Genomic DNA, 104,195 nt, shown 5'->3' on the forward strand with positions numbered 1-104,195 from the left:
TGTTGTGGGGTGGGTTTTGTGCCAACCGCTTGAATAGTCCGCCCCCGCCACCCCCCCCCCCCCCCCCACTTCTATCTCCTCACTCCTCAACGTTAGATAATCAACATGGCATCGCCGTAGCTGAAGAAACGGTATTTCTCTTTGATCGCCGTTTGGTAGACTTCCTTCATGAACTCGTGGCCGCCAAACGCACTTGCCATCATAATCAGAATAGATTCTGGCAGGTGGAAGTTGGTCAGCAACGAGTTGGCAATTTTGAAATCGTAAGGCGGGAAGATAAACCGGTCAGTCCAGCCTTCAACGGGCTTCAAGCGGCTATTAGCCGACACCGACGACTCAATCGCTTTGAGCGACGTAGTGCCGATAGCGCACACCCGCTTACCGGCATCAAGGGCCGTGTTGACAATCTGAGCCGAGTCGGCCGGGATGGCGTAGTTTTCCGAATCCGTCTTGTGCTTGGTCAGGTCTTCTACATCGACCTGCCGGAACGTACCCAGCCCCACGTGCAGGGTGATCGGGGCAAAATGGATGCCTTTGATCTCCATGCGCTTCATCATGGCTTTGGTAAAGTGCAGGCCAGCCGTTGGAGCGGCTACGGCACCTACATGTTCGGCAAAAACGGTCTGATACCGCTCACGGTCGGCATCTTCGGTTTCGCGTTTGATTTCGCGGGGCAACGGCATTTCGCCCAGTTCGTCAACGGCCTTCATGAACTCTTCATGCGAACCATCGAACAAAAACCGGATCGTGCGTCCCCGAGAGGTTGTATTGTCAATTACCTCGGCCACCAGATCGCTGTCGCCGAAGTAAAGTTTGTTACCAACACGAATTTTGCGGGCAGGGTCCACCAGTACATCCCACAGTTTCATTTCGCGATTCAGCTCGCGTAGCAGGAACACCTCGATCTTGGCCCCAGTCTTCTCTTTATTGCCGTATAATCGCGCCGGAAACACCTTGGTGTTGTTAATCACCATGACGTCGCCGTCGTCGAAATAGCTCAGCAGATCAGAGAACATTTTGTGTTCGATTTGCTTTGTTTTGCGGTGCACTACCATTAAGCGTGCTTCACCGCGCTCAGCCGGATACTTTGCGATCAGGCTCTCAGGCAAGTCGAACCTAAATTCAGATAGCTTCATAAGCGTATTAGCCCCAAATAATCAACCCGTTATAACAAAAAGTCCGCAAATATACAACGCAAAAACCCGGATGCTTCTTTTTCTCCGGGTTTTACTTGCAATTTTCGCGATTATGTCCTAAACGCTCACTTTTTTGAATGGAGAACGGTTTATGGAGAATGAAAAATGGACAATGAAGAATGATCAATGGGCCGTGCAGGATACGACCCAAACCCATTCCCCTCATTATGCATTGATACATTGGGCATCAATTCCCAAGCGGCTGTACCGATCCCTCCGTATTGACCGTAGGCCGCTCGCCCACGTTGAACTTAGCCATTAACTCAGCCGATACTTCGTTGGCATACGTACCCTGCGCCGACACAAACAGGCCTTTTTGGCCGGCTTTAGTCGTAATGGCGTACAGGGTCATTTCGTCGCCGGGGTCGGAGGTACCTTCGAAGCGGTGAAACTCATCGACCATAAATTCGTCGCCCCGCACACGCATGTCGGTACCGGCTACGGTTAGGTAGTCGGCATGGGGAGAAAACTCGTAGCTGTAGCCCCGAGCGCGGAGGTTTTCCATCGCTTCGGTTAAGGTGGTGAAGTGATTCATGACGTTGGTCCGTTGTTTACCCCATTAACCGCCAGCCCGCCGGATGGTTTTTGAAGGTTACGGACTGGTCTTTTTTAGCGATGTCATCTTGTTTGGAAAGATGACATCGCTGTGTTTTACCGACTCGCTCACTGGCCTTTTGTAGAGCTTTCCAAACAAGATGACAGCTCGGTGAGCATCTTCTAAAACAAGCTGCCCTGTACCAGTTGTGGCTGAATCTGAGGTTCGCGGAGGTTGAGCCCGCAACACTCGTTTAGCTGGCGCACCCAGTACCGGATTAGTTCGGGGGCGGTATCGTTGTCGCCACCGCCATGCACAAAGAGGTAGGCCGTTTGCAGTCCCTTATCAAACCAGGTTTTGAGCCGTTGCACCCAGGCATCGGTACGGGCATAGTCAGATGGATGCCCCTCGTTGGCAATGAACCGAAGAGTGAGCACGGGGCTACTCAAGCCCATGTGCAACACATCGCGCCGACCCGCTACGTCGGTAATAACCACGTGCCGATGCAGGCCATGCAGTTTTTCGAGCGTGGCTGGCCACACATCTTTTTTAAACCAGTCGGGGTGCCGGAACTCCACGGCCACGTCGAGTTCGTCGGGGAGGTTAGTCAGGTACGTTTCCAGAATTGGCCACTTGTCGGGGGCAAACTGAGGGGGCAATTGCAGAAACGACATCCCCAGGTTTTCTTCCAGACCCATAATGGCGTTTACAAACTCATCGGTGAGGGCTTCAGAAGCCACCAGCATTCGTTCGTGGCTGATTAATTGCGGGAACTTAGGGCAGTATACGAAGCCCCCCTGCTCGGCCGTACGGGTACTTGCTCCGGCAATAGCTTCGGTGCGCCATTTAGTAATCATGGCGGGCGTCGGAATCTGGTAGTGCGTCAGGTTTAGCTCAATGGTATTGAACTGTCGGGTGTAGTGATGCAGATAGTCGCGCTCTTTGGCCGTAGTTGGGTATACTTTCCCGACGTACTGCCGGTTGGCCCAGATAGGCCCACCGATGTAGACCGAGGGTCGGGGCGCAGGCATGGCCTGACTCCAGATCTGCGCATTGAACGCCTGACCGGGCGGCAACGCAAAGTTGATCTGATCAATGTTGGCGGCTTTTCCGAATTCCATGACTTTGAGGATGAAGCGATTGGTTCTAAAAGAGATGACCACCGGGTAGCCCCGATCTTTCTAAACAGATGTCATCTCTTAAGAATCAGAAATTTACACCTTTTGTTTTCGACAAAACGGTCCATTCGCGAACTAAAATTCGGGCGTGCACAACAACTCCCCCAAACCAACTTATTGGGCAGAAAGTGGCCACCCAGAAGGCTCTGGGCTAACCATTTACGAAGCCGTTGCGTGGGCGATTACGTTTGACAACTCTAGGAAGCACCCGCTATTGTGCTCATTTATACACCCTCGCGCAAACGCACCACCGGTTATTTGTCGGAGGGGGTTATTTTTGCACCTTATATCCGTAAATCAGAACGCAGCCGGTCGGTGAGCCGGTGTTGCTTCTGGACAATTTCGCGCAGCATGATCGCTAAAACGTATAATCCCAGAGACGTCGAAGAAAAGTGGTACCAATACTGGATCGACAACCAGTTGTTCAAGTCGGTTCCTGATGAGCGGGAGCCGTACACCATCGTGATTCCGCCCCCCAACGTGACGGGCTTGCTCCACATGGGCCACATGCTCAACAATACGATTCAGGATGTGCTGATTCGGAAAGCCCGTATGGAAGGCAAAAACGCCTGCTGGGTGCCCGGTACCGACCACGCCAGTATTGCCACCGAAGCCAAGGTGGTGAACATGCTCAAAGAACGGGGCATCAAAAAAACCGACCTCACGCGCGACGAGTTTCTGAGCTACGCCTGGGAATGGAAAGAAAAGTACGGCGGCATTATTCTGAAACAGCTGCGCAAGCTGGGCGCATCCTGCGACTGGGACCGGACGCGCTTCACCATGGAGCCCGACCTCTACGACTCGGTTATCGACGTGTTTGTTGACCTCTACCAGAAAGGTAAGGTTTACCGGGGCGTCAGAATGGTGAACTGGGACCCGCAAGGGCTCACGGCCGTATCCGACGAAGAGGTTATCATGAAAGAAGTACAGCAGAAGCTGGTGTATATTCGATATGAGGTAAAAGGAGGAAAGGAGAAGGGAGAAAAGGAGGAAAGAAGTGGAGAAGCATCAACTGACTCTTCTGCCGTCTCCCTTCTGCCGTCTCCTGAATATATTACTATCGCTACTGTTCGGCCGGAGACCATCATGGCCGACTCGGCGATCTGCGTGAACCCGAACGACGAACGCTACGGGCACCTGATTGGCAAACAGGCCCTGATTCCGCTTATAAACCGGCCCATCCCGATTATTGCCGATGAGTATGTAACGATGGACTTCGGAACGGGCTGCCTCAAAGTGACGCCCGCCCACGACCCGAATGATTATGAGCTGGGCATTAAGCACAAGCTGCCGGTCATCGACATTCTGAACGACAACGGCACGCTCAACGAAAAGGCGCAGATTCTGGTCGGTAAAGACCGGTTTGCGGCCCGCAAGGAGATTATCGCGTTGCTGGAAGAAGCGGGGCACCTCGAAAAAACCGAAGAGTACAAGTCGAACGTGGGGTATTCGGAGCGGACCAACGCCGTGATTGAGCCGAAGCTGTCGTTGCAATGGTTCCTGAAGATGGACCAGATTGCGAAGCCTGCCCTCGAAAACGTAATGAACGACACCATCCAGCTGGTGCCGCCCAAGTTCAAAAATATGTACCGGGCCTGGATGGAAAACCCGCACGACTGGTGCATTAGCCGCCAATTGTGGTGGGGGCAGCAAATTCCAGCGTTCTACCTGAACGATGGCACCATTATCGTGGCCAAGAACAAACGCGAGGCTCTGCGCAAAGCCCAGCGCGAGTATCAGCTGTTTGCCCTCACTGAGCAGGACCTGACGCAGGACGAAGATGTACTCGACACCTGGTTTTCGTCGTGGCTGTGGCCCATTACGGTGTTCAACGGCCTGAAAGAGCCAAACAATGCCGATATTAACTACTACTACCCAACCAACGACCTCGTTACGGGCTTCGACATTATTTTCTTCTGGGTTGCCCGCATGATTATGGCCGGGTACGAGTACCGGCAGGAGCGCCCGTTCCGCAACGTGTATTTCACGGGGATGGTGCGCGACAAGCAGGGCCGAAAAATGTCGAAACAACTGGGCAACAGTCCCGACCCGCTCGACCTGATTGAGGTATTCGGGGCCGATGGCGTCCGGACGGGGATGCTGTTCAGCTCGGCGGCCGGTAACGACCTGCTCTTCGACGAAAAACTGTGCGAGCAGGGCCGGAACTTCAACAACAAAATCTGGAATGCCTTCCGGTTGGTGAAGGGGTGGACGGTTGATAGTCGGCAGGAGGCAGTAGCAGTTGGCAGTAATCAATTATCCATTCAGTGGTTTGGTGCCCGGTTGAATGCGACTCTGGCTGAGGTGGAAGACCATTTCAGCAAATTCCGGATTTCGGACGCCCTGCAAAGCATTTACAAGCTCATCTGGGACGATTTCTGCTCGCAGTACCTCGAAATGATCAAACCCCCTTACGATCAGGAGGCCAATGGGTCGCTGCCGATTGATGCGGCTACCTACGAGGCTACGGTCCACTTCTTCGAGCAACTGTTGCAGTTGGCGCATCCGTTTATGCCGTTCATTACGGAGGAAATCTGGCAACAACTGCGCGAGCGCGAAGCCGGTGCCAGCATCTGCGTGGCTCCGTTCCCGAAAGCCGGGGAAGTAGACGGGCAAATCATCGCCGATTTTGCCATCCTGACCGAGGCCGTCAGCACCATTCGGAACCTCCGTTCGTCGAAAGGACTGTCGCCCCGCATCGAGCTGCCGTTGTCTATCCGTACAGAAACGCCCGACCGCTACCGGCCGCTCGAAGGGTTGTTTACGAAACTGGCCAACGTGGTGGATATTCAGTACGTGACCGAAAAGGCCCCCGGCACACCATTCCTGATTAAGTCCGACGAATTTTTTGTGAACGTAGCGGGCGAAGTAGACGAAGAAGCCGAACTGGCCGAAGCTCGCAAAGAGCTGGAATACCTCACGGGTTTCCGCGACTCGGTACAGAAAAAACTCGCCAACGAGAAGTTTGTAGCCAATGCCAAACCCGACGTGGTAGACCGCGAACGCCAGAAACTGGCCGACGCCGAAGCCAAAATCAAGGCATTGGAAGAACGGCTCAAATAAACAGAGATGACAGATCTGCTTAAAAAAGCCTCCAACTGAGCAATCAAGCAGAATTAAACGCAAGTATTTGAAATAGGCGTTCTGTCATCCCGACGAAGGAGGGGTCTTTCTATCAGGCAATTAGAAAGATCCCTCCTTCGTCAGGATGACAGAAAAGTAGTCTGATTCTTCTCCCCAACTATGAATTATACCGAGCTAAAATTGACCCTCTCGCCCGACTATGCCGACATTCTGACGGCCGAGCTGGCCGAGTTGGGTTTTGAGTCGTTTGTGGAAACCGACGAAGGCCTCAATGCATACATCGTTGAGCCCGATTTCGACGAAGCCGCCGTGCAGGAAGTTATTGACCGCTACGCCCCGCAAACCGCAATAGTCTACGAGGTTACATCGTTAGAAAAACGAAACTGGAACGCCGAATGGGAGCAGAGTTATCAGCCAATTGAGGTAGGTCAGGCGGTGCGGGTGCGGGCGTCGTTTCATGAGCCCAATCCGGCTTTTCAATTCGATTTGGTCATCAATCCGAAAATGTCGTTTGGAACAGGGCACCACGAAACCACCGCCATGATGCTCGAACATCAGTTGGGTATCGACCACGCGGGCAAATCGGTGCTCGATGTGGGTAGCGGAACCGGGATTCTGGCGATTCTGGCCGCCCACATGGGCGCCACGCCCGTAGTTGCGTTCGACATTGAGGAGTGGGCCGTAGAAAACGCGCAGGAGAATGCTGCTCTGAACGATTGCGCAGCCATCCGGGTGTTTCAGGGCACCATTGCCGATGTGGATACCACCGACCGGTACGATCTTGTGCTGGCCAACATCAACCGCAACGTGCTGCTGGCCGAAATCCCGACGTATGCTGCCCTGATGAACCCTGGCGGCTACCTGCTGGTAAGCGGCTTTTACGAGCACGACGCGGCCGATATCGACGCCAAAGCGCAGGAAGTAGGTTTGAGTCCGGTTGGCCGAAAAACACAGAATGGGTGGTGTTCGTTGGTTTTTGCCAACCCTGCCTAAGTCAACAACAATACGATGAAACGCATTTCTATTTTGCTGGTTTTGAGCCTGGCCACTACGATCTCGGTAATGGGGCAGGCGGTGAAGCTTTCCGAAACGCCGGATCAGTTTATTGCCGATGTGCAGAAACTCATGGCCACCGGAGGCCCGGCAGCGGTCAAAGCCGGTACCAACCTACAGGCTCTCTGGTCAGAAAATCGGCTGACGCCCGCCCAACGCGACCGCCTGATGGCGCTAAGCCGCAAAATGAATGCAAAACGGTATCAACCAGCCGCACACTTCGCCCCGCTGTTCGAAACGTTCTACAACGCAGCCTACACCCAGAAGCCATCGGCCCAGCCCGTCAATCTGGACGACCTGCTGACCCTGGCCGAAAAGCAGTTTACCAACGGCGACGCCAAAGCGTTCGGACAGGTCATGAATGCCACGCGGCAGTTTCTGGAGCGTCGGTTACTGTACGCGGGTACGTACAACAAACTCTACGCCGAAGGAGGTACGTTCTCGTTCCGCTACCTCGACCAACCGCAAACTGCCGGTACAACTGACGTAGCCCCGCAAAGTAGCACGACCGCAGCCCCGACTACCAGTACCGCCCCGGCCAGTAACTTCGACGGTTGGGACGACCCGCTCCCCGGTGACTCGACCATGACCAAGCCCCTGGGCCGGGTGTTTATCCCGCAAAAACGGTCTATGCCCGCCCTGGTTGGCCCAGTGCTGACGATCAAAGACGTGTTTCTGAGTATGGTAGCCAACGGCGACTCCGTTGTGATTCCCGGCACGGGTGGCGACTTGATGCTCAACTCCGGTGTATTTGTGGGGAAGGGCGGCAAATTTGACTGGACAGTTGCAGGAAGGCCCGACATTTTTGTGACCCTCGGCGACTACACCCTGACCGTGATGAACCCCCGTTTGTCGGCCGACGACGTGACGCTCACGCACCCGGCCTCACCCAAGCCCATCAAAGGGGTTTTTGAATACGTCAGCAAAAAGAAAGGAACCCCGCAGGCCGCTCAGTTTCCCCGGTTTATGTCGTGGCAAAGCGATGTTACACTGCCCGACCTGGGTAAAGACGTCACCTACAAAGGGGGCTTTGCGCTGGCAGGTGCCCGTATTGTGGGCGCATCGGCGAGTGGCCAACCGGCCGTGATTACCGTCCTCGACGGCGGCAAACCCGCATTTCGAGTGCGTAGTAATCGGTTTGAGTTTACCACCACCACCGGGCGGGCTACCCCGGCCGACTCCTCATTCAACGGGGGGCTGCTGCCCGGCGAATCGTTGGGGGGCGCACCTGGCAAACCCACCTCGCTCATTACGGCGGCTGCGGCTCAGTTTTCGGGATACATCGAAACCGACTCTATTACGCATCCATCGGTGCAGTTTCGGTACGACAAAGAGGGCCGCGTGGCCTGGCTAAACCGGCAGGAACGCTCGCCCTATGCACGGGTGCCGTTTACCGACACGTACCACAAATTTTACATTCAGCCGGAGGTACTGCGCTGGGATGTAGCCCGCCGAAAAGTTGATTTCTACCAGATTGGGGCCAAGCGGGAAGTACCCGTCCGGCTCGAATCGTTCGATTACTTTGTGCCTGAGCGGTACTCCGACCTGAGCCTTGATTACGGCTTCCACCCGTTGCAAATTGCCGCCAATTACATCTCCAAAAACAAAACCCAGACGTTTCTGGCCGATGACCTGGCGCAGTTTGCCCGCCTAAACCCCAAAACGCTGGGCGGAGCCCTCGACCGGATGGTAATTGAGGGGTATCTGGACAAGGACCCGAACACCGGCCTGATGCGTCTGAGTCGCAAAGGGATTCTGTACGTGCTGGCCTACAACAAACAGCGCGACTACGATAACTTCCAGATTCAGTCGCAGTTTGTGTCGAACGACAGCGTTAAAAATGCCACCATCAACCTGAACGACAAGTTTCTGACGGTGCGGGGCGTAAAAACATTTACCATCAGCGACTCCCTCAAAATATACGGAGCCCCGACTGATAAGACCCTCCGCATTGGCAAAGGCCGTGCTTTTACCCTCAACGGGCAACTGAAATCGGGTACGTTCCGGTATTCGGGGCGCGACATGGCGTTCGATTACGACAAGTTTGCCATGAACCTCAACAAAATCGACTCCATCACCTTTACGCCCCAGCAGTTGGCGGCACAGGGCCGGACCGAAGAGGTAGGGGGCGATATTAAGTACGACAAACCGGGGATGGTGTACCTCGGCACGCCCGACAACAAATCGGGCCGGATGAAAGACAAGAAAACCACGCAGCGGCTCGTGATGCCCGAGGGCATGACCGTGTATTTCAACCAGCCGGTGCGGGGTAATATCACTTACAACGAAAAAGTCTATTTCAAAATCCCGGCCATCGACAATGACAGCCTCGGTAAAGGCGACATTTCGTTTGTCGGTACGTTTTATTCCGATGGCATTTTCCCGCCGTTTAAGGCTGAGCTGAAAACCATGCCCGACAATACGCTCGGTTTTGTGCACAAGGCTCCACCGGGCGGCTACGCTATTTACGGCAGCAAGCCTACAAGCACAACGGGAGCATCCACTCCGGGAGCATCCACTCTGGGCGGCTCAAATGTGAAATTCACCGGCGACCTGCGCATGGACAAGAGCGGGTTACGGGCCGAGGGTACGCTGAACCACCTGACTGCCAGCCTGACTACCGGTGGTATTCTGTTCATGACCGACTCGCTGCTGGCCTCAGGCCCCAAAGGCGAAATTCGGGAGGGTGTTTCGGGCAAACCCGGCCCCAAACAGGTGTATTTTCCGGCCGTACAGGTTAACGATTACAGCCTCAAATGGTGGCCCAAAGCCGATAGCATGGTCATCATGACTCAGAAGGGCAACTTCAATTTTTATAACGGTAGCACCAAACTGGAAGGAAATCTGGTACTCCGCAGCAGCGGCCTGTTTGGCAACGGCACCCTCCGCCGAAACGACTCCGAAGCCCTCTCGCGCAGTGTTAAGTTCAACAAAGACGGTTTTATGGCCGAAGATGCCCAGTTCAAAATCATCTCCGACGTTGCCCAGAAAGGAATCGCCAACAAGCCTATCTTGCTCGGTACGGGCCTCGATGTCGACTTTAATCAGGTGAAAGGCGTAGTGGGGCTGACTATTAAGCCCACCAAAAATGCGGCCATCGACGATACCCTCAGCGCCAGCATGGAGTTTCCGTACGCAGCCTACAAGACCAACATCAACCGGGCGCAGTGGAACATCAACGCCAAAACCATTGCCATGAAAGCCGGCGATGTAAATACCTCCACGTTTACGGCAACGGCCGAGGAGCAGGAAGGCCTAACGTTTAATGCCGGGGCCGCCCTGTACGATGTGGAGAAAATGACGCTCAACATCAGCGGGGTTCCCTACGTTAAATCGGCCGATGCCCGCATTTATCCCGACAAGGGTCTGGTGTCGATAAAACGAAACGGCGAAATGACGGCGTTTAAGAACGCCCGGCTCGAACTCGATACGGTATCACTGCACCATAAACTCAAAAACGGCAACATTCAGATTCTGTCGCGTACGCGCTTTACGGGCGATGCAACCTATCAGTTTGCCACGGCCGCAGGCGACACGGCGAGTATCAAAATGGGTAGCTTCGAGCTGAAGGAGGCCCCGGCAAATGCCGCGCTGGCATCGAATCAGCCGACACCCGGCCCCAAAAACCGCCGAAAAGGTACAGCATCAACCGGCCTCACGTACTTTACGGTAGCCCGAGCCGAAATCGACGAGCGCGACAACCTGCAACTGGCTCCGCGCATGACGTTTAAGGGCGATATTCTGATGCAGGCCCCCGATAAAGACCTGGCACTGGATGGCTTCATCAAACCATCGCTCAAAAAACGCCAGGACCTGATTAGTGGCTGGATTCCGTTTAAGGAAAAAGTAGTGGAGCGCATTGAAATTAAGGTCGACAAAAACCTTAAAAACGAGGGCGACCAGCCGCTGGTGGCCGGTATTCACTACCGGGGCGGTGAAGGTGGCCTATACCCCACGTTTCTGTCGCCTAAAGAAGACCCGCGCGACGACGATATTTTCACGGTGCAGGGCCTGATGCGGTACGACGAAAAGGATAAAGTGTTTCGGATTGTGCAGAAAGGGGCCGACGGTCTCGAAGACCTCGAAAACGCCTTTACCTTCAACGACCCAAAGGGCAGCATGACCTACAAAGGCCGACTGACCCTCATGAACACAGCACCGGCCGAGTACCTGCTGGCGTCGGGTTCGGCCAATATCAACATCGATAGCACCAAGTACCGGCTCAACACCCTGCTGGCCTTCACGTTTCCGGTACCCGAACCTATCACCGCCGAGATTGGCAAGAAATTGGTCGAGGCCAATCTGGAAGAGCAAAACGACGAACCCGCCGACGACGACCTGAATGCCCTCTCCGACAAGATGGTGCCCTTAATTGGGCAGAAAGAGGTAGATGCCTACCGGGCCAAAGCCCAGAATCAGCACGTATCGCTCGCGTTGGCCTCGCCCAAACTGGCGGTTCCGCTGGTGTTTGCCAATGTTGAATTACGCTGGTCCGAAAAAACCAATGCGTTTTACAGTATCGGGCCGCTTGGGGTCTCAAATCTGGGCACCACGGACATCAACGCGATGATGAACGGCTTCATCGAGATCCGCAAAACCGCCAACGGCGACGAAGCTACGGTGTACGTTGAGTCGTCGGATGAGGTCTGGGCTTTTTATGAGTTCAAAAGTCAGGGCAACGGTGGTGGTCAGTTAGCCATCACGACCTCCGATCAGGCCATCAACGACAAGTTGCTGGCGGGCTCGAAAAACTCGGCTAAATCGGCGGTTGAGATTGTATCGGCCACACCCGACGAGAAAGACCAGTTTGTGTCGTTGTACCAAAGCCAGTACAAGACGCGGGTTCGGCCGGCGCCGGCTCCGAAGCCCAGCACCATTGCTACGCCTGCCGCCAAAACACCGGCAACAACACCAGCGGCTGGCTCGGCAGCTAAACCAACGGAGAAAGCCGTTGCCACAGATGCCCCAGCGGGCAAAGGCACGCCAGCTAAACCGGGCGCAACGACACCTGGTGTAGCAACAAAGCCCGGCGTAGCGACGCCCGGCGTGACGACGCCCGGATCAACCACAGCGACGGGTGTAAAAACCCCTGCCGACAAGGCCGTAGTGACGAAGGAGCCAGTAACCCCCAAAGAGAAGAAAAAGGAGAAAGAAGAGGAGAAGGAAGGGTTTTGATTGTAGAGACGCAATATTTTGCGTCTCACCGCCGGAGGGTCTCACCGCCGGATGGCAATAGATTCCTCACCCACCAGTTAATTGTAAGGGTACCAAATGGCTGACGCAAGGGAGACGCAAAATATTGCGTCTCTACACGTTTTGTTTCCGCAATTTTTATACGTTGCGAATCTAAAACCACCATGCCATGAACGAAACCCATTTCCGGGGCCAATACCGAATTGATCCGGCGCGGTTAGCCGAATACGACTACGGCTCCAACGGGATGTATTTCGTGACCATCTGCACCCGCGATCGCCAGCCTTATTTTGGTTCAATTGTCGAAAAAGGTGACGGTTACGCCCTTCAACCGACCCCAATTGGCCAACGGGCTATCGATTGTTGGTTGGCCATTCCCGACCATTTTCCGTTTGTCTTGCTTGATGAATTTCAGGTAATGCCCAATCATGTTCACGGCCTGTTGTGCATCAAAAAACCGGATTACGATGGCTGGCAACCCAACGCGTTTGGGCCGCAACGCCAAAATCTGGCATCAATCATACGCGGCTATAAGGTAGGCGTGACAACCTTTGCTGTACAGCAACAAATAGAGTTTGGCTGGCAAACCCGCTACCACGACCGGGTAGTCCGCAACGCCGACGAGTTGCTCCGCATTCAAAAATATATCCGTGAAAACCCCGCCCATTGGGCCACCGATCAGGACAATGTAGCCGGGTTGTATATGTAGATAGCACTAATTGTCTGCCCCACCTGTAGAGACGCATATTTGCGTCTCACCGCTGGAGGGTTTTACCGCCGGATGGCAATTCATTCCTTACCCACTTGTTGATTGTAAGGGCACTAATTGGCTGACGCAAAAAAAGAGACGCAATATTTTGCGTCTCTACATATACAATACTTTGATTATTCCTTCTTACTTCTTTGCCGACGACAGGGTTTCGCCACGCTCCAGCTGCCGTGCCCGGTCAAACAGGGTTATGGCTTTGCGGTACGTCTCGTCGGCTTCGCTCATGACCCGGTAAAACTCGTTGTTTTGGCCGCTGCGGTTGTTGCGCTGATACGTGTAACGTGCCACATATGCTTTCACCTGCGCCTGAATGTATTTTTTCGACCGGGCAAATTCCTTCTCGTTGAATTTGATACCCTGAGCCGTTGCATCCTTCACCAGTTGGGCCATTTGCTCATCGCCAAAGTTGACCGTCTTGTTAAACTCGGCAAAGGGGAGTTTTTCGAGCATCTTACGGTTGTCAGCCGCATACTCCAGCGCATATTCCCGAATGATGTTCTTGCCGTAAAGCTGCCCCAGATAAGCCGTTTGCCAGGTCGTGTCGCGCGGGATAAAGTAATCGGGCGTAATGCCGCCACCGCCGTACACCACCCGGCCATTATCGGTTTTAAACTTCAACTTCGGATCGTTCTTGATCGAATCAGCAATGAAGTACTCACCGCGTTTCGACCGGGCCTCCAGCTCGTGTTCGTATTCGCTTTCGTGGCCCAGTACGTAGGGCTTCTGGATACTCCGGCCACTCGGCGTGTAGTAGCGCGAGATAGTCAGCCGAAGCTCCGAACCGTCGGATAGCTGTACGGGCATTTGCACCAGCCCTTTACCGAACGACCGTCGACCCACAATCAACGCCCGGTCGTGGTCTTGTAACGCCCCGGCCACAATCTCCGAAGCCGAAGCGCTACCCTCGTCGATCAGCACCACCACAGGGCCATGCTCAAACTGACCGGCAATCTTGGCAAATGTCTGCCGGTCATACCGGGTATCTTTTCCGTTGGTGTACACCAGCAGTTTATTACCGTCAATCAGCTCGTCGGCCAGGCTCGTAGCCCGATCCATGTAACCACCGGGGTTGTTGCGCAGGTCGAGCATAAGCTGGGTCATACCCTGCTGCTTGAGCTGGCCCAGCGCCGTGCGAAACTCCTCGTAGGTTGTCTCCGAAAACCGATTGACTTTGATATAGCCCGTTTTTGCGTCGATCATGTACGAAGCATCCACCGAGTAAGTTGGAATCCGGTCCCGGGTTACAGTCACTACTTTGGGGGCCTTTTCGCCTTTACTCAGGATTGTCAGGCGTACTTCGGTGCCTTTTTTACCCCGCAGAGCCTGAAAAACCGACCCGTTATCCACCTTACCGCCCGTCAGCGAGGTTTCGTTCACTTTCAAAATTTTATCACCACTCCGAATACCAGCCGTTTCAGAAGGGCCGCCCGCCAACGGAGCCACCACATACACGGTATCCTTGTAAATATTGAATTCGACGCCGATACCGTCAAAACCACCTTCCAGTTGAGACCGGGCCGCTACGGCTTCGTCGGGGTTCATGTAGGCCGTGTGCGGGTCGAGTTTCTCCAGCATCTTAGTGATCGAATAATCCACCAGATCGTCGGTATTGACCGTATCCACGTAGTTGTTCTCGATCAGCTGTAGAATCTCTTTATATTTTGTGTAGCCTCGCCCGATGGTATTCACACTCTTGGCACCGCCAAAAAATGTAGCGCCAATAAGCATACCACCCGCCAAAGTCACACCCAGCAACATGGGCAAACGCACCGTTGCTTTATCATTTTGGATGGGCGGGTCCTGCCGCCGTCCAAAGTTCGTATCCTCCGCCATCACTCTCCTGTTTTTAAGGTTGTACACACGCCATAACGCAGTATGAATACTATAATGTTTACCAAAATCGAGGGAAAGCAGAAAAATAATCAAACCCGGCCATTTTAGCACAGAACACCAAGAAAATCAGCTCCTTATTTGGTAACTGTAATCTTGCCCGACGCTACCAGTTCCACAAACCCATCGAGGGCTGCCGGGTTGCGCATGGTATCTCGACTCGCCACGGTTTGGGGGTCGCTGCCGGCCAGAATTTTCTTGACGGGCATCTCCATTTTTTTGCCGCTGATCGTGTACGGCACCTCCGACACCTGATACACGGCATCGGGTACGTGACGAGGGCTGTACTGTGTCCGAATCGCCTGCCGAATCCGGCCGATGAGGGTTTCGTTCAGATCCTGCCCATCGCGCAGGGTCACAAACAGCGGCATGAAGTAATTGCCACCGGGCAAATCGACGCCCACCACAAGGCTATCGGCCACTTCGGGAACACTCTCTACGGCACTGTAAATTTCGGCTGTTCCGATTCGAACACCGTCGCGGTTCAGTGTCGCGTCTGACCGGCCGTAAATCACCACGCCGTTATGCTCGGTGATGCGGATAAAATCGCCATGTCGCCACACATTCGGGAAGGTATCAAAATAGCTGCTTCGGTACCGTTCCCGATTGGGGTCGTTCCAGAAGAAAATCGGCATAGAGGGCATTGGCTCCCGAATGACCATTTCGCCCAGCTGATTCTGCACCGGCTCGCCCGCTTCGTTGAACGCATCAAGCTTGCAGCCCAGCAAACGACGCTGAATTTCGCCGGCATACACGGGTACCTCTGGGCAACCGCCCACAAAACCGCTGCAAATGTCGGTGCCGCCACTGAACGAAATGAGCCAGACGTCTTTCTTCACAGCCTCGTACACCCACCGGAAGCCTTCGGGCGGCAACGGCGACCCCGTTGAGCCTATGGTCCGCAGGCTCGTCAACGTATGGGTACGTATAGGCCGGAGCGGCTCGCCATCTACCCCTCCCCGCATACACGACACAAAGTAGGCCGCCCCGCCCCCGAAATGATTAATCTGAGCGCGTTCGGCCAGGTCCCAGAGGGCGTTAAGGTTGGGGTAGGCCGGAGAACCTTCGTACAGAACGAGGGTAGCCCCCAGCAGCATGGATGCCAACCCGAAGTTCCACATCATCCAACCCGTAGTGGAGTACCAGAAATACCGTTCGCCGGGCCGAACATCCTGATGCAAAGCGAGCACTTTCAGGTGTTCGAGCAGGCAGCCGCCCACACTATGCGTAATGGCTTTGGGTTTGCCCGTTGTACCCGATGAATATAGCACCCAGATAGGGTCGTTGAACGGCACCGGTTCAAAGTAAAGCCCTGTGTTGGGGGTTTGCACCACCTCGGCCCAAAGGTCGGACCCCGTCAGCCGGTTCTGCACGGGCAAATCGGCGTAGGGCACCCAGATTATCCGTTCTACCGTAGGCAGTGCCTGCCGCAGCTCCTGCATCACGGCGGTTTTGTCGATCAGTTTGCCGTTGTAGAAATAGCCATCCACGGCCAGCAGCACCTTAGGTTCAATTTGCCGAAACCGATCCACAATACTTGCGGTGCCAAAATCGGGCGAGCAACTCGACCAAACCGCCCCCAGCGAGGCTGTAGCCAGAAACGACACCACTGTTTCGGGAATATTGGGCAATACCGACACCACACGGTCGCCCATGCCTACGCCCGCTTCGCGGAGGTAAGCCGCCACCGCAGCAACCTGCCGCTCCAGCACGTGCCACGACATCTGAAACGGGTCGCGGCCTTCGGCCTGAAAAATCAGGGCCGGGTGCTGTACACTTTTGTGCCGGAAAATATGTTCGGCATAGTTGACCGTTGCGCCCGTAAACCAGCGGGTTCCTAGCATGCCCCAGTTGGGAGGGCCGGGCTGAGGCCGGTCGAGCACATCGAAATAGGGCGTATGACTCTGCACATCGAAAAATTGGTAGATACTCTCCCAGAAATCTTCCAGATCAGTAACCGACCAATCCCATAAGTCATCGTAATCCCGGAAGTAAAGGCCGCGTTTGATAAACAGCCATTCCGTATATTTTTTGAGCGTTGAATGTTCAGCCAGAAAACGGTTGGGTTTCCAGAGAGGGGTAGTCATGCAGGTAGGCAGCTTATTGACGAATACGAACTGAATAGGTACGGTGTTGGACAGACTTTTACTCGAAACCGTTAACGACAGAGAAGGGTTAGGGATTGTTTTCGGTTGAGGCAACGTTATACCAACGGCCAGTGATGAGAGTTCTGAGAAAAGCCGTACCTTTGCGTCCATTTTTGGACAATTTACAATACGCATAGCTGATAATCAGCCAATAGTTTATCTAACACAGCAGGGATTGCTGTATTTTTCCATGAATCAGGATCAGAATTTTAACCAGGATGATCGCCGGGATGGCGAACGTCGCTCTTTTGGTAAAAATACAGACGGCCGTCGGGATGACAACCGTCAACATAAAGGGTTCGAGCGCGGCAGTGCGCGGGGCGAAGGCGACAAACGCCCCCGGTTCGACCGTAACGACCGGCGTGGCGACGCCCGGCGTGACGACGCCCGGCCCGGTGGCTTTAATCGGGATGAACGTGCCGGCAACGACCGATTTGGCGATGCACGTCGGCCATTCAACCGGGACAATGATAGCCGGGATGGCGGCCGCTTTGGCCGTGGTGATGACCGCCGGAACGATAGCCGCCGTAGCGACGGCCGCCGTGACGACGGACCACGTGGAGGTGGATTCAACCGGAACGATGACCGCCGACCGGGTGGGTTCAATCGGGAGTCAGGTTCTGACCGCCCCCGGTTTGAGCGCAACGACCGCCGTAGCGACGGACCCCGTGAAGGCGGCCGCCGTGACGACAGTCGCCGTTTCGATGGACCGCGCGAAGGTGGGTTCAACCGGAACGACAAAGGCTTTGGCAACCGGGACGAGCGTCCTTCATTTGACCGCCCCCGGTTCGACCGTGATGACCGCCGGAACGACGGTCCCCGTGGAGACGGCCGCCGTGGAGACGGACCGCGCGAAGGTGGGTTCAACCGCCGGAACGATAGCAATGACCGGGGTCCGAGCCGTTTCGGTAATGAGCGCCGGTTTAATGACACCCGTGGTGGTGGCGACCGCCGTGAGGGTGGTTTCGACCGGAACAACGAGCGGGGCGAAGGCCGGCCGTTCAACCGCCGGAACGACGACAACCGGGGCGATGGTCGGCGGGGCGAAAGCCGGTTTACCCGCAATGGTGACCGGCCCGAAGGAGGTCGCCGGGATTTCAACAACCGGGGCGAAGGAAATCGTCGTCCGTTTGGCGATCAGCCCTCAGGCGACCGTCGGGGTTCATTCAACCGGCGTGACGACGCCCGGCGTAGCGACGACGCTCAGGATAAATCAAAGCGTTCTGGCCGCGATAATGAGTTTGACAAGCGTTTCACCGACGAGCAGCGCGACGATAGCCGCGAGCGCCGGGTAGGCCGCTACAAAGCCGCCCCCGATTACAAACTCGATAAACCCGGCCTCGGTAAGCCGAGCTTCAGCAAGCCCGGCTTTGATAAGAAATCAGACAAAAAGGGATTCGGCAAGCGCGACGACAAACCCCGCCCTGAACGCGAACCCGACGAGCGTGACCCCTCGGGCCTGATGCGTTTGAACCGATATATTGCCAACGCTGGCGTATGTTCACGTCGGGAAGCCGACGAGCTGATCAGCCGGGGCGACATTACGGTTAACGGTAAAGTCGTGACCGAAATGGGCTATAAGGTGAAAGAAAACGACGTGGTGAAGTACGGCAAAACGGTACTGAACCCGGAGAAAATGGTGTATGTGCTTCTCAATAAGCCGAAAGATTACATCACCACCACCGAAGACCCCGAAGAGCGCCGGACCGTAATGGAACTGGTAGCCGATGTAGGCAACTTCCGCATCTACCCCGTTGGTCGTCTCGACCGCAACACAACCGGTCTGTTGTTACTAACCAACGACGGCGAATTGGCCGACAAGCTGACGCACCCGTCCAACAATATCCGCAAGATTTATCAGGCCGAACTTGATAAGCCCATCACCGAAGAGCATTTTGAAGCTATTCGGGCCGGGGTTGAGCTGGAAGACGGCATGATTAAACCCGACGATTTGGCCCTTGTAACACCCGACGCCCAAGTGGTTGGCATCGAGATTCACAGCGGCCGTAACCGGATTGTCCGCCGGATTTTCGAACACTTCGGCTACGAGGTCATGAAGCTTGACCGGACGGTGTATGCTACGCTGACCAAAAAAGAGCTGCCGCGTGGTAAGTGGCGCTTCCTGGAGCAGAAAGAAGTAATCAAGCTCAAATACCTGAACTAAGAGTTCAGCGATACCATAAAAACCGGGGGTCTCACCGGCGTATTAGTCAAGAACGAAACTTCTTAGCTGATACGCCGGTGAGACCCCCGGTTTCTTTTATAGCAGGCCGGGCCTTACGACTCGCTGCGTTCGATACCCATTTCCAGACCCCGCAACTCAGCCAAACCGCGTAGCCGCCCGATGGCCGTGTAGCCGGGGTTTATTTTTTTGCTGGAGGTCAAGTCATCGAGCATCCGATGACCATGATCGGGCCGGAACGGCATCCGCAAATCTTCCCGACCCTCGTCCTGCCGACGTTTTTGCTCCTTCAGCAACGCCCGCATTACGCCGTACATATCCACATCGCCCGCCAGGTGGTCGGCTTCGTGGAAACTCCGCATCAGCGAGGGGTCTTCGGCATCACGCAGGGTGCTCCGCAGATGCACAAAATGAATCCGTGGCCCCAGCCGCTCTACCATACCAGGCAGGTCGTTATCGGGCCGAACACCATAGCTACCGGTACAAAAACAAATTCCGTTGGCTGGCGAGTCGACCTCACTCAGTAACTGACGGGCATCGGCTTCGGTGCTTACCACGCGGGGAAGACCCAGAATTGGGTACGGAGGATCGTCGGGGTGAATAGACAGACGTACCCCGGCCGACTCGGCTACCGGTGTAATTTCGCGCAGAAACGTGTACAGGTTTTGCCGCAATTCGGCATCGCCCGTGTGCTTGTAGGTGTCGAGTGCCGCCTGAAACTTTTCGAGTGTGTAGCTTTCTTCCGAACCGGGCAAGCCCGCAATAATTGTCCGGGTCAAGCGTTGCACGTCGGCTTCAGAGGCACCATCGAGCCATGCTTTGGCCTCTTGTTTGCGCGCATCATTGTATTCAGCTTCGGCACCGGGCCGTTTCAGGATGTACAGCTCAAATGCAGCAAACTCCGTTGCATCAAAGCGCAGGGCCGTTGAGCCATCCGGCATGGGGTAATCGAGGTTGGTACGCGTCCAGTCGAGTACGGGCATGAAGTTGTAACAAACCGTATCGATTCCGCACTGAGCCAGATTCAGGATCGACTCTTTGTAGTTTTCGATATGTTGGCGGTACTCCCCCGTGCGTGTTTTGATTTCCTCGTGCACCGGAATACTCTCGACAACCGACCACGTAAGCCCGGCATCTTCGATGATCTTTTTCCGCTGCTGAATTTCAGCTACGGGCCATACTTGCCCATTCGGGATATGGTGCAGGGCCGTTACGATTCCGGTGGCACCTGCCTGTCGGACGTGCGCCAGCGATACGGGGTCATTCGGACCGAACCATCGCCAGGTTTGTTCTAATGCCATTCAGACTACTTTTTGGGGTATAAGACGAAGGAGCGGCCGGTTTACCGATGCATACAAAAAAAGGGGTACTTTCCGCCAAGGATGTAGCTTTTTGGCGTGATTGGGGCCCTTTTAACGCCAAAGAGCCGCTACAAGTAGCGGCTCTTTGGCAAATCTCAGGTACCAGGAGCGGGAATCGAACCCGCACGGGCCTTACGGCCCACAGGATTTTAAGTCCGGCGCGTCTACCTATTCCGCCATCCCGGCAATCCACCCAACGAATCGGGTAACTACAAAAAAAGCACCGTGGTCGGTGCCTTTTTCTGGAGCGAAAGACGGGGTTCGAACCCGCGACCTCGACCTTGGCAAGGTCGCGCTCTACCAGCTGAGCTACTTTCGCGTTTGGTGATCCAGCGCCTGTGGTGCTGAATTGTGGGTACAAAAGTAGAGCGTTTTCTGACGTTTGTCAAGAGGTAAACCCAAAAAATTCAACAAGAGATTTTTTTAGGTTTGACGATCAATTACTTATATGCCTAAAAAATTGCAGATCAGGGGCAGCCTTGTGGCTCATGATAACGGATTACCCAGGGGCAACTTACCCGAACCGCCAATCAGGATTCTAAAAACAGCAACGTCAGAAAAAAACCGTTGAGCCCTATACCCGCCAAAACGGTCATCCGCATGGCCGAGCGGAAGTCGGCCCGCGCCTTGTCGTGCCGAACCTGCCCATACCAGGCCACAAAGAAGATCATGGCGGGCAGAATACAGGCCAGCAGAATGTAAAACGGCGAACGCCCTCCGAAATAAACGTAAAAACCGGCCAGCGAGCAGGCAAACACCAGCAGCGCACAGACAAACGTACCTTCAACACCCAGCAGGCGGCTCAGAGTAAGGTCGCCCCGGCGGGCGTCTTCGGCGTGTTGGTACACCTGCGTGAGAGGGTACATCGCCATTACGTTGAGCGTACACAGGCAGGCCGCTAGCAAGGGCTGACGCGTAAGCAACTGTTCGAGCGGTACGTTGTTGATAGCCTGTAAAGTCATCAGGTAGGTAAAGCCTCCCTGAAAAAGGCTCACGATGAGCCAGCTCCAGACCGGGTATTTTTTGAGCCGAATCCGATCGTGGCTGTACGCTTTGGAAATGAGCCCATAAATGAGCAAATAGCACACGAAAGGCCAGCCCACCAGCAGGCCCAGCAACAAGGCCAGTGCATCGAGCCCCCAGGCTACCCGGTGCAGGGTTTGGTCTACGGGGGGCGGGTTTTCGAGAATCCCGATACTTTCCTCGTCTTTATCAAAAAAGCTATTGTACGCATTACTCGCCGGGTACAACAAAACGTGCAGAATAAATGCGACCAGTACCGACCGACCCAAATCGGGGTTAACCGACTGACTCAGAGCGAACCAGAAGACGGGCAGCAGAAAAAACGAAAAAGGAACCCGCAGATGAAGCCAAATTTCGCGAAGAGTCATGGTGGAGGCAGATGAATGGGTACACACTATTCCGGGTCATAACAATCCTAAAAAACAGACGGTTACTACACTACAACCTATGCTGATGAACATTGAATAAGAACACACACGAATATAGCGCCTTTATCACGGCGATTGGCACGGCTGTGCCGCAATACGCGGTACCTCAGATGCAAATCGCCCAGTTTATGGCCGACGCGCTTCAATTTGATGAGCGCGACCGCCGACGGCTCACGGCCCTTTACCGTCAGACCCGCATCGAAAAACGGCATTCGGTTTTACCCGATTATAGCCGCGAGAATGGCGATTACACGTTTTATCCCAATACACCGGGGCTCGAACCATTTCCAACGGTTGGGCAACGGATGCTCCTCTACCGGCAGGAAGCAGTCCCGTTGGCCCGGCAAGCCATTGAAACCTGTTTGAGCAAACGGTCTGGTTTCGACAGGCAGTCGATCACGCACCTGATTGTAGTTAGTTGCACAGGCCTGTATGCGCCCGGCCCCGATATTGAACTGATTGAAGCACTGGGCCTGGCTACGACTACGCAACGGCTGGCTATCAATTTTATGGGGTGTTATGGGGCTTTCAATGGCCTGAAAACCGCCGACGCCATGGTACGAGCCGACCCCGACGCTAAGGTACTGGTGGTTTGCGTGGAGTTGTGCACACTCCATTTCCAGAAAAAAACCGAAACGGATCACCTACTCTCCAACGCCCTCTTTGCCGACGGAGCCGCGGCCGTGTTGGTCGAAAGCGAGCCAGTCTCTGAGCATTTGGCGCTACGGCTACGGTCGTTTTACAGCGACCTACTCCCCGAAGGTAAAGCCGAAATGGCCTGGCACGTGAGCGATTTTGGGTTCGAGATGACCCTGACCTCCGAAGTGCCCCGGTATATTCAACAGGGTATAGGCGAGTTGCTATCGCGGTTGCTGCAAAAAAGCGGCCTTACCATTGGCGACATTAACCTGTACGCCATGCACCCCGGCGGCCGCAAGATCCTGGAAGTTATTGAGCAGCAGCTTGGCCTCGAAACTACCGACAACCGATTTGCCTACGAGGTACTCCGTGACTACGGCAACATGTCGTCGGCAACGGTACTTTTCGTGCTGAATGCCGTATGGAAGGGCCTCCAGGCCGGTGATACAGAACCGGCCGTAGCTGCCGACGGGCATATTCTGAGCTGTGCCTTTGGGCCGGGCCTTACGCTGGAGTCGATGATTCTGGACGTAGTAGGCCAACCCGTGACCACATCTCTTACTTCGACAGTACGTTCCAGCGCAGCAATCCCCATCGGCTAAGTCGGTACCGGATTGACACGCCTAATACGCCAAGGCCGTAAATGGTGCTACGCTTGAAGTTGATCGACGAAGCTTCTTCAAAATACTTGGTGGGGCAAGTTACCTCGGCAATTTCGAAGCCCTTGTAGAAGATCTGGGCAATCATCTCATTGTCGAAGATGAAATCGTCGGAGTTATGGGTAAAATCGAGTGCACGCAGCACCTCACCCGAGAACGCCCGGTAACCCGTGTGGTATTCCGATAGCTTCTGGTTCATCAGGATGTTTTGCGCCAGGGTCAGGAATCGGTTTGCAATGTATTTGTACATAGGCATACCGCCTTTCAAGGCACCTTTTCCCAGAATCCGGGAAGCAAACACAACGGGATAGAGGTCGTTGCCGATGATCGAGATCATGGCCGTCAGCAGCAAGGGGGTATACTGATAATCAGGGTGAAGCATCACCACAATATCAGCACCCAACTCCATAGCTTTACGGTAGCAGGTTTTCTGATTTCCCCCGTAGCCCTTATTTTGGTCGTGCCGAATCACATGCCGGATACCCAGGCGCCTGGCTTCCTCAACGGTATTGTCGGGGCTGAAGTCATCCACCAGGATAACATCATCGACAATATCGAACGGAATTTCGCGGTACGTACGCTCCAAGGTAAGGGCTGCCCGGTAGGCAGGCATCACCACTATGACTTTCTTCCCATTAAACATGGCTCAAAACTAAGTAGACCGACGAACTATGCCAATACGTTCTGGAATTAGTTCACCGGGAGGCTTTTCGGGGACTATAGCAATTAAGATGCCATCCCCCTACTGACTCCCATCATTTCTTTGCCCATATTGCAACAGTTTTGCGCTGACCCTAACTTTTTTGTCATTGGCGGGGTTGTCGTTTTAATGATTCTTTGAGAACACATGCTAACAAGTGAAACAACTTTTTTCTTAGGCTTCGCGGCTTTCGTGATGGTCGTAATGGCCCTTGATTTGGGGGTATTTACGAAACAGAAGAGCCACGTGGTACACTTCAAGGAGGCCGCCATCTGGAGCGCCGTTTGGGTATCGCTGTCGATTGCCTTCTACTTTTTTATCAAGAACTACGGCTACCTGGTGCACGGCATCAATGACTTTGCGCGGCTTCAGGAGGTGCGCAATCTGTACGCCGACCATGTGCAACTGATACCGGGCGACTTTGAACAGAGCTTACAGCTTTTTCAGAACAACATGGCTCTGGAATACATCACAGGCTACCTGGTAGAATACTCATTATCAGCCGATAACATCTTTGTATTCATCCTCATTTTTGCGTCATTTGGCGTGCGGGAGCGGTATTACAAGAAGATTCTGGTCTGGGGGATTCTGGGGGCTATCGTACTCCGGTTCGTGTTTATTTTCGTGGGGTCGGCTTTGCTGCAACGCTTTGAGTGGATCATGTTTGTTTTCGGGGCGTTTCTGGTTTATACGGGGGTTCGGCTGTTTTTTGAGAAAGAAGGCGAAGAACAGATCGACACTAAAAACCACCCCGTGGTCAAGCTGGTATCAAAGTACTTCAACGTGTACCGGCGCAATGTAATCGACCACTTTTTTGTCCGGCGCAAAACCGACAATAAGCTGTTTGTGACCCCCCTGTTTATTGTGGTGGTGGTAGTGGCTTTCACCGACCTTGTTTTTGCCGTCGATTCCATCCCGGCCATTTTCTCAATCACTAAAGATCCATACATCGTATTTTTCTCAAACGTGTTTGCGATCATGGGTCTGCGCTCCATGTTCTTCTTCCTGTCGAGCATTATGAGTCAGTTCCGGTTCCTGAAAGTTGGCTTAGCGGTGCTGCTCACCTTTATCGGTGTGAAAATGCTCACCGATCATTATCTGGAAGAGCTCGGTTTTAAACCCGTTTATTCGCTGTACATCATCGTTTCGATTCTGGCCGTGAGTGTGCTGGCGTCGTGGCTCATCCCGGAGAAAAAAGCGGAGAAAGAGCAAGGTATCGAGGTATAAAGGTATCTGGACATGCGTTGAATTGGAAGCGGGCCGATGTGGCCCGCTTTTTTTATGTCTCCCGTCGTGGAGAAGTTTACCAACTTTTCTTACAGGGAAAGTCTGATTAACTTTTCTTCAACACACTTCTGAGCATCGGCATATTTTGTACGCTCCCGAAGATTACATTTTATCAGCCAGATATAATCAAATGCAGTAGGGTTTACCCTTGTAAAAAGCCAATATCCCCAAACGATACTTTCCAAATAGAAACCACTGTCAGTAAGTCACTTACAAGATACAAAGCAATTTTATCCTCTACCCATTCTTTACAAAACGAGGCCAATTAGCTCCGTCAAACGTACCCCGGCACAGGCCATTCCAGTTGTTCAAAACGCAATAGCAAACTTATTTTGTGGTCATTTTACCAAACAATACTCTGCCAGAATTGTTCTCAGGCTAATTTTATATTGTTTTTTGTTTAACCTTTACTACACAGATTTATGCAAAGTATTACCTTTTTGAGGGTAGTAAGGCTGACGTTTTGTGTGAGTATGTGGCTACTCAGTGTGGTCGCTTTCGCGCAGACAAAAATCAGCGGTACCATTAAATCCGAAGACGGCAGCCCTATTGCCGGCGCAAACGTGGTTGTAAAAGGAACCACAATCGGAACAGTTAGCGACGCCAACGGAGCCTACTCAATCACACCGAAACAGTCGAAAGCGACACTCGTATTCTCATCACTGGGCTACCAGTTTAAAGAAGTGCCGGTTGGCAATAGCACCACCATTGATGTGACGCTGACCGAAGATGTTTCGAATCTGGAAGAGGTCGTTGTAACGGGTCTGGCATCGAGCATCAAGCGGTCGAACCTGGCCAACGCCGTCAGCACCATTTCGGCGCGGGAGCTCGTTGGAACCACACAGATTCAGACCGTCGATAATGCATTTTACGGCAAATTGCCAGGCGTAAACATCAACACCAACGGTGGCGCACCCGGTGGAGGGGTTTCTATTCAGCTCCGGGGTATCTCGTCGCTGGTAGGGGCCTCACAGCCGCTGTATATCATTGATGGCGTATATGCAAACAACGCTGTAAACCGGACGGGACGCGGCTCAGTAACGGGGGCGTCGGCGGTAGAAACGCAAGACGATGCAGCCAACCGGATCTCTGACCTCAACCCCAATGACATTGAAAACGTAGAGGTGCTCAAAGGCCCCTCGGCTGCGGCCATCTACGGAACCCGGGCTAATGCGGGGGTAATCATTATTACTACCAAGCGAGGTAGTGCGGGTAAGACGAAAGTGTCCTTCGCGCAAGACTATGGCTTTGCTAACGCACAGCGATTGCTGGGCGTTGATAACTGGACAGAGGCTAAAATCAACACCTTTTTCTCAGCCGCCCGTCGCCCGGCCGAACTGGAGCGATTCCGGGCCGCCAACGGGCAAACCTGGGATTACGAAAAGTACTTCTACGGTAACACGGCACCGCTTTCGAACACCCGACTGGGCATTTCGGGCGGTAATGACAAGACAAAATTCTTTATTTCGGGTGCCTTCGCCGACGAGAAAGGGATTATCCGCCGGACGGGTTTCAAGCGGTATTCATTGCGGGCCAACATTGATCACAAGCTGACCAAAGACATTACGCTATCGGTTGGCTCCAACTACATCAACACCAACACTGACCGGGGCTTTACGGGCAACCAGAACAACTCGGGCGCCAGCATTGGCTACAACATTGTGTATGTACCCAATTATTTCAATCTCTTCCCCGACGCCAGCGGGCGTTATCCCGACAACCCGTACTTCAACGAGAACCCGATTGCCGTTACCGACCGGGGCATCAACAACAGCAACGTCAACCGCTTTATTCAATCGTTTAACCTCACGGCCAACCTGTACAAATCGGAGCGGGCTTTGCTGAAACTGATTGGGCAGGGAGGTTTCGACTACACCCAGAACACCACGCTGGTGTACTTACCCGAAGATTTGCAGTTCCAGCGCGGACAGGGTAACCCCGGCGATGTACTCTGGGGTAAAACGGAAAACGTAAATACCAACTTGCAGGCCGCTCTGGTTCTGAACTGGAACGTAAGCAAAGTAAACCTGACCAGTCAGGTAGGTGCCGTGCGGCTGAACTTCCGCGACGACCGGCTGCTCAACCGGTCGCGGGGTCTGGCTGGTGGTCAGACGAACCTGCGGCAGGGAACGGTTCAGGAGATTTTCGAGCAGCGATTCCAGAACATCACCGATGTAGGGGCTTTTGTTCAACAGGAGGCCAACTGGGACGACAAGGTGATTGCTACGGCCGGTATTCGCTTCGATAAATCAACGCTGATTGGCGATGCCAACCGGTTCTGGGCGTTCCCGAAGGCTTCGTTGGCCGTAAACCTGGCTAACTTTGAGTTCATCCGCTCGTCGAGCCTGGCCAATACCTTCTCACAAATCAAACCACGCATTGCCTACGGCGAAACGGCCGGGGTACCTGGTTTTGGTACCACGTTTACACCACTCAACTCGGCCAACATCGGTGGTTTGCTGGGCTCAGTTGTGACAACGGCTGCCGGTAACGCCAACATTGAACCCGAACGGGCAGGTGAGCTGGAATTTGGTCTGGATCTGGGCCTGTTCAGCAACCGGATTCAACTGGAAGCCACTTATTACGACAAGCAAACCCGCAACAACATTCAGAACCTGCAACTGTCGCCCGCGGTTGGTATCAGCAACATTCCAACCAACCTGGCACAGCTCCAGAACCGGGGGATTGAGCTCTCGCTGGCAGCTGCCCCTGTGCAAAAGGAAAATCTGCGCTGGAACACCCGCCTGATGTGGTGGCGCAACAACCTCCTGCTCACGCGTCTGGGCATTCCGCCCTACAACGCGGGTGCGTTTGGTGTAACTCTGGGCACGTTCCTCTACCAGGAGGGTTTTGCTCCAACAACCATTGTGGGTACGCGCCCCGCCAGCGATGGCAACGATACACCAGCCGCACAGGGCGTGCGGACTGGTGCCTACATTCTGGGCAACAACCAGCCCAAATTCCAGATGTCGTGGCTCAACGAATTTACGCTGTTCAAAAACTTCGACGTGAATATGCTCTGGCACTGGAAACAAGGTGGTGACAACATTAACCTGACCCAGTTCCTGATGGATTCGGGCGGTACAACCCCCGACTGGGCTCAGGACGACGATGGCGATGGCATCCCGAACGGCCGCGACCGCGGAATTGCCCCCAACAACGGTGCCGACCGCTGGGTGCAGGATGCCTCATACGTGCGTTTGCGCGAGGTGGCCGTGTACTATACCGTACCTACCAAAACGCTGGGTAACCTGTTCAACAACAAGGTGTCGCGGGTGCGGATAGGCTTCTCAAGCCAGAATCCCCTCACGTTCACCAAGTACTTTGGTTACGATCCCGAAACCTCAACATTCGGGTTACAGGCGGTAGGATCGGGCGTTGATATTGCCCCCTACCCCACTCAGCGTCGTTTCTTCGGACATTTGGTAGTTGAGTTTTAAGCCCTTATTCGTCATGAAAAAAACTCGTTTATATCTCTCCATGCTGGCCGGGCTGATGCTGCTCAACTCATGCAGTTTCTTTGAGCTGGAAGCCCCCAACGACCCCAACAATCCTTCGCTCGGGAGCGTATCACAAAACGCATCGCGCACGCAGGTACAAAACCTGGTTACGGGTCTCGAATCCCGCCATCGTGACTATGTGTTTAACGTCACGATGCTCTTTGGTACAATGGGCCGCGAATTATGGTACCTGAATGCCTCTGACCCTCGCTGGCAAACCGATTGGCTCGGTATGAACAACCGCACGGCCAATCCCAACATGTTCAACTACCTGCCCACCTATACAAACCCCTACTTCGCAATCCGGCAGGGGCTCACGGTGGTCGATGCCGTTCGGAATACCAACGCTTTTACCGATCAGGAAAAGAACGCGGTATCGGGTTTTGCCAAAACCATTATGGCCTACCAGTACCTGATTGTGGCAATGGGTCAGTACGAAAACGGCATTCGGATGAATATTGCCGATATTCAGAATCCGGGGCCGTTTGTGCCACTCCCGGAAGCCCTCACGCAAATTCGGCAACTGCTCGACGAGGCCAATACCGAACTCACCAACGGAGGTACAGGCAACTTCCCGCTGCGCCTGACGAGTGGCTTCACCGCAAATGGTTTCAACACGATTGCGTCGTTGCGGCAACTGAACCGGGCTATTGCAGCCCGATTGGCCGTATACCGGCAAGACTGGCAGGGCGCACTCGAAGCCGCTAATGCCTCGTTTTACAACGCAACGGGCAACCTGGATGCAGGCCCGGCCCACACCTACGGCGCGCCCCCCGATCAGTTCAACCCTCTGTTTTTTGTCCTGAATGCCAACGTGACTACCATGATGGTGGTACACCCCTCGGTGTTGCGCGACACACTGGCCAACGATGCCCGCGTTCGGGCGAAGTTCTTCCGCCGGACAGCACCGGTATCGGTCACCTCCGACGGCACTCCGCTTTCGGGACAGTATCAGGATCGGCGGTTCCCGGTCAACACCAGCGAGCTGAAGTTTTTCCGCAACGAAGAACTGGTCCTGATTGTGGCCGAAGCCAACGCGCAACTGGGCAACACACAGGCGGCTCTGGCAGCCATCAACCGCATTCGGACGGCGGCTGGCGTGGGGAACTACACCGGAGCTACCACCCGCGAAGCCCTCATCGACGAGATTTTGTTCCAGCGCCGGTACTCGCTCTGGGCCGAGCCCTGGGGCCACCGCTGGGTCGACCTGCGCCGGTATAACCGCCTGAACGCGCAGAATGTCGACGTGACCCTCGACCGGGGCTCTATTTTCCGGCAGTTGGCCAGGCCCCAAGCCGAAATCAACTGGGACGAATACGTACTGACGCGTTAACCCCGGCACCGCTTCCCCAAAAGGCCTGCCCCAAAAGGGTGGGCCTTTTTTATACACGAACAATTCGGGACCAAACAGACGGAGCGCCAACTTGTGACGTTTTCCCAAGAGGTTGTTATTTTGTAAAAACTCCAATCCGCCATCTTGATTCCGAATCGTTCTGTTCTCCGTACCTACCGCCGTCGTTTAACCAACCTCAGCAGCCGCAACCGGTCGTTACTGCTGTCGAGCCTGCCGGCCGATGGATTTCTGGACCTGCACGATACCGACTTTGTGCTCAACAAACCCTCGTTCGGTATTATTCAGCAACTGCTGGCCCGCAAGCCGAGTATTCCGCTCTGCGACGTGCTCGACCCCCGGCATGAGAAAGTAAATCAGATCAGCAAACGGCTGGGGCGCATTGCCCGCACAGCCCGGTTTATTGAGGAAGAGCGCGGCACCGAAGACCTGTACGTGGGCTGGCCGTTTGTGCGCGGCCTTTTTATGGATGGTACGCCCGTACATGCGCCCCTGCTGTTTTTTCCGGTGCAGATTGAGCACAAAGGCGACCAATGGCACCTCGTCCGTCGGGGCGATGAAGCAGGCTTCGTAAACCCAACGTTTATGCTGGCCTACGCCCACTTCAACGCCGTGAAACTGCCGGGAGAGTACGTTGAGAAGGAACTTGACGAGTTCGACAAAGACTCTCTCACGTTTCGGACGCAGCTTTACGAATGGCTCAAAGCTAGTCCGTTGAAAATCAACTTCAACCAGGACCTGTTTGTCGACCTGCTCCGCCCCTTCGACAAGGTTACCCAGAAAACCCTCCACGCCCTCGAAAAAACCGGCGAACTGAAATTGTACCCGGAAGCCGTTCTGGGCATTTTTCCACAAGCCGGCTCGTTTTTGGTGCCCGATTACGATACCCTGTTAAATACCGAGGAAAGCGAAACTCATACACCAGAGGAACCATCTCTAAGCGCCCTCCCCACATCGCTCACTCCCCCCTTAAAAGAACGCTTTCTCCGAACCCCGCTTCCTATGGATGCCTCGCAGGAAGCTGCCGTGCGGGCTGTAAAAAGGGGCGAATCGCTGGTGGTGCAAGGGCCACCGGGCACGGGCAAGTCGCAGTTGATTGCTAACCTTATGGCCGATGCGGCCGCTGAGGGTAAACGGGTCTTGCTGGTTTGCCAGAAACGGGCTGCCCTCGATGTGGTGTTTGAGCGGTTGAAACAGGTAGGGATGGGGCCGTTCATTGCCCTTATCCACGATTTCCAGGACGACCGAAAAGCCCTTTACGCCCAAATTGCCGGGCAGATTGAGGCCATCGACCACTACCGGCAACAAAACCACGGACTTGATGCCGTGTTGATTGAGCGGGATTTTGACCGTGAAAGCCGGCAAATCGACGAATTGCTCGGTGAACTAGAAACCTTCAAAAACGCCTTGTTCGACACGGTGGAGTGTGGCGTTTCGGCTAAAGAAATATACCTGAACACCAACCCCGAAGCGAACACCATTAAGCTGGACGACCTTTATCCACATTTTCAACTGACCAATGTGGATAACTTTGTTCAGCGGTTACGTCACTATACCGATTATCAACAGCGGCTGGGGGCCAACCACCCCTGGCACGACCGGGTATCGTTTGCGTCGTTTTCCACCACCGATCAGTTCGTGCTCGACCGGGCCGTTACGGCTGTGGGTACAGTAGCGCAACAAACCGCATCAGAAGCGGCTACGTTCGGGGTTCAACCGCCCTCGCTCGACGCATGGCGACGCTGGCATGAGTCGGCCTGGGCGCTCGACGCCCTGCTGGCCCTACTAAACGCCCCCAACAGCCGGGCGCTCTGGACGGCCGTTGGGTTTCTGCGCGAGGCCACCGATCATCCGGCGGCTACCGTAGCCGAGGGCGAGCTGCTCCGGCTGGCCAACCGCTGGGAGGAAGCCCTGAGCGCACCGGGACCCTTAATTTTGCCGACAGGACAAACCCGGCTCGACGGGCTGGATGCGCTGCTGAGGTCGGCAGTTGACGCACGGCCGTCGTGGGTGAGCTGGAACTGGTGGCAGCTTACCAACCCCGGCAAAGACCAGCTGCTTCAACTGGCGGGCATGAATGGGGTCACAACCTCGGCCAACGACCTTCGTACGCTGCAAATTCGCTTGCAGAAACGGCAGGAGTTAGACGAACTCGCCCCCTTCACCGAGCCACTGCTGGCCACGCTCCCGCTGGCTTACGAACCCGATACCTTACGGCTTTTGCAGGACGCCCGCGAGGTGGTTTCCCGCATGGCCGATTTACCCGTACTCGCCCAGCTACCCGCCCAACACTGGATTTCGGCGGGTCAGTTTACCCGAACCGTGCGGGCGTTGCTGGCCCAGGCAAACGAGGTAGCCAACGCCCTCGCCGACTGGCAACCACTTCTGACTACCACGCAGATTGAAACACTGTGGTCCAATCCAGCTCATGCCGATGCCCTCCGCCGGGCTCTCCGCTCCGATTTCGATTTACTGATTGAAAACGACCAGCTGTGGGCCGGGCTAAACGAAGTAGAGCAAACCGTAACCGAACGCATTACGGCCCATACCAAGGCCAACTCAACCGACGCGGAGGCTCTGTTTATGAATAGTCTCCAACTGGCCTGGCTAAACCACCTGGAACAGAAACACCCGAGCTTACGGTCGGTATCGTCATTGCGAATGAGCCAGCAGGAACAGGCTCTGCAAGCCAGTATCGAACAAAAACAACGCCTAAGCCGCGATATTCTCCTGATGCAGCTACGTCAGCAAACGTACCGCAACCTGACCTTCAACCGGCTCAACAACGTGACCACGTACCGCGATCTGCTGCATCAGACCACCAAAAAACGGAACGTGTGGCCGGTACGTCGGCTCATGAGTGAGTTTGCCGACGAGGTATTCCGGTTGGTGCCCTGCTGGATGGCCTCGCCGGAGTCGGTTTCGGCTATTTTTCCGCTTCAGGAGGGTTTGTTCGACTTGGTCATTTTCGATGAAGCCTCCCAATGCTTTGCCGAAAACGGCGTGCCCGCCATGATTCGGGGCAAACAGGTGGTCGTAACTGGCGACAATCAGCAGTTACGGCCCAGCGACTTGTACCGCACCCGTATGGCCGATGAAATGGACAGCGACGAAACCGACCAAACCGCGCTGGAGGTGGAGTCGCTGCTCGAATTGGCGGCTCAGTCGCTCCAGCAGGTATCGCTGACGGGCCACTACCGGAGTCGTTCGCTTGACCTGATCCAATTCTCGAACGAGCATTTTTACGGCAACAAACTGACCCTACTCCCCGACCGGCAAACCCTCAACCAACAAATACCGGCCATTCGGTATGTGCTGGTTGCCGGGCAGTGGCAACAAAACACGAACCCGGTAGAGGCCGATGCCGTGGTGCAGCACGTGCGCACACTGGCCACACAGCAGCCGGGCAAATCGGTGGGAGTGGTCACGTTCAACTACCCGCAGCAGCAACTCATTCAGGACAGACTCGAAGGAGCCAACTTACCGGTGGCCTTCGTCAAGAACATCGAAAACGTACAGGGCGACGAGTGCGATGTCATTATTTTCTCGGTAGGCTATGCCCCCGACGAGCGGGGGCGGCTGGCCATGCAGTTTGGCAGTTTGAATCAGGCAGGCGGGGCCAACCGGCTTAATGTGGCCGTCACCCGCGCCCGCGAGCAGGTGTACGTCATCACGAGCCTGCGCCCCGAGCAATTGTCTGTCGAGACGGTTGCAAACGATGGGCCGCGTTTGCTCAAAGCCTACTTACACTACGCCCAACGGGTATCGGCGGGTGAGTTTCGGCCGCAACCCCGCCCGGTTGAGGGACTACGCCCTCGGGGATTGCTCAAAAGTCAGCTATCGCGCCGACACCCCAACTGGCAACCTGAACTTCCGGTAGCCGACCTGACCGTTCGGGAGGGCGATACGTACGCGGCCCTGATTCTGACCGACGATGACCAGTACTACCGCCAAACCGTGAAGGAGGCTCACGCGTTGCTACCCTTTGCCCTACGCGACAAACAATGGCCCTACGAACGACATTGGAGCCGCGAATTCTGGAAAAACAACGCAGGTTGACCGGTTTTTTACCACCGGCCCCGGCCGCCCAGCCCTGCCCCCTCCTGAAATACGGGAGGGAGAGCCGAAACGTCCAACCTGACGGATACAAGGGAGTGCTGACAGCTTTTCGGTCCCGCCCGGTGAGCGTTGACCAAACAAACATATACGTTTCGCATCCCCAATCCGTCTACCGGAAACCCTTCACCCGGCAGGCCGCTTGCATCGGGTTGAGTATGCCCGCAATCAACTTTTCAAACTACCTTTGCGTTGTCAAAAAAGGAGTTCAAGGTTCTCCATTACACTTTCCCCATTAAGAAATGGCTTCACAGTACGATGTAATTGTGGTAGGTAGCGGGCCGGGCGGTTATGTAGCCGCCATCCGGGCGTCGCAATTGGGCATGAAAACTGCGGTAATCGAGCGCGAAAGTCTGGGCGGAATCTGTCTCAACTGGGGCTGTATTCCCACCAAAGCATTGCTCAAAAGTGCTCAGGTTTTTGAATACATCAAGCATTCGGCCGACTACGGGATCAAAGTAGCCGATGCCAGCGCCGATTTCGGGGCCGTTATCAAGCGGAGCCGGGGCGTAGCCGAATCCATGAGCAAAGGGGTGCAGTTTTTGATGAAGAAAAACAAAATCGACGTCATCAACGGCACCGGCAAAGTGGTTCCGGGCAAGAAAGTAAGCGTAACCGACAAAGACGGTAAAACAACCGAATACGAAGCCAAACATATTATTGTGGCTACCGGTGGCCGGGCACGGGCCCTGCCAACTGTTCCTATCGACGGGCAGAAGGTCATTGAATACCGCAAGGCCATGACCCTCGAAAAACGGCCTGATTCGATGCTCATTATCGGGTCGGGAGCTATCGGCGTCGAGTTCGCGTATGTGTATGCCAGCATGGGTACCAAGGTGACCATCGTAGAGTTTATGCCGAACATTGTGCCGGTCGAAGACGAAGACGTCTCGAAAGAACTCGCCAAACAATACAAAAAACTCGGCGTTGAGATTTACACCAACTCCGAAGTGTTGAAAGTGGATACGAGCGGAGCCGGTTGCAGCGTGCTGGTGAAAACCCCACAGGGCGAGAAAACCTTCCAGACCGACATTGTACTGTCGGCGGCAGGGGTGGTAGCCAACATCGAGAACATCGGTCTCGAAGAAACGGGCATCAAAACAGACCGGGGCAAAATTGTTACTGACGACTACTACCGGACCAACGTAGAAGGTTACTACGCCATCGGCGACTGTACCAAGGGGCAAGCCCTGGCGCACGTAGCCTCGGCCGAAGCCATCATCTGCGTGGAGAAAATTGCCGGGTTGCCCCATGTGGAGCCGCTCAACTACAACAACATTCCGGGCTGTACGTACTGCGTACCCGAGATTGCGTCGGTAGGCTATACCGAAAAGGCGGCCCGCGAAGCCGGTTACGAGATTAAAGTGGGTAAATTCCCCTTCTCAGCGTCGGGTAAGGCAAAAGCGTCGGGGGCTCCCGAAGGTTTCGTGAAGGTAATCTTCGATGCGAAATACGGCGAATGGCTCGGCGCCCACCTGATCGGCAACAACGTAACGGAGATGATTGCTGAGGTGGTAGCCGCCCGCAAACTCGAAACCACTGGTCACGAGATTCTGAAGGCAGTTCACCCCCACCCGACCATGTCGGAAGCCATCAAAGACGCAACTGAAGCCGCCTACGACGAAGCAATTCACTTGTAGTCAATTCGTTTGTGCATAAAAAAAGGCTGGCCGGGTGGCCAGCCTTTTTTTATGCTGCCTTTTCGAGGAAAAAATATGAGCGTTGTTCGTTCTCGATATCGTCGTAGGTGTAAAACCGCGCTCCTTTGTGTTTGGCCTGATACCGAATCAGCACAAAATCGCCGACGCAGGCCGTTGTGTGAATAAACAGGGTCATCCCCCAGAAAAAGCCGTACTGTGGCCAGATAACCCAGCCGACAATAAGCCCCCCTGAGATTACCAGAAAGGGCATAATGGCAATCCAGAACAGCTCCCGGCCATTGTGCACGAAGCGTTGCGCGTAGGCATACACAATCATGCTTTTCCACGACCCACCGAAGCCAACCTTCTGAGCACCGTAATACTTGAAAACAGCGGCATGAATCAGCTCGTGTATGGGCAGCAGCACAAAGAAACCCAGAAACGCCCAGCCAAACTCAGCACCCACCCGCCCAAACGCGTTGGGGAGTCCACCACCGGCCTTGCCCAATTGCCCACCAATCAGATACCCGAAAACACCTCCGCCCACCAGAAACCCGACGAAAAACAGGGTGGTCATTAAGCGATTATTGGGCTTTTGGGTGGATGAGGCTGTCGTTTGAAAGCCCAGTTCCTGCGCCAGAAACTGCCCCATTTCGTCGATGCGAAACGAGTTGATGAGTTCGTAGCGGTCTGAGTGATGCAGTTCGTCAATAGTCGGTTTCATACAGCAGGGGTTATTTTTTCCCTTAAAGTAAGTCCTTCTATCAAAAAACTCAACCGATTAGGGACGAGGGGTGTGGAAGGGCCATTGTTGGCGTACACGCGACGAAACCAGGTAAGCAATTACTCCAAGCCCGATCACGGTCAGGCCGGAGAGCATGAAGGAAAGCCCGGTCGAGACGAAGATAAACGCCCAGACTCCAATAGCCAGCACAATAGGCACAGGGTAAATAGGCATTCGGAACGGAAAAGAAGTCGCCTTTTTGCGCGACCGCAGAATCCATAACCCGACCGCCTGACCGATAAACTGAATAACGATCCGCATGGCCAGAATCGCCGTAATGACGTCGCCCAGCCGAAACAAAAGGCTGAATATAAACGCCAGTCCACCCAGAAACAGCAGCGAGATATACGGAAACTGCCGGGTCGGATGCAACCGGGCGAAGATGGAGAAAAACTGCCCATCGGCCGCAGCGGCATAGGGCACGCGCGAATAGCCCAGCAGTACCGCAAACAGCGACGAAAACGCTACCACCAGTACCATGCCCGTAGCTATCTGAGCCGCCTTCACCCCATAAATCCGCTCAATTACACTACTGACAATGAATTTGCTCTCCTTGGCCTCTTGCCACGGAATTACGCCCACTACGCTGATATTGAGCAAGAGGTACAAAACGGCAATGCCCGCAATGGAGATAAACATGCTCAAGGGAATATTGCGCCCCGGCTTCCGAATCTCCGACCCTAAGTGGCACACGTTATAATACCCAAGGTAGCAGTAGATGGTCTTTACCGAAGCGGCTCCCAGCCCTGCAGCCCACCAGTCACCATTGGCCGGGCTCGGTTCCAGTGCAGCGGCCAGAGTTTGACCAACCGGAATTTCGGCATGGGTGAGTCCTCCGATAATAATCCAGCTCAGGGTAAGCAACACAGCTCCCCAAAACACCATCCCAATACGGCCGATGTCGTCAATTTTGCGGTAGAGAAGCAAAATCACAAATAGTACCGCCGTACCCGAAACGGCTTTTTGCTGCCACGGATCGAGCGGCACGAGGTACGAGAAGTACTGCGCAAATCCAATGGCCCCCGAGGCTACTACCAGCGGGGCCTGTATGAGTGTTTGCCAGACGTACAGAAACGAAAACAAGCGCCCCCAACGCTGCTCTCCATACGCAATCTTCAAAAAGTTGTAGCTGCCTCCGGCCAACGGGTAAGCCGCCCCCAACTCAGCCCAGATAAAGGCGTCGATAAACGAAACTACCGCGCCCAGCACCCACGCCCAGATAAACTGAGGGCCACCAATGATCTGAATCACAAGGGGTAATACCACAAACGGGCCAATACCCACCATGTCGATCATGTTCAGGGCCGTTCCTTGTAAAAGACCAAGCCGCCGGGGCAAAGCGGTAGGAGTTGAATCAGAAGGGACACCAGGGTGTCCGGGAGCCGTAGAGTTTGCCAAATCAGGAGAGGAAAAAGGGGTCTGAACTACCGGCATTTAGCCGTACTGCTAAGTGAGACAGGCTGTTGATTAGTTCCGACGGGTACAAAGTTGTGGCGAACCAAGCCAGCCCCGGACCAGTGGCACTGTATCAAAACAAAATAACCAACAATTCCTGTAGACTTTAGTTGGTAAATAACAATCCAGTTGGAACAAACGACTCAACAACGAAAAACAAGCTCATGAAACGTTCATTCTTTGCCGCAGCATTGCTCATCGGCCTATCGGTCGGAGCCAGCGCCCAAACCCAAACGCAGAACACCTCCAATGGGGTCTCCACCAAATCGAGCCCCGCAACCGGGTCGGCCGAGGGGCTCAACCGGAAAGGTACCGGAGAGGAAAGCCCCAAAATGAAGTCAGGCGTTAGCCGAAGCGGTAACAGTAACCTCTCGCCTACCGGCCCCACCAACACACACGGGAGCACTTCCGAAGGTACCGGTAGTGTTCGCTCTACAGGCGGAGCCGAAGGAACTGGCACCCGGCAAGCGCGTGGCGGTGTGAAAGGGGCTCAAAATACCCGCAACAACACGGCCAACGACGGCGGTACAACCGGCCCCGGCGCTACCGGCGGCAACAGTCGCAATACTACCCGGACCAACGAAGAGTCGACCTCGGGCTCAACAGGCGGCTCAAAACGGCCTACTTCAGCTGCGAGCGTTCAGAAAGAATCACGCACCAATGACCGGAACGTGGGTACGGGTTACCCGGAGCCAACGGGCGTTGGTAAGCCCGGCACCCCTGCCGGAACGGCCAAAGGCAAAAAAGGCACGTCGAATCAATAAGGTTTCATGTTTTTTTGTTTATGGTTCAACGTGCGTCGGCAACAAACCATGAACAAAAAAAGGCCAGCTGCACCGCGGCTGGCCTTTTTGCAATCAGGTAATTAAGCCTCCGCGACTTCGGCCAGCACGGGATAATCCGTGTAGCCTTTTTCGCCGGGCGTATAAAACGTTGAGAAATCAGGTTGATTGAGGTCAGCACCGGCTTTGAAGCGCTCCACCAGATCGGGGTTGGCGATGAACGGACGGCCAAATGCCACCAGATCAGCGCGGCCGCTTTCGAGGGCTTCTTCGGCTGTCTGAGCGGTGTAGCCACCGCTCAAAATGAGCGTACCCGTGTACAACTGACGAATTTGCGCTACAATCTCGGGCGCTACCGCCGGAGCGCCCATGCTCGCGTGGTCTACCAGGTGCACGTATACCACGTAGTCGTTCAGTTTCTCGGCCAGATAGGTGTAGATCGCATCGTACTCAGGGCTGTACGGCATATCGTTGAACACACCGTAGGGCGACAACCGAATCCCTACTTTTTCTTTTCCGATAGCGGCCGACACGCCTTCGGCTACTTCCAGCGCAAACCGGGCGTAGTTTTCTACACTGCCGCCGTACTCGTCGGTACGGGTGTTGCTGGTAGGCCGCAAAAACTGCTCAATCAGGTAGCCATTGGCGCCGTGCAGCTCCACTCCGTCAAAGCCCGCTTCAATGGCATTCTGAGCGGCCGTTACAAACTCCTGCACCGTGGCTTTCACCTCTTCGGTTGTGAAGGCACGGGGCGTCGGATGATCCAACATACCCTGCTCGTCGGTGTAAATCTGACCCGCAGCGGCAATAGCTGAAGGAGCCAGCACCTGCCCACCTGCGTGCATATTTACCGGATGGCCTACCCGGCCGGTGTGCATCAGCTGGGCAAAAATGCGCCCGCCTTTGGCATGAACCGCTGCGGTAACGGCTTTCCAACCGGCTACCTGCTCCGGCGTGTACAGACCCGGTACCCGAGCGTAGCCATTACCATTGGGCGAGGGAGCCACGCCCTCTGTAATCAACAAACCGGCCGATGCCCGCTGTTCGTAGTACGTGGCCATAATGTCGGTAACGTCGTGACCGGCCGTTGCCCGGTTACGCGTCATGGGTGCCATTACAATAGGATTTGATAAGGTCAGGCCGCCCAATTGAGCGGGTGCGAATAGTTTATTTGCCATGATGATTTAAATCGTGTTATCCAGGAGCACAACCAATCGAATCATTTAAAAGTTTGAATGTATTTGAAAAAATTTTAACCCAGCCCTTTCAAAAAGTCACACAATTGCTGGAGTGCCTGCTTGTTGAGCCGCAGAAATACGTTGCGTCCTTCTTTCTGGGTATCCACCAATCCGCTATCGGTAAGCTGCTTGACGTGGTGCGATACACACGGCTGCGACAAGCCCGTCATCTCCTGCACATCGGAGCTGGTCATGGTTTCTTGCTTAGCCAACTGCATCAGGATCGCCAGCCGGTATTTATCGGCAATGGCCCCCGTCACTTTCTCCACGTTTTTTGGTTCCATAGCGGTAGGTTGTTCGTCCAAAACGATAGAGGGCGGTCTTTAATTCACTAACTCAATAGACATAGCCGCAAATTCCTCTTTCTCGTGTTTTTGACTATGAATGTAAAACGCTACGTCTACACCAGCTTACTCTGCCTTTTGTGCACGACCGCCCGAGGGCAAACGTTTACCTCATCTGAGCTACCCATCTTACTGATCAACACAGGCGGGCAACCCATCATCAACGAGCCAAAGATACGGGCTACGCTCACATTGATTGATAATGGAACCGGGAAACGCAATTATATCACCGATAAACCAGCCCTCACAAGCCCGATTGGCATTGAGCTTCGGGGGTCGTCGTCACAAGATTTTTTTCCGAAAAAGCCTTACGGGTTCGAACTGCGCGACTCCGGCGGTAGCAACTCGGTTAAGCTGTCGCTGGTGGGTATGCCCGCCGAAAGCGACTGGATACTCAACGCGACGTACAATGACAAAACCCTGCTACGCGAAGCTTTAGCCTACGACCTCAACCGCCGAATCAGCCGCTACTATACGCCCCGTTTCCGGTTCTGCGAGGTCGTACTGAACAATGGTACGATGGTCTGTACCTATTGCAGGAAAAAATAAAACGGGACAAAAACCGGGTCGATATCACCAGTATCAAGAAAACCGACCTGTCGGGCGACGCGCTAACGGGCGGCTACCTACTCAAAATTGATAAGTTTGAGGGGTCAATGTCAGAATCGTGGATGTCGGCGCAAACCGGGCTCAATACCGAACAGGTCAATATCCTCATTGACCGGCCCAAACCAGAAGACCTGGCCCTCGAACAGTTTCAATACATCAAAAAATACGTTACCGACTTTGAGACCGCCCTGGCCAGCGACGCATTTACCGACTCAACAAATGGTTACGCCCGCTACCTCGACGTAGAGTCGGCAGTAGATTATCTGCTACTTACTGAGTTATGTCGCAATGTCGACGGCTATCGGCTCAGCACCTTTTTTTACAAAGACCGGGACAGCCGAAACGGCAAACTCACGATGGGCCCCATCTGGGACTATAACCTCGCCTTTGCCAATGCCTCGTACTGCAACGCCGACAAGCCCGAAGGTTGGGCGTATCGGTTCAACGAAGTCTGCCCCCACGACCCCTACCCGCAACCGTTTTGGTGGGAGCGACTGCTGCAAGACCCTGCTTTTGCTTCCCGGCTAAACAATCGGTACAAAACGCTACGGCAGGGCGTACTGGCTACTCCCCGGATTCACGCCTACCTCGACTCCCTGGGAAAAAGCATTACCGATGCGCGTACCCGCAACTTCACCCGTTGGCCAGTGATCGGAACGCAGCTTTGGCCTAACAACTTTGTCGGAAAAACCTACGAAGATGAAGTCAGCTATCTGAAAAACTGGGTTGCCAAACGACTTGCCTGGCTCGACGAGGCTATGCCACAATTGACAACCGAACCAACTTTTAGCCTCCAGGTAAGCCCGGTTCCGACAACCGAGACCGTCACGGTCCGCTACCAGCTCGACCAGCGTACGGATGTCCGGCTAATGGTAACTGATTTGCAGGGGCGAACGCTGTTTAAAACCGAAGTCATAAATCAAGCGCCGGGCCCGCACGCGTACACGTTACCTTCGGGTCAGCTACCAACCGGCCACGGCGTTTACCTACTTACCGTACAGGCAAGCGGCTATAAGCAAGCCACCCGGCGGATTATACGCTATTAGGTTTGCCAAACCGTCTGCTTTTAGAGATACCGTCGGGTAATGCCCAGGTACGACCCGACTCGTCACGTAACCATTTAATACCCTGATGACTATTTCTTGGGCTGACTTTGAAAAGGTTGAGATGCGCGTGGGCACCATTGTGGCTGCTGAACCCTTTCCGAAAGCCCGTAAACCAGCTTACCAGCTCACTATCGACTTCGGGACGTTGGGTACCCGCCGATCGTCGGCCCAGATTACGACCCTCTACGAACCCGAAACACTGGTTGGGCGGCAGGTTGTTGCCGTCGTGAATTTTCCTCCCAAGCAAATCGCTACCTTTATGAGCGAATGCCTGGTGTTGGGTTCGGTAGCCGAAAACGGTACCGTAACCCTGCTACAACCCGAGCGGCCCGTGGAAAACGGGTTACGTATCGGTTAATTCCGTTTGAATACAGATTGATGCCTAATGGTCGCAGACCACATACGAATGAAAAAATTCCTGCTACTCGGAATCACGCTTTCCTTCTTCCAATGGGTTGCCAGCCCGGTAGACACAGTTGGGCAGTCGCGCCCGATGACCGAAGACGACTATTACCGAATCATCACCTTACCCGTACCCGAGGGGGTGAGCCTGGAAGTAGGTGGTTTGGCTCCCCTGCCCGATGGCCGGTTGGCGGCCTGTACACGCCGGGGCGATGTGTGGCTCATTGGCAACCCATACATGCAGGGTAGCCGCGTGCCCACGTTCAAGCGGTTTGCGGCTGGTTTGCACGAGCCCCTCGGTCTGATGTGGCACCCCAAAGGCTATCTGCTCTGTACGCAGCGGGGCGAGGTAACCAAACTGATTGATACCGATGGCGACGAGGTAGCCGACGAATACAAGTCGTTTTACAAGTGGCCTCTATCAGGCAACTACCATGAGTACAGCTACGGGCCGCTTCTGCTACCCGACGGCGATATGGTGATTACCCTCAACCTCGACTGGATCGGCTACGGGGCCAGCTTGGCCAAATGGCGGGGCTGGATGCTTAAGCTCAACGAGAAAGGCGAAATGACCCCCTGGGCTACGGGCCTCCGCTCTCCGGCCGGGTTTACCGTACTGCGCGATGGCAGCATTTTCTACGGCGAAAACCAGGGCGACTGGGTAGGCTCCGGCCGGGTGACACACCTCGAAAAAGGCGACTTTGCCGGCAACCCGGCCGGGTTGCGCTGGTCAGGCGAACCCAATTCGCCCCTCAGCCTGAAACCCGAAGAGGTACCCAGCACGGGTAAGCCCATGCACGAGGTGGCCAAGACCGTCAAAAATCTGAAGGTGCCCGCCGTATGGTTTCCGCACACACTGATGGGTATTTCGACATCCGACATGCGCGAAGACACCACTGGGGGCGCTTTTGGGCCGTTTGCCGGGCAGGTGTTTGTGGGCGATCAAGGACACAGCAAGGTGATGCGCATGGCCCTCGAAAAAGTAAACGGCAAATGGCAGGGTGCGTGCTTCCCCTTCCGCGAGGGCTTGCAGTCGGGCATTCTGCGCATGGTATGGGGGCAAGATGGCTCCATGTTTGTTGGCATGACCAGCCGGGGCTGGGCCAGCACGGGCAAGTCGCCCTACGGGATTCAGCGGTTGGTATGGACCGGTAAGATCCCGTTCGAAATGAAGACAATCCACTCGCGGCCCGACGGCTTTGAGGTTACGTTTACTATGCCCGTTGACCGCAAAACCGGCGAAGACCCCAACTCGTACAGCCTCAACAGCTTTACTTACAAATACCACCGCACCTACGGCAGCCCCATCGAAGACGCCCGGCCCGTACCCATTCGGGGCGTTATTCTGTCGGCCGATGGGCTTTCGGCCCGGATTGTGGCCGATACCACGCTGCGCGAAGGCTATATTCACGAGCTGAAAGCCGAAGGTGTTCGGTCGGTAGCAGGTAGCTTACCTCTGCTTCACAATACCGGTTATTACACACTCAACAGCATTGCCCCCGGCGAACGTGTCGCGAACTTGCCTGCCCGGGCAGCCGCAACGGCATCGGCAAGTACGGGCATGAGTGGTCACAACCACGGTGCTATGCTCGAAGCCTCGGCTAGCAAAGCCCCAGCCGTAAGTAGCAAAGGCAAGCCCGCCAGCGCCAAAACATCCGGAGCTAAGGCCGACGTAAAAGCTACCAAGCGCATCACCGAGCAACCCGCCGACTGGACCAACGGCCCCGACCAAACCATCACAATCAGCACCAAACCCGGCCTTAAGTTCGATACGGAGCAGGTGCAGGTAAAAGCCGGTAGCCGGATTAAATGGGTATTCAACAACAACGACGACATGCTCCATAACTGCGTAATCACCAAACCAGGAACCGCCAACGCGGTTGGTAACGCAGCTATGCGCCTGAACCTGAACGGCGCAAAAATGAATTATGTACCCGCTTCAGCCGATGTCCTGTTCCATACGAACATCTTACAACCCGAAACGGCCGAGAGCATCTATTTCGTAGCGCCCAGCGAACCCGGCGATTACACGTTTGTGTGTACATTCCCCGGCCACCACACCCTCATGCAGGGCACGCTAAAAGTGGTTAAGTAAATTTATCTGGTACGCCTGACTTTCACGAACCCGCCGGAATAGGGCGGGTTCGTGGCATTTTGGGGTTGTTGATAGGGCTAACCTAAGCACGCCGAATTTTCTCAAAAAAAATTTGCCGGTCTGCAACGCTACGTACTTCTCCTGGGTAATGGTTGTTTAGAAGCCGCAACCGTCAGGCGCCGACGCGCGGTCCCAACAATAAAACCAACCAGTTATCTTCATGAAAAAGATTTTGTTCCTCTGCCTGTTGGCAACGTCATTGATCGGTCTGTATGGTTGTGATTCCAATAGCTCGGCGGTAGAGCCCGAAGATGAATTGTTGAGCCAGGCTCGTATTGGCGCGCAGGCTGCCGGCCAAACGGGCGAAGGTCGCCTGACTAAAGTAGAAATCAGCGCGCTGCCCGCTGCCATCACCAGCTATATTGCTAAAAACTACAGTGGATACACGGCCGAAAAAGCCGGAAAAGACAGCGACGGCAACTTTACGGTGGTAATCAAGCAAGGCAATACCATGAAAGCGCTTCAGTTTGGCGCCGATGGGGCCTTCAAGCAGGAATTGGCATTTGGTGGTAAAGGCAAAGGTCATAACCATCCCGGTGGACCCGGTGAGCGCGGCCCCAACAGCTTCACTTCGATTGACGTGGCTACTTTGCCCGCAGCTATCACCAGCTACGTAACCACCAAGTACGCCAGCTCAACGATCAGCGGTGCCGCTCAGAATGCCGAGAAACTGTACGTGGTGTTCGTAAAAACCACCACCGACCGGGTAGTGCTTGAGTTCAACGCCGATGGCAGCTTCAAGCAGGAAGTAGTACGGCCCGGCCGTGGTAAGGGTAGCTTCACCGATGTAGCCATTGCCGATCTGCCGCAAACGATCTCGGCGTACATCAAGTCGACGTATGCAGGTAGCACCATCAAGAAAGCCGCCAAGAGCAACGTCGACGGGGGCTTTGTGGTCTGGATCACCAAAGCCGACGGCACCAATGTAGGCCTGTCGTTCGGAGCTGATGGGGCCTTCAAACAGGAAATCAAGTGCACGCGCAACCAGAAGCCAACCAACTAAGAACGTTTTGGGGATGAGCCAAACCCGGACATCCGGGTACGGTAAGCCCCTGGTCAATTGTTAGCTCAATAGTGTTTGTTTAAAGTAGTACAGAGCGGACCGGCCCTTATGCGCCGGTCCGCTTTTTTGTGGCTACAGGCTTTCGGGTGAGGGCCCTCCAAACGTCGGGCTGTCTCCTTATCTTTGCCCCATGAATACCAAACCGTTTATCGTCGGCATTACCGGCGGCAGTGCGTCGGGCAAAACATCGTTCCTTCACGAACTGATGAGCGCCTTTTCCGAAGATCAGATCTGCCTTATTTCGCAGGATAATTATTACCGCAGCCTTGATGCCGTACCAATTGACGATCAGGGAGTTCATAACTTTGACCTTCCCGAAACCATTGACCACCTACGGTATGCTGAGCATATTCAGGAGCTACGTTCGGGCGGTATTGTGGAGCAGTTGGAGTACACCTTCAACAACCCGACGGTAGTACCCAAAATTCTGACGTTCAAGCCCGCGCCCATCATCGTGGTCGAAGGCATTTTTGTCTTTTACTTCCGGGAGATCGCCGACCTGCTCGACCTCAAAATCTTCATCGACGCCAAGAATAGCATCAAACTGGAGCGCCGGGTCAAACGCGACGCCGAAGAGCGCGGTTACGACCTCGACGATGTGATGTACCGTTGGAAATACCACGTGAAGCCCACGTACAAGCAGTTTATAAAACCCTACCGGGCTGAGGCCGACATTGTAATTCCGAACAATGTGCATTACCGTAAAGGGCTCGACGTGGTGATTTCGTATCTGAAAACTAAAGTCTCGACGGTATAGCCAATGGCCTCTGTTCAGATTATGGCGGCCACCGAAGCCGATGTGCCCCGGCTCAACACGCTCATCAATAGTGCGTACCGGGGCGAGTCGTCGCGCCGGGGTTGGACAACCGAAGCCGATTTGCTCGAGGGGATGCGCACCAGCGAGACCGATCTGCGGCAACTACTGGACCAGCCCAACACCACACTACTCTGCTACCGCGAGGCCGACGAGCTGCTTGGGTGCGTGTATCTGGAGACTAAAGGCGATACGCTGTATCTGGGTATGCTGACGGTATCACCCGAGCGGCAGGCTGGCGGTATTGGCAAGCAACTTCTGCAAGCCGCCGAGGAGCACGCTCAGGCCCTGAATTGCCACGAAATAACGATGACCGTTTTGACCGCTCGTCACGAATTGGTCGCCTTTTACGAACGGCGGGGCTATCGGGCTACTGGCGAGCGGATTCCGTTTCCGTCCGATAACCCGAGCGTTGGCCAGCCCAAACAGCCGCTTGAACTGATGGTGATGGCTAAGTCGCTACAGCAAGGGAGTTAACAGTCGTCCTACGGCTTCAAGACCGTCGACATCGGCCTGACTGAAATCGTCGAGCTGATCACTGTCTACATCGAGTACCATAGCTACTGCGCCCTGCGGGTCGAAAATAGGCACTACCACTTCTGATTTTGACGCAGAACTACAGGCTATATGCCCTGGAAACTGCTCAACGTCGGGCACCAGAATAGTCTCTTGTCGAGTATAAGCCGCTCCGCACACGCCCTTATCAAACCGAATGCGGGTACAGGCAATAGGTCCCTGAAAGGGGCCCAGCACCAGTTGGCCTTCTTTTTTGAGATAGAATCCAACCCAAAAGAACCCAAACGCCTGCTTTAACGCAGCCGCCACATTAGCCAGATTGGCGGTCAGGTCGGTTTCGCCTTCGAGTAGTGCGGCAATCTGAGGCACCAGGCTCCGGTAAATAGCGGCCCGGTCGGCGGTTTGGGGGAGAATCAGTGTTTCTGCCATAATTTGAATGGAACGCGGATGACACAAATTGAACTGATCTACACAGATTTTCTTCGTTAATCCGTGCAAATCGTTTCAATCCGTGTCATCCGCGTGCTTTGTTAACGTGAGTTATGAAAAATGGCTGACACCCGTGATCCACGACTCACTTTATGTTAAAAATGCAGTTGATTAAGCAATAACTCGCCCAAAATACCGGTTTAGCCAGGTTTGGCTCGCGGGTTTGAGCCAGTTTGCGGCCAAATCGGCTTTGGTACTAACTAACGTATTAAATACCGTGGTTTCGGGGGTGAGCCGACCGTCGAGCACGGCTTCTTTGATCTTGGGCAGCGGTAGATTCTCTACCACACCACCGGGGGCCTCGTAAGCTGCCGACCGATCGAAAAAGTCGACACTCAGTTGTTGACCAATCTGCTTCAGGTAATGCGTTGAGGCATCAATCGAGCAACCGCTGGGGAGGCTGTAACCTTCGTCGACGGCAATCACGACAAACCGATTGGCCAGCACCTGTGCCGATGCCCGCAACGGTTGTCCATGAGCCGCCCATCCGTTCAGGGCCGGTTCGAGCGAGGCCCGAATCTGCGCTACCTCCGCGTCGGTCAGCGAACGATTTGCCTGATACACCCACACACGGGCATCGTCGGGAAGTGAATCGAAGTTTGTGTACATAACAGTAGCAGTAAGCAGTGGCAGTAGGCAGGGCTTACGTAAAAGACCTGATATATTAGGCTACTGCCACTGCTTACTGCTACCTATTACAACCCCTGCCCTTGGGCAATCAGTTCCGAAATATCGTACACTTTGACCCGCTCCTCCTGATTCTGGTTTTTCACTCCGTCCGACATCATGGTCATACAGAATGGGCAGGCTACGGCAATGGTATCAGCACCGGTACCCAAAGCTTCCTGTACGCGCTCTACGTTGACATCTTTATTGCCCGGCTCCGGCTCCTTGAAATACTGAGCCCCGCCCGCTCCACAGCAAAGGCCATTGGCTTTGGAGCGCTTCATTTCTACGAGGTCGGCATCCAGAGCCGCCAGTACTTCTCGGGGGGCCTCATACACTTTGTTGGCACGGCCAAGGTAGCATGAGTCATGGAACGTAATCCGACGCCCTTTGAACGACTCTCCACCGGCTACTTTTACCCGCCCCTCGTTGATAAGCTGCTGCAAATACGTCGAGTGGTGAATCACTTCGTACTGCCCGCCTAATTCGGGGTATTCGTTTTTGATGGTGTTGAAACAGTGCGGACAGGCCGTCACGATTTTCTTCACGTTGTAGCCATTGAGCACCTGAATATTCGAAACGGCCTGCATCTGAAACAGAAACTCGTTACCGGCCCGGCGCGCCGGGTCGCCGGTGCAGGCCTCTTCGGGCCCGAGCACGGCAAACTTGATACCCACGTGGTTCAGAATCCGAACAAAGGCAATAGTTACCCGCTTGTACCGGTCATCGAACGAGCCGGCACAACCGACCCAGAATAAAATTTCAGGTTCTTCGCCAGCGGCCATCATCTCGGCCATGGTCGGAACGGCGTATTGCATAGTATCTTGAGTCATGGTCTGTAGTTCTAGGTTTTTAGTTTATCGTTTTTAGTTTGGGAAAAACTGACCACAAGGGACTTACCACACAGAAACTAAAAACGATAAACCACAAACTATTTTTGGTTAACCTGATCGGCCCAGTTAAATCGGTCACTTGGTGAGAATTTCCAGGGGGCCATATTGTTTTCGATATTACTGAACATGGCATTCCACGAACCGGGTGCCTGCGACTCTTCCATCACCTTATACCGGCGCAGTTGCAGGATAATATCGAGCGGGTTGATATTGATCGGGCAGGCATTCACACAGGCCTGACAGGTAGTACAGGCGTTGATTTCTTCAACGGTGATGTAATCGCCCAGCAACGACTTGTCGTCTTTAAACTCGGGGCCATTTTGCACCCATCCGCGCTGAATATCTTCGAGCCGGTCGCGGGTGTCCATCATGATTTTCCGGGGCGACAGTTTCTTGCCCGTAATGTTGGCCGGACAAGCCGCCGTACACCGTCCGCATTCGGTGCAGCTGTAGGCGTTCATGAGGTTAATCCAGCGGAGGTCTTCCACATCTTTAGCCCCAAACCGCCCGATGGTAGGCGGCTGTTCGCCGTTTTCGTTGCCGCCGGACGGGTCGGCCTGCTCAGGCGAGATTCCCAGCATCAGTTGCACCTCTTTGGTCACCTCAGGCATATTGGTCATTTCCCCTTTGGGCTTCAGATCAGAGAAATACACGTTGGGGAAACCCAAAGCAATGTGCAGGTGCTTCGAGTACGTCACGTACACGGCAAAGCCCATGATTCCCAGAATATGCAGCCACCAGGCGGCCCGTTCGTAGGCCACAAGCGCTCCGTCACCAAAGCCTGTAAAGAGCGGTTTCAGGTACTGACTGATCAAGAAATCAGGAACAACGCCCTGCAACTCACCATAATGCCCAATACCCCGGTCGCGCAGCACGCTGTCCGATGCGTTCCAGGTCAGGAACAGCAGCATCAGCACGATCTCGGCCACCAGAATATAGGTCGCATCTTTAACCGGCCACTCTTTCAGTTCCCGATGGCGTTCGGGTTGCAAACGTTGTACTTTAGATACCCACCGACGCGTCAGGAATACCACGCACACAGCCAGTACCCCGAAGGCCAGCACCTCAAATACATTGATCAAAAACGGATAAATGGGCGTAATAAACGGTGCGAAGACCCGGTGCGCTCCGATAAGCCCATCAACGATGATCTCCAGAATCTCGATGTTGATGATGATGAAGCCCGCGTAGATGACGAAGTGCATGATACCCACCAGCGGGTTGTCGAACATTTTTTTCTGCCCGAATGCCACCTCTAACATGATTTTGAGCCGCTCACCAGCATTCGCCGAACGGTCTTCGGGTCGGCCCAGCTTAATAGCCCGCGCTATCAGTTTGACCCGTTTTGTGATAAACCAGGCCGTTATGCCCAGGGCTACCACAAAGAATACTTGCTCTAAATATGCCATACGAAAAGTTGATCGCTACTGACTTCCAACCGATTGGCTCGTCAGTTTGTCTGATGGTGAAAAATATTTTCTAAAAATGTTGCTTTGTGGGCAATCTGCCCATAGTTTTGCACCCACGTTTAACAGACGCCGAGGTGATGTAGCTCAGTTGGTAGAGCAAAGGACTGAAAATCCTTGTGTCGGCGGTTCGATTCCGTCCATCACCACCTCGCTTAGAAAGCCTTCTCGTTCGAGAAGGCTTTTTTCGTGTCTGTATGTCAGATAGTATGCGTGCATAACATTTTTTTGAATGGGCAAATATAAGCCATTTGACCCTTCTAGCAACACCTACAGGCCATAATTGTTGTACTATCAATAGATATTTAAGTACAATACCCGCCTGAGTCGAGCAGTGGTTTGCTCCGTTTCTACCTACCCAATAACCAACTGACTATCAGTTCGTAGACAAGGCCGACGGCTGGAGTCCGGCTTAATGATTACCTTTGTTTTATGGAAATTACTTCGTTTGACGATTTCGCTCTGAATCGCCAGCTACTCAACGCCATTGCCGATGCCGGCTACACCACCCCCACCCCGATTCAGCAGAAAACCATTCCGCTCATTCTGGGTAATCATGATGTACTGGGCATTGCACAGACCGGCACCGGCAAAACGGCGGCCTACGTGCTGCCGTTGCTGATGAAGGTGAAATACGCACAGGGCAAAAATCCGCGGGCGCTGATTCTGGCCCCTACGCGTGAGCTGGTCATGCAAATCGACGAAGCCATTGCCCAACTGGCCAAGTACACCGACCTGCGGCACGTAGCCCTGTACGGTGGCCTGGGCCCCAAAACTCAGATTGCCGCCCTCGACGCGGGCATCGACATTATTGTGGCAACACCGGGCCGTTTCATGGACCTCTACCTCACTGAGTCGATTGTGACGAAGGAGCTTAAGACCATGATTCTCGACGAGGCCGACAAGATGATGGATATGGGTTTCATGCCCCAGATCCGGAAAATTCTGGAGGTTATTCCCCGCAAGCGGCAAAACCTGCTGTTTTCGGCTACTTTCCCCGAAAAAGTCGAACGCCTATCGGCCGAATTTCTGGAAGCCCCGGTGCGGGTTGAGGTGACTCCACAGGCTACCGCAGCCGAAATGGTAACGCAAACACTTTACGAAGTACCCAATTTCCGCACCAAAATCAGCCTGCTCGAAGAACTGGTAGAGCGCGAGGGTTTCGAGCGGGGCATTGTGTTTACCCGCTCCAAAACGACCGCCGAAAACGTGTATAAGTTTTTGCAGCGTAAAGTTGTCGAAGAAGGGCAGGTACGGGTTATTCACGCCAATAAGGGCCAGAATACCCGAATCAATTCGATGGAAGCGTTTAAAGAAGGCTCGGTCAAGATTTTGGTGGCAACCGACGTAGCAGCTCGCGGCATCGACGTGGCCGAGGTATCGCACGTAATCAATTTCGATGTGCCCCTTATTTACGAAGATTATGTGCACCGGATTGGGCGCACCGGTCGGGCCAACCGGTCGGGGCAAGCCATTACGTTTATGACCCCACCGGAAGCGTATCATATCCAGAAGATCGAAAAAATTATTCGGATGCCCATCCCGCGCGAGACCCTGCCGACCAACGTCGAGGTAACCGAAACGCCGTTTGATGAGCAGCAGGCCATGCTCCGCGAAATCGACGAGCAGCGAAAAAAAGAAGACCCTACCTTCAAAGGCGCTTTTCACGAGAAAAAGTCGCTCGGAACGGCCAAAGCCCGGGCCGTTAAAAGCGGGGCACAATCGGCCCGAGCCGCCAAATTAGGCGTAAAACCAGGTGGCGGAAAGCCCAAAACGGGTGGACCAAAGCGGTCGGGCTCTTCAGCACGACCCGGCGGACCCAAACGAAAAGGACGGAGATAATCTGCCGGGAAAACACTATATTTCCCTTCCTTTTCGTTCTACGAAAGCATGTCTGTTATAGAGTATGACAATGAGCATTCGGATTCCCCATAATTCGTTCCTGCTGATCGTTGCGTTCCTGCCGCTCTGGACGATGGCCCAACCGGGTCAGTTCATCAGTTCGGCCCGGAGTGTAAGCTCAACGAGCCGGGATAAAGCGGCATTGCCTGGCGATGCGAGCGGAGTTGGGACCGAGTCGGCTCAGGCGGCTCGGGTGATGCCGTTATTTGGTGAACGGGCTAAATCGGGCGAGCAGATTGAGTTTGAAATTAATTTTCTGAACGACTGCGACCAGAATTTTAGCAACCGGGGCGAAGCCAGTCAGTTTTTTGCCGCCCGCGGCTGGGACTACCTCGGCGAAAGTCAGCTCGATACCGCAGCCTACCGGTTCAATCTGGCCTGGCTGCTCAACGAGAAAAATGTGGATGCGTACTGGGGGCTGGGGGTTGTTTGCTACCAACAAAACAAACTCGATCAGGCCATTCGAATGCTCGGCAAAGGCTTAGCCATTGCCGATACCAACGCCGTACTGATGACCGACCTGGCCACGGTCGAGCTGATGCAGTTTCAGCAAAAGAAAGACCCGACGCACCTCGCCGATGCCGAAACTCATTTGGCCAAAGCCCTCACGATCTTACCCGACAACGCTACGGCACACATAAAAATGGCCTTGTTGCAGTACACCAAGGCCGATTACGGCCGGGCGTGGGAACATATTCATCAGGCCCGGCAAATTGATTTTTCGAGCATCGACCTCACCCTCCTGAACGAGTTGATTGCCAAACAGCCCGATCCAAAAGGCGTATTTAAGTGATGTAAAAATCCCCAATGAATAATCGGCTTATCTACTGATTATCAGCTTTGCCGGCATACATTTCACACGGTTCAGTATTCGTTTAGTTCTGCTCCCCAACTCAGCCCTATACATCTTCGAGCAGCGTCCGGAAGGTAGCGTATTTGTTCGCAAATAGCTCATCGGCTTTCCGCTGGTGAGCATCAGCAAACGTGTGATGATACGCCAGAAAAGTCTCCATTGCCGTAAAATACACCTGCACTGAATACGTGGCCGCCCCATTGTCGAGCTCGGTCAAGAGCTTCAGAATCCTCACATTATCGGTCAGGGTAGTAGCCTCAATCATAGGCAGGTACTCGGCCTTAGCCCAACGGAGCCAGTCGCGTTCGATGGTAGGGTCGAGGCTGTAGGTAATATTGAAAAGAATCATGCGGGATGCGACTAAGTTGCGGACAAGTTGCCGTTTTGGTTGTTTATTTGCCGGGGAGATTCTCCCTTGTTGTAATCTGAAAAACGTATGTACTCTGGATTAGTTCATGCCCACTCGGGCCTACGCTGGGTCGCCCTGATCCTGCTGGTGGCTGCTGTAGCCACCGCTTTTGGCCGCTGGCAAAGCCGCAACGCCTTCACCGAATCGAACCGGAAACTGTACCTGTTCACCTTGATTGCCGTTCATACGCAGCTGCTGATCGGCCTGGTTCTGTATTTTATCAGCCCCAAAGTTGACTTCGGCATGATGAGCGACAAGCTCTACCGCTTCTACACCGTAGAGCACCTGGTAGGTATGCTCATTGCTATTGCGCTGGTTACGGTGGGCTACTCTCGCTCAAAGCGCCTGACCGATGCGGCCGATAAACACAAAGCGGTGGCCATTTTTATGGGTATTGGTCTGCTGATTATTCTGGCCTCTATTCCCTGGCCGTTCCGAATTCCGGGCGCAGGCTGGTTTTAAGCAATGAACAACCAACAGTGAACAACGAACAGTGAGCAACGAGCAATGAACAATTGACAGGGAGACATTTGACTCCTATTCGTTGTTGGTTGCTCACTGTTGGTTGTTCGTTGTTCACTGTTGGTTGTAAACGTATGGTTTCGATTATTATCCCTACCCTCAACGAAGAGCAGGCCTTGCCCCGCACACTGCGAATGCTACGGGGATTATGGCCGGCACCGGTGGAAATAATTGTGGCCGACGGGGGCAGCACCGACCAAACGGTGGCCATCGTGCAAAGCTGGCAAACCGAATTACCTCTTCTCCGACTGATTGAGTGCGCGCAACAAGGCCGCGCTTACCAGATGAATCAGGGAGCCCAGGCCGCACAGGGCTCCATCCTGTGTTTTCTGCACGCCGATACCCTTCTACCCGACGATGCGCTCGCTGTGATAGAGCGCACCTTACACAACTCAAGCGTGGCAGCCGGTGGGTTTATCTCGCTTATGCGGGGCGATACGCAAACCCGCTGGCTCACGTCCTTTCATAACTACATCAAGAGTTACTACGCTCCACTGCTATTCCGTCCATACCTTTTCGTTGCCAAAGGGGCCCGGTTGCTGTTCGGCGATCAGGTGATTTTTTGTCGGCGCGAGCAGTTTATGCGCTGTGGTGGCTACCGCGACGACCTGCCTATTATGGAAGAAGCCGACTTACTGCTTAGACTGGTGCAGTTTGGGCGCATCCGGCAGGTAAACCGGGTGGTCGAGTCGTCGGACAGGCGGGTAGCTAAGTGGGGATTCTGGCGGGCCAACGCTATTTTTCTGACGATTGGCTTTTTGTGGGGCGTTGGCTTTTCGCCTGAACGGCTCAAACGACTTTACGAGGATATTAGATAAGGGAAAAAAAGAAAAAAGGAGAAGGGAAGAACTCCTTTCTCCTTTTCCCTGCCCCTTTCCTTCTATCTCAAATTTGGTACGGGCAACACAGGCAGGCTTTCGTTACCGTCTTCGCTAACGGCCTGCACTGCGAAGTAGTAATTATCTTTTGAGTAAGGCAGCGTCATGCCGAGTTTGTTGGTGAAGAATTTCTTCTGCCAGAACGGCCAATGGGTTTCGCGCATGAGCACATAGTAGCCGCGCACCTTACCGGTAGCCGGGGCTTTCCAGTACAGGGCCGTTGAGTTGGTCAGGTTTCGTACTTCGATGGTCACGTTTTGCGGCACGGCAGGCGCTTTGGCTAAATTGGCCAACGTAGCTAAGTTCACAGCCGTGTTTTTGCGGAGGTACTCAAAGTCCATGAACTTGGCGTAGTCGCCAAACTCTGTTTTGTTTTCGGTACGAAGGTCCTGATGCTGATGATCGTAGTTTTCGTTCATTTCGGTCAGGCGCACGGCCGCAAAGCCACGTTGCACAAACGGCGTATGGTCACCCCCACGCAGGTAGCGGTCATTACGGTAAATCATGACTACTTCCAGATTCTCGACATACCGCTCCCCCACCTCTTTCAGGTAGCGGGCCAACGTGCGGGCTTTCCCGTCGTTCTCGTTACCAAAGTTCCGAATCTGAGCAATGCGGCCGGTGGTGTCGCGCAGCATGTTGGCGGGTAAGCCCTCGCTGAACACGCGCAGCCGGGTGTTATCGATGATGTTGGTCTCGTTGGAGTGGTTGCTGCCCATGATGTCGTTGTTGAGCACCGCTTCGAGGTTCCACTTTTCTTTCACAGCCCGGTTAGAAAGGTGTTCGGCCCCCAAAAGCCCCTGTTCTTCGCCCGTCAGGGTGGCAAAGACTATAGTGGCCGGGAAGTTCGACTTGCTCAGCACCCGGCAGAGTTCGATTACGGCCGCCGTACCCGAGCCATCGTCGTTCGCACCGGGCGCGGTGGCGTCGCGGTTCATCACGTTGGTCACACGGCTATCCATATGTCCCTGCACCAGAAACACCCGCGTATCGGTGGGGTCAGTGCCTTTCAGAATGGCCATAACGTTGGCCATTTCTACCGGCTTATCAATCCGGCGGCCGTCGGGCTGAAGCGTCCAGGTATCGAGGGAGGCCGTCATGCGCCCACCCGATTGCTGAGCGTACTGCCGAAACTTACCCAGAATCCACTGCCGGGCCGCGCCAATACCCCGCTTGGGGTCGGTGGTGGAGCTGAGTGTGTGGCGAGTCCCGAAACTTACCAGCCCATCAATATGGGCCCGCAGGCTGTCGGCCGACACCTCGCTCAACAGTTGAACGATCTGCGGGTCGCGGTTAACGATTTCCTGAGCCGAGGCCGGGACTGCGAGGGCCCCCAAACCAAGCGTAAGCGATAGAAGTGTTTTTTTCATAGGTCAGACGATGAACGGCGAAAATACCAAAAAGACTAATGACTTATCATTGACCGCTTCAGAATACTTCCGATGAAGCTGCCCACAAACGTAAGCCCTACCGAACCGAACAAGTTAAAGGCTTCCAGTTCTTTCTGACCACTTTGCGCGGGCTGATCCGTAAACCCATAATAACCGATCAACAGAGCGCTAGCCTGCAACAGCGCCAGCAACCACCCCCGGCGGGGTTCGGCGAAACCAATGGCGGCTGCCGAGATCGAAGCCATCAGATACGGCCAGTGAATCACGGGCGATTGCTTCACCACATACAGTAAGACTACGCTGTGCAAAAGGACAAAGAGGGCGTTAATGGCCAGCCGCCGATCCAGAAAAGCCGACGGCTGCGGCTCCTGACCCGGCACATTCCCCACTGATTGGGCATGTTCGAGGGTTGTAGCCCGTTCCGCGTCGAGTTGGGCCTCTTCCGCCTGCCCCAGCTGCTGCCGGGCCAAACCACGCCAGTAATAAGCCATGGGGTCTTGCCCCTTGGCATAAAAAACTGCCTGATCAAACGCCGAAAAGGCCGCATCGAATGCACGGCGGTCGTACAAAATCCGGCCAGTCTCCAGGTGAATATCAGCCACCGAGTTATCGTAACTGGCCCCGGTCTGCAAATCGGCAAGGGCCGCATCGCTATCGCCCAACTCGCGCAGGCAACGTGCCCGGTACAGGTAGGCAACACTCAGCCGAGGTTGCTCCTCAATCCGTTGGCTGAAATACTGCATCGCCCGGTCCAACTGATTCGTATTATACAGGTCGATACCCGGCTGAAGCAAACTGCGCTCTTTGTCCGCCGAAGTCCTCAGGTCAGCGTAATAACGCAGATAAATGATGTAGCTGATGATCGCAAACGTAATCAGAAGTTCCATGGGTGCAAGTTAACCCCTGGCAAGGCTACGCGTATAGCCCCAGCCTAAACAAAACCGCACCCGGAACTACAGGGGCAGAATAATCTGGAAGGTAGAGCCCTCCCCTGGTATGCTATAAGCCACTATCAGGCCCTGATGATTTTCAACGACACGCTTACAAATAGCCAGACCTACGCCCGTACCCGTGTACTGATTACGCCCGTGCAGCCGCTGAAACATTTGAAAAATACGTTCGGCATACCGCTCCTCGAAGCCAATCCCATTGTCGGCCACACTGATTTCGGCGTAGTTTTTCTGGGGAGGCAAGCCCTCGGGGACATCGGCACCCGACAAGGTACGGCAGCGAACCCGGATGATGGGCAACCGATCGGGGTGTCGATAGGTTACGGCGTTAATCAGGAGGTTCTGAAACAATTGCCGCAGCTGACTGGCATCGCCAGGTACGGTGGGCAACTCTTCGCAATCAGTAGTGGCCTGCCCTTCCTGCAGAAGCGGACTCAGGTCGTCGATAATCTCGTCGATCAACCGACCGAGCGATACCGGCTTCGAGGGTTCCAAATGGGTGGTCAGGCGCGAGTAAGCCAGCAAATCCCGGATCAGGGTAGTCATTCGGCCCGAAGCCGCCTGCATCCGCCGAACCAGGTCCATTCCGTTTTCGCCCAGCTGATCGGCAAACTGAGCCGACAGCAGGTTACCAAACGAATGAATCTTGCGCAGAGGCTCCTGCAAATCGTGCGACGCGATATAGGCAAACTGTTGCAGGTTTTCGTTCGATTGCTGAAGCGCCCGGTTCATATTCATCAATACAGCCTGCTGATGGCGCTCTTCGGTCACATCGGCCGCGTTCAGGATTAACCCCTGATCAAACTTTTTCACCGCCAGACTCAGCCAGCGGTCCGAATCGGGGTATCGGTACTGAAACCGTTGCGTTTGTCCGGTTTGGCAGGTCTGCTGGCAATATTCGAGCAGTTTTACGGACTCTTTCTGGGGGAGCAACTGGGTTGCCAGGGCGCCCTCCCGCAGTTCGGTCCCGAAGAGCCAGGCATCCTGCGCGGCCGGGTTAAACAGCACCAGTTGCAGATCGGTCAGCAAACCTGGCGACCCGTAAATAGGCTTACAAATAACTACCGGATTAGTCGTACTTGCCAGCACATTCTCAAACAGGCTTGCCTGCTGCTGATGGTCGAAAATGGCTTGTTTGAGGGCGGTCACGTTGGCAAACGTGATAATCAGGCGCGAGTCGGTCAGGCGGGCGATGTGAGTATTGAACCACTCGTTGGTCTGCTCACCGTAATGTTCTCCCCGGTAGGGCTCCCCCGAGTCCAATACGGCCTTGGCGATCGTTTGCAAAGGGCTAAAATCGGCGGGGGTCAGCAGCTCGCTCAGCATCATCCCCACCTGAGCATTTTTCAGGAGTAAAGCCTGATCACGGGCGGTCTGATTGACAAAAAGGCACCGAAAATCGATCACCACCTGCCCGGCATCGTACACCGATTCGACCACGATGATACCATTTAGTGTGGCATTCAGGGCGTTTTCAAGTAGATTGGACCCTAAATCAGAGGCAAAAATCATGTGTATTAGGAGCTAACAGACATAAAAGTACGTCCGCAAACACCCAAAAACTATACCTAAGTAGTAGATTTAACAGCCTTTTAAGTAGCTAATCAGTTGTCCAGGCCTACTAATGGAACAGTAAGCCCCAGCCCTACGGCCGCTCCCCCGTGCGGGGTAGGTTGCGCGCTTAGGCCAACACGCCCGTCGCGCAACACGGCGTTGTACCGGCGTACGGCGCTATCGACCTGATGATTACTAATGAGCGAAAACCCGATCGACGCTACCAGCGACCCCACGTAGATGGTACGGCTCGTTTGGCGGTCGGGCGTTCGGTTAAACAACACATAGGCTACCGAGGCCAGCCCAGTAAGCCGCCCTACGGTAGTCCAGGTCCGAAACCGCCGGAAATGCCGGATAGCTACCGGGTCATTCAATTCATAAATCGGTATCTCGACCGAAAAGGGCGATCCCAGTTTGCGGCCCTTGTACAGATACGTGCTACCCAGAATGGTAGACCCAGGTGCCCGCTCGATGGGCCGAAGCCCAACCGATGGCAAAGGAGCACCCGGCCCCTGCGCCCGCACGGCAGCCGGGGCCAGCAACCACCAGAACAGAATACTCAGTAAAAGCAGTTTGGCAGACGCCATAGGAAGGGTGGTGAGTAGGTGCAACAAAACTTAGGCGTGGTTTCGCAGGCCAACCTGTTCGTAAACAAGCTGAAGGATACCATCTTTAAGACCCAGATCAGGCACGATGATCTCCTGCGCACCGGCCCATTTCATTACCGAAATATAGATCTCCGAAGCGGGCACGATCACATCGGCCCGGTCGGCGTTGAGACGCAGCTTGTTGATCCGGTCTTCCAGACTGAACCCGGCAATGTAGTCCTTCATGCGCTCAATATCAGCCAGAGTCGTGGTTGTATCAGAGGTCTTCGACACCAGGTTGAATATTTTGCTGATGTTACCACCAGTTCCTACCGCAATAACCTCCCGCGAACGGTCCACGTTATCGTCAATCCAGGTCTGAATTTTACCCCAGGCCCCTTTGGTTTCTTTACCCTCGAGCAACCGGACTGAGCCAATCTTAAACGAACGCGAATTGAGCTTCCGGCGATTCTGATACAGGTTCAGCTCGGTGCTGCCCCCGCCCACATCGATGTGAAGGAACTGCCGCTCATCGAGTGCCTGAACCACCACATTGTTGATTAATTCGGCTTCCTGCTGTCCGTCGATGATGTGGATGTGGATACCTGTGTTCCGACGGATGCGCTCCGCAATCTCGGGTCCGTTGCTCGATTCGCGCATGGCCGAGGTCGCACAGGCCATGTAATGTTCTACTTCGTGCAACTCCATCAGCAGCTTATACACCTGCATGAGTTTGGTAGTCCGCTCCTCACTGTCGGGGGTGAGTTCACCAAATGTGAATACATCATGCCCCAACCGAAGCGGGAACCGGACATACTCGACTTTTTTGAAGCTGACGATACCGTCGTTATGAAGCACAGTTGAAATCTGGAGCCGGGCCGCGTTGGAGCCGATGTCGATAGCAGCGATTTTCATAGGGCGAAAATAGGGATTGGAACACGGATTCGGCGGATTGAATGGATTTAAACGGATTTTTTTAGGTTATAGCACAACAGCATGAATAATCAGTAAAAAACTGTTGCATCCGTTGTATTCGTGTTCCTATCCACTATAAAAGCACTATTTTTGCACTATTCTAAGTCAGTCAGTTGGCTGACTATCACTGGGGAAATAAACAATTGTATCGTTTGAAAACGATTACTGACCTCCTGCACGAACGCATTCTGGTTCTCGATGGCGCCATGGGAACCATGATTCAGCGCTACAACCTCACCGAAGCCGACTATCGGGGTGAGCGCTTCGCTACTTTTCCGCACGATGTAAAAGGGAACAATGACTTATTGTCGTTGACACAGCCCCACATCATCAAGGAAATTCATCGGCAATATCTCGACGCGGGTTCGGACATTGTCGAAACCAACACCTTCAGTGGTACGTGGGTGGCTCAGGCCGACTACTACATGGAACATCTGGTGTACGAACTCAACTATGAGTCGGCTAAACTGGCCCGCGAAGTAGCGGATGAAGTGACCCGGCAGACACCCGACAAACCCCGTTTCGTAGCAGGCGCTATGGGGCCAACTACCCGGCTGGCATCGATGTCGCCCGATGTGAATAATCCGGGCTACCGGGCCATCACTTTCGATCAACTGGTCGAAGCGTTCTACACGCAGGTGGCGGGTCTGATCGAAGGTGGGGCCGATCTGCTGCTGATCGAAACTATTACGGATACCCTCAACGCTAAAGCCGCGCTGTTTGCCATCGACAAATATTTTGTGGACAAGGGTCGGCAGCCGCTCCCGATCATGGTGTCGGGAACGATCACCGACGCATCGGGTCGTACGTTGTCGGGCCAAACTACCGAAGCGTTCCTGTATTCCGTGTCGCACCTGCCCCTTCTCAGCATTGGTCTGAACTGCGCGATGGGTGCGGAACTGCTGCGCCCGTATGTACAGACGCTATCCAATACCGCGCCCTTTTTCACCTCGGCCTACCCGAACGCGGGTCTGCCCAACGAAATGGGCGAGTACGATCAGTCGCCCGACGAAATGGCGGCTCAGATCGAAGGTTTCGTCAAAGACGGGTTTGTGAACATCGTCGGCGGTTGCTGCGGCTCGACTCCCGACCACATTCGGGCAATCGCGCAAACCGTTTCGGCATACCCGCCCCGTCCTAAACCGCAACCGGAGCCGTTTCAGAAGCTGAGCGGACTGGAGCCCTTGAAAATCACGGAGCAAACTAACTTCCTGAACATTGGCGAACGGACCAACGTAACGGGCTCCAAGGCTTTCGCCCGGCTGATTAAAGCGGGCGACTACGATGCGGCTTTGACGGTAGCTCGCCAACAGGTTGAGAATGGGGCACAGGTCATCGACGTGAACATGGACGAAGGCATGCTCGATTCGGTCGAGGCTATGACCACCTTCCTGAACCTGATTGCGTCGGAACCCGACATTGCCCGCGTGCCGATCATGATCGACTCCTCAAAGTGGGAGGTAATCGAGGCCGGGTTGAAATGTGTACAGGGTAAAGCCATTGTAAACTCTATTTCGCTCAAAGAAGGCGAAGAAGCCTTTATCGAAAAGGCACAGCTGGTGAAGCGATACGGAGCGGCCACTGTGGTGATGGCCTTTGACGAAACAGGACAGGCCGATTCTTACGAGCGACGCATTGAAATCTGCGAGCGTGCGTACCGAATTCTGGTCGACAAGGTCCAGTTTCAGCCGCAGGACATCATTTTCGACCCGAATATTCTGACCGTAGCTACCGGTATCGACGAGCATAACAACTATGCCGTTGATTTTATCAACGCTACCCGCTGGATTAAGCAAAACCTGCCTTTAGCCAAAGTATCGGGGGGCGTGTCGAATATTTCGTTCTCGTTCCGGGGCAACGAACCCGTGCGCGAGGCTATGCACTCGGCGTTTTTGTACCACGCCATCCGGGCCGGGCTCGACATGGGCATTGTCAACGCGGGTCAGCTGGCTATTTACGACGATATTCCGAAAGACCTGCTTGAGCACGTCGAAGACGTTCTCCTGAACCGCCGACCCGACGCTACCGAACGGATGGTGGCTTTCGCTGAAACCGTGAAAGCGAAGGGAAAAGCAATTGTTCAGGACGATGCCTGGCGTAACGAACCTGTTGGCGAGCGGCTCAAACATGCCCTGATTAAAGGGATCACCGACTACATCGACATCGACGTAGAAGAAGCCCGGCAAAGCGTAGAACGGCCCTTGCACGTAATTGAAGGCCCTCTCATGGATGGCATGAACGTAGTGGGTGACCTGTTTGGCGCAGGTAAAATGTTTCTGCCCCAGGTGGTTAAATCGGCCCGGGTGATGAAAAAGGCAGTGGCTTACCTGACGCCATTTATCGAGGCCGAAAAAAGCGGTGGAGCATCTTCAGCCGGTAAAATTCTGCTGGCTACCGTGAAGGGTGATGTACACGACATCGGCAAGAACATTGTTGGGGTGGTGCTTGGCTGCAACAACTACGAAATTGTTGACCTCGGCGTTATGGTGGCCACCGACAAAATTCTGGCCGAAGCCAAAAAACACAACGTTGATATTATTGGACTGAGCGGTCTCATCACGCCTTCGCTCGATGAGATGGTGGGCGTAGCCAAAGAGATGGAGCGCCAGGGCTTTACCATTCCGCTACTGATTGGGGGCGCAACCACCTCGCGGATTCATACGGCCGTAAAAATTGACCCGCACTATTCGGGGCCGGTTATTCACGTACTGGATGCCAGCCGGAGTGTACCCGTGGCCGGGCGGCTGGTGAGCGAAACCGAAAGCACCCGCAACGATATTTTCCGCGAAATCAAAGCCGAATACGCTAAGCTCCGCGAAGAACACGCCAAACGCCAGAAAGAGAAAAACCTGCTCGGCATCGAGAAGGCCCGGGCCAACAGTGTCCCCATCGACTGGTCGGCGTTTGAGCCAACCAAGCCCGCCTTTTTGGGGAATCGGTACTTCCAGGATTACCCACTGGCCGACATCGCCCAGTATATCGACTGGACACCGTTTTTCCAGACCTGGCAGCTTCACGGAAAATTCCCGAAGATTCTGGACGATGCCACGGTAGGTGCAGAAGCCCGCAAACTCTACGACGACGCGCAGCGGTTGTTGCAGGAAATCATTGATAACAAGCTGTTGCAGGCCAAGGCGGTGGTTGGGTTTTACCCGGCCAACGCAACCGAAGACGACGTGTTGCTGCATGATTTTGACGAGCTCACCCGCGAAATTCCCTGCGAGCGGCACGGTTCGCACCAGCACATTGAGTACAAAATAAGTCAGGTTGTTGCAGAACGGTTAGCAGCTGGTCAGTCCATGATGTCGGTGGGCGAAGCAGGCGAGCTGGTTTATGACACGAAAGCGGTTCTTCACTTTCTGCGGCAGCAAAACCAGAAAGCCGCCGGCCTACCCAACCTCAGCCTGGCCGATTTTGTAGCCCCTCTCAACAGTGGTCGCGAAGATTACATCGGCGCGTTTGCCGTGACAGCGGGTATCGGCATTGAGGCTCTGATTGACAAATACGAACGCGACCACGACGATTACAACAGCATTCTGGTAAAAGCCCTCGCCGACCGGTTGGCCGAAGCCTTTGCTGAGTTGATGCACCACCGCGTTCGGACGGAGTTCTGGCCCTACGCGGCTGGCGAAAACCTCACCAACGACGAGCTCATCAAAGAAGAGTACCAGGGTATCCGGCCGGCACCGGGCTACCCGGCCTGCCCCGACCATACCGAAAAGGCCACGCTGTTTGAATTGCTCGATGCCGGTCAGGTAGGTATTTCGCTAACTGAAAGCTTTGCCATGTACCCAGCCTCGTCGGTGAGTGGTTTCTATTTCAGCCACCCCGAGTCGAAGTACTTCTCGGTCGGAAAAATTGCTAGAGACCAGGTAATCGACTACGCGCACCGCAAGAATATGTCGGTTGAAGACATAGAACGTTGGCTGGCTCCTGTACTGGGTTACTAACCAAACGCTATTCGTTTTTCTGAGTGATAGACAAGACGGCTGCCCCCAGGTGGCCGTCTTGTCATTTTATCGGGCCTAACAGACAGTAAATTAGCTACGCATCAACGCTTAACGGGTAAGCATTAACCAATACCCTTTATTCACGTATGTCAACCCGTCGAGAGTTTATTAAGCAGGCATCGGTGGCCGGTGCCGGGCTGTGGGTAGCCCCACACATTCCGGTTTTCAAGGGATCGCCCAACGAAAAAGTGGTGATCGGTAGCATGGGCACCAACAGCCGGGGCTTTTTTCTGGCGCGCATGTTTGCCAAGATGCCCAATGTCGAAGTGGGATTTGTGTGCGATGTCGACCAGAAAGTAGTGGATAAAACTGTTGACGACATCTACAAAATCACCGGCAAAAAGCCCAAAGCATATACCGACGTTCGGAAGATGCTCGAAGAAAAAGACATGGATGCGATGATGGTGGCCGCTCCCGACCACTGGCACGCACCGGCTTCGCTAATGGCCGTGAAGGCGGGCAAGCACGTTTACGTCGAGAAACCCTGTGCCCATAACCCGGCTGAGGGCGAAATGCTCGTGGCGGCTGCCCAGAAGTACAACAAGTTGATTCAAATGGGTAGCCAACGGCGCTCGTTCCCTAAGATTCAGCAGGCCATGCAGGAACTACGCGATGGCGTGATTGGCCGGGTGTATTTCGCCAAGGGCTGGTATGCCAACGCCCGCAAACCCATTGGGGTAGGTAAGGTAACGCCGGTTCCGTCGTCGCTCAACTTCGACCTTTGGCAAGGCCCCGCCCCCCGGCGCGATTACAAAGACAATCTCGTGCATTATAATTGGCACTGGTTCTGGCACTGGGGTACGGGCGAAGCTCTTAACAACGGCACCCACGAGCTCGACGTAATCCGGTGGGGCCTCGGTGTCGATTACCCCGTAGAGGTGGCTTCAATTGGGGGGCGGTTCGCTTATCAGGACGACTGGGAAACGCCCGATACCCAGACTATTTCGTTTAAATTTCCGAACAACACAGCCTGCCATTGGGAGGGTCGGAGCTGCAACGGTTTCAACAGCGAGGGCACCGGGCGCGGTGTTATTTTCTACGGCGAGAAAGGAACGATGGTTGTGCCCGGTGGCGACGACTACAAGGTGTATAACCTGGAAAACAAGCTGATTAAAGACGTAAAAACCGAACTCCAGGAAGCCGACCGTACCAACACCATGGGCATGGGCGAACTGTTGGATGGTTTGCACCTCAAAAATTTCGTCGAAGCCATTCGGGGTACGACCAAACCGACCTGCCCCATCGATACAGGCCATAAATCGACGCTACTGCCGCAGCTGGGTAATATTGCCTACCGCACAGGTCGCGTGTTGCGCTGCGACCCCGCCAACGGCCATATCCTGAACGATAAAGAAGCCATGAAACTCTGGGCCCGCGAGTACCAGAAAGGCTGGGAAATGAAGTTGTGATGAACGATGACAGCTCGTTTAGAGAGCTGTCATCGTTCACCGTTTATCAGCTTAGCGCCTAAAAAAAGAGCTGTCATCCCTCTGTAACGAGATGACAGCTCTACAACTCCTTCCGACAACGCTATTTCAGCTTTGCCTCCAATTCTTCTACTTCCAGCATGGCCGACTCCCACTCGTCCTGAAGCTGATTCATCTCTTTCATCACCCGGTGGTACTCGTCATTGCGGGCCTGCATCAGCTTATCATCACCGTAAGTAGCCGGGTCGGCCAATTCGGCTTCGAGCCGCTTTTTGCGTTCTTCAAGTTGCCCTATTCTCGTTTCCGATTCTTCGGCCTGCTGCGTTAGTTTTTTCAAGGTTCGTTGCCACTCCCGGCGCTCGTCGTCGCCGGCACGGCCATTGGTCGAAGAGGCCTTGGCAGGGGCCGATACCGTAGCATTGCTGGCCTGTTTGGCAACCGACCCGTTACTCGTTCCGGCGGCTTTTTTCTCCTGCATCCACCACTCGTATTCGTCAAATGTGCCGGGGAACTCTTTAATCTGCTCGTCTTCGATATACCAGATTTTGTTGGCAATCTGCGATACAAAGTAGCGGTCGTGCGAAACTACCACGTACGTACCCTCGTACTGTTCCAGTGCCTGAATCAGGATATTCACCGACTGCATATCGAGGTGGTTGGTTGGTTCGTCCAACAACAGGAAGTTAGCTTGCGACAAAAGCACTTTGGCAAGCGCCACCCGCGACTTTTCGCCCCCCGAGAGTACCTTGATTTTCTTGAATACTTCGTCGTTCGAAAACAAAAAGCAACCCAAAACACCCCGAAGTTCACCCTCTGTTTTGGTTGGGTTAGCGTGCTTCAGTTCGTCGAGCAGCGTATCCTCTACATTCAGCGATTCCAGCTGGTGCTGGGCGTAGAAACTAAACGAGACATTATGACCCAGTTGCCGGTTACCTTCGTTAAGCGGCTCTGAGCCCGAGATGATCCGCAATAGCGTCGATTTACCCCGTCCGTTAGCGCCAATCAGGGCCACTTTGTCACCCCGTTCGAGCCGGATGTCAGCCTTGGTCAAGATGCGTTTGGGGCCGTAATGCTTCGTAATGTTATCCAAGTGCAGAATGTGCCGACCGGGCTGAGTCGAAAACTGAAACTTGAAGTTTACGCGGGCAGCCTCATCAATCACATCATCGATCCGTTCCATCCGGGCGAGTTGTTTCACTCGGCTCTGTGCCTGCTTAGCCTTGGTAGCCTGCGCCTTAAAGCGTTCGATAAACCGCTCAGTCTGCCGGATTTTGGCCTGCTGGTTTTCATAAGCTCCTTTCTGAATCTCATTCCGCAGAGCTTTTTCTTCCAGATAAAACGAGTAATTCCCCGAGTACAGGTTCAGTTTGGCATTGGCCACCTCAACCGTCACGTCGATCACATTATCCAGAAACTCCCGGTCGTGCGAAACCACAATAACGGCTCCCTCATAAGTCTGAATATACTTTTCCACCCACTGAATCGACGGTAAGTCAAGGTGGTTGGTTGGTTCGTCGAGCATCAGCAACGAGGGTTTCTGCAACAGCAGTTTGGCCAGCATCACGCGCATCCGCCATCCCCCCGAGAACTGACGCAACGGCTTCTGCAGATCGTCGGTCGAGAAACCAAGCCCTTCCAGAATTTCCTCCGCTTTGGCCTGTACACTGTAGCCGTCCAGGGCTTCGAACTCTTCCTGCGCCTTGCCCAGCTTATCCACCAAATCGTCGGAATAGTTGGTTTCCATCTCGTGCAGCAATTCATCGATACGAGCCTGAAGCTTGTTCTGCCGCTCGAAAGCCTGCATGGCTACCGACAAAATCGAATCGTCGGTTTGGTACGACAGCAAGTCCTGGTTGAGGAAGCCGATGGTCACATCGCCCGCTTTGGATATAGTGCCGCCATCGATCTGATATTCGCCCGTGATAATCCGGAGGAGCGTCGATTTACCGGTTCCGTTGAGGCCAATTAATCCAATTTTCTGGTTTGGCTTTATATGCAGGGAAGCGTTCTCGTACAACGCTCTGCTTCCCAGATAATACGACAGGTTCGTAATGGAAATCATGCCGCAAATTTACGAAAAAACAGGGCGGTAGAGACGTAAAATCTTGCGTTGGGTCAATTGCCCGTATATATTTGCGAACCTTTTCGGAAACTGTAGGCAACTTACAGCCTATTGTTACCCCAAATTGCCTCCTTAGCTCAGCTGGTAGAGCGACGCATTCGTAATGCGTAGGTCGCAGGTTCGAATCCCGTAGGAGGCTCAAAGCCGCTCAATTGATGAGTGGCTTTTTTTATTGGCCATAGCCCGACGCATTCGTGATGCGTAGGTCGCAGACGGAGGGCCGCCCCGTTCGAAGTCCCGTAGAGGCTCAAAGCCGCTCATCAATTGAGCGGCTTTTTTTATTGGCCATAGCCCGACCCACTCGTAATGCGCAACCGAAAAAAGCCCCCATCCAAAGGTTGGGAGCTTTTCGGTCACGTTGAACGTGGTACTCAAACACAAGCTATCGCCAGAAAGGCATCTCGCCCTGCTGAACAGCCTGTTGACGGTTACGACCATCCACATCCATCACCTGAATCGTGCGGGGGCCGGTATGGGTGTTGTCCGTGTTGGTGAAAATGATGCGGGCACCATTGGGACTAAACTGTGGATCGAGATCATTGGTACCCGCCGGCTTCGAGGTCTGACTTTGATTCTCCGTCCGCACCGACGAAAGATCCGTCAGCGTACCACTCACCAGATCCAGCACAAACAAACGGGCATCCAGTTGCCGTCCCTGCTCGTTCTGTAGGGTTCCTAAATCGACTGACAGAAGCAACTGCCGGCCATCGGGCGAAAAGACCGGGTTCCCCACCCGGCTACTCCGGCGGCTAAACACGGGCGTCAGCGCTCCACCCGCCACCGGCACAATCACAATATCGTGGTCGTAGAAACCCGCCGTCGTGCGGGCAACCAGCCGGTTGCCCTGACCCGACCAGTCGCAACCGGCAAAGAAACGGCCCGCCGGGGCCGTAGCCAGTTGCCGCAAGCCCGTGCCATCGGTCCGAACAGTATAGAGCTTATCATAGCTCGGGAAGACCAGTTGAGTGCCATCGGGCGACCAGCAAAACGACAGGTCCGTAGCCGACTGCCCACCGATGGGTACCGACGTCACCCGCCGACTGTTGCTCCCATCGGCATTCATCACGTACAGAAACGTTTCGGTGTCCACGTTCGAGATAAACGCGATCTGCCGCCGGTCGGGGCTGCCGATGGGCCGCCAGTTACTACCCGATTGGGTCAGCTGCTGCACCTCCGAGGGGCTGGGGCCGCTGGCGAAAATCTGGTACTGCCCCCCCACCCGTCGGGCAAACAGATACGGCAGGTCGGGGAAGGGCCGGGTGCGGAACGAGAACAACGGGCTATTGACCGTGTTGACTCCATCGCGGACGGTCACCTGCCAGATGTAGGTGGTGTTGTAGGCCAGGTTGGCCACTACCAGCGAGTCGGCCAGCAAGCCCGTGAAGGACTGCGTGGGCGAGGTGCTCCCCTCCCGGAACAGACGCACATCGTACCGCAGGGTGTCGCGGTTGGGGTCGGTAGCCCGCCATTTGAGGGTGAGTGTGGTGGGTACATTGGCCGTACCTGAGGTGGGCGTTACGGAGGCCGGGGGCGTGGGGGCCTTGTTCTGCGTCCGGTCTTCGACCAGCAGCAGGGTAATTTGCGACACCAGCTGCACATCAGCTTCCACCGTGGCCACCTCGGTCCGAAACGGCTCTTTGGTGGCCGAAACCGTGTAGCGACCCGCCAATACACTATCAAACCGGAAGTTGCCCGTCGAATCGGTTTCGGTGATGCGGCCACCGGGACTAATGCGCACCAGCGCCCCGCGCACGGGCTGTCGGGTAGTTGACACAAGCACCTGTCCGCGCACCGTAGCCAGCCGGGTCGGCTCTACGAACGTATCTTCGGTGCAGCTCCACAGGCCCAGCAGACCAGCGCAAAAAGAGATAAACAAACGAAAATGTCTCATGAAAATGGGGATGCAAACAGGTGATGATTATGGGTTGCTAGTCGCTTTACGCCCCGACCGAAACTGACCAAGATGGAAGGTTAGGCCCAGGCTACCGCGCAGGTAGTAGTCATTGAACTGACCCACCGTCTGCCCCTCGAGCCCATCGGTGAGGGGCTGGTGGTATTCGAGCATGGTCCGGAAGCCGATGGTTCGGCTGGGGGTAAACTGCACCCCAACCCCCGCGTTCATTTTAGCGTATTGCTGCCCAGCCAACCTAAAAGGAGTCTGGCCGGGTTGTCGGGCAATTACCCCACCACCAACAGACAGAACTGGCGAGACTTTCTGATAGGGCAGGGGCCGAAACAGCAGGTTCAGCTCGACGGTACTGACCCGGCGGTCGAACTGTTCGGTATGCACGAACCGGCCCGTCGACGCATTCATCTGCAAGCCCAGCCTGGGGGTCAGATGAAAATCAAGTGCCACACCATACCCGAGCTGGGTGGTCCGCCGGTTGTAGTCGCCGTAGAGACGCCAACCCGACAGTTGCGGCTGCAAGGTTATGAAGGGGGCATCCATAGCGGCATGTTTCATACCGTACACATCCACCTGGCTCATGTCGGCTTTTTCGCGCTCGTAAGCCTCCACGAGTGTCTTCATCTGACCGGCGGCCTTGTCGGCGGGCGTCCAGAGGTTATCACGGATTCCTTCCAGAATCAGCGCCTGCACAGCTTTTTCAATAGCCTCGGTTACGGCCATCTGGGCCGGCTCGTTGGTGGTAAAGCCGGTTTCGGCCTCCAACAACCGCTTAAACTGTACGTAACGGAACAGGCCCGCATCGACCGACTGCGACAGGATGGTTTTGGAGGTGTACACCGTTTTGAGAATCTTCCCCGAGCGGGTGGCCACGGCCCGCAGGTACACCGTCACCCGGTCTTGCCGGTACTGGGTAGACCCTCCTGCCGAAAAGTACCGCAGGCCCGCCCCGCCCGTGATAATGTTGGCATCGTAACTCACAATACCGCCTTCGAGAATAATACCCGCAAACAGCAGGGGAGGCAGGTTTTCGCCTTCTTTGTACTGGGCCACACTCGACCGCACAATCTTGCGCTCGTTGAGCAGGTTGGCCACGTTTTCGCGTTCGATGGTGGTGAACCAGTTGCTTTCTTCGAGGGCCTTGAGCAGAATATTGGTGGTGCCCTGCGAAATAGCGGTGGAGAAGCTGGTTCCCACTTCCGACTGTTTGTACTGGCCGGTCTGGTCGCGGAATTTGTAGACAGCCGCCACAATTTTCTCGCGGGGCGGGGGCAGGCTGCGGAGGTCGCCGGTGAGGGGGGTATCTTCCCCCAGGCGTGCTTTTCGGGTGCCGGTGGGCTGGTGAAAATAGGCTGAGCACCCTTGCAGCAGGTACAAAAGGGCCCCCATTGCCCCAGCCCGGAGCAAGTGATAGGATGAAAACAGAGTCATGGTTGTGATGATTAGGGCCCGGCAGTTACGTGCGTTGAATCCGCCAAACCAGGCCAGGGCTTATCAGAAGTAAGGGACCGTCACGGTGGTTTCGCCCCCTTTGCCGTCGACAATCCGGATGAGGACTCCATCGGAGGCATTGCGGATTTCCACCTGAAAATCACCAAACTGAAACACCCCTTCTTTGAGGTCTTCTTCGCCAAACTGATTGTCGATCAGGTCACGGGTGATCCGGCTGAGGAGTTGGCGCTGCAGGCTCTCGGAGAAGTCCTCGAGCGATGAGGTACGCGTGTTGGTAGCGCGGCTGGTTCGGCCCGCGGCCGGGTCTTTAAGCCGGTCCTGAGCCTGAGCCGAACTGAGCATCCACTGATAATTGAAGGTGTTGCCCCCAAAGGAGGGGTTTACCGGCCGGTAAATCAAGGCCTGTGAGCGGGCCGCGGGTGCCAGGGCCATCAGCCCCAACAACGCCAGCCCCAAAAGTGAGTTGTGTTTGTTCATACCACGTTTATGTTCAATCGGTTTATGCATTCTGTTCAGTACACCCCGGAGCCTTTCTGGTCTTCGTTGCCGAGCTGCTGCTGGGTTTCATTGTAGGTGGCGACGTACTGGCGTACGCCCTGGGCGGTGGCGACGGCAAACTCCTCGATGGTATCGAGCCGGTTCTGAATGAACTGCTGAAAGACAAGCTCATCGTTGATGGATACGGAGATGATGCTCCCCGTGCCCGAGTTGGCGGGTAATTCATCGATAGCAATCAAAAACAGATCAAGCTCAAATTCGAGGGGCTTCTGTACGGCTACCTTGCTCGAATCGGCAGGGTTAGCCAGCGGAGCCTGGGCCGGTAGAGGGGCTTCCGTTTGGGGGGCTTCGTTGAAAGCGCGGAAGAAAAACTCGTAGAAGTCGCGGCCCACTTTGCTACGGGTGTTGTCAAGCAGCAAGGTGGTAGTGCTGCCCCCTTCCAGGTTGGCGTCCTCGCGAAGCACATCGTTCAGATCGGCCATGCCGGGCACATCGGGGTCCTGCTGGGCCATAGCGTGGCCGGCCAACGCCATCATTAGCGTCAGGAAAAATACCCAAAAACGGTGCATACGGGATGTTAGTTGATGATCAGGCGCATACCGCCCGTCTGCGTAATTCGGAGCGGAATAGCCGGGTTACTGAGCGGATACCCGTTGGTTTGCAGTCCGTTGCCATCACCGATTTGCTCAATTTCTAACCGAACACCGTTGGTCTGCATATTTTTCAGATCAAGCACATTACGGTTGCCCAGCTGCTCGAGCAGATAGGTATTGTTGCTTCCCGTAAGCGAAAAGTCAAGCTGGTTGTTCTGGCCCATCTGGGTAAACGTGATCTGATTACCGGTGTTGCCTGCAGCCCCCTCGAAGCTGAACCGGTTGTTCTGGCCCGTCTGGTTGATGATTGCGGCTGTAGCGGTGCTGCCTGTACCGGGGGCACCAGCTGGTGTGAGGGCTGTGACAACGGCCTGCTGTATAGTAGGCGTGGGCACAATGTCGGAGCGCCAATACGCTTCCGACGTTTGGGCGTGGGCTACGCCGGTCAGGAGCAGAGCGCCCAATGCAAAGTACATTTTCATGGTTGTTCAACGTATAAAATGGGTGGTTCGGACTAGAGAAGCCAGCAGACTACAAAGGCAGTCTGCTGGACTCCGACTCATCCTCTCATTTTTACTATCAAGTACTTAGGCCGAAGCAAATGCATAACGAGCAGCAAAAAACAAATAACTGATTATCAGAAGACAAACATCATGCACTTACTTACTCTGGGTAATATTGATCATATTCCCCGCACCATTCTGACCAACGAAAGCGTTATTGCCCGTGGCTCCACCATTCGATTGCGTAATGTTGAGCTTATTCGGGTCCGCCAAGGCTCCCCCTTGCTGCGTACCGAACGTGTTTGCCCCTCCCAGCCCATACACAAAGTTGCCTGACCCGTTTTGAGTAATGTCGGCCTCGTTGAAACCCGCCTGCTGATCCATCAGCACCCGGTTGCTTTGGGCCGCAGTTGAAGCTCCATTCTGTTGCTTCACCGTCAGCTTATCATTGCCGTTTTGTTTAGCCTTTACCTCATCCCCACCATCCTGATTAATGGTAACCTGGTTCGAAGTACCGGTGATGTACAAACCCCGAGCCGAGGCATTGTCAACCGTAGTACCACCACCGCCACCTGTGCCAACCCGGTTATTGTTACCCGTTTGCATGATATCTACCGTATTCCCTTCTGATTGAGCCATGGCTGTACTTTGCACGGCCATGTTAATCTGGTTACCATTGCCCGTCTGCGAAAGCTCAACATCACTAAAATCACCGCTCAGGTACAGCCCCCGGCCCGCATTACTAATATCACCACCACTACTTTCTCCCGTAACACCAATGGAGTTCCCGGGAAGAGCCGTACCCGAGTTTTGGGTAACTTGTACCCTATTATTATCACCATCAATGGCAGCATTCACCAGATTCCGAGTAGCAGCGTTTGTATTTGTACCGCTCTGACTAACAATAACTTCATTGTCTTTCCCAACCGCACCGCTCTGCGAAGCGGCATCTCCGTAGACCTGCACTCGCGCCCAATGCTCATTACCTGTCTGTGTAATGGAGAAATTAGGATTAGCTTCGGTAGCTGTATTTGCGGCCCGTAGTATAAATCTGGCGTTGTTGTTATTACCCGTTTGCCGGATCTGGATGTTGTTATTATCGTTACCGGTTCCACGAATGGGAGTCATCCGTACCGTGGCCTCATTATTATTACCAAGTTGATCTACGGCAGTGGTATTTGCGTTTCCGAATGCTTCAATCTCGTTGGCGTTGTTACTTGCGCCATTCTGGTTTACCGTAGTCCGGTTACCAGTCCCAACCTGAATTACACCCATTGATTCCGCATTGTCTTCATACGGGTTTACTGCTAAACCCGGTGTACCGTTATTTACAATGCGGTTATTATTGCCACCTATTTGCGTAATAGTGATTTCATTGCTCGCTCCTAATTGCGTAGCCAATGCCTGCGTATTACGTATGGGCGTACCAGCCGTGCCCTGAGTTACCGTAATCTGGTTACCCGTCGACTGTACAGAACTGTTACCGTTTTGCCGGGTAATCACCGTATTCAGCTGATCGGCCGCTGATGTGGCTCCGCTTCCAAACTGTGTTACGGTTGCCGTGTTGCCTGCGCTGCGGTTGTTCTGATTTGTGACAGCTACATTAAAAGCCCCGTTCTGCGTAACCACCGCATTGTTATTGGAGCTTGCGCCATTGGCTCCCGCGTTCTGATCGACCGTAGCCGTCTGGTTAGCCCCATTCTGGTTCACATCGGCCAGATTACCCGTACTGGCGTTGGTGTTGGTGCCGTTCTGGTTAACTGTAGCCGTATGCGTTGCCCCAACCTGATCCACGTCGGCGTAGTTGCCTCCGGCAGCCTCAACGGCAGCCTGGTCCGTTGCTCCGACCGTAGGCGAACCACTACCACTACCTCCACTTTTATCCTTCTGGTTAATGGTAGCCGTACTTCCGCGCCCACCCGACTGGTTAACGTCGGCCCAGTTTTGATTAGAACCGTTGAGTTGGTTGATAAACGCGTTGGTTGGTGCCGAGCCTCCCTGCCCGCTGGTATTTTGGGTGGTTCCGGCAAAGTTGCCAACGTTTGTCGACGACTGTTTGTCCTGCTGAACACTGGAGTTTTGATACGTACCCGTTTGGGTTTGCTCAGCGGTTTGGCTACTGCCGTTCTGGTTGAGCGTAGCCGAGTTACTCTGGGCGTAGCTGACTGCCGCGAAGGCCATCAGTGCGGCCCCGGTGAGGATGATCTTTTTCATCGTGGAGTTATTAAGATGAAATGACTATCACGGTGCCCTCCCCGCCCCGGCTGGGGTCAGAGAGGGCTACCGTGTACGGATTTGCGCTAACCGGAGTTAGTTGTTCTGAGTGATGGTAGCGGTATTGCCTACGCCATTTTGCCCAACATTGGCAATATTTCCGATCCCAGTGCTGGTTTGCGATACAGTCAGGGCGTTCCCGTCGCCAGCCTGTGTAGCAAACGAGCCCGCCCCCGTCAAACCACGGAGAATGTTATTGTCTCCGGTTTGGGTAGCAGTGGCGACCTGGTTGTTACCCGTTTGTAACAACCGAGCCTCGTTCGTACTGCCATCCTGAGTCATCAGGGCCGTATTATTACTTGACACAATACTTCCATCTCCCTGCCGAATAACAGCGATACTATTTGAACCCGAAATCTGATTAATATCGGCATTGTTCAAGTTTCCACCTACCTGATAAATTTTGGCATTATTACCCGTTCCGGCTCCACCTTGCAAAATGTCTGCATCCGCATTGGTACCCCCACCCGTCTGCACAATCAGAGCCTGCTTATCAGCACCATCTGTTTGGGTTACCGATGCACTATTGTTTACACCAGACTGGTAGATGTTGGCATCATGGCTTGTACCAGAAACCTGGGTAATGGTAGCATCACCATCAGTTGCATCAGAGCCAAGCGTTACCCCAAATTCAAGAGCGACTGTACCGTTCTGCGCATCTCGAGCATCGGGACGCCCCTGACTAATACGAGCATTATGGCCTGAACCGCCTTCCTGAGAAATAGTGGCATCATTATTATTTGCTGATGAGGGAGTCCCCGTTGAGCCGCCCCAACCCTGATCAATACGGGCAGAAGAACCTGCTACATCCGAATCCTGAGTAATAGTTCCGTTATTACCACTACCGGTTGCTTTTCCGTCGCCAGCCGCAGAACCAACGCTCTGTGCAACCTGAGCGAAGTTGCTACTCCCACCTTGTGTGATGGAAATTTCGTTTCCTGATGATTCAGAATTACTTCCGTAGCCTTGATATGCACGGGCAGTACTACCACTTGCGGTTTGATTGATAGTTGCCTGGTCACCAGAAGAAATTCCAATATAGCCTTGGCCAATTAAAGCAGAACTGTTAGAGCCGCTCTGATTTACAGTAGCCTCACTACTCGTAGCACTGCTATTGAAGAGATTTCCCTGATAAACACTGGCTGTGTTACCCGTATTCGACTGGTTAATAGTTGCTTTGTTATCCGTAGCTATACCGTACTCAGCGCCCTGAATAACAGTAGCCGTATTACCCGCTGCGGTTTGATTAACCGTTGCCTGATTGCCAGTAGCTGTTCCTGCCTGACTATTAGCTGCGTCTCCATCTGGGTTAGCATCTGTTCCCTGATCAATACGGGCTGTGTTGCCATCAGCACCTTGAGTGACAGTGGCCGTATTATTTGTTGATGCCCCACCGGCAACGCTTACCCCCAATTTCCCTTGACTAACAGTGGCTGTATTACCTTTTACAGCTGCACCGGCAGTACCGGGTGCCGTAAAGCCCTGATATACGTCGGCCGTATTTCCCGACGAATTGATTGATTGATTAATGGTAGCGTTGTTCGCTGTTGTTCCAGCGTTATTCTGGTAGATTTCACCATCGTTTTTCTGGCTACCATTATTTTGGTTGATGGTAGCATTTCCCAAGGTTCCTTGTTGGAAGGTACCAGCAAAGTTTCCATCCCCTGCCTTAGCCGTTAAGGTTGCCTTATTAGTGGTTTCTCCGCCACTCGACCCGTTTGCGCCGGCGTTTTGATTGATTGTGCTGGTGAGGTCACCGCCTAATTGCGTACTGGCAGCCCGGTTACCCTGCGATACATTAGTCCCCGATCCATTTTGATTGATGGCTGCCGTATTAGAGCCTGTTGCGGGAGTAGCCTGCGTACCCTGATTCGTTGAAGCATAGTTACCAAAATTCAGCCCCGAAGCACCAACCTGCTGAATAGTAGATGTTTGTTGATTACCATATTGTGTAGCCTCAGCTGTTTGCCCATTGCCTGCCTGATTAACAGTTGAATTGTTCTGCGCGAACGAAGCGGCTGCGAACGCCATCAGGGCTGCGCCGGTAAGAATTACTTTTTTCATTGGTTCTGACTGTTTTTAAACGGAATATGAACTGGATAAAGTCGGATGCACAAAAGCCGATTAGGCGGATCGTAGAGCAAATCGTTCAAAAGAGGAAGAGCAGTACCTGGTGGCCCACTCCGCTACAAAGCATACCTATATCAATTGGGTTGGTTACTGTTCCTGCTTTCGGGGGGGCGGCCCAGGTCGTTTGGAGGCCGGCCGCTCCTGTTGCTCAATCACTACAGTTGAGCGGCCATCGTGACGCACCTCTACAGAGTTGGTATTTCCACGAGCTTCCACCACCTCCGTGCCGACGCCCCGCGCTGATTGCCGCACCACCGCCCGGTTGCCACTTCCCGATTGCCGAATCACCACCGTTGAGCCCACATGAAGGCCACCTACCGGCGTATTAAGGTCGGGTTCGGGAGGTACCCGCTCAGCACGAACCTGACCAAAGGCCGTGGAAGCCAGCAAAACAGCACTAACTGAGCCCAGTAATTGCAAGATCGTTTTCATCGTTGTCGGAATGTTCCGGTGTTACCACCCCCTGTTTGGTTTACCTGTACGGTCACTGCATTGGCCGAAACCTCAATCGACAGGTGGTTATTTGAACCTACCTGACCTGCACCCAACACGCGCCCAGACGCTCCCAGCTGACTAATCATCAATCCGTTACCAGAACCGTTCTGATCCAGATCGAGCCGATTATCTACGCTTGCCTGTGTACTGGTGTATTGGTTGTTGTTCCCTCCGGTCTGATCGAGTTGCACACTGGCTCCATTGCCGGTCTGGTTTATGGTTGCCTGTTGCCGATTGTTTGTTTGGCGAACGATGGCTTGGTTCGTATGGCCCGGCTGCGCGATGAAAGCCTCCGACTGGTTGCCAGTTTGGCTAATATTAGCTCCATTTTGGTTACCAGTTTGCAGTACTTCAATCCGCAGATCATCACCGGATTGAGTCGTTGTAATGCTATTTTGATTACCGCCCTGGTTCAAGTCAAGCCGGTTTCGGTTACCGAGCACGGCAGCCGACGAAATCGTGTTACCATCTCCAGACTGGCTAATAATCAACCGGTTGCCATCTCCTGCACTTACCGATACGCCCAACGTATTGAGGCTGCCCGTTTGCCGAATGGTTAGTTGGTTCCGGCTTGTTCTGCCCTGCACATCCATGTCGACAGTTGCCTGATTTCCGGTTTTCCGCTGTACCACATCGAGCTGATTGTCAGACCCGCGTAGTTCCAAATCAGCCGTATTGCCAGAGCCAAGTTGGTTTACCTCAATGGTATTATTTGCACTATTGGCACCCCTTAGGCGTAGCGTAGCCCGGTGAGGAGTGGCGCTGCCCCCCGAAAGTTGGTTCACAACCGAGTTGTTTTGCGTACCTACCTGCCGCCAATCAGCCTGATGATCAGCACCTTGCTGATTAATCACCGTACCGTTAGCCGATCCACTCTGTTCGAGTGTGGCCGATATAGTCTGAGCTTTGAGCCCAGCGGCAAACAGACCCAAAAACAGGGATAGATATACTTTCTTCATAATATCTTGATTGGTTCGACAGAGCAAATAGTTTTTCTCTCGCGAATACAGCCGTACGAATCTGGCAATACGTACAAAATGCTGGTTTAGAAGAAAGTATCAAGTAGGAGCGTACTCGCCGAAACGCTATCTGACGAGTGCGGGTATGTAGCAACCCTGACTGTAGAAGAAAATGAAAACCGGTTTTTGGTAGATTTAACGTTCATGGTGTGCACTGTGTCTAAAATGGTTATAGTCACATGTTAACTGCCTCGTATAGCTGAGAGACAACACAAATGTAGAGGGAGGTTTTACAAGAAGTCAACTACCGTTTAATAAATTGAAAAAACGTTTATATATTATTATTATAGTTCTATTCAAACTAATAAAATACAATTTTACATTACAAAATAAACTATTCTATAAATATAGGCACAATGTATATACAACTCACAAGCCAAATACAAACGTTTGATTATCAGCAATTTAATTATTTAGCCTAAAAACTAACTTGGTGGTCAATACCGTTTAATCAAAATTGAACAAATCAGAGAATCATGCCTGAGGTAATTGGCACTTTTTAACACGAATCATAGCCAAACTAACTCGAAATGGTTGATAATAAACCCCAAATTTTAATGCGCTTAATAAATCCGGCAAAAAAATAGTCAACGTGATTGGCTACACACATACTTTCGACACCAAATCATGCCATTTAATATATGAAAAATTTAATTCTACACCATGTATGCCTATGGGCTCTATTTACTTTATCAATAACGGCACAAACTTGGGGTCAGTCGTTTAGCTACAGTCTTTCCGGTTCTAATTCGTTTACGGCCAGCACCTGCAATCCGTCAGCTCCGCTGACTTTCCGGGTATCCATGACAAACCAGCCCGCCGACGTAGCTATCACTGTGCCGACAGGGTTTGAGGTTCGGGTAGGCTCCGGCACCTATGGCCCAACGGGAAGCATACCAGCTTCTACAACCAGTATAACCGTAGAAGTACGCTTATCGGGGCAGGTACCAGGGAGTTCGTCGGGGTTTGTGCGCTTCACACACGGCGGAGGAACAGCCAGTTATAACGTATCGGGTAACACAACCAGTACCAATGCCGTGGCTCTATCGGCCAGTCCAACTATACTCACCAGCTTTAGCACTTCACAGGGCACACCTTCTAACGTACAGGTATATACGTTAACAGGTTGTAACCTCAGTACACCAGTTGTCATTACGCCCCCCACCGGCTACGCCGTCAGCACCGACGGGAGTAACTTTAGCCCTACGCCACTGAGTGTCGCACTCGGGCAAGCAGGTCAATCAATCTTTGTTCGGCTGACAGGCGACGCTGCCGGTTCGTTCGGCGGTAGTATCGACAATCAGACAACGGGGGCCTCCACAACCGTATCGGTGTCGGGGCAGGTTTCGGCTCCTCCTATTGCAGCTCCTGACCTACAAACTCAGAGTGGACAGGGTTATCCGGGCGGGGTCAGTGCGCTAACCGTCACCCAGAACCAGTATGCATCGGTCGTGTTCACAGCAACCAACTGCGCTGGCGTATTGAGCTGGACGGGTAGCAACGGTAGTACAGGCACTGGAGATATTGCCGTGCCTACAAACACTACCGGTATGTTTACGTACACGGCGGTATGTACCTTACTGGGACAAAGCGGACCACCCGCATCGGCTACGCTCATTGTACAACCAGCAGCCAATCGCCCACCTTCGGCCACAAGTATCCCTGACCAGACTGCCGTTGTAGGTCAGATATTTAGTTACACAATTCCAAACAATACATTTACGGACCCCGATGGGCAAACTCTCACACTCACGGCATCGGGGCTTCCGGCTGGTACCATATTCTCAGGTAATAGCATTAGCGGAACCCCTTCGCAAACAGGTGTCAATTCGGTTACCGTAGTAGCTACCGACCCGGGCGGTCTCTCAGTAAGTGCATCTTTTTTGATTACGGTGGTTCCACAATCGACCACGAGTCCGCAACCTCTGCAACTCATTGCACCTACCTACAACTGTCTGACGGGCGTATTCCAGTTCAATACTATCGGCGGAGATAGTACACCCATTTCATTCAGTGCTATTGGCATTACAGGGCCTCGAGTAAGTAATATAGCCAGTTTGGTCGATGATGTAGACACGCAACTGGCCGAAGAGATTCGGAATGGCCGCCCCAACGTTGCCCCCATTCGATTGTCGGCTACGCAAAGCGGAGTTAGTGTAACGTATTTGTGGGATGCCGTTGCAACCTGTACCAGCAGTTCAACCGTAACTCCCCCACCAACATCGACTACGGCAGCCTGTGGCAGCCCGGCCGAAACACTGGGCCAATCTCTGCAAATGGTAGCCCCTACCTACAATTGCCAAACCGGTGATATTCAGTTTAAAACCACAGGTGGTAATGGCTCGGCAATTACGTATCTGGCCATCGGCATTGTTTCGGAAACAACAAACTGTATTGACCGAATGGATAATGAAGTGGCTATGGATGTGCAGAACGACAGCCCTAATGTACAGCCATTTACCCTTATTGCCCGGCAGGGTAGCCAGTCGTCTACGTTCAGTTGGGACGCCCGCGCGTATTGTCGAACCACCGCGCCTGCCCGGCGAGCGGGTACAATGTCGGACAGTGATTTACAGATAACGGTTTTAAATAACCCCACCGATCGGGAACAGGTTGAAGTACTCATTACAGGGGCTAGTGACACCCAACTGCAACTGTCGGTAACTGACGCAGCGGGCCGAGTAGTGAGTCGGCAGGTGATTGGCCTGGCCAAAGCCAAAGAACACCAATTACTCCACATAGGCTCAGCACCTGGTATGTATTTTCTGAAGGCGTTAACCCCCACAGGATCGCAAACGGTACGGATTTTGAAAAAGTAAGTGTGTCGATATCTCTTCGTTAACGCAAGGCCCCGATTTGAGTATATCGGGGCCTTTTGCTATCCTTACCCGTACAATTCTGTTTTCTCGGCCCATGCGCCAATACCATAGCCACCTGACGCTTATCGGCTCAGACCCTTCATCCCTACCCCGACTGGCTGAGCCTACAGACCTTTTAACAGACACCAGATTTTCAGATGGCTTATTTTTCAACTCGCCCGACTTTTTAGCCCTGCAACCACAACCTGTCTACCAACTAAACTGGGTAGATACGATAACCAGGCAGACAGCTATTCGATGTGCATTTGGGGTACAAAGTGGCCTTGCCCTAAGCCCGGTAGCGGCCCCGTTTGGCTCGGTTGAATGGGCAGTTCAGGTCACGCCAGCCGAGTTATCCCAATTTGTAGCCGAGCTGCTTCAGCAAGCACAGCAGGCAGGGGCCAACCAACTCCGACTAACGCACCCACCAGCCTGTTACGCCCCCAGCCAAGCCCATGAATTATTTGACATCCTGACGCAACACGGATTCAGCAGTAGCAGGCAAGTGGCTACCTTTCACATACCTGTGTGCGGACAACCGTTGGAGTACCGGATGCGGGCTTCCGAGCGCCAACGATTCCGTAAATGTGTGCGAACGGGCTTTCGGGCCTTACAATGGGAAAGCCCACAAATTGACGAGCTAATCAGGTTCATCACCGAACACCGTCGGCTCAAAGGGTATCCTCTTTCTGTATCAGAGGACCAATTAGCGCACTTGCTTAGCCGGTTTCCCGAGAACTTCCCGGTTTTTGGAGTCTGGTCAGGACGAACACTTGTTGCCACCTGTGTTTGTGTACGCGTCCGGGCCAATAGCCTGTACACATTCATACCCGTCAGTCACACCGATTATGCCACGTTCAGCCCAATGGTTATGCTACTCGAAAGCGCGTACGAATACTGCCAGCAAACGGGCATCGACCTGCTCGATTTAGGCCCTGCCCTCGATCCTATCGGTCAGTTTAAGCCCAGTTTGGCCCGGTTCAAAGAAAACATGGGGGCTATGTGTTCACCCAGGTTTACATTCGAAATTTCGTTGTGATAGGAACGCGAACCGAACCAATAGGGCGGCTTTAAACGGATTTCTTTATCCCGATCGAAAAAAGAAAATCGGCCTTAAACTGTTTCATCGATTTAATCCGCGTTCGTATCCCCTAATTTTGCGGCAGCAAAATCAATCCGAATGATCGAACGAGTCTATAAATCAGGCGCTCAGTTTCTGAATAGTCTGATTGAATCTTTACTGACGCTACTCCGCGTGTTGATTCAGTCGCGGATGCCGATGCCCCTCCCCCACCGCCGGCAGGCCGTTTGCTCCGTGTTAGGAAATGGCCCGTCGCTACGCGATACGCTCGAAAATCATCTCGATTTCCTGAAACAAACCGAGCTGGTGTGTGTCAATAACTTTGCGCACTCGCCCTACTTTGCCCAGCTACGGCCCCAGAACTACATTATTGTTGACCCCAACTATTTCGTTTTTACGGAGACCTCAACCGACCGGCCCGACATCCGCCAGACCTTACAGGCGTTTCAGACGGAAGTCGACTGGCCCATGTCGTTGTACGTACCCCGCTTTGCCCGCAACTCGTACGTGATACGGACCATACAGGCCGGGAACCCTAACATTCAGGTGGTGTTTATCAATCATGCTATTGCACGCGGGTTCCAATGGCTCCGGCACAAACTGTATCGGTCGGGTTGGGCCATGATGCAGTCGCAAACGGTGGTGGTAGCAGCTCTTTTTCTGACCGTAAACCGGAAGTTCGACGTTATTTATCTGTTTGGGGCCGATCAGTCGTGGCATGAGCAAATCCGAATCGACGAAAGTAATCAGGTGCTCATGCAGCAGCTGCATTTCTACGAACAGGCCAAAGACGTAGCCTACGAGCCAATTTATTCGGATAAGCACCGCACCCGAACCGATTCGATGGCCGCGCAGTTTCTGTCGTTGCACAAGGCCTTTCGGGGCTACGAAGTATTGCGGGAGTACGCCGATTCGGTTGGGGTTCGTATTTTTAACGCCAGTACCAAAAGCTACATCGACTCGCTGGAGCGGGTAAAACTCCAAAACTAGTTTTCAGTTTACGGTTCTCAGTTTACAGTGGTCCTGTCCCGACAACCGCTTTGCGCAACTGAAAACCATAAACTGAAAACTGAAAACTTTTTTTCATGCTTGATTTAAACGGAAAGTCCATTCTGATCACCGGCGGGACCGGCTCTTTTGGCAAAAAGTTCGTGGAGATGGTGTACGCCCGCTACCCGCAGGTAAAACGGGTGGTGATTTACTCCCGCGACGAACTCAAACAGTTTGAGATGAGTCAGCTTTACCCCCACTCGATGTACAAGTCGATCCGGTTTTTTATCGGTGACGTTCGCGACGGGGAGCGACTCAAGCGTGCCTGTGAGAACATCGACATCATTGTGCACGCGGCTGCACTCAAGCAAGTACCGGCCGCCGAGTACAACCCGATGGAGTGCATCAAAACAAACGTGTTTGGGGCCGAAAACGTAATCAATGCCGCGCTCGACAACGGTGTGAAGCGGGTGGTAGCCCTCTCGACCGATAAGGCCGCGGCCCCGATTAACCTCTACGGTGCTACCAAGCTTTGTTCCGACAAGCTGTTTGTAGCCGCCAACAATATGAAAGGTAGCCGCGACCTGCGGTTTTCGGTGGTTCGGTACGGTAACGTGATTGGCTCGCGCGGTTCGGTAGTGCCGTTTTTTCTGGAACGCCGGAAAGAAGGCGTTCTGCCCATCACTCACCCCGACATGACCCGGTTCAATATTTCGCTCGAAGAAGGGGTCGAGATGGTATTTCATGCCCTCGAACACGCCTGGGGTGGCGAAATTTTCGTGCCCAAAATTCCGTCGTACCGGATTACCGATGTAGCCGAGGCCATTGGCCCCCACTGTGAGCAAAAGTTGGTGGGCGTACGCCCCGGCGAAAAACTCCACGAGGAAATGATTACCGAAACCGATTCGCTCAATACTGTGGAGACCGACCGGTACTACGTAATTACGCCCTCGACACCCACCTGGGAAGTCGACGATTATCTGAAGGCGTTCAACGGCAAACGGGTCGAAATGGGCTTCAAATACAACTCAGGAACCAACACCGAGTGGCTCACCGTCGAACAACTGCGGGAACAGATTCGGACCCATGTCGACGCGAGCTTTGCCGTGTAATGTAGAAAGAATAATGTTCAGGAGAGTTAGTAATTCACCCATTATTCGTTTCACATTAATCAGTATCCATCTATGAATCCAATTCCGTACGGCCGCCAGCACATTACCGATGAGGATATGGCGGCTGTTGCCAAAGCCCTTACCTCGCCCGCCCTCACACAGGGACCTACCATCGGGCAGTTTGAAGAGGCTTTTGCCCAGTACATCGGGAGTCAATATGCCGTAGCGGTTGCCAACGGAACGGCCGCCTTGCACCTGTGTGCGCTGGCGCTGGGGGTTAACGAAACATCTAAAGTTATCACAACGCCGATTACGTTCTCGGCCTCGGCCAACTGCATTCGGTACTGCGGGGGCGAAGTTCACTTTGCCGACATCGACCCCGAAACACTTGTGCTGGACCCCAAAGCCGTGCGGGCGTTGCTCGAAAAACACCCCAAAGGCACCTTTTCGGGCATTATTCCGGTTGATTTTGCCGGATACCCCGCCGATATGGCCGCGTTTCGCGAATTGGCCGACGAGTTTGGGCTGTGGTTGCTCGAAGACAGTTGCCATGCGCCGGGGGCCTCGTTTACCGACGAGCAGGGGCAAAATCACCGCTGTGGCGATGGCTCACTGGCCGAACTGGCCATTTTTAGTTTTCACCCCGTGAAGCACATTGCCTGTGGCGAGGGTGGCATGATTACCACCAACAACGAGGCCCTGTACCGGCATTTGCTTCGGCTCCGCACGCACGGCATCACTAATAAACCCGGCGATTTCAGCGAACCCGAACCCGGCGAACCCGAACGGGGCGGCTGGTATATGGAACTGCAGGAGCTGGGCTATAACTACCGGCTAACCGATATGCAGGCGGCTTTGGGACTAAGCCAACTCAAACGGGCCGACGCTATGCTCGACCGCCGACGGGCTATTGCGGCCCGGTACGATGCGGCCTTTACCGGCACTGCCGTACGTACCATTGTACCTCCCGACCGTGTGGGTCATGCGTATCACCTTTACGTGATTCAGGTTCCCGACCGAAAAGGTCTGTACGATTACCTCCGCACGAAGAACATATTTGCTCAGGTGCATTACATTCCGGTTCACCGGATGCCGTACTACCGGCAGTTTGGCTGGAAGCTGGGTGATTTTCCGCTCGCTGAAGACTATTATGCCCACGGCCTGAGCATTCCGATGTTTCCGACCCTAACCGACGAGGAGCAGGCGTATGTTATCCGGGAAGTACTGGCGTTTGTGAACGGCAAGGTATAATCAGTACGGTATGAAGCTGACGCCAAACCGCGCACCCGAATGGCTTTTTGGGGGAGTTGCCCTGCTGCCAATCCTTTACTACGCGGTTACTCTTGTCCGTTACGCCTGGAACATGCCGTATATGGACGACTACCCGGTGCTGGTCGAGTTTCTGAATCGATGGCCGGGGGCTTCCTGGGCGGCCCGGCTCGATGGCCTGCTGGAGCAAAACAACTTCCACCGGGTTGTCTGGGTAAAAGCCCTAGCTTTGCTGAACGTAGGTGTTACGGATACCATCAACTTTACCTTTTTGCAATGGGTAGGCAACGCAGCCCTCTTGCTTACCGCCTGGCTGCTGTACCGGGCCTCGTCGTCAATCAGTCGTTGGGCGTTTTTGCCCGCCTTGTTTCTGATTTTCCAGTTTCAATCGTGGAACAACGCTTTTTGGGCCATGGCCGCCGTCTCGAACCTATGGGCACCGGCCTGGGCGTTGCTGGCACTCTGGCTGGGCAGTCAGTCTGGTCAACGCTCGTTTTGGATGGGCGTGGGCATTGGGCTGGTAGCCTTGCTCACCAACGGCAACGGGATTGTTGTGTTGCCATTAATCCTATTGATGTGCGTGACCAACTCAGCGCAACCGGTCGATCGGGTTAAACAAGCTATTGGATTGGGGACTATCACCCTAATTGCACTCTACCTTTACTTCCGAGGGTACAACAACCCTTCTGGCCCAGCGCTGAGCAGTTTGCTGAGTCCAGAAAAAATCGGGCATCTGCTGGCACTCGACACAGCATTTTTGGGGGCCATGTTTTATCACCCATCGGTGGCGTGGGTGAGTCAGGTAGTGGGTGGTTTCACCATTGTCTGGACGGGTTATTTGATACTGACCCGCTACGACCGGCACAACCCTACCCTGTTCTGGTTCCTTATTTTCCTGCACCTGACCGGGCTGATGCTGGCCGTAAACCGCATCGAAAAAGGAACCGAACTCATGTACGCGTCGCGCTACCGCAACATTACGGCCCTGATGCTGGCAACTACCTGGCTCACGTTGGCCGATGTGGCCCGGCTTGCCCGGTTCCGCTGGCAAACGGCCTTAACAAGCCTTGTTCTGGCAGGCTCGGTGGCTATCTGGGGGGTATCAAACTATACATATGCGGGCAAAATTGTCCGGTTTCGGGAGTTGAAACAGACCGACCAGTTTTTGTGGCAACAGGTGGGGATCATTCGGGGTTGCGCACCGACATTACAACCGGCTCAGGCATTGAGCCAACTAAGAACCAACCAACTGTTTTCACCCGCAGAACTGACTATTGTGCACCTGGCCTCAACACCAGTGGCTGTATCTATACCGCCACTTGGCTCCCCCGCCATCGATTACCGTATTGATTTGCAACAGCCAATAGGTGCGTACCGGCTTATTAGCGGCTGGGCCAAAATCCGGGGCCGCAAAGCCAATTTCAACGACACATACCTCGGAGTCAGAACTCCTAACGGCTGGCAGTTTTATAGCACCCTGTTCCATCAGCGGCTCGACCTCGCCGACTCCGTCAATGAAAAAGACACCGGCTTCAGCGCCATTCTACCGGCCGAAACCGCCGGTATGCCGGTTGGGATTCTGGTCCGTTCGGGCGGAAGTACCGGCTTTGTCGAGTTATAACTCGAACCAAACAGCCCATCCGATTGTCGTATCTTTGTCATTCAGACGCTCATCCGTATGTACGGGAGTGTCTGCAATCCATAATTTAAACGCATACGACAAGTTCATGACAACTGATCAGTTGAAAGACTTGAGGGCCAGAGTAGAGGCCCTGAGGGGGTATCTTTGACTACGATGCCAAAAAAGAACAACTAAGCGATCTCGAACAACAAACATTTCAGCCTGAGTTCTGGGGTGATGCCGACCGGGCCGAAACCGTTATGAAACAGGTACGAGCCCTGAAAGGCTGGGTAGGCGGTTACGACTCGCTCAATGGCCAATTGGAAGACCTCGAAACCTTATTTGAGTTTTACGAAGCCGGCGACGTTACCGAAGAAGAAGTAGACACCGAAGCGCAGAAAGTAACGGTTACGCTCGAAGAACTCGAACTGAAGAAAATGCTGAGTAATGAGGAAGACCAACTCAGCGCAGTACTCGAAATCAACTCAGGGGCGGGCGGTACCGAAAGTCAGGACTGGGCCGATATGCTTTACCGAATGTATATGCGCTGGGCCGAAAAACACGGCTACAGTGTAAAACAAGTCGATTACCAGGAGGGCGATACGGCGGGTATCAAATCGGCCACGCTCGAAATTGACGGTGCTCTGGCTTACGGCTACCTGAAATCCGAAAACGGCGTACATCGGCTGGTTCGGGTATCCCCGTTCGATTCAAACGCCCGTCGGCACACCTCCTTTGCCTCGGTCTTTGCCTATCCACTCGTCGACGATTCAATCCAAATCGACGTAAACCTGGCCGATATCGACTGGGACACCTTCCGGTCGGGCGGGGCCGGTGGGCAGAACGTAAACAAGGTTGAAACGGCCGTTCGGTTACGACACAAACCCTCGGGCATTATCATCGAATGCCAGCAGGAGCGTAGTCAGCTACAAAACAAGGAAGTAGCTATTCGACTCCTGAAGTCAAAGCTGTATGAGATTGAGGTACAGAAGCGCAACGCGGCCCGGGCTGAAGTAGAAGCTGGTAAGAAAAAAATCGAGTGGGGCTCGCAGATCCGGTCGTATGTACTCGACGACCGACGCGTGAAAGATCACCGAACCGGTTATCAAACCTCAAATACCGAGTCCGTTCTCGACGGCGACCTCGACGAGTTTATCAAGTCGTACCTACTGATGCAGGATTAGGTCGGAAACCGCGTGAGCGGGCCAACGGAGTGGACGGATCTAATGGACTCACACAGATTTCTTTAGGTTTTAATCCGTGAAAATCAGTTTTATCCGTTCAATCCGTGTACCTATTAAAAATATTTTGTAATTTTGCGCTCCTATTTTTGAGGGGTTTGATAACGTGAACGAGCTAAGGCAATACGAGATTCCGGTCTTCGGGCTGGAAAACAAGCGCTACGAATACGACTTTGAGTCGGGCGATGCGTTTTTTGCTGCGCTCGAGCAGGACTTGATTGAAAAAGGCAATATCCAGACCCATTTGATTCTGGACAAGTCTGAAACCATGATCCGGCTCGATTTTCAAATCAGCGGCACTGTGGAGCAAACTTGCGACCGGAGCCTCGATTTGTACGACGAGCCTATTCAGATCGAACGGCTTATGTTGCTGAAGTTCTCCGATCATAATGAAGAACTGACCGACGAAATCGAACTGATCGAGCGCAACACACACAGCGTTAACGTGGCAAGGTATATTTTTGAGTTCCTTGCTACCTCGCTGCCCATGAAGAAACTGCACCCGCGCTTCCGGGAGGAAGACGAGCAGGACGAGGATACTGAGTCGGAGGGAAAACTGATTTACCGCTCAGATTCAGACGAAGAACCAACGGACGAGCCACCTGTTGACCCAAGATGGGCAGCTCTTCGGAAATTGAATGACAATTGATTTAAATGTTTTCAGCGTGCGGTTTCCCAATTGCAGTTTTTGTGAGTAGGACCGTATTAACCAACTGAGAACCAAACACTATAAACTGTAAACTGAAACCATGGCACACCCCAAACGACGCCACTCTTCTACCCGTCGCGATAAGCGCCGGACGCATTACAAGGCCACTGCCGTAACGCTCTCAACCGACGCAACTACGGGCGAAGTACATGAGCGCCACCATGCTCACGTGTACGAGGGCAACTTGTACTACAAAGGCAAAATGATTGTTGAAGGCTACGCTTCAGCGGCTTAATATCAGCCATTTACGTGTGCCTGTACATAAAGTATTTCGCAGCAGTCTTCCGGGAAGATGAACGCGAAATACTTTTTTATTGTCTAGTACCTGCTATTTTTACGCGATTATTCCCTTTACATCACGAGCCGCGTCGGCTCCGACGCCTTAACTGAGTCAATGAAAATTGCAGTGGACATAATGGGTGGTGATTTTGCTCCGGAGGCTATCGTCGAAGGAGTAGCAATGGCCGCTACCAATTTACCCAAAGACGTACAGCTTGTTTTGATTGGGCAGCAGCGAGTTATCGAAACCCTGTTACCCAAATACACAACCGAGCCCCTTTCGAACATCGAGATTGTCCACGCCGAGGATGTTATCGAAATGGGTGAGCACCCAACAAAGGCCCTTTCACAGAAGCCCAATTCCAGCATTGGAGTTGGGTTTAAGCTTTTGAAGGAAAAACAAGTCGACGCTTTTTGCAGTGCAGGCAACACCGGTGCCATGCACGTAGGCGCTCTGTTCAGCATCAAAGCTATCGAAGGGGTCATGCGCCCCTGCATTGCTGGTTTTGTACCCCAATTGGGTGGTGGACACGCCGTTATGCTCGACATTGGCGCCAATGCCGATTGTAAACCCGAAATGCTCGCTCAGTTTGGCGAGATTGGGTCAGTATATGCCCAGGCGACATTCGGTATTGAAAACCCACGGGTGGCCCTGATGAATATCGGTTCGGAAGAACAGAAGGGGTCACTGGTTGCGCAGGCAGCCTATCAGTTGCTGAAAGAAAGCCGTCGAATCAACTTCGTTGGTAACATAGAAGGCAACGACATGTTTTTCGATAAAGCGGATGTGATTGTCACCGATGGCTTTACCGGAAACGCCCTGTTCAAACTGGGTGAGTCGATTTACGCTCTGACGAAGAAGCGGGGGATCAGCGACGAATTTCTGGACAAGACAAACTACGAGTCGGTAGGCGGAAGCCCCATTGTAGGCGTCAACGGCAACGTCATTATCGCCCACGGAATTTCATCAGCTTTAGCCATAAAAAATATGATCGGGCTTGCTATCCGGCAGGTTCAATCAGACGCATATAACAAAATTGCGCAAATGCTCAGTTAAAAGTAGGCAGTAGCGGTAGGCAGTGGGCAGTGTTTTTGCGCCAGCTTTTCTGCCTGCTGCCACTGCCTACTGCACACTGTTCGTTGTTAACTGCTCACTGTAATGATGAAAGCGGCAATTACGGGCGTTCACGGTTATGTTCCTGAGTACGTGCTTACCAACGCGGAACTGGAGAAGATGGTGGACACCAACGACGAGTGGATCACGAGTCGGACGGGTATCAAAGAGCGCCGGATCCTGAAAGGGGAAGGCATGGGTTCGTCGCACATGGGTGCGAAAGCGGTACAGGGCCTACTCGAAAAGACCAATACCAAACCCGAAGAAATTGATCTTCTCATTTGCGCAACGGTAACACCCGATTATGTGTTTCCGGCAACGGCCAACCTAATTTGTGATATGGTTGGTATTCGGAACGTGGGAAGCTTCGATATTCAGGCGGCTTGCTCGGGCTTTCTGTACGCACTTACCACCGGTACCCAGTTTATCGAATCGGGTAAGTACAAGAAGGTAATCGTGGTAGGTGCCGATAAAATGTCAGCTATCGTTGATTACACTGATCGTACCACCTGTGTTCTTTTTGGCGACGGTGCCGGGGCGGTACTGCTCGAACCCGCCGAAGAGGGGTTCGGGGTGATGGACTCCATTCTGCGGTCTGACGGAAGCGGTCAGATTCACCTGTTCCAGAAAGCCGGGGGGAGCCGTTACCCACCCACGCACGAAACCGTTGAAAAGCGGTGGCACTACGCGTACCAGGACGGCCCTTCGGTATTCAAGTTTGCCGTCAAGAACATGGCCGATGTATCAGCCGAAATCATGGAGCGTAATCAGCTGAAGGGCGAAGAGGTAGCCTGGCTCGTGCCGCATCAGGCCAACAAGCGGATTATCGACGCTACGGCTAACCGCATGGGTGTTGGGCCCGAGCGGGTCATGATGAATATTTACAAGTACGGTAACACAACCGCAGCTACTATTCCACTCTGCCTATTCGATTACGAGTCGCAGCTGAAAAAAGGGGATAACCTGATTCTGGCCGCATTCGGAGGAGGATTCACCTGGGGTTCGGTTTACGTGAAATGGGCATATTAAAAAAATGAATGATGTATAGTGTACAATGGCTTTAAGCCTGTCGACATCTAAACCCATTATTCATTATCCGTTAATCATTTTTCATTAAAACGATGGCAACAACCGCAGACATACGCAACGGTTTAGTCTTAAACTTCAACAACGACTTATTCCAGATTACGGAATTTCAGCACGTTAAGCCGGGTAAAGGAGCCGCTTTTGTACGCACTAAGCTCAAAAGCCTGACTACCGGCCGTGTAATTGATAATACCTTTAACTCAGGCGTTACGATCTATCCGGTTCGGGTTGAGCGCCGGAAGTTCCAGTTCCTCTACAAAGACGAATCGGGGTACAACTTCATGGATCAGGAATCGTTTGACCAGATTAACCTCGACGAGAAACTGGTTGATGGTGCCGACCTGATGAAAGAAGGCCAGGAAGTTGAAATTCTGATCAATGTCGAAAACGAAACACCCCTCACCTGCGAACTTCCGCCGTTTGTGGAGCTCGAGGTAACCTACGCTGAGCCGGGTATTCGGGGTGATACGGCCAACAGCCCCAAAAAGCGGGTTGAAGTGGAATCGGGTGCCAAGATCATGGTTCCCCTTTTCATTGAGCAGGGTCAGAAGATCCGGGTTGATACCCGTACGTACGATTATGTTGAGCGCGTGAAATAAAACAGGAAGCCTGTACTGATGAGCGGTCACCAGAGCCAAAACGCTTTCGGTTTAACCACTCTTCGGCCCAGACTCCTCTCTCCTACTTTATGGATACCAGAGACATTCAAAAACTGATCGACTTCATCGCCCAGTCGGGCCTCGACGAAGTTAATGTAGAGACCAACGATCTGAAGATCAGCGTAAAGCGCAATAGCGCAACGCCAGCGGCTCCAGCACCAGCTCCACAAGCCCCTGCGGCACCTGTAGCAGCCCCTGCCCCACAGGCTCCGGCAGCCGCACCGGTTGCGCCCGCGCCCAAAGCAGCCGACACGTCGAACTACATCACGATTAAGTCGCCCATGATTGGCACGTTCTACCGCTCTTCAAACCCGGAAACCCCGGCATTTGTCGAGATTGGCGACGAAGTGAAGGTGGGTAAAGTGGTATGTATCATCGAGGCCATGAAGCTCTTCAACGAGATCGAGTCAGAAGTCTCAGGCCGTATCGTGAAGGTACTGGTTGAAAACGCTACCCCCGTCGAGTACGACCAGCCTCTATTCCTTGTAGAACCGATCTAATTGGAGAATGAGTGAATGAGCGAATGAGCGAATGCCACAGCGTCCGCACAATTCACTCATTCACTCATTCGCTCAATCACTCATTATGTTCAAGAAAATCCTGATCGCTAACCGGGGAGAAATCGCGCTGCGTATCATCCGGACTTGCCGCGAAATGGGCATCAAAACGGTGGCAGTTTACTCAACAGCCGACCGTGATAGCCTGCACGTGCGCTTCGCCGACGAGGCTGTGTGTATTGGTCCGCCGGTGAGTAAGCAGTCGTACCTGAATATTCCCAATATTATCTCGGCGGCCGAAATTACCAACGCCGACGCTATCCATCCCGGCTACGGTTTCTTATCCGAAAACGCCGAATTTTCTCAGATCTGCGCCGATTACGGCATCAAGTTTATTGGTGCTACGGCCGAACAGATCAACGGAATGGGCGACAAAGCTACGGCGAAGGCGACCATGAAAGCGGCTGGTGTACCAGTTATTCCGGGCTCTGAGGGCCTGCTCGAATCTATTGAGGAAGGTAAGAAACTGGCCGAAGAAATTGGCTACCCCGTAATCATCAAGGCAACGGCCGGTGGTGGCGGTCGGGGTATGCGGATTATCAAGACAGAAGCCGACTTCGAAAAAGCCTGGAACGACGCCCGTACTGAAGCCGGTGCCGCTTTCGGCAACGATGGCCTTTACCTGGAGAAGTTTGTGGAGGAACCCCGCCATATTGAAATCCAGATCGTGGGCGATCAGTACGGTAAAGTATGCCACTTGTCGGAGCGCGATTGCTCGATTCAGCGTCGTCACCAGAAACTGGTTGAGGAAACGCCCTCTCCGATTGTTTCGGCCGAACTGCGCGAAGAAATGGGTCAGGCGGCTATCAAAGGCGCGCAAGCCATTGGCTACGAAGGTGCTGGTACGGTTGAGTTTCTGGTTGACAAATACGGCAAGTTCTATTTCATGGAAATGAACACCCGTATTCAGGTGGAGCACCCCATTACGGAGGAAGTGACTGATTTCGACCTCATCAAGGAACAAATCAAGGTAGCGGCCGGTACCGAGATTTCGGGCCGTAACTATACACCGAAATTGTACTCGATGGAGTGCCGGATCAATGCCGAAGATCCCGCCAACGGATTCCGTCCGTCGCCCGGTAAAATCACCAACCTTCACCTTCCAGGTGGCCACGGTGTTCGGATTGATAGCCACGTGTACGCAGGCTATACCATTCCGCCAAATTATGATTCCATGATTGCCAAGTTGATTGTAACGGGGCAATCACGCGAAGAAGTGATTACGCGTATGAAGCGGGCTTTGCAGGAATTTGTGATTGAGGGAATCAAAACCACGATTCCGTTCCATATCAAGCTGATGGACGATCCGAAATTCAAGTCGGGTCAGTTTACAACAGCGTTCCTCGAAGGGTTCGACTTCTCGAATCTGTAAGGATTTTTTCCAATACCAAACTGGCCTCCGGTTGCTGAATTGTCTTTCGATTATTCAGCAACCGGAGGCCAGTTTGGTAGTAACAGAGCTGTAAAGGCCAAACCAAATGGATAATGAACAGTGTAGAGCTTACAATAAATACACTGATTATCGGCCAATAAACCCGCTCCTCATTATGCCCTTTACTTCAGTACTGGACGTTCGGACTTCAGACACTGGACGTTAGACTTACTACCATTCTGTAGGGAGGTCTAACGGCTAATGTCCAGTACTGAGACCCTTTACACTATTCATTCACTAATACGCCCCTTTGTTGCGGTGATCGAAGCGTTTCTGTTGAACCGGGTTGAGCGGAATATTCATCCCGTTGGTGCTCCGAAGCCAGCCGAATACCTCACCCCGGAGTTGCTTGGCTATTTCCTGATGGGCCGGGCTTTTGATAAGATTATTCACCTCACCGGGATCATTCTGTAAATCATACAGCTCGTTGGTATCCCATACCCCGTAATTGAAAATGTATTTGTACCGGTCGGTACGTACGGCGTACATGGTCGGGGTTTGTGGAAAATCGATCTCCCAGTAGTACTCATAAAACGCCCGGTCGCGCCACGGGCGTCCCGCCCCGTCGGTCGATTGGCCCTGAAGAATAGGCAGAAACGAGTTACCCTGCATTTGCGTCGGTTTGGTCAAACCCGCATAGGCCAGAAACGTAGGCGCAATGTCGATGTTCTGAATCACCTGCTTCACTTTGGTTTGGGGCTTCACCAGGTCCGGGCAACGAACCAGCAGCGGTACCCGCATTGATTCTTCATAGGCATGTCGCTTGTCAATCAGGCCACGCTCCCCGAAGCTAAAGCCGTTGTCGCCCATGTACACCAGCATGGTATTCTGGTCCAGGCCATTGTCTTCCAGCCATTTCAGCACTCGACCCACGCTATCATCGACCCCAAGCAGGGTTTCGGCATAGCGACGGTAAAAGTTGTTGAAGTCCATCTGACCGTGGTACATGTAATCGACACCATGCCAGCTTCCCCGCTGTTGCTTCACCCAGTTCGGAATACCCGCCAGATTTGCCTTCACAGCGCCCATTTCGGGGTTACGGCCAGCATTGACACCCCCACCCCATACCTTGCTGGTATCAGTTGCCGTCAGGTACATAGTTTCGGGGTAATTGATAGGCATTTTAGCGTACGTATCACGGTGCCGCTTGGCGGGTTCAAACATGGCATGAACGGCTTTGTGCGACAAGTAGAGGCAAAACGGCTTCTTCTTGTCCAGCGTATTCATCCATTTAATAGCGTAGTCGGTCAGCAGATCCGTTGTATTGCTGCTATCGGTGTAAGCCACCTGTTTGCCGTTGATGTTAAACCGGGGGTTGTAGTAATCGCCCTGCCCTTTGAAGCTTAACCAATAATCGAAACCCGGTTGGGGCGCATCGTCGGTATTACCCATGTGCCACTTGCCCAGAAATGCCGTTTTGTAACCTGCCTTCTGCAAATACTGCGGGAAAAACTTCAGGTCGGCAGGCATGGGCGCAAAATTGTCGATTACCCGATGAGTATGCGCATACTGCCCGCTCAGGATACTCGCCCGGCTGGGCGAACACAGGGCCGTTGATACAAACGCGTTTTGCACATGTGCCCCCTCATGAGCCAGTCGGTCGAGGTTGGGCGTTTGCAGGCCGGCTACTTTTCCTGTAAAGCCCATAAAGTCGTACCGATGATCATCGGCCAGAATAAAAATGATATTCTTGGGCTTGGCAGGCGGGGCCAATGATGACCGGAAAGCTGGCAAACTCAATACGAGCAACAGCAGAGCCCCGATCGACAGCAGAGGTAGTTTCATAGCACAGGACAGTTTTATCGTCTGTACAAGGCTAAAAAAGGCTTTACATACCGATCTGAATGCAAAAACGCCCGGCCGATTTCCTCAGCCGGGCATTTTCAATGAAATCATAGCCTCTGCTTACTTTCCTTTTACAGCCTCTACAAATGCCTTAATCTGCGTTTGATCGGTCCCTTTCTCCTGCAAAAGCCGGATAAACGCGCTACCGATAATAGCCCCGTTGGCATATTGGCTCGCCATCCGAAACGTTTCGTTGTCTTTGATACCGAAACCAATCAGACGCGGATTCGTCAGATTCATCGCATTGATACGGTCGAAGTAAGCGAGCATTTCGTCGCTTACACCACTCACCGACCCCGTAATGCTCGCCGAGGATACCATGTAGATAAAACCGGCCGACTGCTCGTCGATCAGCCGAATCCGCTCGGTGGATGTTTGGGGCGTAATCAGAAAAATATTCAGTATGCCGTACTGCCGAAAAATAGGCGCGTATTCGTCAAGGTAAAGATCGAGCGGTAAGTCCGGTAAGATTACCCCATCGACGCCCACCGCCTGACATTGCCGACAAAACTCTTCTACACCGAATTGCAGGACGGGGTTGATGTACCCCATCAGCAGAATAGGAACGCTGACACGGCTCCGGCAATTGGCGAGTTGCTCGAACAAAAGCCGCAGCGTCATTCCGTTGTTCAGGGCCTGTAAGTTGCTTTGCTGAATGGTTTCGCCATCGGCCACCGGATCGGAATAGGGCATACCAATTTCGACCAGATCGGCACCTGCCTGCTCAAGCCCTTCGAGCACAGTCAGGGTATCGTCCAGATTCGGAAAGCCGGCCGTGAAATAAACGTTCAACAAGCCCTCATGTTTACGGCCGAAAAGTGCCGTAATACGGTTTTGGGTCGGTAGTGCCGAATCGGCTTGTGTAGCTACTGCTTGCGCTTCCAAAAGAATAATGGTCGAGGAGGTTTACAAATATTTGGCGTAGGTCGCTAAATCTTTATCGCCCCGACCCGATAGGCAGACCACAACAACATCGCTTGTCTGAAGGCCCATTTTAGGCAAAGCAGCCAGAGCGTGGGCGGTCTCAATGGCCGGAATAATTCCTTCAAGCTTACTCAGCTGAAAACCGGCAGCAATGGCCTCGTCGTCGGTAATAGCGTAAAAATCGCCCCGACCCGAATCGAACAGGTGCGCGTGCAATGGCCCAATACCCGGGTAGTCCAAACCGGCCGAGATCGAATAGGGTTCCGTTACCTGCCCATCTTCTGTTTGCATCAGAATGGTGCGGCTACCGTGCAGAACGCCCGGCTTACCAAGTGCCGTTGTGGCCGCCGAGTGCCCCGACGATACACCAAGGCCGGCGGCTTCGGCGGCCACCAACCGTACCGATGGCTCGTGCAGGTAGTGGAAGAAAGCCCCCGCTGCATTGCTACCTCCGCCCACGCAGGCCACCACGTAATTGGGATTTTCAGAACCTGTTTTCTCCAGAAGCTGACTCCGTGTTTCTTCGGAAATTACCGACTGAAACCGGGCCACCATATCCGGGTACGGGTGTGGCCCCACTACCGAACCGATGATGTAGTGCGTATCAACCGGGTTATTGATCCAGTGCCGCATAGCCTCGTTGGTAGCGTCTTTGAGGGTCTGACTACCGCTTGTAGCCGGCACTACCGTAGCACCCAGCATCCGCATCCGGTCGACGTTGGGTTTCTGACGTTCCATGTCAATAGAGCCCATGTACACTACACACTCCAGGCCCATCAACGCACAAACGGTAGCCGTTGCAACACCATGTTGCCCCGCACCCGTCTCGGCCACAATCCGTTTCTTGTTTAGCCGCTTGGCGACCAGAATTTGCCCGATGGTGTTGTTTACCTTATGTGCTCCGGTATGGCAGAGGTCTTCTCGTTTCAGGTAAACCGTAGCGCCAACCTCATTGGACAGGCGTTCGGCCAGAAACAAGGGAGTTGGCCGGCCCACATAGTCGGCCAGTAACGCCCGGAATTCGGCCTGAAACGTAGGGTCTTCCATAATGGCGCGGTAGTTCCGCCGAAGCTCCTCTACATTAGGATAGAGCATCTCGGGAATGAAAGCCCCCCCAAAGCGCCCATAAAAGCCTTTATCTGTTACCTCAAACGAGGCTTGTGGTTCTAAAACAGTCATAACGAGAAAAATTAGACTTCTTCCTCTTCTTCAACCGGGCGAACCCGGCTGATTAGTTCTTTCAACTTTTCAATGTCTTTTACGCCCGGCGAGACTTCAACCTGACTGTTTACATCAACTCCATACAATTTGAGGTGCCGAATCTGCTCCAGATCGGCCAGGTTGTTCAGCCCGATACCGCCACTGATGAAAAATGGTTTTTCGTTATCGTAGCGGCTCAATAGCGACCAGTCGAACGCAAATCCGTTACCGCCGGGCTGCTCCCCTTTGGCATCAAACAGAAAGAAATCGCACTGCAACTTGTAGTTATTGAGCATACTAAAGTTGAAGGTTTCGTCGACCCGGAACGCCTTGATGATATTGATACCCCGCATGCGCAGACTCTTGCAGAAATCAGGCGTCTCGGTGCCGTGCAATTGTACGTACTGCAAGTCGTACTTTTTTACATTCCGAATAATCGATTCTGGACTGGCATTTACAAAAACCCCCACTTTCCGAATGTTTCGGGGTAGCGACCGTACAACCTCTACATCTAACTCCTCACCCACAAAGCGCGGGCTTTTGTCGTAAAAAATGAACCCAACAAAATCAGGGTTCAATGCCGCTACCTCCTTTAGGTTATCAGCATCGCGCAAACCACACACTTTGACATTCATAGGTGTATCAGTTAGTAATGGTAGAATTTTGCTTACTCAGTTGGTCTACCAGCGTAGCCAGGGCCAACTCTGGAGCCGTTGTTTTCATAAATGCTTCGCCAATCAGGAATGCCTCGTAACCGGCCATGCGCAACCGATGCATAGTTTGTGCATCATGCAGGCCGCTCTCCGTTACGCGAACAAATGAATCGGGTATTTGACGAATCAACTCCATCGACGTCTCCACCGACGTCTCAAATGTTTTCAGGTTCCGGTTGTTCACACCTACCAGATCAACCGTATCGCAGAGCGTACGGTCCAATTCTTCGGCATCGTGCACTTCCAGCAAGACTTCCAGCCCCAGCTCATGGGCAAAGCGGCTTAACTGCTTCACCTCATCGGCCGACAGACAAGCCGCAATGAGTAAAACCAGATCAGCACCCCAGGCTTTGGCCTCAAGTAGCTGATAGGCATCAATCACAAAATCTTTGCGCAGAATAGGCGTGAGTGGATTGGCGGCCCGGGCGGCCTGCAAGTCGGCTGGCGTACCACCAAAAAACGGCTCATCTGTCAGTACCGACAAACAAGCCGCTCCGGCCCGAACATATCCGCTGGTTGTAGCAGCTACATCGGCGGTTCCGTTGATAAGACCTTTTGAGGGTGATTTTCGTTTGAATTCAGCTATGACCCCGGTAGAGTTAGTAGCGCGTATAGCGGCTATGGCCGAATTGACGGCCCGGTTAAAAAGCGGATAAGCCGCCAATGCCTGTTCCGAAACCTGCATCCGGCGTTGTGCTACTTCAACTCGTTTTTCAGTAATAATTCGATCTAAAATCGTCATTCGCTCGGGCAACTCACGCAACCAATTTAGTAAAACACTCTAACGCACGACCGCTCTCAATAGATTCCTTCGCAAGGGCTACGGCCTCTTCGCGCGTGGCCACCCGATCACTTACCAACAGTGCCATGGCCGAGTTAGCTAATACCGCCTGTTTTTGGGCAGGGGTAGCTTCGTTTTTCAGCACACTCATGAAAATACGCGCTGACTCCTCTACCGTTTCTCCCCCCGACAATGACTCCGCGCTCAGCGTGTCCAGACCTAAATGGGCCGGATTCAGCATTTCTTCCGTTCGGTTCGAAATCACCTTAAACGGGCCGGTCAAGGAGATTTCATCGTAGCCATCTAAAGCGTGTATGACCGAAAAACGCGTGTCTGTTTGCTGATAAAGATACGCATATAATCGGGCTAATTCAAGATTAAATACCCCAACGAGCTGTTTTCGGGGCTTTGTGGGATTGATCATTGGCCCCAGCACATTGAAAAATGTTTTTACGCCCAGGTCGCGCCGAATTGGGGCTACATTTTTCATAGCCGGGTGAAACAACGGAGCGTGGAGAAAACAGATACCGGCAGTTTCGATTCGGCGTTCAAGCTCACCAATATCGTTAGTGAACTGATAGCCCAGATACTCCATCACCGTCGACGAGCCGCACAGCGACGATACGCCATGATTACCGTGCTTGGCTACGCGCTGGCCCGCACCAGCCACCACAAAGGCCGACAAGGTTGAGATATTAAACGTGTCTTTACCGTCGCCCCCGGTTCCGCACAAGTCCATAGGATCGTAGGCCGATAGATCGATCGGTAAACAAAGCTCAAGCATCGCATCCCGAAACCCTTCCATCTCTTCAATACGAATACTACGCATCATGTAAACCGTCAGAAAAGAGGCTATCTGCGCCGTATTGTACTCGCCCCGGCCAATACCCAACAAGACCTGATTAGCCTGCTCTTTGGTGAGCGTTTTGTGCTCAAACAGATGATTTAATATCGCTTTCATTGGTTTACCCAGTTTTCCATCATTTTGACCCCACCTACTGTCAGTACCGACTCCGGGTGAAACTGCACCCCCCGCACATCAAACGTACGATGCCGCAAGCCCATAGTCCGGCCGTTTTCGTCTTCGGCAGTCACCAGCAAATGAGCCGGTACCGAGTCGCGAACAACCGACCATGAGTGGTAGCGACCTACCGTCAGATCGTCGGGTAAGCCTTTAAACAAATACTCGTCGTGGTCGAGTACACGTGCCTGATGCGCCACACCGTGCAACACATCGCCCAGGTTTTCGAGTTGGGCACCAAATGCTTCGCCAATTCCCTGATGCCCCAGACAAACACCCAAAATTGACTTTTGAGCACCGTATTCCTTTATCAGGTCCTGCATGATGCCGGCTTCGGTCGGAATACCCGGCCCCGGCGACAGGAGAATTTTGTCGTATTGGCCAACGGCCTCCAGCGCAATTTTGTCATTCCGAATCACGTCAGGCTCATGACCAAGCTCGCGCAGAATGTACACCAGATTGTAGGTGAACGAATCGTAGTTATCTAAAACAAGAATTTTCATATCCCTTTTGCTTGCTCAATGGCCGACCGCAGGGCCGCCAGTTTGTTATGTACTTCCTGAAGCTCACTCTCAACCGATGACTTAGCCACAATACCTGCTCCTGCCTGATAGTACAGTGTGTTGTTCTGACTCATAAACGTTCGAATCATGATAGCATGGTTAAACTCACCGTCGAAACCCATGTAGCCGATACTACCCGAATAGAACCCCCGGCTCTGATTTTCATATTGATCAATCAGCTTCATGGCCATGTATTTGGGAGCCCCCGACAACGTACCGGCCGGAAACGTTTCTGCCACAATCTGAAGAGGATCTGCTTTACCATTCAATTGCCCCACTACCTTCGACACCAGGTGAATCACGTGTGAGTAGTATTGGATTTCTTTGAAGGTTTCCACCTTTACTAAATCACAATTCCGGCTGAGATCGTTACGCGCCAAATCGACCAACATCACATGCTCGGCCGATTCTTTCGGGTCATCGTATAACTTCTGGGCCAATTCGGCATCCTTCGCGTCGTCACCCGTTCGTCTAAACGTACCAGCAATTGGGTAAATCGTGGCTTCTCCATTTTTTACAACAATCTGCGATTCGGGCGACGACCCAAACAGTTTGAAACTGCCATAATCAAAGTAGAACAGGTAGGGCGATGGGTTCAGCGACCGGAGAGCCCGGTACACGTTGAATTCATCGCCCCGGAATGGCGTTTGAAACCGGCGAGAGAGCACAATCTGAAACACATCGCCCCGTTTGCAATGGTCTATGCCGTGCTGGATAACCGCCCGAAACTCGTCGTCGGAAAAGTTAGAGCTTTCGTTGCCTTTAGTATCAAATGAATAAAGGGCAAAATTCCGACTGGTTATAATTGATACCACCTCATCGAGCCGACTAACGGTTGGCTCCTCGCCATCCCGCGTGTATGCGTGCTCAAAAATGTGGAGTTCGTCTTTGAAGTGGTTTATCGCGATAACATACCGATAGACCTGAAAAATAGCGGCCGGAATATCGTTCTCCGGGGGTACTGCTGCGGTCAGACGAATATCCTCAAACCCCTCAACCGCCGGGAACCCAAAATAGCCAAATAAGCCATTGGTGATAAACGAGTGATTACCTGGTTGGGCTTTAAACAAGGCTTTATATTCTTGTAAAGCCGGTATCAACTCCCGAGGCTCAATTTGTTTAGTGACCTCTGCTTGACCGGGCAATCCTATAGTAAGCACACCCTTGTTGTATTCAAATCGACTAACCGGGTCGAAGGCGATATACGAGAAACTGTTGTCGTTACCGTGATAATCGGCACTTTCGAGAAGAATACTGTTTGGGTATCGATCCCGAATCTGCAGATAAATACTAACGGGAGTGATTATGTCAGCCAGCATCCGCCGGTGTTGGGTCGTTACCACGTACGTTTCCGTTGACGGTGGTGAAGTTTGAGTCATCAGAATAGCAGTCAGAGAGTTTACAGTGATAAAAAACAAAAGGCCTACCGGGATGACGGTAGGCCTTGGACAGTATCGATCAGACACAAAGAGGCAACCTCATCCCTTTCGAGATAAGTGCCACCACCATGATTGAGTCTGAATAGTTTTCATTATTGTTCTATTGTGTCGGGGTGGCGGGATTCGAACCCACGACCTCTACGTCCCGAACGTAGCGCGCTACCAGGCTGCGCTACACCCCGATTCTGCTGCAAATATAAGAAAAGCTTAAAAACCTTTAACGCATCGGCACATAATTAGAAGTAGCATTCTCCAAAAAACTAACTTGCCAATTATAGCCATTAATACCATTCCTCAAAAAATCACTGCTGGTTGATGCAATGTTGTTCTGGTATGGGTGCCAGGCGATGCCTGCCTGGCCAGGGCCGACCACCCGGCCGGCACTCATACACACCTCCTCCCCCACGCCCGTAAACGCGGAAAGGGGGTGCTACCTCGTCTGAGATAACACCCCCTTCGCTTCTATAACTAGAGGTGGCAGCTTCCTACTCTCCCGGATCTGACTCCAGTACCATCGGCAGCACGGGGCTTAACGGCT

At 53.6% G+C, this 104,195-nt stretch carries 78 protein-coding genes, 5 tRNA genes and 1 pseudogene; 41 read left to right on the forward strand and 43 right to left on the reverse strand.

All coding sequences use genetic code 11. The features are described from left to right. Positions 1–92 precede the first annotated feature (92 nt). The 3 genes from queA to F5984_RS24780 form a co-directional block, all read right to left on the reverse strand. Positions 93–1,136 (reverse strand): tRNA preQ1(34) S-adenosylmethionine ribosyltransferase-isomerase QueA, encoded by a 1,044-nt coding sequence (queA, locus tag F5984_RS24770; RefSeq protein WP_152126843.1) that lies wholly within the window; start codon positions 1,134–1,136, stop codon positions 93–95. A gap of 247 nt (positions 1,137–1,383) precedes the next feature. Continuing rightward, positions 1,384–1,731, reverse strand: coding sequence for a hypothetical protein (locus F5984_RS24775; protein WP_152126844.1), 348 nt, complete (start codon positions 1,729–1,731; stop codon positions 1,384–1,386). Between the two features lie 182 nt (positions 1,732–1,913). Beyond that, the gene (locus F5984_RS24780) at positions 1,914–2,852 is read right to left on the reverse strand and encodes a DUF72 domain-containing protein (protein ID WP_152126845.1); all 939 of its coding nucleotides are present in this window, start codon (positions 2,850–2,852) and stop codon (positions 1,914–1,916) included. A gap of 408 nt (positions 2,853–3,260) precedes the next feature. On the opposite strand from F5984_RS24780, the gene F5984_RS24785 reads away from it, so the two are divergent. The 4 genes from F5984_RS24785 to F5984_RS24800 all read left to right on the forward strand — a co-directional run bounded on the left by F5984_RS24785 (position 3,261) and on the right by F5984_RS24800 (position 12,948). Next, positions 3,261–5,972, forward strand: a complete 2,712-nt coding sequence (locus tag F5984_RS24785) for a valine--tRNA ligase (RefSeq protein WP_152126976.1) — start codon at positions 3,261–3,263, stop codon at positions 5,970–5,972. A gap of 180 nt (positions 5,973–6,152) precedes the next feature. After that, positions 6,153–6,986: a 50S ribosomal protein L11 methyltransferase gene (prmA, locus tag F5984_RS24790; RefSeq protein ID WP_152126846.1), complete on the forward strand. Its 834-nt coding sequence runs from the start codon at positions 6,153–6,155 to the stop codon at positions 6,984–6,986. 15 nt (positions 6,987–7,001) lie between these two features. Then, entirely contained in the window at positions 7,002–12,221 is a 5,220-nt protein-coding gene (locus tag F5984_RS24795) for a hypothetical protein (RefSeq protein ID WP_152126847.1), read from the forward strand. A gap of 187 nt (positions 12,222–12,408) precedes the next feature. Further along, on the forward strand, positions 12,409–12,948 hold the full coding sequence (locus F5984_RS24800) for a transposase (protein WP_152126848.1): 540 nt from the start codon (positions 12,409–12,411) through the stop codon (positions 12,946–12,948). Positions 12,949–13,134: 186 nt separating this feature from the next. On the opposite strand, the gene F5984_RS24805 is transcribed toward F5984_RS24800, so the two are convergent. Together F5984_RS24805 and F5984_RS24810 are read right to left on the reverse strand one after the other, a co-directional pair. Further along, the gene (locus tag F5984_RS24805) at positions 13,135–14,841 is read right to left on the reverse strand and encodes a S41 family peptidase (RefSeq protein ID WP_152126849.1); all 1,707 of its coding nucleotides are present in this window, start codon (positions 14,839–14,841) and stop codon (positions 13,135–13,137) included. 134 nt (positions 14,842–14,975) lie between these two features. Beyond that, a complete protein-coding gene (locus tag F5984_RS24810) occupies positions 14,976–16,985 on the reverse strand; it encodes an acetoacetate--CoA ligase (protein ID WP_152126850.1) in 2,010 nt (669 codons plus the stop codon). Positions 16,986–17,235: 250 nt separating this feature from the next. On the opposite strand from F5984_RS24810, the gene F5984_RS24815 reads away from it, so the two are divergent. After that, complete coding sequence (locus F5984_RS24815) at positions 17,236–19,209, forward strand: pseudouridine synthase (protein WP_152126852.1); 1,974 nt, start codon at positions 17,236–17,238, stop codon at positions 19,207–19,209. A gap of 113 nt (positions 19,210–19,322) precedes the next feature. Here the strand turns inward: F5984_RS24815 and uxuA are convergent, their stop codons facing one another. The 4 genes from uxuA to F5984_RS24835 form a co-directional block, all read right to left on the reverse strand. Continuing rightward, positions 19,323–20,528, reverse strand: coding sequence for a mannonate dehydratase (gene uxuA / locus F5984_RS24820; protein WP_152126854.1), 1,206 nt, complete (start codon positions 20,526–20,528; stop codon positions 19,323–19,325). Between the two features lie 160 nt (positions 20,529–20,688). After that, positions 20,689–20,774, reverse strand: a tRNA-Leu gene (locus tag F5984_RS24825). 57 nt (positions 20,775–20,831) lie between these two features. After that, a tRNA-Gly gene (locus tag F5984_RS24830) sits at positions 20,832–20,907 on the reverse strand. Between the two features lie 211 nt (positions 20,908–21,118). Then, on the reverse strand, positions 21,119–21,979 hold the full coding sequence (locus tag F5984_RS24835; RefSeq protein WP_152126856.1) for a UbiA family prenyltransferase: 861 nt from the start codon (positions 21,977–21,979) through the stop codon (positions 21,119–21,121). 92 nt (positions 21,980–22,071) lie between these two features. Here F5984_RS24835 and F5984_RS24840 point away from each other — a divergent pair, with 92 nt between their 5' ends. Further along, positions 22,072–23,280 carry a type III polyketide synthase gene (locus F5984_RS24840; RefSeq protein ID WP_152126858.1) on the forward strand — a complete coding sequence of 403 codons (1,209 nt, stop codon included), beginning with the start codon at positions 22,072–22,074 and terminating at the stop codon, positions 23,278–23,280. On the opposite strand, the gene F5984_RS24845 is transcribed toward F5984_RS24840, so the two are convergent. Further along, positions 23,237–23,980: a glycosyltransferase family 2 protein gene (locus tag F5984_RS24845; protein ID WP_152126860.1), complete on the reverse strand. Its 744-nt coding sequence runs from the start codon at positions 23,978–23,980 to the stop codon at positions 23,237–23,239. The genes F5984_RS24840 and F5984_RS24845 overlap by 44 nt on opposite strands. A gap of 204 nt (positions 23,981–24,184) precedes the next feature. Between F5984_RS24845 and F5984_RS24850 the strand changes: the two genes are divergently transcribed. The 5 genes from F5984_RS24850 to lpdA all read left to right on the forward strand — a co-directional run bounded on the left by F5984_RS24850 (position 24,185) and on the right by lpdA (position 35,931). Further along, on the forward strand, positions 24,185–25,264 hold the full coding sequence (locus F5984_RS24850) for a TerC/Alx family metal homeostasis membrane protein (RefSeq protein ID WP_152126862.1): 1,080 nt from the start codon (positions 24,185–24,187) through the stop codon (positions 25,262–25,264). Between the two features lie 482 nt (positions 25,265–25,746). After that, on the forward strand, positions 25,747–28,764 hold the full coding sequence (locus F5984_RS24855; protein ID WP_152126864.1) for a SusC/RagA family TonB-linked outer membrane protein: 3,018 nt from the start codon (positions 25,747–25,749) through the stop codon (positions 28,762–28,764). 13 nt (positions 28,765–28,777) lie between these two features. Next, positions 28,778–30,157: a RagB/SusD family nutrient uptake outer membrane protein gene (locus tag F5984_RS24860; protein ID WP_152126867.1), complete on the forward strand. Its 1,380-nt coding sequence runs from the start codon at positions 28,778–28,780 to the stop codon at positions 30,155–30,157. Between the two features lie 144 nt (positions 30,158–30,301). Continuing rightward, the gene (locus tag F5984_RS24865; RefSeq protein ID WP_152126869.1) at positions 30,302–34,234 is read left to right on the forward strand and encodes an AAA domain-containing protein; all 3,933 of its coding nucleotides are present in this window, start codon (positions 30,302–30,304) and stop codon (positions 34,232–34,234) included. 299 nt (positions 34,235–34,533) lie between these two features. Next, a complete protein-coding gene (lpdA, locus tag F5984_RS24870) occupies positions 34,534–35,931 on the forward strand; it encodes a dihydrolipoyl dehydrogenase (protein ID WP_019988823.1) in 1,398 nt (465 codons plus the stop codon). A gap of 49 nt (positions 35,932–35,980) precedes the next feature. Here the strand turns inward: lpdA and F5984_RS24875 are convergent, their stop codons facing one another. Continuing rightward, positions 35,981–36,655, reverse strand: coding sequence for a DUF3267 domain-containing protein (locus F5984_RS24875; protein ID WP_152126871.1), 675 nt, complete (start codon positions 36,653–36,655; stop codon positions 35,981–35,983). A gap of 57 nt (positions 36,656–36,712) precedes the next feature. Then, positions 36,713–38,113, reverse strand: coding sequence for an APC family permease (locus F5984_RS24880; RefSeq protein ID WP_152126873.1), 1,401 nt, complete (start codon positions 38,111–38,113; stop codon positions 36,713–36,715). Positions 38,114–38,334: 221 nt separating this feature from the next. Between F5984_RS24880 and F5984_RS24885 the strand changes: the two genes are divergently transcribed. Continuing rightward, on the forward strand, positions 38,335–38,934 hold the full coding sequence (locus tag F5984_RS24885) for a hypothetical protein (RefSeq protein WP_152126875.1): 600 nt from the start codon (positions 38,335–38,337) through the stop codon (positions 38,932–38,934). Between the two features lie 101 nt (positions 38,935–39,035). Here the strand turns inward: F5984_RS24885 and F5984_RS24890 are convergent, their stop codons facing one another. Next, positions 39,036–40,130, reverse strand: coding sequence for an alkene reductase (locus F5984_RS24890; protein WP_152126877.1), 1,095 nt, complete (start codon positions 40,128–40,130; stop codon positions 39,036–39,038). A 74-nt stretch (positions 40,131–40,204) separates the two neighbouring features. After that, the gene (locus F5984_RS24895; protein ID WP_152126879.1) at positions 40,205–40,474 is read right to left on the reverse strand and encodes an ArsR/SmtB family transcription factor; all 270 of its coding nucleotides are present in this window, start codon (positions 40,472–40,474) and stop codon (positions 40,205–40,207) included. A gap of 96 nt (positions 40,475–40,570) precedes the next feature. Between F5984_RS24895 and F5984_RS24900 the strand changes: the two are divergent. The 7 genes and pseudogenes from F5984_RS24900 to F5984_RS24925 all read left to right on the forward strand — a co-directional run. Next, positions 40,571–41,832, forward strand: a pseudogene (locus F5984_RS24900) (CotH kinase family protein); the annotation flags it as partial. Between the two features lie 69 nt (positions 41,833–41,901). Further along, complete coding sequence (locus F5984_RS26835) at positions 41,902–42,189, forward strand: T9SS type A sorting domain-containing protein (protein ID WP_246169369.1); 288 nt, start codon at positions 41,902–41,904, stop codon at positions 42,187–42,189. A gap of 85 nt (positions 42,190–42,274) precedes the next feature. Further along, positions 42,275–42,607 carry a tRNA-binding protein gene (locus F5984_RS24905; protein ID WP_152126881.1) on the forward strand — a complete coding sequence of 111 codons (333 nt, stop codon included), beginning with the start codon at positions 42,275–42,277 and terminating at the stop codon, positions 42,605–42,607. A gap of 48 nt (positions 42,608–42,655) precedes the next feature. Continuing rightward, positions 42,656–44,746: a plastocyanin/azurin family copper-binding protein gene (locus F5984_RS24910; protein ID WP_152126883.1), complete on the forward strand. Its 2,091-nt coding sequence runs from the start codon at positions 42,656–42,658 to the stop codon at positions 44,744–44,746. Positions 44,747–44,966: 220 nt separating this feature from the next. Then, entirely contained in the window at positions 44,967–45,809 is an 843-nt protein-coding gene (locus F5984_RS24915) for a PepSY-like domain-containing protein (protein ID WP_152126885.1), read from the forward strand. 190 nt (positions 45,810–45,999) lie between these two features. Further along, positions 46,000–46,626 (forward strand): uridine kinase, encoded by a 627-nt coding sequence (gene udk / locus F5984_RS24920; protein WP_152126886.1) that lies wholly within the window; start codon positions 46,000–46,002, stop codon positions 46,624–46,626. A gap of 3 nt (positions 46,627–46,629) precedes the next feature. After that, on the forward strand, positions 46,630–47,160 hold the full coding sequence (locus tag F5984_RS24925; RefSeq protein ID WP_152126888.1) for a GNAT family N-acetyltransferase: 531 nt from the start codon (positions 46,630–46,632) through the stop codon (positions 47,158–47,160). Here F5984_RS24925 and F5984_RS24930 read toward each other — a convergent pair. The 4 genes from F5984_RS24930 to F5984_RS24945 form a co-directional block, all read right to left on the reverse strand. Continuing rightward, positions 47,143–47,628 (reverse strand): GAF domain-containing protein, encoded by a 486-nt coding sequence (locus F5984_RS24930; RefSeq protein ID WP_152126890.1) that lies wholly within the window; start codon positions 47,626–47,628, stop codon positions 47,143–47,145. The genes F5984_RS24925 and F5984_RS24930 overlap by 18 nt on opposite strands. Positions 47,629–47,799: 171 nt before the next feature. Next, complete coding sequence (locus F5984_RS24935; protein ID WP_152126891.1) at positions 47,800–48,297, reverse strand: hypothetical protein; 498 nt, start codon at positions 48,295–48,297, stop codon at positions 47,800–47,802. 86 nt (positions 48,298–48,383) lie between these two features. Further along, positions 48,384–49,151 carry a (Fe-S)-binding protein gene (locus F5984_RS24940; RefSeq protein ID WP_019988837.1) on the reverse strand — a complete coding sequence of 256 codons (768 nt, stop codon included), beginning with the start codon at positions 49,149–49,151 and terminating at the stop codon, positions 48,384–48,386. A 134-nt stretch (positions 49,152–49,285) separates the two neighbouring features. Continuing rightward, complete coding sequence (locus F5984_RS24945) at positions 49,286–50,656, reverse strand: 4Fe-4S dicluster domain-containing protein (protein ID WP_152126893.1); 1,371 nt, start codon at positions 50,654–50,656, stop codon at positions 49,286–49,288. 133 nt (positions 50,657–50,789) lie between these two features. Between F5984_RS24945 and F5984_RS24950 the strand changes: the two genes are divergently transcribed. The 3 genes from F5984_RS24950 to F5984_RS24960 all read left to right on the forward strand — a co-directional run bounded on the left by F5984_RS24950 (position 50,790) and on the right by F5984_RS24960 (position 53,408). Further along, positions 50,790–50,862, forward strand: a tRNA-Phe gene (locus F5984_RS24950). 283 nt (positions 50,863–51,145) lie between these two features. Further along, a complete protein-coding gene (locus F5984_RS24955) occupies positions 51,146–52,555 on the forward strand; it encodes a DEAD/DEAH box helicase (protein WP_152126895.1) in 1,410 nt (469 codons plus the stop codon). Between the two features lie 70 nt (positions 52,556–52,625). After that, positions 52,626–53,408: a tetratricopeptide repeat protein gene (locus tag F5984_RS24960; protein WP_152126897.1), complete on the forward strand. Its 783-nt coding sequence runs from the start codon at positions 52,626–52,628 to the stop codon at positions 53,406–53,408. A gap of 106 nt (positions 53,409–53,514) precedes the next feature. On the opposite strand, the gene F5984_RS24965 is transcribed toward F5984_RS24960, so the two are convergent. Further along, positions 53,515–53,817, reverse strand: coding sequence for a DUF4286 family protein (locus F5984_RS24965; protein ID WP_152126899.1), 303 nt, complete (start codon positions 53,815–53,817; stop codon positions 53,515–53,517). Positions 53,818–53,904: 87 nt separating this feature from the next. On the opposite strand from F5984_RS24965, the gene F5984_RS24970 reads away from it, so the two are divergent. Continuing rightward, on the forward strand, positions 53,905–54,339 hold the full coding sequence (locus F5984_RS24970) for a hypothetical protein (protein WP_019988842.1): 435 nt from the start codon (positions 53,905–53,907) through the stop codon (positions 54,337–54,339). 134 nt (positions 54,340–54,473) lie between these two features. Further along, on the forward strand, positions 54,474–55,217 hold the full coding sequence (locus F5984_RS24975) for a TIGR04283 family arsenosugar biosynthesis glycosyltransferase (protein WP_152126901.1): 744 nt from the start codon (positions 54,474–54,476) through the stop codon (positions 55,215–55,217). Positions 55,218–55,279: 62 nt separating this feature from the next. Here F5984_RS24975 and F5984_RS24980 read toward each other — a convergent pair whose 3' ends face one another. The 5 genes from F5984_RS24980 to F5984_RS25000 all read right to left on the reverse strand — a co-directional run bounded on the left by F5984_RS24980 (position 55,280) and on the right by F5984_RS25000 (position 60,674). Then, on the reverse strand, positions 55,280–56,647 hold the full coding sequence (locus F5984_RS24980; protein ID WP_152126903.1) for a M20/M25/M40 family metallo-hydrolase: 1,368 nt from the start codon (positions 56,645–56,647) through the stop codon (positions 55,280–55,282). A 35-nt stretch (positions 56,648–56,682) separates the two neighbouring features. Continuing rightward, a complete protein-coding gene (locus F5984_RS24985) occupies positions 56,683–57,555 on the reverse strand; it encodes a tetratricopeptide repeat protein (protein ID WP_152126905.1) in 873 nt (290 codons plus the stop codon). Between the two features lie 66 nt (positions 57,556–57,621). Beyond that, the gene (locus F5984_RS24990; RefSeq protein ID WP_152126907.1) at positions 57,622–59,130 is read right to left on the reverse strand and encodes a sensor histidine kinase; all 1,509 of its coding nucleotides are present in this window, start codon (positions 59,128–59,130) and stop codon (positions 57,622–57,624) included. 92 nt (positions 59,131–59,222) lie between these two features. After that, complete coding sequence (locus tag F5984_RS24995) at positions 59,223–59,759, reverse strand: hypothetical protein (protein ID WP_152126909.1); 537 nt, start codon at positions 59,757–59,759, stop codon at positions 59,223–59,225. Positions 59,760–59,789: 30 nt separating this feature from the next. Beyond that, positions 59,790–60,674 carry a Ppx/GppA phosphatase family protein gene (locus F5984_RS25000; protein WP_152126911.1) on the reverse strand — a complete coding sequence of 295 codons (885 nt, stop codon included), beginning with the start codon at positions 60,672–60,674 and terminating at the stop codon, positions 59,790–59,792. A 212-nt stretch (positions 60,675–60,886) separates the two neighbouring features. On the opposite strand from F5984_RS25000, the gene metH reads away from it, so the two are divergent. Both metH and F5984_RS25010 read left to right on the forward strand, forming a co-directional pair. Continuing rightward, positions 60,887–64,684: a methionine synthase gene (gene metH, locus F5984_RS25005; RefSeq protein ID WP_152126913.1), complete on the forward strand. Its 3,798-nt coding sequence runs from the start codon at positions 60,887–60,889 to the stop codon at positions 64,682–64,684. Positions 64,685–64,830: 146 nt separating this feature from the next. Beyond that, complete coding sequence (locus tag F5984_RS25010; protein ID WP_152126914.1) at positions 64,831–66,153, forward strand: Gfo/Idh/MocA family protein; 1,323 nt, start codon at positions 64,831–64,833, stop codon at positions 66,151–66,153. A 121-nt stretch (positions 66,154–66,274) separates the two neighbouring features. Here F5984_RS25010 and F5984_RS25015 read toward each other — a convergent pair whose 3' ends face one another. Then, a complete protein-coding gene (locus tag F5984_RS25015) occupies positions 66,275–68,233 on the reverse strand; it encodes an ABC-F family ATP-binding cassette domain-containing protein (RefSeq protein WP_152126916.1) in 1,959 nt (652 codons plus the stop codon). 126 nt (positions 68,234–68,359) lie between these two features. Here F5984_RS25015 and F5984_RS25020 point away from each other — a divergent pair. Next, positions 68,360–68,432 (forward strand) — tRNA-Thr (locus tag F5984_RS25020). A gap of 243 nt (positions 68,433–68,675) precedes the next feature. Here F5984_RS25020 and F5984_RS25025 read toward each other — a convergent pair. The 9 genes from F5984_RS25025 to F5984_RS25065 form a co-directional block, all read right to left on the reverse strand. Beyond that, positions 68,676–70,184 carry a carboxypeptidase regulatory-like domain-containing protein gene (locus F5984_RS25025; protein WP_152126918.1) on the reverse strand — a complete coding sequence of 503 codons (1,509 nt, stop codon included), beginning with the start codon at positions 70,182–70,184 and terminating at the stop codon, positions 68,676–68,678. Positions 70,185–70,211: 27 nt separating this feature from the next. Then, positions 70,212–71,630, reverse strand: coding sequence for a CsgG/HfaB family protein (locus tag F5984_RS25030; protein ID WP_152126920.1), 1,419 nt, complete (start codon positions 71,628–71,630; stop codon positions 70,212–70,214). 63 nt (positions 71,631–71,693) lie between these two features. After that, positions 71,694–72,128 (reverse strand): curli production assembly/transport component CsgF, encoded by a 435-nt coding sequence (locus tag F5984_RS25035; RefSeq protein WP_246169366.1) that lies wholly within the window; start codon positions 72,126–72,128, stop codon positions 71,694–71,696. A gap of 35 nt (positions 72,129–72,163) precedes the next feature. Continuing rightward, positions 72,164–72,718, reverse strand: a complete 555-nt coding sequence (locus tag F5984_RS25040) for a CsgE family curli-type amyloid fiber assembly protein (protein ID WP_152126924.1) — start codon at positions 72,716–72,718, stop codon at positions 72,164–72,166. Positions 72,719–72,726: 8 nt separating this feature from the next. Next, positions 72,727–73,224, reverse strand: coding sequence for a hypothetical protein (locus tag F5984_RS25045; protein WP_152126926.1), 498 nt, complete (start codon positions 73,222–73,224; stop codon positions 72,727–72,729). 177 nt (positions 73,225–73,401) lie between these two features. Next, on the reverse strand, positions 73,402–75,459 hold the full coding sequence (locus tag F5984_RS25050) for a beta strand repeat-containing protein (protein WP_152126928.1): 2,058 nt from the start codon (positions 75,457–75,459) through the stop codon (positions 73,402–73,404). Between the two features lie 96 nt (positions 75,460–75,555). Next, complete coding sequence (locus F5984_RS25055) at positions 75,556–77,583, reverse strand: beta strand repeat-containing protein (protein WP_152126930.1); 2,028 nt, start codon at positions 77,581–77,583, stop codon at positions 75,556–75,558. Positions 77,584–77,736: 153 nt separating this feature from the next. Continuing rightward, entirely contained in the window at positions 77,737–78,081 is a 345-nt protein-coding gene (locus F5984_RS25060) for a hypothetical protein (protein ID WP_152126932.1), read from the reverse strand. Continuing rightward, complete coding sequence (locus F5984_RS25065) at positions 78,078–79,103, reverse strand: hypothetical protein (RefSeq protein WP_152126934.1); 1,026 nt, start codon at positions 79,101–79,103, stop codon at positions 78,078–78,080. The genes F5984_RS25060 and F5984_RS25065 overlap by 4 nt, the downstream gene beginning before the upstream one ends. A gap of 863 nt (positions 79,104–79,966) precedes the next feature. Here F5984_RS25065 and F5984_RS25070 point away from each other — a divergent pair. The 14 genes from F5984_RS25070 to accC all read left to right on the forward strand — a co-directional run bounded on the left by F5984_RS25070 (position 79,967) and on the right by accC (position 95,111). Beyond that, the gene (locus F5984_RS25070) at positions 79,967–81,982 is read left to right on the forward strand and encodes a putative Ig domain-containing protein (RefSeq protein WP_185155642.1); all 2,016 of its coding nucleotides are present in this window, start codon (positions 79,967–79,969) and stop codon (positions 81,980–81,982) included. A gap of 94 nt (positions 81,983–82,076) precedes the next feature. Beyond that, a complete protein-coding gene (locus tag F5984_RS25075; protein ID WP_152126938.1) occupies positions 82,077–83,060 on the forward strand; it encodes a GNAT family N-acetyltransferase in 984 nt (327 codons plus the stop codon). A gap of 141 nt (positions 83,061–83,201) precedes the next feature. After that, entirely contained in the window at positions 83,202–84,092 is an 891-nt protein-coding gene (locus F5984_RS25080; protein ID WP_152126940.1) for a hypothetical protein, read from the forward strand. Positions 84,093–84,187: 95 nt separating this feature from the next. After that, positions 84,188–85,204, forward strand: a complete 1,017-nt coding sequence (gene pseB / locus F5984_RS25085) for a UDP-N-acetylglucosamine 4,6-dehydratase (inverting) (protein WP_152126943.1) — start codon at positions 84,188–84,190, stop codon at positions 85,202–85,204. Between the two features lie 72 nt (positions 85,205–85,276). Beyond that, positions 85,277–86,455, forward strand: coding sequence for a UDP-4-amino-4,6-dideoxy-N-acetyl-beta-L-altrosamine transaminase (gene pseC / locus F5984_RS25090; protein WP_152126945.1), 1,179 nt, complete (start codon positions 85,277–85,279; stop codon positions 86,453–86,455). Positions 86,456–86,465: 10 nt separating this feature from the next. Then, a complete protein-coding gene (locus tag F5984_RS25095) occupies positions 86,466–88,094 on the forward strand; it encodes a hypothetical protein (protein ID WP_152126947.1) in 1,629 nt (542 codons plus the stop codon). 106 nt (positions 88,095–88,200) lie between these two features. Further along, a protein-coding gene (gene prfB / locus F5984_RS25100) for a peptide chain release factor 2 (protein ID WP_152126948.1) occupies positions 88,201–89,278 on the forward strand; the annotation gives its coding sequence in 2 pieces (ribosomal slippage) (positions 88,201–88,260 and positions 88,262–89,278; 1,077 coding nt in all). 163 nt (positions 89,279–89,441) lie between these two features. After that, positions 89,442–89,984 carry a YceD family protein gene (locus F5984_RS25105; RefSeq protein WP_152126950.1) on the forward strand — a complete coding sequence of 181 codons (543 nt, stop codon included), beginning with the start codon at positions 89,442–89,444 and terminating at the stop codon, positions 89,982–89,984. Between the two features lie 100 nt (positions 89,985–90,084). Next, positions 90,085–90,279: a 50S ribosomal protein L32 gene (gene rpmF, locus F5984_RS25110; protein WP_019988873.1), complete on the forward strand. Its 195-nt coding sequence runs from the start codon at positions 90,085–90,087 to the stop codon at positions 90,277–90,279. A 159-nt stretch (positions 90,280–90,438) separates the two neighbouring features. Further along, the gene (gene plsX / locus F5984_RS25115) at positions 90,439–91,380 is read left to right on the forward strand and encodes a phosphate acyltransferase PlsX (RefSeq protein WP_152126952.1); all 942 of its coding nucleotides are present in this window, start codon (positions 90,439–90,441) and stop codon (positions 91,378–91,380) included. A 102-nt stretch (positions 91,381–91,482) separates the two neighbouring features. Next, entirely contained in the window at positions 91,483–92,466 is a 984-nt protein-coding gene (locus tag F5984_RS25120) for a beta-ketoacyl-ACP synthase III (RefSeq protein WP_152126954.1), read from the forward strand. Between the two features lie 92 nt (positions 92,467–92,558). Beyond that, the gene (gene efp, locus F5984_RS25125; protein WP_152126956.1) at positions 92,559–93,122 is read left to right on the forward strand and encodes an elongation factor P; all 564 of its coding nucleotides are present in this window, start codon (positions 92,559–92,561) and stop codon (positions 93,120–93,122) included. A gap of 89 nt (positions 93,123–93,211) precedes the next feature. Next, positions 93,212–93,682, forward strand: a complete 471-nt coding sequence (accB, locus tag F5984_RS25130) for an acetyl-CoA carboxylase biotin carboxyl carrier protein (protein WP_152126958.1) — start codon at positions 93,212–93,214, stop codon at positions 93,680–93,682. A gap of 85 nt (positions 93,683–93,767) precedes the next feature. Continuing rightward, positions 93,768–95,111, forward strand: a complete 1,344-nt coding sequence (gene accC, locus F5984_RS25135) for an acetyl-CoA carboxylase biotin carboxylase subunit (protein WP_019988878.1) — start codon at positions 93,768–93,770, stop codon at positions 95,109–95,111. Between the two features lie 297 nt (positions 95,112–95,408). Here accC and F5984_RS25140 read toward each other — a convergent pair whose 3' ends face one another. The 9 genes from F5984_RS25140 to F5984_RS25180 form a co-directional block, all read right to left on the reverse strand. Next, positions 95,409–96,956 carry a sulfatase family protein gene (locus F5984_RS25140; RefSeq protein WP_152126961.1) on the reverse strand — a complete coding sequence of 516 codons (1,548 nt, stop codon included), beginning with the start codon at positions 96,954–96,956 and terminating at the stop codon, positions 95,409–95,411. 120 nt (positions 96,957–97,076) lie between these two features. After that, positions 97,077–97,901 carry a tryptophan synthase subunit alpha gene (gene trpA, locus F5984_RS25145; RefSeq protein ID WP_152126963.1) on the reverse strand — a complete coding sequence of 275 codons (825 nt, stop codon included), beginning with the start codon at positions 97,899–97,901 and terminating at the stop codon, positions 97,077–97,079. A 21-nt stretch (positions 97,902–97,922) separates the two neighbouring features. Next, entirely contained in the window at positions 97,923–99,119 is a 1,197-nt protein-coding gene (trpB, locus tag F5984_RS25150; protein WP_152126965.1) for a tryptophan synthase subunit beta, read from the reverse strand. Positions 99,120–99,130: 11 nt separating this feature from the next. Beyond that, positions 99,131–99,775 (reverse strand): phosphoribosylanthranilate isomerase, encoded by a 645-nt coding sequence (locus F5984_RS25155; RefSeq protein ID WP_152126967.1) that lies wholly within the window; start codon positions 99,773–99,775, stop codon positions 99,131–99,133. A gap of 7 nt (positions 99,776–99,782) precedes the next feature. Next, positions 99,783–100,595 (reverse strand): indole-3-glycerol phosphate synthase TrpC, encoded by an 813-nt coding sequence (gene trpC / locus F5984_RS25160; protein WP_152126968.1) that lies wholly within the window; start codon positions 100,593–100,595, stop codon positions 99,783–99,785. Between the two features lie 13 nt (positions 100,596–100,608). Further along, positions 100,609–101,595: an anthranilate phosphoribosyltransferase gene (trpD, locus tag F5984_RS25165; RefSeq protein WP_152126970.1), complete on the reverse strand. Its 987-nt coding sequence runs from the start codon at positions 101,593–101,595 to the stop codon at positions 100,609–100,611. Next, on the reverse strand, positions 101,592–102,158 hold the full coding sequence (locus tag F5984_RS25170) for an anthranilate synthase component II (RefSeq protein ID WP_152126972.1): 567 nt from the start codon (positions 102,156–102,158) through the stop codon (positions 101,592–101,594). The genes trpD and F5984_RS25170 overlap by 4 nt, the downstream gene beginning before the upstream one ends. Further along, a complete protein-coding gene (locus tag F5984_RS25175; protein WP_152126974.1) occupies positions 102,155–103,597 on the reverse strand; it encodes an anthranilate synthase component I family protein in 1,443 nt (480 codons plus the stop codon). Before F5984_RS25175 ends, F5984_RS25170 begins: the two co-directional genes overlap by 4 nt. Before the next feature lie 168 nt (positions 103,598–103,765). Beyond that, a tRNA-Pro gene (locus tag F5984_RS25180) sits at positions 103,766–103,839 on the reverse strand. Positions 103,840–104,195 lie beyond the last annotated feature (356 nt).

Source organism: Rudanella paleaurantiibacter, from assembly GCF_009184635.1.
Lineage (GTDB): Bacteria > Bacteroidota > Bacteroidia > Cytophagales > Spirosomataceae > Rudanella > Rudanella paleaurantiibacter.

Coding starts and splice junctions, on each gene's coding strand:
- F5984_RS25175 (WP_152126974.1), bottom strand. CDS start 103,597: ATGACTCAAACTTCACCACCGTCAACGGAAACGTACGTGGTAACGACC.
- plsX (WP_152126952.1), top strand. CDS start 90,439: ATGAAAATTGCAGTGGACATAATGGGTGGTGATTTTGCTCCGGAGGCT.
- lpdA (WP_019988823.1), top strand. CDS start 34,534: ATGGCTTCACAGTACGATGTAATTGTGGTAGGTAGCGGGCCGGGCGGT.
- F5984_RS24805 (WP_152126849.1), bottom strand. CDS start 14,841: ATGGCGGAGGATACGAACTTTGGACGGCGGCAGGACCCGCCCATCCAA.
- F5984_RS24935 (WP_152126891.1), bottom strand. CDS start 48,297: ATGTACACAAACTTCGATTCACTTCCCGACGATGCCCGTGTGTGGGTG.
- F5984_RS25120 (WP_152126954.1), top strand. CDS start 91,483: ATGATGAAAGCGGCAATTACGGGCGTTCACGGTTATGTTCCTGAGTAC.
- F5984_RS25010 (WP_152126914.1), top strand. CDS start 64,831: ATGTCAACCCGTCGAGAGTTTATTAAGCAGGCATCGGTGGCCGGTGCC.
- F5984_RS24915 (WP_152126885.1), top strand. CDS start 44,967: ATGAAAAAGATTTTGTTCCTCTGCCTGTTGGCAACGTCATTGATCGGT.
- F5984_RS24940 (WP_019988837.1), bottom strand. CDS start 49,151: ATGGCCGAGATGATGGCCGCTGGCGAAGAACCTGAAATTTTATTCTGG.
- F5984_RS25155 (WP_152126967.1), bottom strand. CDS start 99,775: ATGAATGTCAAAGTGTGTGGTTTGCGCGATGCTGATAACCTAAAGGAG.
- F5984_RS24850 (WP_152126862.1), top strand. CDS start 24,185: ATGCTAACAAGTGAAACAACTTTTTTCTTAGGCTTCGCGGCTTTCGTG.
- F5984_RS24980 (WP_152126903.1), bottom strand. CDS start 56,647: ATGAAAAAAACACTTCTATCGCTTACGCTTGGTTTGGGGGCCCTCGCA.
- trpB (WP_152126965.1), bottom strand. CDS start 99,119: ATGACTGTTTTAGAACCACAAGCCTCGTTTGAGGTAACAGATAAAGGC.
- F5984_RS24845 (WP_152126860.1), bottom strand. CDS start 23,980: ATGTTTAATGGGAAGAAAGTCATAGTGGTGATGCCTGCCTACCGGGCA.
- F5984_RS25075 (WP_152126938.1), top strand. CDS start 82,077: ATGCGCCAATACCATAGCCACCTGACGCTTATCGGCTCAGACCCTTCA.
- F5984_RS24995 (WP_152126909.1), bottom strand. CDS start 59,759: ATGGCGTCTGCCAAACTGCTTTTACTGAGTATTCTGTTCTGGTGGTTG.
- udk (WP_152126886.1), top strand. CDS start 46,000: ATGAATACCAAACCGTTTATCGTCGGCATTACCGGCGGCAGTGCGTCG.
- F5984_RS25050 (WP_152126928.1), bottom strand. CDS start 75,459: ATGAAAAAGATCATCCTCACCGGGGCCGCACTGATGGCCTTCGCGGCA.
- accB (WP_152126958.1), top strand. CDS start 93,212: ATGGATACCAGAGACATTCAAAAACTGATCGACTTCATCGCCCAGTCG.
- F5984_RS24815 (WP_152126852.1), top strand. CDS start 17,236: ATGAATCAGGATCAGAATTTTAACCAGGATGATCGCCGGGATGGCGAA.
- F5984_RS25065 (WP_152126934.1), bottom strand. CDS start 79,103: ATGAAGAAAGTATATCTATCCCTGTTTTTGGGTCTGTTTGCCGCTGGG.
- F5984_RS25030 (WP_152126920.1), bottom strand. CDS start 71,630: ATGACTCTGTTTTCATCCTATCACTTGCTCCGGGCTGGGGCAATGGGG.
- F5984_RS24945 (WP_152126893.1), bottom strand. CDS start 50,656: ATGGCATATTTAGAGCAAGTATTCTTTGTGGTAGCCCTGGGCATAACG.
- pseB (WP_152126943.1), top strand. CDS start 84,188: ATGCTTGATTTAAACGGAAAGTCCATTCTGATCACCGGCGGGACCGGC.
- F5984_RS24930 (WP_152126890.1), bottom strand. CDS start 47,628: ATGGCAGAAACACTGATTCTCCCCCAAACCGCCGACCGGGCCGCTATT.
- F5984_RS24970 (WP_019988842.1), top strand. CDS start 53,905: ATGTACTCTGGATTAGTTCATGCCCACTCGGGCCTACGCTGGGTCGCC.
- F5984_RS24780 (WP_152126845.1), bottom strand. CDS start 2,852: ATGGAATTCGGAAAAGCCGCCAACATTGATCAGATCAACTTTGCGTTG.
- F5984_RS24785 (WP_152126976.1), top strand. CDS start 3,261: ATGATCGCTAAAACGTATAATCCCAGAGACGTCGAAGAAAAGTGGTAC.
- F5984_RS25095 (WP_152126947.1), top strand. CDS start 86,466: ATGAAGCTGACGCCAAACCGCGCACCCGAATGGCTTTTTGGGGGAGTT.
- accC (WP_019988878.1), top strand. CDS start 93,768: ATGTTCAAGAAAATCCTGATCGCTAACCGGGGAGAAATCGCGCTGCGT.
- F5984_RS25045 (WP_152126926.1), bottom strand. CDS start 73,224: ATGAAAATGTACTTTGCATTGGGCGCTCTGCTCCTGACCGGCGTAGCC.
- F5984_RS24800 (WP_152126848.1), top strand. CDS start 12,409: ATGAACGAAACCCATTTCCGGGGCCAATACCGAATTGATCCGGCGCGG.
- F5984_RS25040 (WP_152126924.1), bottom strand. CDS start 72,718: ATGCACCGTTTTTGGGTATTTTTCCTGACGCTAATGATGGCGTTGGCC.
- trpC (WP_152126968.1), bottom strand. CDS start 100,595: ATGACGATTTTAGATCGAATTATTACTGAAAAACGAGTTGAAGTAGCA.
- F5984_RS24810 (WP_152126850.1), bottom strand. CDS start 16,985: ATGACTACCCCTCTCTGGAAACCCAACCGTTTTCTGGCTGAACATTCA.
- F5984_RS25035 (WP_246169366.1), bottom strand. CDS start 72,128: ATGAACAAACACAACTCACTTTTGGGGCTGGCGTTGTTGGGGCTGATG.
- uxuA (WP_152126854.1), bottom strand. CDS start 20,528: ATGGCATTAGAACAAACCTGGCGATGGTTCGGTCCGAATGACCCCGTA.
- F5984_RS24990 (WP_152126907.1), bottom strand. CDS start 59,130: ATGATTTTTGCCTCTGATTTAGGGTCCAATCTACTTGAAAACGCCCTG.
- F5984_RS24910 (WP_152126883.1), top strand. CDS start 42,656: ATGAAAAAATTCCTGCTACTCGGAATCACGCTTTCCTTCTTCCAATGG.
- F5984_RS24855 (WP_152126864.1), top strand. CDS start 25,747: ATGCAAAGTATTACCTTTTTGAGGGTAGTAAGGCTGACGTTTTGTGTG.
- F5984_RS24975 (WP_152126901.1), top strand. CDS start 54,474: ATGGTTTCGATTATTATCCCTACCCTCAACGAAGAGCAGGCCTTGCCC.
- F5984_RS24795 (WP_152126847.1), top strand. CDS start 7,002: ATGAAACGCATTTCTATTTTGCTGGTTTTGAGCCTGGCCACTACGATC.
- queA (WP_152126843.1), bottom strand. CDS start 1,136: ATGAAGCTATCTGAATTTAGGTTCGACTTGCCTGAGAGCCTGATCGCA.
- F5984_RS24875 (WP_152126871.1), bottom strand. CDS start 36,655: ATGAAACCGACTATTGACGAACTGCATCACTCAGACCGCTACGAACTC.
- prmA (WP_152126846.1), top strand. CDS start 6,153: ATGAATTATACCGAGCTAAAATTGACCCTCTCGCCCGACTATGCCGAC.
- F5984_RS24835 (WP_152126856.1), bottom strand. CDS start 21,979: ATGACTCTTCGCGAAATTTGGCTTCATCTGCGGGTTCCTTTTTCGTTT.
- pseC (WP_152126945.1), top strand. CDS start 85,277: ATGAATCCAATTCCGTACGGCCGCCAGCACATTACCGATGAGGATATG.
- rpmF (WP_019988873.1), top strand. CDS start 90,085: ATGGCACACCCCAAACGACGCCACTCTTCTACCCGTCGCGATAAGCGC.
- F5984_RS24905 (WP_152126881.1), top strand. CDS start 42,275: ATGACTATTTCTTGGGCTGACTTTGAAAAGGTTGAGATGCGCGTGGGC.
- F5984_RS25070 (WP_185155642.1), top strand. CDS start 79,967: ATGACAAACCAGCCCGCCGACGTAGCTATCACTGTGCCGACAGGGTTT.
- F5984_RS25170 (WP_152126972.1), bottom strand. CDS start 102,158: ATGAAAATTCTTGTTTTAGATAACTACGATTCGTTCACCTACAATCTG.
- F5984_RS24955 (WP_152126895.1), top strand. CDS start 51,146: ATGGAAATTACTTCGTTTGACGATTTCGCTCTGAATCGCCAGCTACTC.
- efp (WP_152126956.1), top strand. CDS start 92,559: ATGGCAACAACCGCAGACATACGCAACGGTTTAGTCTTAAACTTCAAC.
- F5984_RS24965 (WP_152126899.1), bottom strand. CDS start 53,817: ATGATTCTTTTCAATATTACCTACAGCCTCGACCCTACCATCGAACGC.
- F5984_RS24985 (WP_152126905.1), bottom strand. CDS start 57,555: ATGGAACTTCTGATTACGTTTGCGATCATCAGCTACATCATTTATCTG.
- F5984_RS25015 (WP_152126916.1), bottom strand. CDS start 68,233: ATGATTTCCATTACGAACCTGTCGTATTATCTGGGAAGCAGAGCGTTG.
- F5984_RS25140 (WP_152126961.1), bottom strand. CDS start 96,956: ATGAAACTACCTCTGCTGTCGATCGGGGCTCTGCTGTTGCTCGTATTG.
- F5984_RS24860 (WP_152126867.1), top strand. CDS start 28,778: ATGAAAAAAACTCGTTTATATCTCTCCATGCTGGCCGGGCTGATGCTG.
- F5984_RS25025 (WP_152126918.1), bottom strand. CDS start 70,184: ATGAGACATTTTCGTTTGTTTATCTCTTTTTGCGCTGGTCTGCTGGGC.
- F5984_RS24890 (WP_152126877.1), bottom strand. CDS start 40,130: ATGGCAAATAAACTATTCGCACCCGCTCAATTGGGCGGCCTGACCTTA.
- F5984_RS24925 (WP_152126888.1), top strand. CDS start 46,630: ATGGCCTCTGTTCAGATTATGGCGGCCACCGAAGCCGATGTGCCCCGG.
- F5984_RS24960 (WP_152126897.1), top strand. CDS start 52,626: ATGAGCATTCGGATTCCCCATAATTCGTTCCTGCTGATCGTTGCGTTC.
- F5984_RS25000 (WP_152126911.1), bottom strand. CDS start 60,674: ATGAAAATCGCTGCTATCGACATCGGCTCCAACGCGGCCCGGCTCCAG.
- F5984_RS24895 (WP_152126879.1), bottom strand. CDS start 40,474: ATGGAACCAAAAAACGTGGAGAAAGTGACGGGGGCCATTGCCGATAAA.
- F5984_RS25055 (WP_152126930.1), bottom strand. CDS start 77,583: ATGAAAAAAGTAATTCTTACCGGCGCAGCCCTGATGGCGTTCGCAGCC.
- trpD (WP_152126970.1), bottom strand. CDS start 101,595: ATGAAAGCGATATTAAATCATCTGTTTGAGCACAAAACGCTCACCAAA.
- F5984_RS25060 (WP_152126932.1), bottom strand. CDS start 78,081: ATGAAAACGATCTTGCAATTACTGGGCTCAGTTAGTGCTGTTTTGCTG.
- F5984_RS24885 (WP_152126875.1), top strand. CDS start 38,335: ATGAAACGTTCATTCTTTGCCGCAGCATTGCTCATCGGCCTATCGGTC.
- F5984_RS26835 (WP_246169369.1), top strand. CDS start 41,902: ATGCCACAATTGACAACCGAACCAACTTTTAGCCTCCAGGTAAGCCCG.
- F5984_RS24775 (WP_152126844.1), bottom strand. CDS start 1,731: ATGAATCACTTCACCACCTTAACCGAAGCGATGGAAAACCTCCGCGCT.
- F5984_RS25080 (WP_152126940.1), top strand. CDS start 83,202: ATGATCGAACGAGTCTATAAATCAGGCGCTCAGTTTCTGAATAGTCTG.